Here is a 115,343-nt window from a genome sequence, read left to right on the forward strand (position 1 = left end):
GGTGATTTAACTGACAAAAGCCCATTCGTTATGTGGATTACGAAAATGTCAGCAAACCGCGGTTTAGATGCGGATACCGATACATTGATGGTGCTAGAACATCTTGCTTGTAATGTTGTGCATCAAAGTGAGGATGCAAAAGAAGGAGTTCAAGCGTTCCTGAACAAAAAGAAACCGGTGTGGACTGGATTGTAAGAGTTAGGAGGAAAAAAATGATTAAATTTGTTGTCTTAGCACGACGTCCGAGTGATTGGGAAAAGGAACGTTTCTTGGAATGGTGGCGTGGTCCTCATGCAGATATGGCTAAGAAATTACCAGGGGTGTTAGCTTACACTCATGGAAAGGTAGAAAAAGATTTCGATCAACGTAATGGGGAACCGGAATGGGACGGACTTGCGCAACTTTATTTTAAGGATCGGGAAGCCTTAAATCGAATGTTGATATCACCTGAGTGGGTAGCTGCAGTTGAGGATACAGCATCAATGGGAGGGAAGCGAATTGCATTGATTATGGATGAGGTGGATTTATTGGCTGAAGAAATTGGTACAGCTACACAACCACCTAGAGCAGCTTCCCGTAGCTCTCGATTTGTTCTCGATACGTTTGATTTACGCGGGAAAACAGCGTTGATAATGGGGGGGCACGGGGTATTAGCTAGTACTATGGCTAAAACACTTGCAGAATTAGGCTGTAATGTTGCCTTAGCTGCTCGTAAGGAATCTCTATGCGTTAGTTTGGCAGAGGAAATAACCAAAACTTACAATGTAGAGGCGATTGGTCTCCGTTGTGACATTACCAATCAACAAGAAGTAGAAAACACAGTAACGGAAACTATAAACCGCTTTGGCACCATAGATATTCTAATTAATAGTGCAGGAACGTTTTGGTCGGGTCCGCCAGAAGAGATTCCTCTAAATGGCTGGACTAAAGTGATTGATGTAAACCTAACCGGAACTTTCCTATGCTGTCAATCAGCTGCAAAACATATGATTAAAAATGGCGGAGGAACCATCATTAATATTACTTCTTCGGGAGGGCTAATGTCCTTCCCGCCGGAAGCCGGTGAGGTTGTTCCTTATACAACGTCAAAAGCTGCTGTGATAAAGCTAACCCAGGACTTGGCTGTAAGCTGGGCGCATTATGGAATTAGAGTTAACAGCCTTGCACCAGGATCCATCGACTCAGGTTTCACGGAAGAAATTGATGAACAACGACAATCCTGGTTACGTAACCGTATACCTATGGGTCGTTTTGGAAGATCAGAAGAAATTTCAGGAGCTATTGCCTTCCTTGCATCAGAGGCTTCCAGCTTTATGACAGGTCAAACACTTGTTGTTGATGGTGGACAGACGATTGGATAGGAGGGGTCCTTTTGATTAATGAAATCGGTGATATAACATGGGGGACAGAAAGCCTCTGGAAACAGTTCGCCAGGTGGTTTGAAATGGACCCAGAATCAGTAGCGGTATTTGATGGGGAAAGTCCGATAAAGCGAATTGACATTTACCGTAATGTAATAGTTTTAGCGGATCAGCTGTTACAAGCGGGCATTGGGGCTGGTCACAGAGTTCTTTTTGATTCACATACATCAGTTGATACAGTTGTTATTGGACTTACACTTTCCAAATTAGGAGCAATCATCTGTCCGGTTAATTACAAGCTTGCTAACAAAGAACGCCAATTAATTCTCGAACGACTACGTCCAACTGCTTATCTTAGCCAAAGGAAAGAAAAAGCTGCTGTCGAGTTAGTTGGGTTGAAACATATGTACCTGTATGTACAGCCATCTCCGATTGTAGAGTCAACTTCGGAAGAGGAAACGGTTTTAATCGGCTTTACTTCAGGAACTACGGGTGTTCCCAAAGCAGTGCCACATACTGCTAGTTCACTTAATTATGCAAGTAAGTTTTGTTCAAGCATTGTTGGTTTAAGGCAGGGTGAGCCAATCATGGCTATTTCGCCTCTCACCTCTGCTGCCGGATGGACATTTAACGTTCACATCGCGCTGTCTATGGGACATCCTTTAATTCTTATGGGAGAATGGAATCCACTTAAGGCACTTGAACTAATGGATTTGCATAAAAGTGCTTGGGGGATGTGTGTACCAACCCATCTTCTTCTAATGATGGAGGCAGTCCACTCAGGACAATGGACCCGTCATCTTCCTTCGATGAGAGCCTTATCAGTAGGTGGTAGTCCTAATTCCGTAGATATCGTCATCAATGCAAACAATTTACTAGGTATTCAAGTACTCCGCATGTATGGAATGTCTGAATGCTTAGGACATGCATCAATCCGTTTAACTGATTCCGAAGAGCGTAAACTCATTTATGATGGCGTACCATTTCCAGGAACTCATTTGGAAGCGTATGACAGTGAAGGGAAAAGTCTGCCACGAGGTGAAATTGGAGAGGCAGGTGTCCGAGGTCCATCTCTCTTTAAGGGCTACTTGCCAGGACTAGGTGCAGAACAAAATAAGCGAACGTCAGACGATGCTTTTTTAACGGGGGATTTAATCATTCGTGATGAGGAAGGATTCATTAGGGTTGTAGGAAGAATTAAGGACCAAATTATTCGTGGGGGATTTAAAATTGATGCAGCAGAAGTAGAAACGGCCTTGATGACACATCCGGCAATTGTTGAAGCAGCTGTTGTTAGTCGTCCAGATAAACTGCTAGGTGAACGAATCTGTGCTGTTGTATCGGTCCGAGCTAATCATGAGTTAATCTTAGATGACATATGTTCCTGTTTAAAAGAAATTGGGATTTCTAAAGCTAAGTGGCCAGAGTTTTTATTTATTGTACCATCTCTCCCAAAAACCGATTTTGGTAAAGTGGATAAAAACCGGGTGAGGGAGATTGTCTTAAAAGAAGATCAAACTCATGCTTAAATCTATCGAAAAATAATTAGACTTGCTCATAAGATTCTTTTACCTATCTGTAACTGGTATTTCCTGAAAAAGTAGGATGTGTTAATCGGTAGATGCAATACGTAAACAGATGGGTAGTGTGGATATTGCTTTTAATGTTCAAAAGTAGAAGTGAATTTCTGACCAATTTTAATAAACAATTAAAATAATGGTCTTTTGGACAAGTTAGTTCCATTTTCGATAAAGTGTTAGCAGCTGCTGCACAGGTTACGATCTATTAGTGTTGCCATCGAAAACTTCCTTTATCTTAATCTAGTATAGCTATCGAATGCTAGAGGAACATAACATGAAGTTTTTGTACCTGTTTTAATAACCTGATTTGGAAGGAAGGAAATTGTTTTGGTTTCGAATATAAAATATGACTTAAAAGGACCAGAAGGTGCATCAGAAATTCTGCTTTTACATGAACTAGGCGGGAGCCGTTCTTCTTGGCAGTGGATTGATCCATATCTTGAAAATAACTTCAGGAGAATAATCGTTGACCTGCCAGGTGCTGGCGAAAGCCCCCTTGTCAATTCAGTCATGAGCCTAGATGATGTGGCTCGAAGTCTAATTGATTTATTAGATGACTTAAAGATAGAGACCATCAATTTAGCTGGGGTAGCGTATGGAGCGGTTGTTGCTGCCTATCTTGCTGCAAATTTTCCAGAGCGCATCACTTCAGTCATGCTGATCGCGATTGGACCGCACATTAGTCAGGGGGTTTCTGAGTATGTGTTTAATCGTGCAAATCAGGTAGAAAAGGAAGGGATGGAGGCAGTAGTAAACTATAGCCTGGAAAGTTCCTTTCCGTCCTCTTTCAGAGAACGCTTTCCCGAAATTGTTGCGGATTACAGAAAAATATTTACAAGTAATAATCCTTATCATTATGCCGTTTGCTCTCGTGCAATTGCTGGAGCAGGTACAGTTTTGACCCAACGGATAAAGAGCATTCGCTCACGTACTATCTTAATTGGGGGTATGCTCGATCCATCCTTCACACCTGAGGTTGTTGGTGAGGTTGGTCAACTCTTAAACCCACCTGTCAAACCTACTATTATGGAAGAAGCTGGACACTTCCCGCAAATTCAAGCTTCTGAAAAACTCGCAAATTATATGATAAAATTTTTTAACTCAAGAATATATATCTGATTTTTTGAAAGAGTGGTGATACGAATGTTTGATAAAGGACAGGCAATGTTATTGTGGGCACTAGAGTGTCAGCCGGAAATAACTGCAGAGTGGAACGAATGGTACAATCTAGAACATCTGTCTTCACTAGTGCAAGTGCCAGGATTTATAAGCGGCAATCGATATGAACAGGTAGAATCCTCTTCACTGTCACCTTTAAATCCTAGATTTCCAGCCCCACGATATTTGAGTTTCTATGAGCTTTATGATGAAAAAGTGTTAGAGTCCGAGGCTTATCATATTAACCGGACATCTACAGGTCCAGGAATGCGGCCTGAATGGACAAAACGAATGCTTACTTACATTACTAGTATAATGGGAGGAACTTACAAACCTCTTACTGATACGTGGTTGAGTGATACGGACCGTACAGCTCGAAATGTGTGGGCACTATTTTTTGATCCGGAAGAATATGGAGAGGAGAAATTGGATCAGTGGTACAATGACCAATTGTTCCCCTTATTAAAGGAAAATGAGTTTATAAAGGCTTGCCGTCTAATTGGAACCGAGCAGTCCTCTCCTAAAGTACAAGGAGGCGTACAACAACTCAAAGGCCCTAGGAGGATTTTGCTGTGCTCCGTTCAAGACCAATTTAATCCGGAAGTACAGCAAGCATCACTAGTGGAAGCTTGGAGAGGTGGAAGAGACTTTATCAGTACAGCCCAAGCAGTATTATATAAGAGGATGCCATTATAAGCGACCACTTTGGGAAAGAAAAATAAAGTGGCAGATGATAAGTTACATTAATTAATTGTACATTGAATTTCTAAAGTTCGAATAACACTGGGATCATATAAAAGGTGAATCTTTAAGGATTCACCATATCCAAATTCTGTTTATTTACAAATTAGAATACCTATTCGATTATCAAAACATGAAAGTTGATTCACCTTTTAATATTTAAGATGAAAACCTGATGCAAATAATTAAGGGAAAAACGTAATTATAATACCGTTTTTCGTGGGAGGGTTAACATTGGAAAAAGCGAAAGAGAAACTTCCAGTACAGCCCGGGCTCTTTAATTCTATAAAAGAACCATATGGTCTGGTTGTTTCAAAATGCTCTGAATGTGGAGAAATGGCCTTTCCAAAACAGATTTACTGCCCAGAATGCTGTACAGAAACAATGGAAGAATTTATTTTACATTCTCGGGGGAAATTGAAAAGTTTTACTGGGATTTATTCCCCTACACCAGGATACAAAGGGGAAGTTCCATATACAATTGGTGTCGTTGAATTTCAAGAAGGAATCAGAATAATGGGCCTAACTACAGAAAAGACAATTGACCACTTAGAAGCAGGGATGGAAGTTGAAATCATTTTTGATTTGGCATTTGTGGAAGAAGGCCAAGAATTTATAACGTTTAAGTATAAACCAGTTCCATAGGGAAGGAGGGTTTCTATTGGATGAGGTTGTGATTGCTGGAGTAGGAATGCATGAGTTTGGCCGATTTAATGATAAGAGTTACAGGGATTTAGGTTCAATAGCTGCAAAACGTGCTTTAGCAGATGCTAATATGACCATGAAAGATATCCAAGCGGCTTTCTCTGCAAATGTGTATGAGATTTCCGCATCAGGCCATAACGTACTAGAAAGATTAGGTCTTCCAGGTATCCCTATTGTGAATGTAGAAAATGCATGTGCGAGCGGTGCTTCTGCTTTACGTCTTGCGTGCCAAGCAGTCGAATCAGGGGTTTACGATATAGTCCTGGCAGTTGGGTTTGAAAAAAGCCCAAGGGGATTTTTACATGGTGCTGGATATGATTATTGGCAGGAAGCTACGGGGTTGGGAGCAAATCCCATTTATTTCGCGACAAGTATTCATGAACACATGGTGGAATATGGAACGAAAAAAGAACAATTAGCTTATATTACTTCTAAAAGTCATAAGTATGCAGTTCATAACCCCTATGCGATGTTTAGAAAAGAACTGTCGATTGAAGAGATACTTAATGCACGAATGGTCTCAGATCCCTTAACACTTTACATGTTGTGTGCTCCAAATGATGGTGCAGCAGCTGCTATCATTTGTAAGAAGAAAACGGCCCAAAAGTTTACAAAGAACTATGTCACTATTGCTGCTTCCGTTTTGGAAACGAGACGAAGAGGGGATATGTTCGTACCGGCTGTTTCCGCACCTGTCCACACGTCTTATCCAACACTTGCTGAACGAGCAGCTCACGCAGCTTATGAGATGGCAGGAATTAGTCCTGAAGAAATTGATGTAGCTGAAATACAAGATGTGGATGCAGGTTCTGAGATTATCTATTCCGAAAGATTAGGTTTTTGTCCGATAGGAGAGGGAGGGCCGAGAGCTCAGGTTGGCGAGACTTCCATCGGAGGCAGGATTCCTATAAATGTTAGTGGTGGAATTCTTTCCAGGGGTGAACCTGTTGGGGCATCTTCTCTTGGACAAATTGCTGAGGTTACTTGGCAACTAAGAGGAGAAGCGGGTGCTAATCAAGTAGAAGGAGCGAAGGTTGCATTATGTCATAGCGAAGGGGCAGGAGGGAACTCCTGTGTCACCATCTTAAAAAGATAGGGGGAAAAGTAAAAATGATTGATTCTAAAACAGCATCTAAAAATAGTCGAGCGGGAGGAAGAATAAGTAAGAGCTATCTGAGTGAAAATCATGAAATATTCAGACGTGCTTTAAAGAAGTTTTTAGAAAAAGAAGCAGTACCATACTTTGAACAGTGGGAGAAAGAAAAAAAGGTCTCGCTTTCCTTCTGGAAAAAGATGGGGGAACAAGGTTTTCTTTGTCCATGGGCGGATGAAAAGTATGGCGGGGCTAATGCAGACTTTGGATATTCGGTAATTATCAATGAAGAGTTGGAAAGAGTCGGTGGCGGGTTAGTGGGAATCAATAATCATAATGACATTGTAGTCCCGTATATAAATACATTTGGAACTGAAGAACAAAAGCAACGTTGGATTCCTAGATGTATTACAGGCGATATCATTACTGGAATTGCAATGACTGAACCAGGCGGAGGTTCTGATGTTGCAAGTTTAAAGACTACAGCGGTTAGAGAAGGTGATTACTATATTTTAAATGGTGAAAAAACGTTTATTACAAGCGGCATTGTAGGAAATTTATTTGTGGTTGCCTGTAAAACGGATCATATGGCTACACCTGCACATAAAGGAGTAAGTCTTATTGTAGTGGAGAGCAATACGCCTGGCTTTTCTAAAGGACGCCAGTTAGAAAAGGTTGGCCAACACTCTTCGGATACATCTGAACTCATCTTTGATGACGCTCGTGTACCAGCTGAAAATCTATTAGGAGAAGAAGGTAAAGGATTTTATTACTTAATGGAAAAACTTCAACAAGAGAGGTTATTAGTTGCTGTTGGGAGTGTGGCTACAGCAGAAAAAATGCTTGAAGTCACGATTGATTATGTTAAACAGAGGGAGGCTTTTGGAAAAGCAATTAGTAAACTGCAAAATACACAGTTTAAAATAGCCGAAATGGCAACCGAGATTGTTATTGCAAGAACCTTTGTAGATGATTTAATCGTTAATCATATGGAGAAAAAAGATGTCATTACCCAAGTTTCAATGGCAAAGTGGTGGATTACCGAGATGACAAAAAGAGTTGCTACTACCTGTATGCAATTACATGGTGGTTATGGATTTATGGAAGAATATGAAATTGCTAGACGGTTTAGAGATGTTCAAGCAACTACCATTTATGCCGGTACAAATGAAATTATGAAAACCATCATTGCAAAGCGAATGGGCCTCTAAGGGCTAATATCACTGATAACGACCAAATTTATATTAGTATAAAAAATTCAGATGAGCGTTATTTGTTGTTGATTTCATTGACGGTTGCTTGACCAATAGCGACCGTCAGGGTCCTTTTCTATCAAACTACAAAATTCCTTTACTTCTAAATATATATCCCTATCATGATTAAAACAACTTTCCGGGAGGGAGCACTACAATGGAAAATGAGGCGGTCATAATGCAAGTAAATAATGGGATAGCCACAATAACTCTGAATGAACCTAATTCTCTAAATGCCCTTTCAGGTGCAATCATTGAGAAGTTGAACCATTTCTTCAATTCTATAAAAAATGATTCTTCTATTCGTGCTGTTATTTTAACAGGAAATGGGAGGTCCTTTTGTGCTGGTGGTGATATAAAAGGGTTTTCAAAAGTGACTTCTGCAGCCAGCGGGAGAAAATATATGCAAAAGCATAGTTCCTTTCTAAAGGAATTGGTTAATATGGAAAAACCCGTAATAGCGGCGGTTAATGGATTTGCTATCGGAGCGGGCTTCAGTATTGCAATCGCATGTGATATTGTGATTGCCTCGTCTAAGGCCAAATTTGGATTGAATTTTAATAAAGTTGGCCTAGTTCCTGATCTAGGGGCACTCTATCATTTACCAAGAATTGTTGGGATGGCAAGAGCAAAGGAGCTTGCGTTCTCAGATAGAATTCTTTCCGCAAGCGAAGCGAAAGATTATGGCATATGCCTAGAAGTTGTTGAGGAAGATAATCTGTTGAATTTTTGCACCGACTTAGCGAATTCATTTGTCGCTAATCCGCCTATTGCCATTGGGTTAACCAAAACAATGTTAAATCACAGTATGGAATCTTCATTGGAGGATATTCTCAATGAAGAAGCTATGGTCCAAGGGATTGTATTTAATACACAGGATCATCAAGAAGGGGTTCGTGCTTTCATTGACAAAACAAAACCTAATTTTACGGGTTCTTACCAATAAGGTGTAAAATTTTTTCTTTTGTTACTTAGATTACTGATCTAGCCTCGTTGTTTGTAAAGGAGGGAAATTCACTTCTAGTTAATAATAAAAAAGGATGTGAATCAGTGAGAAGATTTAACTTAGAGAATAAAGTGGCAATAGTGACTGGAGGCAACCGCGGATTAGGAAAAGCGATTTCGTTAGCGCTAGCGGAAGCTGGTGCAGATATTGTGATCGTCGGCCGGAATGAAGAAAAAAATAAAGAAGTAGTTGCCGAAGTGAAAGAGTATGGAAGAGCGGTAATCAGTATTCCGACGGACCTTCGGGATATCTCAGCAACCAAAGAAATGATGGGAACAGTAGTTAGACACTTCGGAAAAATCGATATTCTAGTTAATAATGCAGGAATCTCCCATACACAGTTGGCCTTCGATATCTCCGAGAATGATTGGGATAAGGTAATGGACTTAAATGTAAAATCACTGTTTTTCTGTTGCCAATCTGCGGGGAAGGTAATGAAAGAGCAAGGATATGGAAAAATTATCAACCTTGCCTCTGTAGCAGGTGCTGTCGGTGATTATGGGATAGCTCCTTATACGGCAAGTAAAGCTGCAGTAATTAATTTAACAAGGTCGTTGGCGCTTGAATGGGTAAGACATGGCATCCAAGTGAATGCGATTGGACCTGCCTACATTGAAACAGAGTTGAATAGACAAGAGTTAAGCAATCCAAAAATCCGAGCAAAATTGATTGGGAAGACTCCGATGAATCGATTAGGAGAACCAGAAGAAATAACCGGTGCTGTCATTTTGTTAGCTTCGGAGGCTAGCAGTTTTATCACAGGGCAAACGATTTATATAGATGGTGGATGGTTAGCTCAATAAGTATTGTATTCTCTTTGGGGAAGGCAATGTTTCCTTATCATGATATGAAATAAATGAAGAAAAAAACAAAAGGAGGGATAATCTTGTTTGACTTTACCCCAAATGGAGCGCAAAAAGCAATGGTAGATAAAGCAACCGAAATTATGCACAATTATGTTTTTCCAAATGAAAAATATATGATCCCGCATCGTGGATTACCTCAGGAAATTTTAAAGCCATTACAACAAATTGTGAAGGAAAATGGTTTGTGGGCTGGACATCTACCAAAGGATGTAGGTGGAATGGGAATGGGTTTTGTCTCATTAGGATTGCTGTCAGAAGTGATTGGTCAAAGTCCTATCGGCCCATATGTTTTTGGTTCAATGGCTCCTGACGCTGGTAACGGCGAGATTTTAGTTCATGCAGCGACTGAGGAACAAAAACAAAAATATTTAAAGCCACTGGCAGATTATGAAGTTCGTTCCTGTTTTGCTATGACGGAGCCGGAAGTATCAGGTTCTGACCCAAGAACACTCCAAGGAACAGCAATAAAAGATGGAAACGAGTGGATCATCAATGCCCATAAGTGGTTTACCACTGGTGCAGAGGGAGCTGCTTTTGCCATTGTGATGGTCGTAACAGACCCGGAAGCCGAGCCTCATCATCGCACGAGCTTGTTCCTTGTAGATACTGGGACACCAGGCTTTGAGATTGTGCGTGAAGTTCCTGTCATGGGAGATCATTATATAGGAGGACATTGTGAAGTTCGGTTTCATAATTGCCGAATTTCAGAGAATAATTTGCTGGGGAAACGAGGAGATGGATTCAAACTAGCTCAGCTTCGATTAGGTCCTGGGAGGATTACCCACTGCATGCGCTGGCTAGGTGTAGCACGACGGTCCTTGAATGAAATGATAGCCTATTCTTTAACGAAAAAAGATGGGGCTCAAACACTGGCAGATTCGCAAATTATTCAAAACGATCTTGCAGATTCAGAAGCAGAAATTCAGGCTTCCAGATTACTAACACTACAAGCTGCCTGGAAAATGGACCAAGGGGACCAAGCAAGGAAAGAAGTTTCACTTGCTAAGTTATATGGCGCTCAAGTCTTAAATAATGTCATCGACCGAGCTATTCAAAATCTAGGAATGTTGGGATTGACGCCAAATACACCACTAGAAGGGTTATATAGAGAAGCAAGAGCCGCTCGAATTTATGATGGAGCGGATGAGGTACACCGAATGGTGGTTGCTCGACAGGTATTAAAGAATTACCAATCAAAGGAGAAACTATATGAGCAAACTACAAGTCAATGAGATTAATTGGTCCATTGTCGAGGAGTATCTCCGTCAAGAAATACAAGGGCTAAGTTCTTCCCCCCTTGAGGTAAACCAATTCTCAGCAGGATATTCGAACTTAACTTACCTTATTTCTATTGGGGACTGGCAAGGAGTTTTGAGAAGGCCACCATTTGGTCCCATTCCTCCCAAGGCCCATGATATGAAAAGAGAGTTCGAAATACTTGAAAAATTGAATCGTGCTTTCCCGCTTGCACCAAAGCCATATTTATACTGTGCGGACCCAAATATTATGGAACGCCACTTTTATGTGATGGAGAAAAAAGAGGGGGGTGTGTTTGATGAAACTATCCCAAATGAATATGAAAATAAGGAAAACGTAGGACAACGTGCATCAAAAGCTTTGGTTAATACACTAGTCAAATTGCATGCTGTTAATTATAAAACTGCTGGGTTAGATACCATTGGTTATCCAGATGGCTATTTAGGTCGACAGGTGAATGGGTGGATCAAGCGGTTCCACCAAGCGAAAACAAATGATATTCCTGCTGTCAGCTCTTTGGAAAATTGGCTTCTTGATAATATACCACCTTCTCTTTCGCCAACCATTGTTCATAACGATTTTAAATTGAATAATATGATGTTTGCAGCTTATGACCCGGGAGAGGTAATTGGTGTTTTTGATTGGGAGTTAAGTACGATTGGTGATCCACTAACCGACTTAGGTACAACACTTGCCTATTGGACCGAACCCGATGATAAAGTGACAGGGTTATCATCCGTTACAATGAATCCTGGATTTTTTACCAGAAGAGAAATATTAGAACTTTATGGTGAAAAAAGCGGTCGGGATATCACACATATTGACTATTACTTGACTTTCGCCTTTTACAAAATTGCCGTGATTCTTCAGCAAATCTATTATCGTTGGAAAATCGGGGAGGCAAAAGATAAGCGGTTTGGAAAATTGGATATAGGCATCAAGAATTTATTAGAACAAGCCTCTAAGGCGCAGAGAAAAGAAATGCTTCGCTGAGACTCTTCTGTATCCATTAGTTAAGAAAATCATCCAAATTATGATGGGGGTGGAATGACCTTGGCTAACGAGTTATTGAAACCGGAGTTAGAAAATGTAAAAGAAATTTTATCATCCATTTTATGCGATTATGCAGAAGATGCTGAGAAGTCATCCAAAAGAGATAGAAAAGAGTTGTCCAATGAAATCGTTAAACGTTTAAAACAAGTAGTTGATGATTATGGTTTAGATGGAATCGGTACAAATGAGGAATGGGGCGGCACGGAGATATCCTTACTTGATAGAACGAAATTAGTAGAGGAAGCTTCCAAGCACCCATTTGGTCTTTACCATCCAGCTGCAGATGTGTTCGGAGGGGCATTTCCAAGTTTTTTAACTGAGTGTACGAACAAACAGCGGGACTATTTTCTAAAGCCTGCCATGAAAACTGAAAAAGGCTGTTTTATCGCCGTTTGGGAGGAAGCTGAAGATAATGATTTAACCAAATTAACCACTTCAGCTATTCGAGATCAAGACAGTTGGATCATCACTGGTGAAAAGTCCTATATACAAAACCTAGATACATCGGGTTTTGGTGTTATCCTTGTAAATTGTCAACTTGAAAGTGGAGAGCTTAAACCAACTCTTTTTCTATTAGATTCTGTTGACCAATTGGAAAGGAAAGAAATGACTTTAATTGATGTACATTCTGCACACTCTATTATTTTTAATCAAACACGAATTTGTGACAATCAACGTATTGGTGCGATAGGTGATGGAACGAGATTTATAAAACAGTGGTTAGCCGAATCACAAGTTTTACTTGCCGCAAAATGCTTAGGTGTTTCCGTTCAAGCTATTGAATATGGGAAAGAATTCGCGAAAAAGAGGATTACGAGAGGAAAACCGCTTGCTGAATTTCCAACAATTCGAAATATGCTCGGGAAAGCGTATATCTCGTTGCAATCGGCTAGATTAATAGTGCAAGATGCTGCAAAAAGGATCGATAAGAATGAAGAGGATTGGGAGCTAATTGCTCAAACTGCGAAACTTCAGGCTACAGAAACTGCTTCAAAAATTGTGGATGATGTCTTACAAATTCATGGAGGTGCTGGTTTTGCTGGTGACTTGCCAATAGAAAGGTGGTATAAGGAGATTCGAATAGCAAGAGTAAACCATCTTAAATCGGAAACAATTATTGAAAATGTCTCATCTAAAGTATTGGAGTAACAAAAAATAATAAAGTAATAGTTTCATATAAAAGTTATTAAGTATCCATACTAGGAGGAATGTATATGCGTGAAGTGGTCATTATAGAGGGAGTTCGGACTCCTGTTGGAAAACGAAAAGGGGTTCTCAGTTCTATTCGTCCGGACGAATTAGCTGCTCATGTTTTAAACGAAGTAGTAGTACGTGCGGGCATAAGCACTAGTCTCGTAGAAGATGTCATATTGGGTTGTGTAACCCAAATAGAAGAACAAACATATAACATTGCCCGAATATCTGCCTTAATGGCAGGCTTTCCAATTCAGGTACCAGGGACAACAATTGACCGCCAGTGTGGATCTGGTCAACAGGCGATACATTTTGCGGCGCAAGCAATTATGAGTGGGGATATGGATATTGTGATCGCTGGCGGTGTGGAAAGTATGACTCGTGTCCCAATGGGATCATCGCGGAAAAATACCGATTGGAGTGAGATGCTGACTTCTCGCTTCGACATGATCCACCAGGGGTTGTCTGCGGAAAAGATTGCAGACAAATGGGAATTTACCCGGAAACAGTTAGATGAGTTTTCTCTAGAAAGTCATAATCGTGCATTGAATGCCCAAAGAGAAGGAAAGTTTGAAAGGGAGATTATGCCTCTAAAGGTCACACTTGAAGACGGAACAGTTATCAAGGTTAAACAAGATGAGGGTCCACGGGAAGGATCAACCATTGAAAAACTGGGAACCCTTAAGCCAGCATTTGCGGAGGATGGAAAAATTCATGCAGGCAACTCAAGTCAAATGAGTGACGGGGCTGCAGCATTACTACTTATGTCTAAGGAGAAGGCGGAGGAATTAGGGCTTAAACCTAGGTTCCGAATCGCTGCCCGTGCAGTGATTGGTTCTGATCCTATCTTAATGCTGACGGGACCTATTGACGCCACTAAACAAGTATTAAATAAAGCAGGACTAACGATTGAAGATATGGATGTATATGAAGTGAATGAAGCATTTGCGTCTGTTCCAATGTGTTGGTTAGAAGAAATGAAAGCAGACCCTAGAAAATTGAATCCAAATGGTGGCGCAATTGCTTTAGGTCATCCTCTTGGTGCTACAGGTGCTCGTCTTATGGTTTCGATGATGCATGAACTCGAAAGAACTGGTGGTAGATTTGGACTTCAAGCTATCTGTGAAGGTGGTGGGATGGCTAATGGAACTATTATAGAAAGAATCTACTAACATTTAACTCATGCAGGTAATCTATAGGTTTAAATGAGACTCAAAAAGTCTCTAAACGGAAGGGATAAATACTTCCACTTGAAGAAGGATAGAAAATGTGTCAAAGCATTTTATAAACAACGTACAACTTTCACGCATTGTTAATCATAAAATTAAAGAACATGAGGAGTGAGTTTTTGAAAAAAATAATCAATCGCCTTACTGTCATTGGATCAGGTGCTATGGGATCACAAATTGCGATGGTTTCAGCCCTTGCTGGTATAGATGTTTATTTAAGAGATATTAGTGAAGAAAGCCTAAGAAAAGCAGAAGAATCATTGAATGGTCATATGAAAAAAAGAATACTCAAAGGTAAATTATCTTCTCAAGAAGTGGAAGAAGCTTTTTCAAGACTGCATTTTGTAACGTCTTTAGAAGAAGCACTAAACGATACAGAATTTGTGATTGAAGCCATTGTGGAAAATTTGGAAGTAAAACGGCAATTATTTTCCGAAGTAGACAAATTGGTTTCAGAGGATGTGATTATCGCGACGAATAGCTCGACGATTGTAAGTTCGAAACTAGCGGATGCGACAAAGCGTCCACACAAGGTATGTAATCTTCATTTCTTTAATCCTGTGCTAGTAATGGAATTGGTGGAGGTTGTAAAGGGGCTCCATACGTCAAACGAAACAGCGGCCACTGCGGTTGAGTTTGTAAAACAAATCAACAAGACTCCAATTTTATTAAAAAAGGAAATTTCCGGATTTGTCGCTAATAGAATTTTGGGTGCACTAATTGATGAAGCAATTTATTTACTAGAAAATGATGTAGCGACTGTAGAGGAGATTGATCTTGCTTGTAAGAAAGCGCTTAATCACCCGATAGGTCCGTTTGCTTTGCTTGATTTAACCGGAATTGATGTGAATTATTATATCAGACAAATCCTATATGAAGAAACTGGCGACGAATCAAAAAAGCCGCAAAGGGTCATCAAAGAAAAATATTTTAATGGAGAATATGGAAGGAAAACAGGAAAAGGTTTCTATACTTATAGTTAGTAGCAGTATAATCCATTAACAACCCATGAGTTCATCAGTCGGTTGAACAAAAGGATATGCCGTCACCCCAAGAAAGCTAATGATCCTTGGCGAGTCGTTGTAACGTTTATAAAGAGGGCGAATGGATATACCTCTAAAGTTCAATAAGTTCTATAGGGAATACAATTATTTTCACTTGAAAATTCGATACCAAAATAGGCCAAGCACTTTCCCAAAGATGCCTTGGCTTATTTCACTTTTTGAATAATTATTTTGATCACTGAATAGAGAATGAAGAACTTAATGAATATCTCTATGATTATTTCAGGAAAAAGGCTGTATCTAAAAAAGGTTAGCTAGCATGGGTTTGGTCCAATACCGTATTCACACTAGATAATTAATGGTCGAATACATAACTCGTCAGTACATCTTTGGTACTTTTTTCATTAAAGTAGGACTGTTAATCCCATTCAGGTTGTAGAATAGAATAATACTCAGCCTTTTGAAGGGAGTAATGAAAACTTCTAAAGAAATAAGAGAAATCATCAAAAAGGAGTGTATGATTTTCATTGAAATCATACGAATCCAGAAATTTTTCAATAATGGATTGTTGATCTACTAGGTCGAATAATCCTGTTACATAAAGTTGATAGCTGAATTTATCATATAATGAATGAAAGCCTGTATCTTCAAAAATTTGCTTTACTAAATTTAATTCCACCTGTATTCACTCCTTTAAAACAATATACCTTTATATCCTTTTAGCTATTCAAAGATAATGGAATAAATGATTAAATGACATGATATATACTGGAATAATAAACAGAAATGGTATTTACTTTATCACTATCATATTTATATGGTAAGATTGAAAAGATTTAAAAAATAAAAAGTTAGAGTAAAGGAAGATACCGTTGAAAAAACCAGTAAAACTCATAATTGCACTTTCACTCATTATTATTGTTATATTGATGTTTTTTGTGTCTAAGGTAGTTTTTAACTCGGATAATAATTCTGAAGAAGCTGCTGATACGACTGTAATTTCTAAAGATTCAAGTTATCTGAAAGATACGGAAAAAGTATATATAGTCCAGGAATACAATGCAAAGAAAAAGAAAGATATTAAATTTGAACTAAGCTTTATTGGAACATCTAAAGGGTATGATACATGGTATGGAGCGGATACTTATTTAGAGAAGGAAAACAAGTATGGTTTATTTTACGGTGACGATAAACTACTGGCTTACCCGGTAGAGGTGGGAAAAAAGTGGGATGTCAAGCCTTTTACTTTCAACATTGAATCTGTTGATGAAACGGTTACAACTCCGGCTGGAACCTTTAATAACGTCGTAAAGGTTAAAACGACTGAAAATGGTGCAGATGAATACAATCTTACCTATTATGCAAAGGGTGTAGGTCAGATTTTAAAAGAATCTGTTGATTCTTCTAATAAAAAGACCATAAGGTTTGAACTCCAGGAAATAAAAGAAAAGTAATTTTTAAGAGAACCCACAGAGAGTATATACCTCTCTGTGGGTTTTTTTAAAGTGGGGCTGAAGAAAAGGTAACTTAAGTGGTCGTCCTCTAGGTCATGACAGCAGATCTTATATCGTCCAAGTCTTTTTACGTTTAGAGGGTTGTCAGATGGGGATAATGTTCATACAGAAGAGATGCAAAAAAAGTAAAGAACGGAATGAACTAGCCCTAAGCTAATCCATTCCGTTCTTTACTTATATTGATACCTATATTTATTAACGATTTAAATTACTCTTATAAGAGGACCATTCCTACCAATCCACTTATTATTCCAAGAATCACTACAGAGGACACGACAAACAATAGGACTCTTTTAGGGAATGACTTAGCGACAAGTATTAAAGATGGCAGACTGATTGCTGGTAGTGTTAGAAGCAAGGCTGCAGCAGGTCCTCCACCAAGTCCTAAAGACATAAACGTTTGTATAATTGGAATTTCAGCAGCAGTAGGTATAACGAAAAGCATACCGGCTATTGCAAAGATGACAATCGCGATTATACCGTTTGTAGATGAGTCTACTTGAGGGAATAGCCAAACACGCGCAGCCCCAATAAGCAATACAGATAAAACATATGCAGGAACAATGTAAAGAACCATACTTCCTAAGCTTTTTAACCATCTAGAAAGGAAGTTTCCAGTAGTTTCAGTGTCCGTTATTATCTGGTCTATATCAACCGGTTTTTTGTCTTTAACAAAGCGATTAGCTAAATAGCTGATTCCGAAAGTTAAAATCAGTCCGAAAAATAGACGAATTAACGTGAATTTCCATGATAAAACAAATGTCATAAAGACAAGCGTCGCAGGATTGATGGTTGGATTGCCAATCCAAAATGCTAAAGCTGCACCAACTGAGACATTTTTTTTACGTAGTCCAACCGCCACTGGGGCTGAACAACAAGTACACATCATACCAGGGACCGAAGCTAACCCCCCGATGAATGTGCTGCCGAACGATGTTTTCCCAAGCCATTTAAGAAGCAATTGTGTTGGTAATAAGACTTGTACCAAAGAGCCGAGCAGGATTCCTAGTATGGCCGCTTTCCATACGGACGAGAAATAAACCTGTGCATAATCCCAGGCAGATTTCCATGATAGGGTGGCGCTGGACTGGTCTCCCAAAATAGATGTTCCAATGGAATGAGTATCGGCTGCTAGCATCCCTTTTTGATAATAGGGCCACCATTTTATATAAAGTAATCCTACAATAGCGATTACTAAAAATGAAACGATAAACCACAAAGCTTTAGTATTTGACGTGCGTTGTTCAAGTAGTGTAGGTCTTAGCTGTGACATGGTTACCTCCCAATAAAATAAAAAAATTTCAAAAGACAATATATTATACCACTAATCTTTAATTTATTTTGGTGAAATAGTAAATTTCACAAATTTAAGCCTGAATTATGCTTTTATTGACTATGTGTTTTATAATAATTAAGACGAAAAGAAAGGTTGATTTAATTATGACAAATTCAAATAGTGTTAAGCTTACTTCATTATCCTCAAAAGGAGGTTGTGGCTGTAAAATCGGTCCAGCAGACTTGGCTCAGGTTTTACGTGGTTTACCACCTACTCTTCCTAACCCGAATTTATTAGTTGGTTTAGATACAAGTGACGATGCTGGTGTTTATCGTTTAAATGATGAATTGGCGATTGTACAAACCGTTGATTTCTTCACTCCCATCGTTGATGATCCATATTCATTCGGACAAGTTGCGGCAGCCAATGCCATCAGTGATATTTACGCAATGGGGGGAAAACCGCTAACTGCGCTAAATATTGTTGCCTTCCCAATTTCCAAATTGGACAAACAAGTCTTAACTGATATCTTACGAGGTGCAGGAGATAAGTTAAAAGAAGCAGGTGCCACTCTTGTCGGGGGACATTCAATCGATGATAATGAACCAAAATTCGGTCTTGCCGTGACGGGACTTGTTCATCCTGACAAGGTCCGTACAAATGCAGGGGCAAAACCAGGGGATAAACTTATTTTGACTAAACCTATTGGTGTTGGCATTTTAACGACATCGATTAAAAGGGACCTTCTAACAGAGGAAGAAATCGCCCACGTTACAAAAGTAATGTCCACGTTAAATAAAATAGCTTCAGAAACGATGGAATCCTATGATGTCCATGCGTGTACGGACGTTACTGGTTTTGGTCTATTAGGGCATGCTTCAGAAATGTCAAAAGGAAGTAATACCGGTCTTCGTATCCATCATGCCCAAGTGCCAATATTGCCGAGGGTTAAAGAGCTAGCTGAAACTGGTGCCGTGCCGGGGGGAACAAAAAATAACTTTGCCCATCTTCAAGGTGATGTCACTTTCCCAGAAACAATGGATCAGATAGATCAATGGATATTATGTGATGCCGTAACATCTGGAGGACTTTTGATTTCCGTAGCAGGTGTAGAAGCAGATGCATTATTATCCGATTTACAAGATGCGGGAGTGGAAGCCGCAATAATTGGTGAAGTAACCGAAGAGAATCCAGGGCACATTGTTGTCATATAATGAACGAAAAATTTGCTTGGAAGAAATCGACGAAAGCTGATTTCTTCCATTCTCATTTCTCAACGTTTGAAGATATTCAAGTTTTTCTTTCAGATCCAGAAAGGTGGAAACATTGTGTTCCAAGATATTTCAGTTGATGAATTGCTCGATTTAAAGGATAAGAAAGAACTCACGGTAATTGATGTACGTTCCCCATCTGAATATAAAGACGCCACCATTCCTGGCAGTTTAAATATACCGTTTTTTGATGATGCAGAAAGAGCCGAGGTTGGAACGCTGTATAAACAAGTGAGTGCCCAGGCTGCTAAAGAACGAGGTTTAGAAATTATTTCAGTAAAATTACCACAGTTTATAAAGGATTTTGCTAAGATAGAAGGCAAAAAAGCCGTTTTTTGTTGGCGTGGGGGTATGCGAAGCAGGACCACTGCCACTGTCCTATCCTTAATGGGAATTAAAGCCCTTCGATTGGATGGAGGGTATCGTAACTATCGTAACTGGGTGGTAGATCACTTAGAAACGCTGGACATGAAACCCGAAGCCTATGTATTGAACGGATTTACCGGAACAGGAAAAACGACAATTCTGCATCGACTTAGGGAAGATGGATACCCTATTTTAGATTTTGAAGGTATGGCAAATCATAGAGGGTCTGTTTTTGGCCAGATTGGTCTGGAACCGAATAATCAAAAAAAATTCGATTCATTACTTTTCGAGAGTGTCCAAAAAGTTCAGCAATCACCGTTTGTTCTTATTGAAGGAGAAAGTAAAAGGATTGGTAAAGTCATAATTCCAGATTCCGTTTTAGCAAAAAAGGAACAAGGAATACAGGTATTCATCGATTTACCCATAGAAGAAAGAGTTCTTCATATTTTAGAGGACTATCAACCTTGGGAACATGAACAGGAGTGTCTAGAAGCCTTTTTAAGGATTAAAAGACGGATTCATACACCCATTGCTACTCAAATAGAAAATGATTTGAGATCCGGTAACTATTCGTCGGCAGTCGCACTATTACTTGAATACTACTATGACCCTATGTATCAACATACCGCTGACCATTTTCCCGATGATCGAAAAATCACAATCCAGGCTAAAAATGTGGATGAAGCAATTGAAATCATTCGTGAACGGTTACGTGTAAAGCATGGATAAGCAGTAGTGCTGTTTGGGTTTTCCTTTTCCAATCAATAATTGATCGGTTACCTGAATCCTAATTCGTTTTATAATGCAAAAAAGCACACCCTAAAAAAGGTGTGCTTTTTTTGATATTCTATTATTTATACATGTCAGCGATTTGCTTTTGTAATTTGCTATCTTCAAGGTACTCATCATAGCTAATTTGCTTATCGATAGTTCCTTTAGGTGTAAGTTCGATTATACGGTTTGCAACTGTTTCAATGAACTGGTGATCATGAGAAGAGAAAATCATAGCTCCTTTGAAATTGATCAATCCGTTATTCAAGGCTGTGATAGATTCTAAATCAAGATGGTTGGTCGGTTCATCAAGCATTAATACATTTGAACCACTTAGCATCATTTTAGAAAGCATGCAGCGGACTTTTTCTCCACCTGATAGTACGCTGGCTTTTTTCGTCACTTCATCACCGGAGAATAGCATTCTGCCTAGGAAACCGCGCAGGAAGCTTTCACTTTGATCATTAGGAGAGTACTGACGCAACCAATCAACAAGTGTCAAATCGACACCTTCGAAGAATTCAGAGTTGTCTTTCGGGAAATACGCTTGTGAAGTGGTAACACCCCATTTGTAAGTACCGCTATCTGGTTCCATTTCTCCAGCAAGGATTTTGAACATGGTCGTTTTAGCAATTTCATCTCTACCGACAAATGCAATTTTATCTTCTTTGTTCATGATGAAGCTTACGTTATTCAACACGGTCACACCATCAATGGTCTTTGTGATTCCATCTACACGTAGGAGGTCGTTCCCAATTTCACGCTCTGGTGAAAAACCTACATAAGGATAACGGCGGGATGATGGTTGAATATCATCTAGACTTATTTTATCCAATAATTTTTTACGTGAAGTGGCTTGACTTGATTTAGAAGCATTGGCACTGAATCGCGCAATGAAATTTTGAAGTTCTTTAATTTTTTCTTCTTTTTTCTTATTGGCATCTTGTGTCAATTTAAGAGCTAGTTGGCTTGATTCATACCAGAAGTCATAGTTACCGATGTAAATTTTGATCTTACCGAAATCCAAATCCGCAATATGTGTACATACCTTATTAAGGAAGTAACGGTCATGGGAAACGACGATAACGGTATTTTCGAAACCAATCAAGAATTCTTCCAGCCATCTAATTGCTTTTATGTCCAAGTGGTTGGTAGGCTCATCAAGTAAAAGGACGTCAGGCTTGCCAAACAGGGCTTGTGCAAGCAATACTTTCACTTTGTCGCCACCAGTTAATTCAGCCATTTTCTTTGTATGAAGGTCTTCAGAGATGCCAAGACCTTTTAAAAGGATGGATGCTTCAGGTTCAGCTTCCCATCCGTTAAGTTCTGCGAATTCACCTTCAAGTTCGGCGGCTTTCATACCGTCTTCATCAGTGAAGTTTTCTTTCATATAGATTGCATCTTTTTCTTGCATGACTTCGTATAGTCTTTCATGGCCCATGATGACAACTTTAAGGACCTCTTCTTCTTCAAAAGCAAAATGATCTTGTTTCAAAACGGCCAGGCGTTCGCCAGGTCCCATATGCACATCACCGGATTGTGCTTCAATTTCTCCGGAAAGAATTTTTAAGAATGTGGATTTACCGGCACCATTTGCCCCAATCAATCCATAACAGTTACCAGGCGTGAATTTTATATTAACATCTTCAAACAGTTTACGATCGCCGTAGCGCAAACCAACGTTATTTACTGTAATCATTTATTTACATTCCTCCAATGACAATATCTTTAAAATTATAACATGAAAGAGGGGTCAATAAAAATATTTTAGGTTAACATAAGGGAAAAGTGATATATGCATGATAATTTGGCAATTTGCTCTATACACCGTTCTTATAAGAAAACTACTCTAATCCTTTATGTGAGTGATGTGGATGACTTGGTACTAGTTCTTTTATTTTGGCTTAATAAAGAAATATTTGCTCCCGTCAGCCCATCTAGATAGCCGTAACTATCATATCTCCGATATAAATATAACAAGATATTTCCTAATATTTAATTCTAATAGATTCTTTTCTGGAATATATAGTTTTTCATTCGAAATATAACGTAAACTGGATTCACTGCATTAAAAAAGATTTTAAAAAAACCCGTCTGAGATAAATAAAAAGGTTGAATGTAATTGTCAATTGCCTTTTTCTTTGATAATATGTATGTCCATTTCCGAGGGCATGGTTTAATTTCACATGTTCTAACATGTAGAGGGGAAGGATCAGAATGATACGACATCCCGATTTCGAAAAAGAACGTGAGCGGTTGGATTTTACAAAAAGGTACATTGATGTAGTGATCAAAACTTCTGAGAGCAATAAGGATCAATTCCAGAAGAATATGCAAGAGGCTTTTGGTGATGCGGATTGGTCGGAGTCAGGTTTATACTCCCAGTTACTGACTACCGCCAATTTCTTTGAAATGTCTCAGTCTGAATTGGATAGTTTGAAAATAGCAAAGAACAAACCATACTTTGCAAGAGTAGACTTTGTCCGGCATGACAATACTCAGGGAGAAATTCTTTATTTCGGTAAAACATCTTTGTATCAACGTGAAAGCCAAGAACAGATTATCGTCGATTGGCGTTCGCCCATTGCCAATCTATATTATGAGGGTCGAATTGGAGAAGTGAATTATCAAGCGGAGGGAGAAACATTCAGCGGGAATATCACGTTAAAGCGGCAACTGATGATTGAGGATGGCGAGTTGGAAGAGGTCAGGGACATTGATTTGACTACGACCGATGAATTGTTGCAGGAATCCCTTTCAAAAAGCTCAAGCAATCGCTTGACAGACATCATCACGACGATTCAGGAAGAACAAAATAAAATCATTCGTGCCGATTTAAATAAACCCATTATCGTACAAGGGGCGGCTGGTAGTGGTAAAACGACTATTGCCTTACACCGGATTTCTTATTTCATTTACCATTACAAAGATTTATTTGATCCACGGCAGTTAATGATCCTTGCCCCAAGCCGAGTATTCATCGACTACATATCCGAAGCTTTGCCGGAACTGGGAGTCGATAAAGTCAAACAGTTCACATTTGCTGAATACGTCCAGGTGGCAATTGGGCGGCCTTTAAATCTAATACATGATGATAAGTTGATGCGTATATTGGAGGAAAATAATGACGAAACGAAAGTGGCAATCTGGATATCGGGTTTAAAAGGATCTCCTTTATTTAAATTGATTTTGGACGGATATATAAAAGATATCTTCCGGAGCTTTCACCCAGTGGAAGATTTTTATTGTGATAATTACCGGTTATATTCTGCCAAGAAGTTTATTAGATTATTAGAAGAAGATTATTGGTACCTGCCACTTTATGGACGCCTTGATAAGTTAAAGGACATCTTACAAAATGAAGTGAAATTGAAAAAGAAAAAAATGTTGGATCGAGTTGCTGATTTTTATCAAACGAAAATTGATAAAGCCTTCGCCAGGAACATTGATCCTGTAAAGCGGAAGGAATTTGTCACAAAGTGCCATGACAAAATGATAGAACGGACCGAACGGATGAAAAAGGCGATTCGTACGTCAGTTAAAGCTTATTTTAAGCCATTCACAAACAAAGGCTTGCTACAGTATTATCAGGAGTTATATCAGGATCCTGAACGTCTTGCCTTCTACAGCAACGGTAAACTAAGCTTCGAGGATGCACGTGCGTTATGTGAATATAACCAAAAATTGTTTCATGAAAAAAGCTACGAAATCGAGGATTTAGGTGCCTTGTTATATTTACAGGAATTAATTTTTGGTGTTAATAAAGACCATAAAGCCAAAAACGTTGTCATAGATGAAGCACAGGATTATAGTTTTATGCAATTGCAAGCATTGAAGACAGCCTTTGACACGGATATGTTCACACTTGTGGGAGACCTTGCCCAGGGCATTCATTCATATAGGGGACTTCAAACATGGGAAGATGTTCATCGTTCCATTTTTCCTAGAGCGACTTATACAGAACTCCAAAAAAGCTACCGGACGACCATTGAAATCATGGGGCAGGCCAATCGGATTCTAAAAATGTTACCTTATGACTTTCCTGAGGTTGAGCCTGTGGTCCGTCATGGAAACGAACCTGAATTCATATCCATCAAAAGCAATTGGGAGGGGCAATTGATTGATCTTATCGAAAAGTTAAAAGAGGAAGGGTATAATACATTTGCCATCATCGCCAAAACGATGAAAGATTGCATGCTCGCTAATGAAAAATTGAGTAAGCTGTCCAATGATTTTCATTTAATTAATGAAGAGGGTATGATTCCGAAGCATAAAACGATGATAATCCCATCCTATCAATCCAAAGGTCTTGAATTCGATGTTGTCGTGGCCTTATCTCTGGAAGAGACATTTCTTCGGGAGAATGAACTTGATTTGAAATTGCTTTATGTCACCATGACAAGACCTTTACATCGCCTTTACTTTTTTGGGAATGAAAAAGAAGATTTTCTTTTAGCTTGATGGATAAGATAGGAGGCCGATAGACGTCTGTGCCTCCTATTTTGTCATGCCTATTATAATTTCACTAGGATATCTAGGATATTCTCCCAGCCGTAACCAACTTCGGCTAACTCGATTCCGGCCATTTTAACCGTTTTTTCGCTGATTATGCGGCCGCCAAGTGCTTCGTAAAAACCCCTCGAAGGATTGTCCTTTAACGCCCATATAATTAAATTACCATGTTGCTTTTGTACAAGTTCATCTACCACTGCTTTCATTAGTTTTCTTCCGATTTCTTGCCGTTGGTAATCTTTTAACAGATAAATGGCGTATACCTCACCTTGGATATGAAGATGATTCGTTTGTTCTGGGCCACCTGCTGCAAAGCCTACGATCTTTCCATCACCATTTTCAGCTATATATGTTGCACTATGAAGCATCTTTAGATTTCTTGACCAATTTTTTTTCCTGGCTTCTAAATTTAAAGAGTTCAGATATGACTCTGGGAGAATTCCTTTGTAAGTGGATTGCCAACTTTTTATATGAACGTGTGCTATCCCAGTTATATCGTTTTCTGTAGCCTTTCTGATTTGCATGTGAGATCACCTTCCATTTAGTAGTTTCCCATAGAATATCATGACAGATGAGATTAAACTTCAGATTTATGTTTAAAAGTTTCTTATAAAGGAAAAGAAATAAAAGAGTCATTCAACGAGATGAAGGGAAGGTTGAGAAAGATGAAATTGAAAGTTGGTTTTTATTTTCCAGGTGGTAAAGAGATTGAGCATGAGGTCGATGGGGATGACAGTACACAAATCATTTCAAATATCCAGAAGCACCGCTTTTATAATTTAGTTAAAGGCGATACACATTATGTGGTAGACACTGAAAAGGCTGCATACTTCTCGGTGACAGAAATAGCTGATTGATTTTTAACCGTATTGGACATTTGTTCCGATACGGTTTATTCTTTTTTGAGATAGAAATACTTTAAAGGAGTCAGTGATGAAAATTAATTTTACGAACAACCAATATAATACATTAATTAAATTGGTGCAGTATGGATATTGGATAGCATCTGATATGGAAAAAAATGAAGAATTCAGTGAGTTAGAGCAGTATTTGAATTCCTATGCGAAGGATTTTGGCGTGAAAGGAATTGAATATATAGAAGAGTATGGGATTTACGATGTGAGTCGTGAGCTTGAAGAAAAAATCCAAGAAGTAATTAATGAATATGAAGATGGCGTTTTCCTGGATAAGCTTGCCTATCACATGGCAAGAAACGAGTTTGTGAAGGAATCGAAGCTCAAAAATTTCAGCCAAGAGGAAGCATTTTTACGAGTACTTGAACTTGAAGAGAAATACCATCTGTATATAGAAGAGAATGGTCTGGAACATTTGAAAATTGAAAAATGAAGAAAAATGAAAGGGAGAGGAACCTCAATTATTCCTCTCCCTTTCATTAACCCAATTTCTCCATTTAATTAATCAGTTATCAGGTATTTCCATGAGCGTTACCTAGCTTATTAACGGCAAATGTATAAAATGCCATCATATCTTCCCGCGAAGAAAACCCCGCTTGAGCCGATTTTTCATTGCCCCCACCTTTACCATTGTGTGAAGAAAGCCATTCCCTAAAGAATTGTCCACAATGAATGGAGATGGTGCCATCGTGTGAAAGCAGAGCCTTTTGTTCCTGTAACGTTATAAATAGGAGAAGTGAGCTTTCTTTCCGATGTATAGCTGAAGAGAGCAGTTGTAGATCCTTCAATGTATGGTCTTCAAAAACATGCGCGATCAACGACCCATCTTCTCTATTTGCCAACAACGATGAAGCGAGAAACTCCATGTTTTCCAGTTTAAGCTTTTCATAAGCCATTGATAGCTTGTCGTGCTCGTTTTCCAATCTTTCCACCCTATTAAGGATATCTATACGACCTGTATTAAATTTGTATGATAACGTAGAAAGTAAGGTCAAGCTGTCGGTATAGTCGTTTAACGCCCTTAAGCCACATTTAAAATAGAGACGTGTACTTTCTTTCTGTTTTTCCGTTTTGAGGATTTTAATAATTCCTATTTCTCCGGTTTGTTCCACGTGCGTTCCACCACAAGGATTAAATTCAATGCCCTCGATTTCTACAATTCGAATGTTTTCTGTCACCGTAGGCATTTTGACTACGGGTATGGTCTTCAATTGATCTTCAGACACAAAGTATGTAAGTAACTTACGATTCTCATAGATATACTGATTGGCGATCCGTTCCGTTTCAACTGTTTGGACATCAGTCCAGGAAGGTGTATCAATATCAATGGAGACAATGTCTTGGCCAAGATGGAAACTGACGGTATTTGCGTTGAAAAGGTCCCTACAGACGGCTGAAAGTAAATGCTGTCCGCTATGCTGCTGCATATGGTCGAAACGGCGTTCCCAATCAAGCTTGCAATGTACGAAAAGGGAAGCGGGGCTGTTTCCAACCTTATGAAGGATATCTTCATTTTCATTTTTTGAAATTTCAAGAACTGGTATACCATCTATGCTACCAATATCCCCAGGTTGACCTCCACCCTCAGGGTAAAAAGCTGTTTCATCGAGCAGAATATAATAAAAGCCTTCTTCTTCAAAAATGTCGAGGACCTTCGCGTCCCATTCAGATACCTTGGATGATTCATAATATATTTTCTTTGTCATAATAACCCCTATCCCATCTTTATTCAGTAAATTATATCACCCCCAACCATATTAATGGAATAAGGAACCTTTATCGGATGTTACAGTAAAATATGTAGTCTTTATGACAAAGATTCAAAAAAATTCATGAGACCGTCATTATGCTATTTATAGAAAAAACCTTTTGATGTAAAATATTCCTGAAAGAATATACTTTAGACCTAATTAAAATAAAAATATGGAATTGGGGCTCGACTATTTACATGCTTTGTGTGAAAGTCGACTATCTTTTTTTCTATGCAATATGTTTATTTACGTAGGTTAGAAAGGGTCAAGTGATTAGAATTGCACATAGTCAATATGGAAAAATACAAAAATACTCTCTATCGAAATATTAAAAAACAGCTTTCTGATTGGTTGGAATTAGATAAAACGAAGATGGTTACTACAAATGAGGTATACCGTTTTCTTCATTCTATTAAAGGGACTGCAGGCACCATAGAGTTAGGTGGTCTCATGTTAATATCCGAAAATCTGTTAGGAAAGCTCGATGAAGACAGTGATGGAGTATGGAAACAAGATGACCTTGAAAATCTACTATTTGCTTTAATTGAACATACCTATGAATATGAGCATTTTGCAGAAGTGGAGATAAAAGAGAAGCCAGCCCATGATACACAGGCCCCACTCATTCAAATCATTGATGACGATATATCGATGCTGATTTTATTAAAGGACATCCTTGAAGAAAAAGGGTGGATGGTCATAACGAGTTCTGATCCGGTTAAAGCTACAAAACAATATTTTGAGATGCAGCCAGATTGCTTAATTCTAGATATTCAATTACCTACGAAAGATGGTTATCAAGTTCTGCAGGATATCCACTTTCATAATGAAAAATATTTCATCCCTAAAATCATGATTAGCATTCAAAATGACAAAAAATCACGAATTAAAGCATATAAAATGGGGGCGGATGATTTCATTAGTAAGCCTATAGATATTGAAGAATTTGTTGTGAAAATAGAAAGACATATTCAGCGCAAGAAAATTTTCGATCAATCCGTCCTAATTGATGAACTTACTCAAGTATATAATCGTAGGTTCTTTGAAGATATGCTACCGCGTTATTTTCAGGATTTCAAACGAAACGGAAATCTGTTTTCGATTAGTATCATAGATCTGGATCACTTTAAAAGAGTAAATGATACATATGGACATGCGATGGGTGACGTCGTTTTGTTGGAGTTTGCCCAGTTTATTAAAAACAACATCCGTAGTTCCGATTTGATTTGCCGGTATGGCGGTGAAGAATTTGTCATTATATTTCCTCAGACAGCAAATGAGGAAGCCAGGAATAAACTAACAGAATTAATAAAGATTTTCTCTACCAAAAGTTTCACTTATGAACAACAACATTTTTCTGTCTCTTTTTCTGCTGGTGTTTATACGGTACATGATGAGAGCATTACTCCTAAAGAGGCTTTTGAGGAAGCGGATAGTTCCTTGTATGAAGCAAAGCGTTTAGGGCGAGCGCGGGTGGGGAGCATTCAAAAAACTAGCATTAAAAAGAAATACCTTAATGTATCAGTGATAGATGACGATATCATTATTAGAACGATCTTAACGAAAATATTGCAGTCGATGGATTTTCCTCTTTATGATTTACATATAGCCGTATATGAAGATGGGGATTCATTTTTGAATTCAAACCGGGCAAACGAAAACATCGCCCATTTTTTGATACTTGATGGAGTAATGCCAACTATGGATGGCATTGACGTACTGAAGAAAGTGAAAAAGGGTAGCAATGCCGATTGTTTTACCGTTTTGATGTTAACCGGTAGAAAAAGTTCGGGGGACATTGCCACAGCATTAAAATTGGGAGCGGATGATTATGTCACAAAACCTTTTAATATTACTGATCTTCAGGCAAGAATGGAACGTCTGATAAAAAAAATAATGTAAGCAGTAGACCATTTTTTCTATTCGATAGGAAAATAAAAGAGAAAGTAGGGTTGCGGTTTCAAAGAGTCACATTCATTTGAAACGAATTGATCCTTCTATTGCAGTACTGATCGTAAGGAGAATGAAAAAGTGAAACGGATTTTATTAGCTGAAGACGAAGAAATTTTGCGTATGCTTGTTGTGGATACATTAGAGGATGAAGATTACGAAGTCGATGAAGCTTCTGATGGTATTGAAGCGGTTCAATTACTTGAAAAGAATAGCTATGATCTCATCATCTTGGATTATATGATGCCAGGCTATACCGGTTTAGAAATCATTGAAAAAATCGAATCAACTGAAATTGAAAATAAAGGGAAAATCCTGATGCTATCAGCGAAAAGCCAGCAATTTGAACAAGAGAGAATTTTAGAAGCGGGAGCGGACTATTTCATGGCCAAGCCTTTTAGTCCAATGAAGCTTTTAGAGAAAATAGAGGCCATTTTACATGAAGCTGAAACGTTATTCAAATAAGAGTCTTTCTCGTCAAGTAGTGAGTCTAATGACTGCTTGTATCATTTTATTCATAGTTGGTACAGGGATTTTATTTTATGTGTTGCAGACTGTGAATGCAGAATATATCCAGAAAAGAAATGGAATTGTTGAGAAAGAATTGTTGTTGGATGAAATTTACGAGCAATATAATAATGTCTTTTTGGATGCTAGAGGTTATATTGCATTTGGAAATGAGACATATAAAGACAAAGTTTGGAGCAGGGAAGATAAGATACGACATGATATTTCCACTTTCAAGGACCTATCAAGTTCAAAAGCCGATGAAAAAGTCCACACCGATCTCGTGAATTTTACTGATTATTATTTTAATGCCATTAAGCCTGTTTTTTCGAATATGGAAATGGACGGGAGTAGGGATAAGGGTAAGCAAATAGAAAATGAGATCACTGCCCAAGTTGCGGATTTTCGCGACAGTGTAAGGTCGTATTCGTCTGCGCTTTCAGAAAAGCTTGATGAGAATGTGAATGCATTGGCAAAAGAACAGTCCATTTTACAAGGGACCTTTATCGGATTCGTACTTGTTTTCTTATTGGTCTTTCAGAAAGTCGTGAGAAGCATTATTAGGAATATCGGAAAGCCTTTGGCTGATTTTTCATTTGCAGCTAATGAGATTGCAGCTGGTAGGGACGCCATCATTTCAGTAGATGAAGGCCGGGGAGATGAATTAGGGGTTTTGGCCATTGCCTTTAGAAAGATGATTGCAAGCATTCAGGATAAAGAGCAGGAATTGATGGCTCATAATGAAGAATTGCTTGCTCAGCAAGATGAACTTCAGGCCCAGCAGAATGAATTACAAGAAACGTTGGGGCTTATAACGAAGAATGAGAAACAACTGACTAGAAGAAATGAACTAATAAATGGTATTTCCACTTCTTTGGATAAAAATGACGTTCTTAAAAGTATTGTCTGTAATATGAGCAGTTTGATTGGAGCTGACCGTGGTATGATCACTCTAATTAATGAAGATGCATATTCTTCTTTCGGCATATCGGAATATGGAGTACAGCAATACCGAAAGAATATCAATACTGGGTTAAATGAACGCTTAATAGAAGGAAAAAAGCCATTCACTGTTAAAAGAGAGCAACATGTCAGTGAAAAGGGATACCATGAAAATACGAATTACAGTTATGATTTATTTCTTCCCGTTCTATCCGCTTTGCAAGAGGTCGACGCAATCATGGTTTTCAGCCGTTATGGATCCGCTTATATAGAAGAAGAAATGAGTGAATGTGAAACATTGGCTAAGCAGATTTCAACTTCACTTGATAAAATCAAGCTGTACGAGCAAACGGAAGATAATCGCCGGTTAAATCAGGATATCCTGAGCACGATACAGGAAGGCATTCAATTAATAGACCAAGATAGAAAGATTGTTCAAGTGAATCAACAATTTTGTGACCTATTCAAACCGGGGTCAAAACCAGTACATGTCATCGGATCTCCATGGGAAAGATGGAGTAGTGAAATGGATAGCCGGATTGCCCAAGAAGATTTCTTGGATACCTTGGAAAAAGCATTAAAAAGAGCGGATGAAGAAGCGGACTCTGAAGAGCGCACGTTCACTTTTCACAAGAAAGAAAACAACCAGGTTCTCAAGGTATACTTTGAAATCATAAAGTATGGTGAAGAAGCTTATGGTACCATTTTGGTTTTTCGTGATATTACGAAAGAATATGAAGTGGACCAAATGAAGTCCGAGTTTGTCAGTACCGTCAGTCATGAATTGCGTACCCCGCTTGCGAGTGTTCTAGGCTTTACCGAATTAATGTTAAATAAACCGTTAAAACCGGAAAGACAAACAAAGTATTTACAGACTATTTATAATGAGGCGAAGAGGCTCACCGCTTTAATCAATGACTTTCTGGATGTGCAACGAATGGAATCGGGTAAACAAACATATGAGAAGAAATATGTTGAGATTCTACCGTTGTTGCAAAAGGTCATAGAGAACCTTGAAATTAGCACATCACTCCATGATATTCGTCTTCTTGCGGAAACTGATGATCTCGTGATTATAGGTGACCGCGCAAAAATCGAACAAGCTATCATGAATCTATTGAGTAATGCAATTAAATACTCTCCAGATGGAGGTAAAGTTCTTATTCGGGTGTACAGCAAGAAAGAAACGTTATCCATCGATATCGTGGATGAGGGGTTGGGAATCCCACAGGAATCCCTTAAACATTTGTTCCAGAAATTTTACCGTGTGGACAATTCGGACCGCAGGCGGATAGGAGGAACGGGTTTAGGGTTATCCATCGTGGAGGAAATCGTCAAATCGCATGGTGGGCATATATCCGTAAAATCAGAGTACGGTCGTGGAAGTACATTCACTCTTTCATTCCCTAAGATAACCCTTAAGGAAGAACGTACCCCAAATGATGGACATTCAAAAAAATTGAGCTATGATATCATGGTCATTGAAGACGATTTCAATTTAGCGGAGTTATTAAGATACGAACTGGTTGACAGCGGTTTTCAAGTTAGTTATTTCAAAAGCGGAAAGAAGGCGCTTCAGAAATTGAAGCAATCGCCTCCGGATGCCATCGTCCTTGACATTCTCCTTGAAGAGGGGGAAATGGATGGGTGGTCAATCATGAAAGAGTTGAAAGGAAGACCGGAGTTAAAGGACATCCCCATTTTTGTATCGACTGCGCTTGATGAAAAAGAAAAAGGTTTTTCGCTTGGGGCAAAGGAATACTTGGTTAAACCTTACAAACCAAGTCAATTATCAAAGGTGATCATGCATACGTTATTAAGCAATGGAAAAAAAGGCCAGATTATGGTCCCACGTCCATCCTGGGAAGCCGAAAGAAGCCTTTGAAAAATAAAAATGTTAGAATAGGTGTACAGAAAGATAAAAAAATGATAGATTCAAATATGATGGAAAAATAAATATTTGGGTACAATTGTAGGTAAAGGTAAGTTACAGGAGGATTTTTATACATGCAAAAAATTCAGGCCGGTTTGGCTGTAGAGTTACAAGTAGAACGTAAGGCTGATTTCGGATGGTTCTTGACTGATGGTTCGGAAGATGTCTTGCTACACCATAATGAAGCGAATGAAGGTACTGAACTTGAAATTGGTGATGAAGTTACAGTATTTATCTATCATGATAAACAGGCACGGTTAACGGCTACCATGAATATTCCGGAAATACAGATTGACAAATATGGCTGGGCAGAAGTCGTCAATGTACAAAAGAAGCTAGGCGTCTTTGTGAATATTGGGCTTTCTAAAGATATTCTTGTATCTTTGGACGACCTTCCGAACATCGATCGTTTATGGCCGGAAGTGGGGGATCGTCTCTATATTTGCCTGAAAACAGATCGGAATGATCGTTTATTCGGCAGACTTACAACGGAAGATATCATTCAAGAAATCACTGTTCCAGCTCCATTAAAAGGAGTCCGCAATACTACCGTAAAAGGGAATGTATATCGATTGCTGATGGTCGGTTCCTTCTTTGTTTCGGAGGAAGGGTATCGTTGCTTTATTCATGAAAGTGAGAGAAAAGAAGAGCCGCGCCTAGGAGAATTTGTTGAGGGGCGTGTAATCGACAGTAAGGAAGATGGCACACTTAACGTTTCTCTATTTCCATTCAAGCAAGATCTAATGGAAGAAGATGCTGATATCATCTATACTTATTTAATGAATCGCGGTGGAGCCATGCCATATGGTGATAAGACTCCGCCTAGTGATATCCAGTTCCATTTCGGTTTAAGTAAGGGAGCCTTCAAACGTGCTCTTGGTAAATTGATGAAAGAAGGAAAGATTTATCAAGAAGAAGGATGGACATACTCTTCTGATCGTAAATGATAAAAAAGCAGCGGAATGAACTTCTCCGCTGCTTTTTTTATGGTTTTTATTAAAAGATTTTCTTTTTCCCCTTTTCTTCTTTTAAAATCTCCACCGCTTCACGAAATCTCATGGAATGAACAATTTCCCTTTCTCTTAAAAACCTTAATGAATCGTTGATGTCCGGATCATCCGAAATGTCAATCAACCATTGATAGGTTGCTCTGGCCTTTTCTTCTGCTGCAATATCTTCATATAAATCTGCTATGGGATCGCCCTTTGCTTGAATATACGTAGCCGTCCATGGATTTCCTGCTGCATTTTCATAGAAGAGGGCGCTGTCGTGATTAACATAGTGATCACCAAGACCGGCCTCTAGCATTTGTTCCGGTGTGGCGTCTTTTGTAAGCTTATAAATCATCGTTGCAATCATTTCTAAATGAGCAAATTCTTCCGTTCCAATGTCGGTGAGCAATCCGATAACTTTTTCCGGAATTGTATAGCGTTGATTTAAGTATCGTAGTGCGGCAGCCAATTCACCATCAGCGCCTCCATATTGTTCTCTTAAATATTTAGCCAGTGTGGGATTACAAGTACCAACCTTTACTGGATATTGTAGCTTTTTCTCATATATCCACATAGATATCTCTCCTTAAACCTGCCATGGCCAGGGTCCTTGGCCCCATTCCCATTTATTTTCACCATCTGGACTGTTTCCAAATTGAAACAATGGGCCGTATTTAGGTTCAAATGCTGCCTTCAATTTGGTTGAGTATTGTTGAAATTGGTTGAATTGTTGTAAAGCTTGCTGATCATGGGGATGTGTATCCAAATACAGAGTCAGCTCGACTAACACGAAATCGGCAGCTTGTATTTGGCCGAGTAACTGGTAATATTCATCATCCAGTTTCCTATTCATTACTATTTCTCCCTTTCACGATATGGATTATCATAAAAATCGTAGAAAAATTTCCAAAGCGTACCATACCTCAAAGCTTCTTCTGGAGAAAATTGTTCTAGGTTAGGCGGCTGAAAATTAATATACAAATTCGGAGGCGTACGGTAATACTTTCTTCCGATTGGTGGACATGGATCGAATTTGCTATGAAAAGGCTTATAGGACTTGATTAAGGTAAAAGTCTTTTCACTTGCCAAGGAAACTCCTCCTTTCAATATAAGGTCAGCCATTAATAATTATGCTGTTGTTAATAAAATATGCCTAATGAAAAACGGCCAAAAGGTAGGACAGACTCTACTTGGAATCATTTTTGTATTTTTGGGCTTGTTATCCTCTTGTTATCTTTCTGTGATGTTTGACATCTATTCTTCATCTGTTTGTTCTTTGTATAGGGACAATCTGTGATAGTATTTAGAACATAGCTTTTGAAAGAGTTCACAAGGAGGTACGATATATGAAAAAATCAATTTTATCGTTAACGGCCGTGGTGGCCATATCAGGAGCATTTACAATACCGGTTCAAGCTGAGGAAGTTACAGTCAAAAATGGTGACACACTATGGGGATTATCTCAATCACATAAAGTTTCAGTAGAAGATATTAAATCATGGAATCAATTAACGTCAGATTATATATATGTGGGAGACTCTTTACATATTTCTCAAGAAGAGCAATATACCGTAAAGGCTGGAGACACATTATCGAAAATAGCGAATAAATATCATGTTTCGATTAAGGACCTTAAATCATGGAATAATTTAAATACAGATACAATTCATCCAAAACAGGCCCTAGTTATTAAACCAGCGGCAAATAAGGTGGAGGCAGCAAGTACAGGTCCAGATAATAAGGCAGAGCAAGCTGCACCAGCACAAGAGACTGCACCAGTACAAAAAACTGCACCTACACAACCTGAAAAAACAGAAAAAGAGAATAATGTATCGCAAAATGAATCAAATCAAGACAATGTAGCAAAAGAAATGACTGTAAGGGCAACAGCCTATACAGCAGATTGCCAAGGATGTAGCGGCGTCACAGCGACAGGGGTGGATTTGAAAGCAAATCCAAATCAAAAAGTCATTTCCGTTGATCCATCTGTCATACCGCTAGGAACAAAAGTATATGTAGAAGGCTACGGTTATGCAACGGCAGCTGATACAGGTAGTGCGATTAAAGGAAATAAGGTCGATATTTTCATTCCAAATAAAGAAGATGCTCTAAACTGGGGCGTCAAAAACGTTAATCTAAAAATCCTTAATTAAGAACTGTCAATTGCTCTATATGAAAGAAGGAATGGACACAGATAATATCTGTGTCTATTTTTTATTCTTTTGGTGTATGAAAAAAACGAGTACAATAGAGATATTAAAACAATAGTCAATTGGGGGAGTCACACTTTGATAGAAAAAGCACGCGAATATTTACAGCAGTATTTTGGGTATGAATCATTCAGGACAGGCCAAGAAAAGATTATCGAGCAAGTCTTAGATGGAATAAACACAGCTGGAATTATGCCGACTGGAGGAGGAAAGTCAATTTGCTACCAGATTCCAGCCCTACTTTTGCCAGGCGTCACACTCGTTATATCCCCGTTAATCTCCTTGATGAAAGATCAGGTTGATGCCCTCGAACAAAACGGCATCGATGCCACTTTTCTCAACAGCTCCATATCTGGTACGGAAGCTTCCAATAGGATGAGAGATATTAAGCAGGGAAGGTACAAGCTGGTATACCTGGCACCGGAACGATTGGAAAACTATATTTTTCAGAGGGATCTGGCTAGTGTGGATATATCGATGGTCGCGATAGACGAAGCTCACTGCATCTCTCAATGGGGTCATGATTTTAGACCAAGTTATTTAAAAATCAAAACCTTTTTGAAAGAAATGCCGACTGCTCCGACCATTCTTGCCTTAACAGCGACAGCAACCCCGCATGTAACAGAAGATATCTGTCAGTCATTGGGAATTACTGCAAACCATACGGTATCCACAGGATTCGCTAGGGAAAATTTATTTTTTTCCGTCGTCAAGGAAGAGAACCGCAGTCGATATTTAATGCGTTATATTGAGAAGAATAAAAATGAGTCCGGTATTATATATGCTGCAACAAGAAAAGAAGTCGATTCATTACATGCCAAACTCAACAAAGCGGGTATTAAAACAGGGCGTTATCATGCTGGAATGAATGAACATGATCGATCTGAACAACAGGAGCTATTCATTCGTGACGATATATCTTTGATGATTGCAACCTCAGCTTTCGGTATGGGCATTGACAAATCAAACGTTCGTTATGTCATCCATTACCAAACGCCGAAGAATATGGAAAGTTATTATCAAGAAGCAGGTCGTGCAGGACGTGATGGATTGGATAGTGAATGTATTCTGCTTTATTCACCTCAAGACATGCAGATTCAGCGTTTCTTAATCGACCAATCCAATCCCTCTCAAGAATGGCAAGCCCAAGAACTGAAGAAGCTGAATAGGATGAAGGATTATTGTTTTACAGAAGGGTGTTTACAAGCATTTATCCTTCGATACTTTGGTGAAGAGAATCCTGAAGATTGTGGTCATTGTGAAAACTGTACGGATAAACGTGATGCCGTAGATGTGACAACTCAGGCACAAATGGTCCTTTCGTGCATGTTGCGAATGGGGGAAAGGTTCGGCAAGACGATGATCAGTCAAGTGCTTACAGGTTCAAAAAACAAAAAGATAGAACAATTTGGATTCCATAAGCTCTCGACATATGGAATTATCAATAATCAGTCAGCTAAAGATGTTGCCGATTTCATAGATTTTTTGACCGCCAAGCAATTTATCGAAATGACAGGTGGGCAATTTCCTGTTCTTAAAGTAACAAATGCTGGTAGGGAAGTGTTGCTAAATCAGAAGCAAGTGCTACGCAAAGAAGTGAAACAAGTCACCAGCATTAATGTGGATCATGGTTTGTTTGAAGAATTACGACGTGTAAGAAAAGACATCGCAAGTACGGAAAATGTGCCGCCATTCATTATTTTTTCGGATGCCACTTTAAAGGATATGGCAACAAGGTTACCTGTGACAGAACAAGATTTCCTTGAGGTCAAAGGCGTGGGCTCACAAAAATACGATCGTTTTGGTAGGACATTTTTAGAGGTAGTTTCGAATTATTTACAAGCACATCCTGACATTGAGTCGAATAGAATATATAAAAAAGAAACGACGAAAAGCAGTACAGGACCTTCACATATCGAAAGTTATCGTTTATATCAAGAAGGAAAGTCAATCAAAGAAATTGCAACGATAAGAGGCCTGTCTACAATTTCCATCGAAAATCATTTATTAAAGTGTGCGGAAGAACAAATGGATATCAAATGGGAGGGATTCTTCAATCAAGAAGAGTACGATTTAGTACTGGAAACTGCTAAACAACTTGATTCCGGAAAGCTAAAACCTCTTAAAGAGGCCCTTCCCGAGCATTTTTCATACTTTCAGATAAAAGCGATCATGGTAAAAGCCACATTAGCTAACTAATTGATCAAATAATGGTTATTTTTTAGCGCTGGATAAATAAGAAGTTGATTTGATACGTATACTATAGAAGTAAAACAGCCGAAAAGTTCATTGGCTTAAAACTTGGTGTGTAATTTGAAAAAGGAGGTTGCTCATGTATTTTGGCAAAAAGAATTCAGAGGAACCAGAAATCATAATGGAAGATACTATTGTATATGCGTGCGGATCAGCGGATTGTAATGGCTGGATGAGGAAGGACTTTGCCTCAGTAAACTATGATTGTCCAATGTGTGGAAGTCAATTAATTGAAGAAGTTAGAGAACTTCCGAAAATTGAAAATGAATATAATGCGTATAAATAAAAGGGGTAAGTACTTACCTCTTTTTATTTTGGGAATGTAATTAGGCTTTCATCAAGATATAATAACTACTCTTTACATCATAAGAAACGTGTGCTATAATTAAATTTCAGTGTTGTTATTAGAAAACACTAAGAGGGTAATTTAAAAGATACATTTTTATTAATAAAATAATTTTCATCGTTTTTATGATGAAGTAGAAACAAGTTAAAACAACTAGAAAGAAATACGTTCTAATCACCAGGTATTTTCCTCGATTCATTTTGTTCTTCATTAACTTACTTCTATGTAGCCATTTATCTTTTGGATTTAATTTTCCCAATTGGAATTACGGACGGTTTAATTAATAAACATGTACTTATCAGCTTTCACCTGATTCTCACAGGCACGGTCTAGGAGCCGTATGGATGAGAGAGAGGCAGGGCTTTCATTGTTTTAGGTTATGGCACTAAAATTACTCTCATGCTTGATTCGACTTTATACTAAGCGAACAAGCTGGAAGAATCATGATTATGATTCTTGAATACAGTCCAGTCTTTACAAGCTCTGAGGTAGTCAAAGGCTGGATTGTGAATACTTCGATTTGGAATTGTAGGTATCCTAAGCTTTACTTAAATATTTTATGAAGAAATATGTTATAATGTATAATGAGATATTTAAAATTGGTTGTGATCTCCTGTTATTTCCACTCATTTATCTTGAGTGTATAGTAACTAATCTTAGATAAGTAAATGGGCTATACTCACATTTATTTAGATTAATCGCTAGCTATTCTTCTTTATCTTTATGGCACCGGCACAAAAAATCTGTGCTAAGTCAATTTAAATCTAAGGAGTGAGATACATGTATAGAAGAAATAATACGGAAGAAATCATTCCTGAAGAAACTAAGGTTTGGGAATGCACATCAGAAGATTGTAAAGGGTGGATTCGGGATAACTTTACGAGCAATGATGAGCACCTTTGCCCATTATGCGGTAGTAAAATGAAACAAGGTACAAGAATGCTACAAGCAATTAATAATCCGAGAAATTATTAATACCATTAAAAAAGCTGAAGGGATTCTTCCCTTCAGCTTTTTTTTGCTGCATAACCATAACTGAATATTGCAAATGTAAGAAGGATATTTTTAATGGATGTCCTTCTTCTTGAACCGTCCACCTCGAACCTCGGCAATATCACCGACGGCAAGGAAAGCAGAAGGATCGAAACTTTTTACGATATCTTTAAGTTTTGCTTCTTCAAGACGGTTTATTACGCAGAATATAACTTTTTTATCGTCCCCTGAATAGGCGCCTTCTCCAGCTAGATAAGTTACGCCTCGTCCTAAGCGATGCATGATTGCATCCCCTATATCCAAAAACTCATCGCTGATAATCCAAACAAATTTAGATTCATCCAAACCGGCTATAACGATATCCATCGTTTTATACGCTACAAAATAAGCCAGAATCGAATACATGGCACGATCCCAGGAAAAAACAAATCCTGCACTGCCAAGGATGAATAAATTGAAGAACATGACAATCTCACCAACAGAGAAAGGAAGTTTCTTACTAGCTAGAATGGCAAGGATTTCAGTTCCATCTAATGAACCACCATACCGAATTACCATTCCAACCCCAATTCCAAGTATCATGCCTCCAAAAGCTGAAGCAAGGAGAATATCCTGAGTGAAAGCTGGTACATGATGAAGCAATGTGGTAGTTAAAGAAAGGATTAATATTCCATATAGGGTAGATAAAGCGAAGGTTTTTCCGATTTGTTTATATCCAATAAAAAAGAAAGGAAGGTTTAAAACAAAAAGAAAGATACCAAGTTTCATGCCGGTGATATAAGATAACATAATGGAAATACCGGTAATGCCTCCATCGATAACGTTATTCGGAACAAGAAAAATCTCAAGGCCGACAGCCATTAATACGGCACCAATCGTTATGAGTAGACCTCTTTGTAAAACTTGCCTACGCGTCAGTTTTTTATGCTGCGTCTTCTTTTGTATAATTTCGGCTGTATTTGCGCTTGCTAGGTCCGACATTATCATGCCCCCACTCCTTTTTATATATATTCTCTATTTAATTATAAACGTATAAAAGGGATTAAAAAAAGAAATAAGCTCTCCGAACGTAGTTTGTTTTGCACGTACTCATGAATTGTAATCATTGTTCTCAGGAGGAGAACGATTGATAAACACTTTTTATTTTACTCGATACATAGGAAAAATATTTGTCATTCTATTATTTTTTTACATAGTTGTCGAAGATTTATTTATTGAATATACAGAAAATAACTTTAAATAACTCAGGAAGACAGGTAAATAGAAATAAAAGTCTTTAAGCAATTCGAAATTTACATTACAATATAGGATAATAGAACGATAGAGGTGAGAAGGTTAATGGAACAATCAATTGTATCATCCAATCCAATCCTATTTATAATTGCAGCACTCCTGACATTCATGGCTTGCTATACCGCCTTGGATTTGCTGACAACATATATTTCGGCAGAAAAATATAAACGTCTTTTGTATTTGGGAAGTACTTGCTCCATGGGAGTGACTATGTGGACGATGAATTTTGTATATGTTTTTACTTATGAGAGTGACAGGACTACGGCTTACAGTTTTTCCTTAATCATGCTTTCATTAATATTAGGAGCCATATTTGTAGGGATTGGCCTTTTGGCCATTGCCCATAACCCTTCCATGTTGCAAATGGTTTTCTGTAGCTTTATGTTTACGATGGCTCTTTTATCAAATTATTTAATTGGCCTGTATCCATTGAGTAAGTCCTTGGAACTTAATCCATGGTTGTTAGGTAGTACGCTAGTTATAATTTTTTTGTTGTTTGTAAGCGGATTTTCACTATTATTTTATAATGGAAAAGGGAGTCAACCCTTCCTAAAACCAGTCAGTACGATCATTATGAGCGGAGCAATTATTGGAGGACATTTTCTTTTTTTGAGAGGGCTTCCACTTACTCCAGAAATGGTGAATATGAAAGGACTCGCTCAATTAACACCCTTTATGCTTTATCTCGTATGCTTTGTTTCGCTTTTCATACTAGCGAATTTAATTGGCTCGAGCACAATTGTTGCAAGACGGTTGGTGAAGAGTGACAACCAAGTGAGTGATATCCGTTATGCTTTAGATCAATCCTCGATTGTGGCCATTACGGATGCAAAAGGCATCATAACCTATGTTAACGAAAAATTCATTGAAATATCCCAATATGAAGAGCATGAACTGATTGGAAGAAATCATTCAATCATTAACTCGGGTTATCATTCTAAAGAGTTTTTTTTCAATCTATGGAAAACGATCAGTAATGGACAGACATGGCATGGTGAGATATGTAATCGGGCAAAGAACGGGGAGCTCTATTGGGTGGATACCACGATTGTGCCCTTTATGAAGAAAGGAAAACCATATCAATATATATCCATACGATCTGATATTTCCAGTCGGAAAAAGGCTGAGAAGGATTTAAAGGTTTCTATTAAAGAATTGGGTGATATGTACTATGCCATTAATCAATCGTCTATCGTGGCCGTAACTGATGATGAAGGAATCATCGTCGAGGTTAATGAAAAATTCTCTGAAATTTCTGGGTACACGAGAAACGAGTTAATTGGACAAACGCATAAAATGGTGAATTCCGGATATCATTCAAGTGAGTTTTTCGAGAATATGTGGAAGACCATACATAAGGGCAAAGTATGGAAAGGGGAAATTAGAAACAGAGCGAAAGATGGTAGTTATTATTGGGTGGATACCACGATTGTCCCTTTTTATACAGTTGAAGGCAGACCCTATCAATTTCTCGCGATTCGCTATGATATCACAGAGCGAAAACAAACAGAAGAAATGCTTTATCGCCAGGATAAATTGGCAGCTGTCGGACAACTGGCTGCAGGAGTGGCCCATGAAGTAAGAAATCCTCTTACATCGATTAAAGGGTATACGGAATTCTTACAATTAGATGAAACGGATAGTGAGCGACAAGAATATTTGGATATCATTTTAGATGAAATCAACCGGGTAAATGAGATTATTGAAGAATTTTTGGATCTGGCAAAACCACAGTCCTTGAATCTGAAAACAAAGAATATCGTCCCGATTTTACAGAATGTTATCTCGCTAACTGAGTATGATGCGAAGAAGAAAAATATTATACTCTTCTTTACTAGTTTCCAAGAAGAAATCCATGTTCAGTGCGATGAAAATCGTTTGAAACAAGTTTTTCTGAATTTCATTAAGAATGGAATGGAAGCGATGCCGCAAGGAGGAGAAATCAGGGTCACTATGGAATTAAGGGAAAGGAAGGTTCATATTTCTATAACAGATACAGGAGTGGGAATCCCTCCCAATCAATTAAGAAAATTGGGTGAACCGTTTTTCACTACAAAAAAATCCGGGAATGGGCTGGGTCTTATGGTTAGCTTTAAAATCATTGAAAGTCATCAAGGACGAGTGTTTGTAGAAAGTGAAGTTGATAAAGGGACTGTATTTAACATTGTCCTCCCTCTGGAGTTGTTGCAAGAAAGAAAGAGACAAGAAAGGGAACTGGGACTAACTGTCTAGTGTTTGTAATAGTATTTAGATGACTTCATGGGGGATATTTTAGTGAATAAACTTGAAAAGGTTCATATAACACGATTAAAAGGGTTTTATCTTCTTTCTTTTTTTGCGGTAGGTAGCTTGACACCACTTTTAAGTGTCTATTTAGCTAATGAGGTCGGACTGAATGGATTTGAAATAGGGTTCATCATGTCTGTTGGACCACTGGTGATGATTTTTTTTCAACCTATATGGGGACTGATTTGTGACTGGACTGGAAAACCCACTAGGATACTGGCGTTGACTACCTTATTTGCTGGAATTTTTGGGTTAGGATATGTTTTATTTGAACCTTTTCTATTTTTAGTATGCATCTCAGTGGGACTGGCAGTTTTTCAAAGTGCCCTTATCCCTGTGTCTGATAGCATCACCTTGCAATATACGACGAGTATCAACGCGAATTATGGGAAAATCCGTTTATATGGTTCGCTTGGTTTTGGAGTTGCCGTTTTTGTGATGGGGAGGTTATCGGAAACTTTCATAGGCCCATCCGTTATTTTCTACGTATTTTTTATCAGCCTTCTTTTTGCTGCTTTTCTAGCTCTGCATTTACCCGAGGAGTCACCGCAAAAAAAAGCAAAGCTTTTCAGTGGAATAAAGGAACTTTTTATTATGAAACGTTTTGTCGTCTTTCTTGCCGTAACATTCCTGATTTTTGGTCCCAACCTGGCGAATAACGTCTATTATGGCCTATTCGTGGAGGCTAGGGGTGGAACCTATACAGGAATCGGCATTGCATTTCTGCTCGCGGTGCTGTCCGAAATTCCATTCTTACGTCTCGCAGGAAGTTGGATTCATAAATGGGGGTTGCTGCCAATCACGTTATTGGCAGGGGGTGCCTCGCTGGTCCGATGGGTTCTCTATTTTATGGAACCTGGTTTAGCCATTGTTTATATTTTATCTATCATGCAAGGTTTTTCACTTGGATTATTTATTCCAGCAGGTCTGCAATATATTAAAGAGGTTGTACCAGTTCATATAACCGTTACGGCAGTCACACTTTATTCTGCGATAGGGAACGGGTTCGGTAATTGGTTCAGTACATTTTTCGGTGGCATGATCATGGATACATCAGGTATTTACATGGTTTATCTCTTTTTTGGAAGTCTTTCGGTGCTTGGTATCATACTTACGGTATGGCTTATGATAATGGAGGGAAAGACGGGAGGTCAGCCCATATAGTAAAGAATTTATAATTTTTAAAGGACTTGCTCACATTTGTGAATAAGTCTTTTTTTGTTTGCTAATCCATTGAGTTTAATACGGTGCTAGTTGGTAGGTTATCTTGTTTTTACCGTGGAAGCCTACTGGAATCGGCTCATGGTTGTCATGCGTTTATGAAAAAAAGAACGGACAGTTTAGTTAACGGGGTCGACATCTTTTTATTATTGGAAATAATGTGTTTTAATGGAATTAAGTAAACCATCGGAAGGATGAATGTGATTGAGCCAAGTCAGGGTTATTGCAACAACTATTATAGCAGCGCTTATCGGACTGTTTTTTCTGTTTTGTGTAGGGTGGACACTTTACGATTACTATGGAGAAAAATCCTCTGAAGTGGAATTGAAAGAAGCAAATTCAAAATCAATAGAAAAAAAAATTCCAGATGATTTCACCTTAGTGGCCTTAGGAGATTCTCTGACTCGGGGAACTGGCGATGAGACAGGGAAAGGCTATGTGGGCCTTGTGGTCGAAGACTTGAAAAGTCGCTTTAATAGCAAACCCCTTGTTCATAACCTTGGAGTAAAGGGGCAAGTATCCAAAGAATTGGCTGAACAGGTGAAACAATCGGAGATAGGTCGCCAAATACAGTCAGCGGATGTCATCATGATTACAATCGGCGGGAATGATCTTTTTCAGCAAGGTCAGACCTTATTTGATTATGATCTTGAGGTTACCAGTGAATTGCAAAAGGACTATTTGAAAAATTTGAATGAGACTTTAAAGGAAATCACTAAATTAAATGATTCAGCCACCATATTCATGGTCGGTTTGTACAACCCCTTCATCGAATTGGATGAAGACTTTGATACAAATAAAATTGTTCGGGATTGGAATAACGAAACAGCTGAGGTGATTGCGACCTATGAAAATGCCGTATTCGTACCGACTTTTGATTTATTTCAGTTATCAGTGAATGAGTATTTGTATTCGGATAGATTTCACCCCAATAAGGAAGGGTATCGTTTGATCGCGGATAGGATCTCTCCTTTAATTCAATGGGAAGGGGAAGCAAAATGAGGAATGTGACATTGAGCGTGAAGAATCTAAAAAAAACGATTGGCAAGCGGGAAATCATAAAGGGAATAGAGTTTGAGCTAAGAGAGGGTGAAGTATTCGGCTTTTTAGGTCCGAATGGGGCCGGGAAAACGACGACAATCAGAATGTTGGTTGGCCTAATTAAGCCAACATCAGGTTCCATTGAAATATGTGGGTACGATGTACGTAAAAACTTTACGGAAGCCATGAAGAATTTAGGCTGTATAGTAGAAAATCCAGAACTTTACCCATATTTAAGTGGTTGGGACAATCTGCTCCATTTTGCACGAATGCTACCGGGTGTTGATGAATCAAGAATGGATGAAGTCATTGAGTTAGTTGGTCTTAAGGCTCGGATTCATGAAAAGGTGAAGACATACTCGTTAGGTATGAGGCAGCGGCTTGGTATAGCACAAGCTATGCTAAACAGACCTAAAATATTGGTCCTGGATGAACCGACAAATGGACTTGATCCCGCAGGAATCCGTGAAATGCGCCAGTTCATTAGGAAACTTGCAGAAGAAGAAGGCATGAGTGTTTTGGTATCTTCCCATTTACTGGGGGAAATACAACTTCTTTGTGATCGAGTGGCCATTATTACAAAAGGTGAAATCATCCAAACTGATACGGTAGAACATTTATTAAAGACTCAGGAAAAGATGATTTGGCGTGTTGAGCCATTGCAAAAGGGAAGCGAAATCCTTAGTGCGTTTACGGATATAATGGTGGAATACGATTATATCGTCACAAAATTTGATGAACATAGGACTCCCGAATGGAATGCCGCCCTGAATGTTGCGGGTGTGAAGGTACTTGAAATGAATCGTAGACTTCCAGCCTTGGAGGAGTTATTTTTACAAATAACCGGAAGTGGGGGTGCTGGAATTGAGTAACCTGATTCAAAATGAAATGATGAAGTTATTGGCAAAGAAACGGCTGCTCATCATTGGAATTATCGTAGGTATACTAGTGTTGATGTTTACATACGCACAATATAAACAAGTGGAGGAGCAAAGAGAGAAGTTAGGTACTGATGATTGGCGTACTGCAGTTCAACAGCAAATCATCGATACTCAGAACAGATTGAGCTCAAGCAGGATGTTGGATGAATGGAGAGAGCAGCTTCAGGTCACCCTAAAACAGCAGCAATATTATCTAGACCACGACATTAACCCTTCAGAACCTGGGGCTGCAACTTTTACACGTATGTTTTTGGAGAATTCAATAGACCTATTCATTCCCCTTTTAATCATGATTGTAGCCAGTGACCTCGTATCCTCGGAAAGTAGTCAGGGAACGATTAAACTCTTGCTCACTAGGCCTGTGAAACGATGGCAAATACTTTTGAGTAAATATATTACTTTGTTATTGGCTGTTTCCTTGATAGTGGCGATGACCGCTCTTCTCGCTTATTTTTTATCAGGTCTTGTTTTTGGGTATCATGGCTGGAATGCGCCGACCATTACCGGTTTTGGCATAAATGGCGGAGAAGTGGATATAAGCCAGGTAAGAATGGTCCAACAATGGAAATTCCTTTTGATGGATATGGGCCTAGTCTGGCTGGTGGCCGTAGTGGTAGGAACCCTTTCATTCATGTTGTCAGTACTAGTTAGAAGTACACCTGCAGGGATGGGTATCATGCTCGCCTCCCTAATATCCGGAGCCATTTTAAGCAACATGGTTTCTTCTTGGGAATCGGCTAAATATTTCTTTATGGTGAATTTAAAGTTGACCTCATATGTTAGTGGGACAGCACCTCCTATCGAGGGTATGACCTTATCATCATCTATGATTACTCTACTTGCTTGGTGGGCCATTGCCCTGCTTGTATCTTTTTCGGTATTTACACGGAAGGATGTTTTTTAATCGAGGAAGGCTTGTTGCATCAAGGCCGGTTTTTATTATTCAAAGGCGGGTATCCTTTTAAATGAAAGCAACGTTTAATAAATAAATAAGTGGAGGGGCTTATGGATAATAATAATTTGAACAAAAAAATCATTCCAATGACATCAGTATCCAGTGGGAAAGGTCAGTTTGTGAATAAGGATTTATATTGCTTTCCTATTCAAATTGTGAATGTCGTGTTCATAGGGTCACCAGATGAAAAGAAGTGGGTCCTGATTGATGCGGGTATGGCCGGTTCAGCAGATATGATCAAGAAAGAAGCTGAAGAGATTTATGGTGAGAATCATCCTCCAGAGGCCATTATCCTCACTCATGGACACTTCGACCATATCGGAGCACTAGTAGATTTATTGAAAGTGTGGAAGGTTCCGGTCTATGCACATCTAAATGAAATGCCTTATTTAACCGGCAAAGAGAATTATCCAGAACCTGATCCCACGGTGGAAGGTGGTTTGGTCGCGAAGATATCTTGGCTGTTTCCAAACGAGGGAATTGATTTGGCTGAGCAAGTTCAGCCCCTGCCGGATGACCATAGTGTTCCCGGACTTCCCGACTGGAAATGGATCCATACTCCTGGACACTCAACTGGGCATGTTTCCCTTTTTAGAGAAGGCGATCGAAGCTTGATTGCGGGTGATGCTTTTGTTAACGTCAGACAAGATTCCCTTTATAAAGTCATCACTCAGGAAAAAGAATTGACTGGTCCTCCACGCTATTTGACAACTGATTGGGATGCAGCCAAACAATCGGTATTAACCCTAGCTGATTTAAAGCCGAGGCTTGTGATAACGGGTCATGGTTATCCGATTGAAGGAGAGGAACTTACGAAAGGTTTAGCAAACCTAGCAAGGAACTTTGATTCTATTGCAAGGCCAGATTACGGGGAATACGTAGAATAAATAAGAAAGACTATTTTTCGAATAAATTAAGATCTCATTTAGATGGAGGAATTATATGACGAAAATAAGAGATATTATGACATCCGATGTGGATTTTTGTACGGCTGAAGATAATGTATACGAAGCAGCTTTAAAAATGAAGGATGGTAATGTTGGAGTTATTCCCGTTTTAGAAAACAATCGTTTAATTGGTGTTATTACAGATAGGGACATTGTTACCCGTTCTGTCGCAGAGAAAAAACCAAATTCAACAAAAATCACCGATATTATCTCCACAGACCTTGTTACGGGTTCGCCGGATATGTCAGTGGAAGAAGCAGAGGATTTGATGGCGAGTGAACAAGTAAGAAGACTGCCGATTGTAGAAAAGGAAAAATTGGTTGGTATTATCGCTTTAGGCGACCTTGCCGTTCACAACCAGACAATTTCCGAAGCGGGTATCGCTTTACATTCTATTTCTGAGAACCGAGATCAGATTCAACATTAAAAACAAAAGAACTCTGCTAGCGGGAACGCTAGCAGAGTTCTTTTGTTTTTAAAGGTACTTATTAAACCATTCCTTGATTTCCACTATATGACGAAGACGCATTTTGGGTGACCCGCTTCGGGATACTTCATGGTTTTCATTTGGGAAGGAAACAAGCACCGCATCTTTTTTTTGCCTTTTTAATGCTACAAAAAATTGTTCACTCTGTTCAATAGGACAACGATAGTCTTTTTCCCCGTGAAGTAATAGCAAAGGAGTTTGCACATTTGCTACATACTTTAATGGGGAGTGTTCCCATAATTTTTCTGGTGAGTTAATGACATCTCCTGAAATTTCCCATTCGGTGAAATAATATCCGATGTCACTGACTCCATAGAAACTTATCCAATTGCTTATGCAACGCTGGGTCACAGCCGCCTTGAAGCGGTTTGTATGACCGATAATCCAATTGGTCATGAACCCTCCATAGGAGCCACCCGTTACACCTAACTTTTCAGCGTCAATAAAGGAGTAGAAATCTAGAACATAGTCTACAGCAGCCATTAAGTCCTCATAATCCATTCCACCATAATCACCACGGTTGGCATTCGCGAACTCCTGTCCATATCCAACACTTCCGCGTGGATTGATGAACAATACAACATAGCCTTCATTCGCCAAAGTCTGAAATTCGTGAACATAGTTATTCGCATACATTGCATGAGGCCCACCGTGAATCTCTAAAATGAGGGGATACTTTTTATTATCCACAAATTCACATGGCTTCATGATCCAGCCGTGGATGAGGGTATCATCTGTTGAACGGAAGGAAATGGGCTCGGCAATAGCTATAGTTTTATCCTGTAAGTATTCATCGTTTACAAAGCTGATCTGTTCTTTATCGCCAGTCATGAGGTTATAAACAAATAAATCACCGGGATGAACAGGTGTACTTATGGCTACGATGGCATGATGGCTATCCGGGTTGATTGTTAACCCATATACATGTTGAGGCTCGAGGAGGGAAGGGTACATGGCCCCTTCAATCGATCCATAATAAACACCGGTATTTCCATAATCACTTATTAAGAAGTAAAAGCCTTGGCTGTCATTCGTCCACAGAATGCCAGGATCCACTGCGCCCATTTGGAAATCACCGATGGCGGAGCTTCCTATTTCAACGTCCCAACCTTCCGTCAAACATTGTATGGTTTCATCCAAAACAGAGTACAACCAGATTTTTGAAGAGGTTGCACCGGCAAATTCTTTGTTGTGGCCAATGTAGGAAAGGAATTCACCATTAGGGGACCATTTTGGATCACGGTAATATCCAGAGCTGCCAGTTACTTTTCGGGAAATTTTCGTCTTGACATCCATAATGTAGATATCTGTGAATAGGTCCAAATCACTTTTCCTCGGTTCACCGCTAATATAAGCGATTTGAGATCCATCTGGAGACCAGGCATTTGGGTGACTGTTCGTCAGATTTTCCGTTAGTAATATGAATTCACCATTTACTATATCTACCAAGACGAGTTGACTATAGTGATGATTGAAATATCCTCTGTCATCCCATTTGTATTTTATCTGATCATAACGCTGTACATCTTTGCATGAGGTTTCTTCTTCTTTTTCGGATAACACCGCCTTATTTTCAGGTACCATAGTGGATAGTAGCAGTTTTCTCGAACAAGGGGACCAGATGGGATTGGTTGCTCCATCGAGGAAATGCGTCAGCTGTCGGCACTCCCCACCGATTGAATGAATAATATGAACTTGTTTTTTTCCAGAACGGTCTGATAAGAAGCTAATGTACTTTCCGTCTGGTGACCAGCCTGGTGAGGTATCACGGTGATTCCCGAATGTCCATTGTTTTGTTTCAGTGGTGATCAGGCTATACATATATAAGTTGGAGATGTATTTTTCCGTTCGTTCATCGATGGTGGTTTGTACATAAATGACCATGCTGCCATCGGGTGAAAGTTTTGGATCGGTTACAGATTTCATCTGAAATAGGTCTTCTGCTGATATTCCTTTTTTGTGCATATTCTTCATCCTTTCATTTCTCGTCTCTATGTATTCGCTACAGGGAATTCCAAATCCTTTAGTAAATATTTTACACTTTGGAAACAAGTGCACAGCGAATTTTCAGGCACGAGAATGAATAAGTGCCTAGGATGAAAAAATTCCGTCCTATGTATAGGCCGGAATAGAAGAAAAATCAGTCATTTCATTACTTTGGCATGTGTTTTGTATGTGGGCGGTGGGAAGGGATTTGAAAATCATGTTGCTCCATCATTTTGTAGTGTCGTTCAAAATGTGCGTACATTTTGTCTGCCTCTTCTTTAGAAAGTGCACCATATTCCACATATTTTTCAATTAACTCCTTTTTGTCCGCTAGTATCCTTTTTTGGATAGTGGCTAATTCTGTTTTTTGGGACTCTGTGAATTGTACGTTATCCTGCTTAACGGATTGTTGGTTTTCCTCAGCTGAAGCAGGAAGGATCGGCATGCAAAGTAATAGGGAAAAGATTGCAACCATTACACCTATTTTTTTCATTTAAAACACTCCTTTTAAATTTTTTCACCATAAGGGTACCACCCATGAATATAATCTGGAAATTATCCTGATCAAGAACTTTACATGATTATCTTTTACAGTATTAACAGATTTATGTATATTTTTGTTGGCGGAAGAGTAGGTTTGTTAGTGGAAGATTGGGGTATTTTATATGTAAGATTAAATTTGCACACGCTTACGGCAATGGCTTAGAAGGATATCTGTAAGTGTTTGCAATGAAGGAAGGAAGAGAGTACAATGCTTTGGACGATAATTTGTGCCATCATCTTATTATGGATTCTCGGTTTGGTATTTAAAATTGCGGCGGGTTTTATCCACATCCTGCTTATCATTGCAGTCATATTGATCCTGGTAAAAGTATTTCAAGGTATACGCCGAAGGTAGACGTCGAGCGTAGCGCTAAATAGTAATACACAGTTTATAAAAAAAGTATCGGTTTCCTTGAGTGAGGGTACCGATACTTTTTTCTGTCCCCTAATCAGGAGGTAGCTCACCCATCAGGCGTTTATGAATCCAAATGGCAGCCTGAGTTCCGTCCCCCATTGAAATGGTTACTTGCTCGGAATGGGCGGCAAGATCTCCTCCAGCCCATACTCCCGGAATATTTGTTTCTTTCGTACGTGGGTTCACATGAATATGATTTGTCTCATTTACATCAACACCAAGTTGTTTGGCAAGTGCATTATTTATTTTGTTCCCTTTAAATGCTACAAAAGCTTTTTCTGCTTCTATCCTTTTCCCATTTACCAATTGGATAGCTTGAAGATTTTGAGATTCATCGACTTTAACTTCCTCTACTTCTTCTTCGAATACAGGTATTTGGTTTTCCTCTAGCTTTTTTCTGAACGTTTCATTGATCTTGGTTTTTGAATGGTTTACATAGATGATAGCTTTTGACCAATATAAAAGGGTGAGCGCCATGTTAGCCCCCGTATTTCCCCCGCCAATGACCACTGTTTGTTTCTGCTTAATTTCATACCCATCACAGTCTGGACAAATATAAGTGGAGATACCAAGAGTAGGATAGAGATTCCTTATAGCTGGAATGTTATCGGTAACGCCTGTCCCAAGAAAAATCGTTTTCGCTTCGTAATGGATATCATCATCTGTGCACATTATAAAAAGATCCTCTTTTTTCTCGAGTGAGGTCACGGTACCGTCGAAGAACTCGACTCCGAACTTTTCTGCATGCTGTCTCCCTAGGCTCCTTAACCGTTTTCCGCTCACTCCTTCAGGCCAACCTAGAATGTTTTGATAGTCTTTAGCTATCAATGAACGGCCTTTCTGAGCGTCTATCACCGCTATATTGTGATTGTATCTTCCGAGTTGGATGGCAGCCTGTAAACCGGCGATGCCTCCTCCAATAATGATGCAGTCCACTTTTTTCATAAATTCACCGCCTGCTTTTAGGAGTTACCCTTTATGAGAAAAATATACCACTGAACATATACGAATAAACAAAGGTAAGACATAAAAAAGAGAGAAACCTCTATATATGGTTCCTCTCTTTTATAGGATAGCCTATTGGTCCTCTATGGGTTTGATCCATTCTTGTGCCCAGTTCTGTATCTCGTGAATCACCGGTGCAAGCGCTTCGCCTTTTTCTGTTAAAGAATATTCAATCCTGACAGGTGTCTCTGGGTAAACATCTCTTTTTACGATTCCTTCAGATTCCAAGTCTTTTAACCGTTCAGAAAGAATTCGGCCACTGATTGGGAAGGCAGATTCAATATTGCAAAACCGTTGAGGTCCATTAAGTAATTGATTGACGATCAATCCTGTCCAACGTTTACTCAAGATTTGCATGCCTTTTTCAAATCGAGGACAAAGTGTCACATTATTCATCATATCACCCCGTTGGTATTCATTATAAAGCATTTACCTCGTATGTAACAACTTTACTGAATATTATTTAGTTACTGTATAGGTTGTTATATAAAAAAGTATAGCTACTTACATATAGTAAGATTGATGGGTCGTGTTGACCAGAAATTGTCACATCTTTTAAAGAAATACTATTTCTTTAAGGTATTCTTTTAGAGATAGAGATAAGATCTATGATACGTTATTAGTATCTCAGGTCAGTATAGATGGAAGGATTAGTGGGATAGATGAGTGAATTACTACATGAAGCCATCTCCTTCATCAAGATATATCATGATGAAATGGGTAAAACAGATGAAGAAGCGATGGATAGAATTAGTCAAATCAAAAAGGAAATCCAAGATACGGGTAGGTATGAACATACGCCGGAAGAATTGGAATATGGGGCTAAATTGGCCTGGCGAAATAGTAATCGCTGTATTGGTAGATTGTTTTGGGATTCATTGCGGGTGCTAGATAAAAGGGCTCTCCAAAGTGAGGATGATATTGTGTCTGCCTTGATTGAGCATATTGAATGGGCAACGAATGATGGAAATATCAGGCCAATCATCACCGTTTTTAAACAGCAGGACATTGAAAATAAGATAGAGATATGGAATCATCAGCTTATACGATATGCCGGATATGAGACGGAAACGGGCATAGTTGGGGATTCTAGTTCGATAGCTTTCACCAAACAGTGTCAGGCCTTGGGATGGGAGGGGAAGTATGGATCGTTTGATATCTTGCCACTCGTGATTCAAGTAGGCGGAAAAGTTCCAAGAGTATATGAAATCCCGAAAGAAATCATTAAAGAAGTACCAATTGGCCATCCTGAGTTTTCCTGGTTCCAGGACTTGGGCCTTAAGTGGTATGCTGTGCCCATTATTTCCGGAATGAAACTGGAGATTGGCGGTATTTCGTACTCGGCGGCTCCATTTAATGGATGGTATATGGGGACTGAAGTTGGGGCTAGAAACCTTGCGGATGAGGATCGCTACAATATGCTTCCCAGCATCGGAGAGAGAATGGGATTGGACATTCGAAGAGATTCCACATTATGGAAGGATCGGGCACTGATTGAACTGAATGAAGCGGTTCTATATTCGTTTAAAAAAGCTGGTGTGAGTATGGTTGACCATCATACAGCCGCCAAGCAATTTAAGCTTTTCGAAGAAAGGGAGGCATCATGTAAACGGAATGTAACGGGGGACTGGACATGGCTAATTCCACCTGTCTCTCCAGCAACGACGCATGTTTTTCATAAATCGTATCAAAATGAAATCGTTAAGCCCAACTTCTTTTATAAAAAGGCCCCTTACGTTAAATGAATGTTTACATTTAATGGGTGAGGGTACATATATATTAATCCAACGTTAAGGAGGAAGGTAATGATGGCATTAGCAAAGAATGTAGTACTGCTCGGAGTCGGAGTTGCCGGAGTCTCGTTTTTATCTAAAACGAACCGAGGGAAAGCGAAAAATGTATGGTCCAGTGCAAAAACGAAGGCAATGAGTTTTTGGAATAAACGACAATCGGTAGATCCCTTAATTGAAAAGGCAGGACATCCTGACCCATATGATCACGAAGACAGTAAAATGGTGGATGAAGGCGCTATGTATAGCGTAAATTACTATAATACTGTGAAGCACACTTAAATGAAACACCATCGCTTGGGAAATATCCCAAGCGATTTTTTTATGAAATGATTTTTTTAGAAAGTTAACCAATTATAGCGCTTAAGAAACTAGTCAGCATTTTCATATGTTGTGAAAAGAGCTTGGGGAATTATTTATTGTGCTTTAGAAGATTTAGGATTAAGATAAAGGAATTGAAAGGATGTGATACGAGTGGGCATCAGTTCTTATGACGACCCTGAACCCAGTAAGCAAGAGGAAGCCGATATGATGCTAGACGTCGAGACTGTTATTCTCCATGAGTATCTACTCGAAGATGGTAAATTGAGCTTTCTCTAAGAAAGAGGAGGTCGTTTGAATGATTGAGATATACAAGACGAATGAAAGCCGCATGCTGAACGTAACCGATGAAATGACGAAAGGTTCATGGGTGAACATAGTGGCACCGACAGAAGATGAAATACAATATATTTGCTCCACTTTGCAAGTACCGATTAACTTCATGAAAGATCCATTAGATGATGAGGAACGGCCTCGTATAGAGAAAGAGGATGATCATTTACTGATTATTGTCGATTTCCCTTATTTGACAAAGGATGAAGCGGACTTGCCCATTTTTGAAACGATACCAATCGGCATGATTTTTACGAATGATTGTTTCATTACGGTATCTCTCAAAGATTCACCCATTTTAACCAATTTTAAAAATAATAAAATCAAAGGTTTTTACTCTAATAAGAAAACAAGATTTGCCCTGCAGATATTATTTGAAATCTCGTCCTATTATTTACGTTATCTTAAGCAAATCAACAAGATGACTAATGAAGCCGAACGAGAACTGCATCAGTCCATGAAAAATAAAGAACTGTACACCTTCTTGGCATTGGAAAAAAGTCTGGTTTACTTCACGACATCCTTGAAGTCAAACAAGGTTGTTCTCGACAAAATCCTCCGTTTTAATTACTTGAAAATGTATGAAGAAGATAAAGAATTATTAGAGGATGTAATCATTGAAAATGGCCAGGCGATTGAAATGGCAGAAGTGTACCTATCAATTTTGAGCGGGATGATGGATGCATTCGCATCCATTATATCCAATAACGTCAATAATGCCATGAAGTTCCTTACATCGGTTACGATTATACTAACGCTCCCGACTATGGTGGCAAGTTTCTATGGAATGAATGTGAATCTACCATTTGAGCATAACCCATATGCTTTTATCTTCACTTTATTAATTGCTATCAGTCTGGCAGGCACAACAGCCTTTATATTTTGGAAAAAGAAATATTTTTAAAACAACCGGCTTTCTAGTGAAGCCGGTTTTGTTATGAAGAAAAAGCATTCATGAATTCGCGAAACAAGGGGAACTTTAAACGTAAGAGAGGTGAATGCGATGACTGAATGGAATGAACAGGCAGCTCCCAATAATAATCTAAAGACTAGTGATATGAAACCGAAGCGAGCTGTGGGAGGAAAATCAAAGGCCGGGACAAATGGTGATGAACCATTAAAAAATGAGCAAATACAAGAAGAAATCCTTAAACAAAATTTATGAAGAATGAGAGACCGATATTAGGTCTCTTCCTGTCTTTAAGGAAAATAAGGACCATACATAAATTGCCCAAGGAAAGGAAATCATTAAACGTAGAGGAGGTGTGTGAAGATGTCAAAAATCGGTGTTGAAGAATCATTAACGAATATCCAAGAAGCACTCCGCGATAAAGGTTTTGATGTAGTTGAAATCAAGCAAGAAGCAGATGCGAAGAACTTGGATTGTTGTGTTGTAACAGGTTTGGAAACGAACGTAATGGGAATCAGCGATACTTCCATCAAAGCTTCCATTATAGATGCAGACGGTTTAACGGCTGATGAAGTATGCCGTCAGGTAGAAAACAAAATGAACTCCATCCAATAAGTAAAGAGTGCCTATCCTTGAATCGTGGTTAGGCACTCTTTTTACATTAACGTGGAGCGATGGAAATGTCCGGTTCTACCTCTACTTCCACGTTGCCTTTGATGGCACGCGATATCATACAAGAGGCCTCCGATTTATCCACAAGTTTTCGGGCTTTTTCCAAGTCCTTATCCGTAGCTTCATCAGTTAAAACAAGAGATGGTCGATGAATGATTTTCTTGTATGTGAATACCCCATTCGTAACATCCACAAAGGCTTCGGATTCCATCGTCAAACTGGCCTTTTCAATATGGCTTCTTTCAAGCATGGCCGCAAGCGTAATAATATAGCAAGTAGATGCTGCACCGAGCAGCATTTCATCTGGGTTGGTCCCAATCCCCGGTCCATCCATTTCCGGAGGAACACTAATTTCCGTTTGTAGATTACCTGCCTGTATCGTACCACTGCCATTTCTTCCACCAGGCCAATTCGCGCGTAAATGAAAATGATGTAATGTCATAAGTCTCCCCCTTACATTTCTTTAGTTTAAACCTTATTGGAGGATTTTGCTCGTGTAGAGTATGCACCATCCATAAGCTGTTGAAAATGATAATTCCAAACAGGCTGGGGCATGAGACTATTTTAAGCACAATATCGTATAGGCTTTTCTATAATAATATAGATTGTAAAAGAAATGATTTTATAATGAAGGGGCTGGGGAGTTGACTACATTGGATCTATTCGACTTGACGAATAAAACGGCTATTGTAACAGGAGGCGGGAGAGGTCTCGGAAAACAAATAGCGTTGGCACTGGCTATGGCAGGTGCAAATATTGTAATTGCTTCACGGAAACTTTCTGTATGTGAAGAAACTTGTAAATACTTACATTCAATGGGTACGAAGGCGTTGGCCATTGAATGTGATATTACGAACAAAAGTGATATTGATTCAGTTGTAAAAGAAACAATGGATCATTTCGGTAGCATCGACATTCTTGTCAATAATAGCGGGACCTCATGGTCTGGTCCGTTAGAAGATATTCCCGAGGATAAATGGGAAAAGGTAATGAACGTTAATGTTACAGGTACATTCTTGTTTTCACAGGCCGTAGCAAAAATCATGATGGCACAAAAATCCGGGAAAATTATTAATATCGCATCGGTATCAGGGCTTGGAGGCACTCACCCTGAGTTGATGGTGACCATTCCTTATAACACTAGCAAGGGAGCTATCATTACCTTGACAAAAGATCTTGGTGTCAAATTAGCTAAACATGGTATTCAGGTGAATGCGATAGCACCAGGCTTTTTTCCAACTAAGATTACAAAGAAAATCCTTGAAGAATCCGATTATGACATTCTTGGAAAAACTCCGGCACATCGATTTGGTAATGGTGAGGATTTAAAAGGAGCGGCAATACTTTTAGCGTCGAAAGCTTCAGACTATATAGTGGGGCATGTTCTGATCGTTGATGGAGGCATCGCCGCTACAATCTAAACAAAGAAGAGGGGAAACATTAATGCCAAAAAAAACAGATTTTTATAAAGGGTTAAAACTCTTGGGCACTCAAAAAGAACAAGAGTTAAATGATAAAATTCGTGAGTTCATTAATAATAGGAGATTTATTGAATCCATCAGCAACAATTCAAAGCAACAGGTTCCGCGTATAAATAAGTTTCAGGAAGCTTCGGAGAGAATGTCCATCATCATGAATTACCCAACCAAACAGGATGTTGCTAATGTAGCCAAATTAGTCATTCAACTTGAGGAAAAAGTAGACAAGGTTGAAGAGCTACTTTTACATCTCACTGAAGGGGAAAAACGATCCAGTAGAAGAAGTTCACGAAATAAAAAAAGGGAAAGTACAGGGCAGGTACGTGATAAAAAGAAGATCAGTGACTTTCTTTTTGATTCCTTATTATCCAACGCCAAGGTACAAGTAAAAGGTTTATGAACATGAAGGAAATGAATAAATCAGGTCGTAAAACTATGGCGACGCCTAAATGGAAACACTTCTTGGATATTCCAAATCAGCCGATGCCGGAAATGGGCACTACACCGAGGGTACGGGTTTGGAACAAGAACAAATCAACATTATGGTATTATCCGCCGATCAAAAAAAAATATAAAGTACCAGTATTTCTCATCTATTCATTGATTAATACACCTGTAATTCTTGATCTAGGACCAGGAAATAGTTTGATAGAAGCTTTTGTTAACGAAGGCTTCGAAGTGTATTTGATTGATTTTGGTAGTCCAGGCTATGAAGACGGAGATACGACGATAGATGATTATATTATAAAATATATCCGGAGTGGGGTACGGCGTGCGCTTCTTCACTCAGGTGCATCGGAAATTTCCATAATGGGCTTTTGTTTGGGTGGGACGATAGCTACGATGTATGCTGCTATTGCAAATGAGCCAATTAGAAACCTGATTCTTTCGGTGACACCCATCGATTTTAGTGATTCGCAAGTATTCGATCAATGGCAGGCCTCGATGAGGGATGGAAGTGCCAATTTTGATGAAGTGCTTGACATCATGAAAGTCATACCTGCCAGTGGGGTGAAAGATGGCATTCGATTAATCACTTCACCTATTTACTTTTCTCCATATTTATCTTTGCTAAATCAAGCGGATAATGAACAATATGTTCAAAACTGGCGTAGGTTCAACGCGTGGACGAATGGTCATGTCCCTTTATCTGGTGCAGTTGCAAAACAACTAACAGATGACCTTATTATCAATAACCGTCTGGTTAAGGGACAATTGAAAGTGAACGGAAAAAAAGCCAAAATCACGAATATTGATGCAAACGTTCTAGTTGTTGCAAGTGAAAACGACCGTTTAGTACCACAGGAAATGATTTCCCCCATAATGAGGCTTCTAAAAAGCAAGGACAAAACCTACAAACTCCTTCAAAGTGGACATGCTTCCAACAACTATGCCGGTAAGCTACCCCAGTATCTTAAAGAGTGGCTTCCTGCGCGATCATCACCCATCAAGAAAGTAAAATAGTACGGAGGAAGGGGTTATATACCATGATAAAGGAAAATAACGAATATAAAGTTACGTCAGTGTTGGGATATTTAGGATTTGCATCGGTCATATTCTCAAGGTTTTTTGCGGAACTTTAATTTAGAACAAATGAGGCTGGCTCACTCATGAACCAGCCTTTCTTTATGGAAAATATTTCACTCTCTCATCAAGCGGAACGATTTCTTTATCCCCTGGTTCAGCAGTTGGTTTTCCGAATGGCATTTGCGCAATTAGTTTCCACTTCCTCGGCAAATCCCATGTTTTTGTAACTTCCTCATCAATTAAAGGATTGTAATGCTGGAGGTTGGCTCCAAATCCTTCACCCTCCAAGGCGGTCCAAACCACAAATTGTAACATGCCTGAGGATTGATTGGACCATATAGGGAATTTATCCGCATATGATTTAAATTGTTCCTGAAGATGTTCCACTATTGATTGATCTTCATAAAATAGTACAGTTCCATATCCATTTTTAAAGGAAAGCATTTTGTCTTCTGTTTGTTTAAAGTCTTTTTCGTCAACGATTTTGCGGAGGGTTGCTTTGGTGATATCCCAAAACTGATCGTGGCTTTCACCTGTTAGAACGACTACTCTTGCACTTTGAGAATTGAACGCTGTTGGGGAATATTGAACAGCATGATCGATCACTTCCTTAATTCTGCTATTTGGGACAACCGCTTCTTTGCTGATTCCATAATAGGACCGTCTATCTTCAATTGCCTGCCAAAAATCTTTCTTCATGCTACTAACCTCCATTAAATCTACTACATAATTATGGTGCCTCGTAATGGTAGGAATATGTTTAGAAATTAATGGATTCAGGCCAATGGTGTTTACTTTTGGCATTGGTGAGGGTAGGTAAGTGGGGTATAAGCGGCGAGTAAAATCCGTCTTATTCTGCAATTGCAGGCTGACTTTTTGTTTTTCTTCTATATAATAGAATTATAGATAGCTTTCACTCGATCCTCATAGAGACCGCCCGGTGTTTCAACGAATTCTACAGGTTCGGCGTAGTTTTCATGGTCGTAGGGATTCATTAAGCCTAGGGGTGTTTACAATTGAGACACGGAATCGCTCGCCTAGGCATTTGGTGAGTTTGCGGTGCAACTTTTGCTATGGTCCTAGTACATAGGAGATGTTCTTTCGCGAAGAAGAGATGACGAATCATAAAAATAAGTATTTCTGAGTAAGAGTATGAAAATATAAGAGGAATTCAGTCAGGCTTTGGCAATGAGGTGGTCCATTCACACTCTTTGTGGAAGTGATCATGGCTATTCTTTGATCTGAGCACTAATGATAATTGAGAGGGGATAAAAAATGATTTCAATAAATCCTGAAAGCTTAAGTGAGCGGGAAAATTATAAATTTCTGACGGGGAGTATAATTCCAAGACCCATTGCTCTTATTACGACACAATCAGAAACTGGCATAATAAATGCAGCACCTTTTAGTTTTTTCAATATAGTCAGTTCCAATCCTCCCATGCTTTCTGTTTCTGTTCAAAGAAAAAAAGGAGTCCAAAAGGATACCGCCCGAAATGCGATTAAAAGTGGGGAATTCATCGTTCATATCACAGATGAGGACATTGTTGAAGATGTTAACCAAACGGCGGCAGAGCTCCGACCTGAAGAGAGTGAATTAACTCTCACTAAATTTACCACTGTTGCTAGTGATAAAGTGGCAGTGCCTGGCTTGAAAGAAGCAAAAGTGCGTTTTGAATGTAAATTGGAACGAGCTATTCCTTTAGCGGGTTCAGTGGACGATCCAGGCTGTGATTTATTAATAGGTAGAGTAGTCTGCTATCATATCAACCAAGGCATCTATCATGAAGGAAGAATCGACCAGAATGGCCTTAAGCCGGTAGCTCGTTTGGCTGGACAAACTTATACGAAACTTGGGGAGTTATTTGAACTACAACGTCCTTGATTCCCCCTCGACCCTTAATTTGACAAATGGCGATATCTATCAATAGATATCGTCCTTTTTCATAGAGAAGATTTCTTATGAATTAGGTAACCATTTCAGGTGACATGGCTCATTTTTTCAAGGACATTCTGGATTTAAAGTGGTTCTAATAATGTATGGAAGGCATAGGGTTTGATGATGTAGTAAAATATGTAAGGGGGACCCCCAGTGACAGAAGGATTACATAGTATTGACTTATCCGTACCTATTGAGAAAGTTTGGGCATTTGTCAGTGATATTGAACAATGGGCACCGCTAGTGCCAGGCTATATCAAGCACGAACTATTAAATGAACGCACCCTTATTTGGGAGTTTAAGAGTGATCTCGGTTTAATGAAAAAGAAAATCAAGTTGGCAGTTGAGATAATGGAATGGCAAGTACCAAATAAGATCACGTTCAATCTTCAGGGAATAAACGAGAAGTTTGATGGATATGGTTACTTTTTGGCTGAAAGTGTAGAAATGAAGCGAACAAAGATGACTGGGTGCTTAGATATTACAGCAAAAGGAGCAAAGGCCCCTATTATCAACGCATTAATGAAATCCCATGTCCCACAAATGACGGTTGAATTTGCTGAAACCATTGCTCAAAGGGTTCAATTGCAAAAAAGGTGATTTGGTACATTGGCTAAAACATCTCTCATGGGGTATAAGATGTAAAATACGTTTAAACTCTGGGAAAAGGGATGAACATAGTAATAAGCACGTGGTAAGATAAAGGATGTAAAGTGAAATAGGAGGTAAACCTCACATGGAATATGAAAAGCAAATGAAGAACCGTGTTAAACGGATAGAGGGTCAACTACGGGGTATCTTGAAAATGATGGAAGATAATAAGGATTGTAGGGAGGTAATCACCCAATTGTCTGCTACAAGATCTGCCATAGATCGGACGATAGGTGTAATTGTAAGCTCCAATCTTGTAGAGTGTGTACGCGAAGCAAACGAGTCTGGAGACAAGAACCCTGATGATCTTGTTAAAGAAGCAGTTAATTTGTTGGTGAAAAGTCGCTGATGATTAAAGATTCTTCTTACTTTTACATGGTAGAGGCAAATCATAATATGGGTAGAGGATTACGTAGGTATCATCAATTTTCATTAATGGATTGGATCCAGCACCGCTTATATAGGGAAGCTGGATTTTTTATTTGAAATCTCGGGAAATGCAACTACATCTTGGCCAGTTAGAGCACGATATCGCTTTGTTATAAAAGGATTTGCGTGTTATTCTTAAAGGGATAAAAATTATGTGAGGGAATTGCCATGGAAATAACGCAAATTACATCCGTATTATTCGGTCTCATTCTTATTTTAAATATATTATTTGCCACGGTCGTAATATTTTTTGAAAGAAAAGAAGCAAGCAACACATGGGCCTGGCTGTTAGTCTTGTATTTCCTTCCCGTTGTTGGTTTTATTTTATATCTCCTTTTCGGGACGAGTTTGAGACATGCTCACTTGTTTCAGTGGGAGGACAAAAAGAAGATCGGGATTGAGGAAATCCTAAAAAAACAAATGATTGACCTTAGCACAGACGATTTTCCATATCGTAATAATTCATCGAGCCATTATCGTGATTTGATCTATATGCACCTTCGATATAATGATGCCGTATTAACGGAAGATAATCAGGTTGATATTTTTACGGACGGAAGAGAAAAGTTCGAACAACTTTTTAAGGATATTGAAGCGGCTGAAAATCATATACATATTCAATATTACATTATCCAAAGAGATGTTCTGGGCAAGCGGTTCATCGAGGCTTTGACCAGAAAAGCCAATGAAGGAGTGAAGGTCCGCTTATTATATGATGAATTGGGATCGAGGAAATTGACAAAAGGCTTTTTTAAGGAGTTTAGACAAGCAGGTGGGCGAGTGGAAGCGTTCTTTCCATCTAAGTTGAAATTCATAAATTTACGCTTGAATTTTCGAAATCATCGTAAACTCGTCATTATTGATGGGGAAGTCGGTTATGTTGGCGGCTTTAATGTAGGAGATGAATATTTAGGGTTGAATCCCAAATTTGGATATTGGCGTGATACACACCTTCGAATCAAGGGCCCTGCAGTTAAAGCCATCCAAACCCGTTTCATTCTGGATTGGAATCAAGCATCGAAGCATCATGACATAACCTATCAACCGCATTATTTTCCGACCCCTGTTTATCAAGGTACTACCGATTTGCAAATTGTAACCAGCGGACCCGATTCGGAATGGGAACAAATAAAGAATGGCTATATTAAATTAATTTCTTCAGCGAGACATTCAATTCTTATTCAAACACCTTACTTCATTCCGGACGCAAGCTTATTGGATGCGCTCCGAATTGCAAGTTTATCGGGTATTGATGTAAATATCATGATTCCCAATAAACCTGACCATCTTTTCGTATATTGGGCAACCCTCTATAATGTTGGAGAGTTATTAAAGGCAGGGGCTAAAGTATATATCTATGATAAGGGCTTTATCCATGCAAAAATGATTGTCGTGGATGAAGAAGTTTCTTCGGTCGGGACGGCAAACATCGATGTCCGAAGTTTTAAACTGAATTTTGAAGTGAATGCTTTCATTTATGACGAAGGAATTGCCGAAAAATTGACGAAGATTTTTTATAGGGATATAGAGGTTTCCAAACCGTTAACCATAGAAGAATTTGAAAAACGTTCTAAGTGGATTCGATTTAAGGAGTCCATCGCGAGACTGGTATCACCGATTTTATAATGTGGTGTATCGGATAAAATACATTTAGAAAAGGCGGGATATTGCGGTGAAAACTTTTATAATTACAGGGGCCTCAAGAGGTCTAGGAGCAGCTCTAGCAGAGCAGTGCTTGAGCGACGGGAATCATTGTATCTTAATTTCTCGTACCCCTCATCCTGAAATGGCTGAAAAAGCAGTTATGGCCGGAGCGAAGCTTAGTTTCATCTATATGGATCTATTCGACGGTTCACAACTTGCTCCATTAATCGATAAGATTTTTACAGAATTGGATGAAGATAGTGATGTTTATTTTATCAATAACGCAGGTGTTATTGATCCAATCAAGACAGTTGGGAATTTAGCACAAGAAAATATAGAACTCAGCCTACGTGTGAACTTCATGGCACCTGTTGTGTTGGCGGATGCATTCATCAAACGTACAAAGGAATGGAAACAAAAAAAGGTGATGGTCAATATTTCATCAGGAGCAGCCAAGAATCCTTATCATGGCTGGGCAGCCTATTGCAGTACAAAAGCGGGTCTTGAAATGTTCACCCGTGTAGCTGGACTAGAACAGGAGAAAGAAACTTATCCGACGACGCTCATATCTTTTTCACCAGGGGTGATGGATACAGGAATGCAAGAAACCATCCGTTCTGCTGATGAAAAGGACTTTTCAGACAGAACTAAATTTCATGACTATAAGGAAAAGGGGCTGTTGAGGAGCCCAGAATTCGTGGCAGAAAAACTGTTGCAATTGTTAGAGGTCAATAAGTTGGAAAATGGGAAGTTTTACGAACTCAATCAATTACTTTGATCTTTATGAATAGGTAGCAAATAAGCTCTAGGTAAAAGGGGGACCTCCATATAGAAGGTCCCTTTTGCCTTCCTTAGAACCTGATTATCCATGGAATTGTTGAAAAATCAAAGCCTCTCCTCTATGTGTGAAACTAAGCTCCTATTTACATAACAGCGTTCTAATGGGTACAAGCTACATCCCTGCTATACCCCTGTTAAAACTAATTAGATGAAATTACACATTTAGGCCATATCAATAGAATACATTAATGATAAAGGTCAAAATGAAAAGTGTAGTGACACTAGTATAACTTTACATTTACTTTTGTGAGGAGTGGAGGGTGAGATGACAATCCAGGTCGTCAAAAGAGGAGATACCTTAGAGGCCATAGCTAAAAAGTACAAGGTTGATTCTGCAAGGATAGTGGAATTGAATGGTCTGGAAACGACAGCACTGGTTCCTGGTTTAGCCCTATATATCCCCGAGACAGGAGTTAGAAACCGTACATATCTAATCAAACAGAATGACACGCTTTCAGGGATTGCAAAGAGATATATGACGAGCGTATCAGCCATTAAAAAAGCTAATCCGGGTCTATCAGCCATACTTAAGATAGGGGAAAGAATACTCGTTCCTTCCCCCTATAAGAAAAGATTGATTACGATGGGCTTTTCTTTTCCAGTTTCAAGCGGTACAGTGTTTGAAATGCTTGAGGAGAACGGGGATAAGCTAGCCTATCTGGCTATTGTAGCCTATTCATTTACGCAGGCAGGCTTTGCCTATATAGAAGGTGACGATTTACCCCTTATAGAGAAATGTGAACAAAATGGAGTGACACCTTTATTGATGATTCGGAATTTTCAGAACGGGAATTTTGATGCGGACTTGGCGGGTGATGTCCTCACCAGTTCCATTTATCGTAGAAATCTCATCACAAGTATGATGAATTTCGTGAAGGAAAAAGGGTATGGCGGAGTGAGTATGGACCTGGAATTCGTCCCTCCAGGTAAACGGGAGGAATATGTGACTTTTTTACAAGAGCTAAAAGCGGAATTGAACGGACTGACTTTACAAGTTAATGTACATGCGAAAACGGAAGATAATCCAGAAAATCGAATTGTTGGCGGACATGATTATAAGGGCATTGGAAAGGTTGCCGATTTAGTCGCCGTAATGACCATCGATTATGGTTACCCGACCGGCCCCCCAGAACCAATTTCCCCTATTTGGTGGATGACTAAGGTCATCCAGTATGCTATATCTACGATGCCTACGAATAAATTACAGGTAGCCATTCCTATGTACGGATATGGTTGGCTCGTCCCTAGCAATGAGACGAGCGCGATGTCAGCACAAAATGCCCAAAACTTAGCAATCGCAACAAATTCAGAAATTCGCTTTGATAGGAAAGCCGCCTCTCCTACTTACTCATATACACAAGAAAAATCAGAACATATCGTTTGGTTTGAAGATATTCGCTCAATAACTGCAAAATATCAAGTGATTGATGCATATGAACTGGCTGGTACCACCTATTGGCATATTGGTTTGCGTTTTCCACAAAATTGGGCATATATACAGGAGAATATTTTGATAATAAAATAGTTATACAGTTTTTTTCGATACGAATAGGGAAACGATGAGAGACAGAAATAATTTATGTAATACCACTCAAAGCATACAGAGTAATGACAGAAGTTTTTAGTAAATCATGCCCATTCATTTGCAACTTGCCATTCCTTTGCTAATATATAAGCATACAGAAAAAATAGGAGTGTTGACTGTGGCTGAAACTCCAGCAGAAACTAAGGAACTGGTTCACTATATTGAACCAAAAGGAGATTATATCTCTTTTTCAGATGAAGAGGATTATATTGCAAAAGGGGTAGAGTGGAAACTGTTCACTGCTCGATCAGTAAAAAAAGAATTACTATATAAAAGTGGAAGCTTTCAAACAAAAGTAAAGTTGGCCGGTTATGAACAATATGGAAATGGTCTGGATACTATTGTTGTCGAATTTGATAATGGCAGGCTTAGCTGTATTCATCCCGCTTATTTAAAGGAAATGCAAAGTTCGAATTTTGGGAAAGAATTATTGAGCGGTCCTGCTGCTCCAGGGTCTTTGACCGAAGTTGTACAGGATGCGAAAGGTAAGGGAACAGAGGACCCTGGAAAGAGCAGCACTGAAGCGCCGAAAGCTACACCAAAAAAGGAAAAGTCAAAGAGTAAAAAGGAACCGGCTAAACCGAAATTGGACTTACCTGCTGAAAAAGTTCATTTTACGGCAACAGTCAAAGAGTTTACAGTCAAAATGAATCATTTTACGGGTGAAGAGGATGAAGTCATCTTATTAGAAAACGTAAAAGTTACCTCGGATCCAGAACTTCTCATTGGGGATGCATGGTGTGGTTATAGCAAAACTTTAAAAAAAGCTGAACTTATAGAAGGCGACGCTCTAGAATTTGACGGAAAAGTCGTAGAGAAGAAATACAATAAGGAAATTCGTTATAAAGTGAACAACCCATCCAAACTGGTTAAAAGCACGGAAGCTTGATTCTATAATCATATTTTTTAAAAAAGTGGTAATAGGCCCTTGGTCTACTACCATTTTTTGTGTTATAAAAGATTCAAAATACGGCGTCGGATGGCCCTTTGTAAGTACAATCCCGTTTTGCTTTTATTATGATTCATTTAAATGGCTTTGGAGATAATACAACTTATGAAATCATAAAAAGTGAAGAGGGTATGCCTGATATGAAAAAATTAATGTTATTGCTTAAGCAGGGCAATAAATCAGCTTTTATTGCAGCCTGTGTTAATAGTATCATCGCCATTTTAAAGGGAATTGCCTATTTTATGACCGGAAATGTCGCGATGTTCGCCGAAACACTCCATTCTTTGGGGGATGCTGCCAATCAGTTTTTCGTTTTCATTGGTTCTGCCTTAAGTAAAAAGGCACCGACAGAGCGCTTCCCGGAAGGCTTTGGCCGTTTGGTGAACCTGGTGCTTTTAGGAGCTGTATTGATTGTTGGGATCATGTCTTATGAAACGATAAAGGAAGGCTTCCATCATATTTTGCATCCTACTGAATCAACTGGGATTGTCATTAACTTAACCGTTTTATTCGCAGCGGTTGTCCTTGAATCCTATGTCCTGTTTAAAGCAATGAAAGAAGTGGTTAAAGAAGTGAATATCGAAGCAAAGGGGGCTGCTGCGGTTATAGTTAAAAGCTTTTCGGGTTTAAGGCGTGCAAAACCAGCCACAAAACTGGTGTTTATGGAAGATATGGTAGCGACAGGTGGTGGTCTACTCGCAATCATAGCGATTTTACTGGCGAACTTCACTCCTTTTAGGCAAGCAGAAGGGATAGCTTCTGTATTCATTGGACTCGGAATGTTTTACGTAGTGGGTCGGGTATTCCTTGAAAATGCAGCAGGTGCACTAGGTGAAGCTGACGTTGATATGCGCCTGAAAATCGGAACGATGGTCATGAAAGATCCAGAAGTTCGTGATATTCAGAAACTTGCCGTTATTAAAGAAGGGGAAAACTTTCATGTGGAACTTGAGGTTGAGCTGGATGCGCATATAACGATTGCTGAAGCAGATATGATAAAGGACAGATTGATTGCAGAAATCTTCAAAGAAAGAGGAGTCACGGATGTCATTATAGAGTTCGATGAAAATGACGGTGTTGCAAATTGGCAGGAAAAGATTCATTCCAAAGTGAAGGAAGAGAAAAAGAAGAGATGAGCAAATTTTTGAGTAAGTAAGATGAGATCTTTTACCTATACAATCAGATTTCTTCCTTGGAACAGCAAGATACAGTATGCTATAGGTATCTACATAGAAAAGAGAAAGGGTGTTTATTCATGGATAACATAGACATACGATTAGTTGCACTCGATATGGATGGGACGCTTTTAAATGAAAAAGGGGAGATTTCAGAAGAAAATCGACGTACGATTAAAGAAGCAGAACAGTGGGGAGTTCATGTAATTTTGAGTACGGGAAGATCCTTTGCTACATGTAATGACTTTGCCAAGTCCATGGAACTTCAATCATACTTAATAACGGTCAATGGCAGTGAAATATACAATAACGATGGTGAATTGGTGGAAAGGCATATTGTCGATAGCGAATATGTACAATGGATGTGGGAATTAAGCCAAAAGCATGGAACCCATTTCTGGGCAACCAGCTGTGATCGTGTCTACCGGGCTGAGATGCCCGAAAAAATTAATGAATCACAATGGCTTAAATTTGGATTCGATACCAAGGACGATGCCATCCGTCAACTGATTATGGAAGAGCTTAGGACAAAAGAGAATCTTGAAATCAGTAATTCCAGCCCAACGAATATTGAAGTGAATGCTCATGGCGTAAATAAGGCAAAGGCAATTGAACGTGTTTGTTCAATGCTCGATCTTACTATGGACCAAGTCATGGCAGTAGGGGATAGTCTAAATGACCTTGCCATGATTCGAGAAGCAAAAATAGGAGTAGCTATGGGGAATGCCCAACAAATCGTTAAGGAAGAATCCGATTGGGTGACCTCGACCAATCAGGAAGATGGAGTGGCAAAAGCGATACGTAAATGGGTACTTTCTTAATAATGAAAACGATGCTGTATGTGGAATCGCCTTCCATATGCAGTTTTTTTCTACACGTTAAAATGGACAATTATTTCTTGAAAATTTTGTATTTTAGAAGTATGATACTCTTGTAGTGTAATATTTTGGTAATATATTAACATTGGGAGGTTATAATGATGAGCAAATCTATTCCTGAGCACTGGTGGAGTCAACTTTCTTTACCGGTCATATCTGCACCCATGTTTTTAATTTCTGGTCCGGATTTAGTAAAAGAGTGTTGTTTGAATGGGGTAATAGGCTCGTTTCCAGCTCCGAATGCAAGGCCTATCGAAGTCTTGGACCAATGGATGGGTGATATTAATGATACACTCATTTCGGCAAGGGACAAGGATCCAAACAGCAAAATCGCGCCGTGGGCAATGAATATGGTAGTACATCGGACCTATAGTCGCCTAGAGGAAGAATTGGAATTGGTCAAAAAGCATCAGCCTCCCATCATCATAACTTCACTCGGATCGCCAAGACATGTTGTGGATGTTGTACATAGCTATGGAGGCCTGGTTTTTTCTGATGTCAGCAGTGTGGATTTTGCAAAAAAAGCCGCTGAATCCGGCGTGGATGGTTTAATCCTTGTAGCATCAGGTGCAGGAGGACATGCAGGTGAAATAAATAGCTTTGCTTTCGTGGACAGTGTCAGGACATTCTGGGATGGAATCATTCTACTCGCCGGATCAATTAGTACGGGTCATAGTATATTGGCCGCCCAGGCTGCAGGAGCTGACTTGGCTTACATGGGCACCCGTTTTATCGTGGCAAAAGAGAGCATGGCGAATGACCAATACCGTCAAATGCTTGTAGAGTCTAATCAAGATGATATTATTTTGACTGATGCATTTTCAGGTGTTAACTGCAATATGCTTAAACCAAGTATTAGAAAAGAAGGATTGGATCCAGAGCAATTAGCCAAAAAAGAAAAAGTCGATTTTGATAGCATGTCAAAATCATCGGAATCTAAAGCATGGCGTGATATCTGGTCTGCAGGTCATGGTGTCGGCGCCATAAAGCAGATTGATACAACAGCTGGTATTATCAAGCAACTCGAAAATGAGTATCGTGATTCCCTTGGAAGATTAACCGAACAGGCCGGTAAAATAAAAGGGATCATATCTAGATGAATTGAAAGCGCTTTAGCTGATTTGTGAAAGTTGTAGAGGGTCCATACTGGGCCCTCTATTTTAATTGGACATGATCCTATTGCATGAATTTGGTAAGTGAATTGGAATGTATAATTTCCGAGCATTATATACAAGTCTGATGATAGCTGAATAACGCAAAGCCCAAAATCCTATCCATGACCACATTCAGGAAAATCGTTATCATTTTGAATTCTAACGATTAAAAGGTTGAAAAATAACATAAGAAATGGTATATTACTCGCAGATAATGACCGAATGAATGAATTGGTCAGTACTTCTTGGAGGAGGATTTGAAAATCATGTTTAAATCGTTAAAGGGTGAATTTTTGGCGATTATAAAGAATCCTATAATACTAATCTCAATCATAGGGATCATCAGTATTCCCCTTCTTTATAGCGGAACGTTTTTGTGGGCATTTTGGGATCCATACGGAAAGGTTGACCAACTGCCGGTCGCCATTGTCAATAATGACGTTGGGGCTGAATTTAATGAAGAGGAACTCACCATTGGAAAAGATTTAGTGGGAGAGTTGAAGGAAAAGAAAGACTTTGATTGGCATTTTGTTAGTCAAAAAGAAGCGGATCAAGGACTGAAAAATCTGGACTATTATATGAAAATAGAAATTCCAGAGGATTTCTCTAAGAATGCAACCACTTTGCAAGATGATGAACCGGAAAAATTGGATTTGATTTACACATCTAATGAAGGCTATAACTACATTTCCACTAAGATTGGTGATGCCGCATCCGAAAAAATCAAGGCAGAGGTTTCTTCAGCAGTTACGAAAACTTATGCGGAGTCGATGTTCGATAGTTTGCAAGATGTTGCCAGCGGCCTTAAAGATGCTAGCGATGGAGCAGGTGAGCTGAAGGATGGTACGGATAGTGTGAAAGACGGAACAAAAGAACTAGGTACCGGAATTAACTCTGCCAAAGAAGGCGCAGAGAAAGTGGATGAAGGAATTAGTTCTGTTCAGTCAGGATCGGTTGAAATCCAAAATAACCTTGAAAAGTTGGCCGAAAAATCGGTGACCTTCTCGAATGGTGTCGGTTCAGCAGCGAGTGGCTCAAAAGAGCTAAACCAAGGATTACAGCAATTCAGTTCTGGTTTCGGGCAAATGAAAGCAGGACAAACGGAACTTTTAGAGGGAGCAAAGAAATCTGAAGCAGGAACGGGTACGTTAGCAACAGGTTTGCAACAATCCTTGGAAGGTTTCAATCAGATTGAAGGAAAACTTCCAACTCTGTCTGAAGGAGCTAATGGTGTAGCGGCGGGTGCAAGTCAACTTTCATCTTCATTGAACGATTGGAGTGCTGCTGCCAGTGAAGCAAAAACAGGTGCGGCTCAAGTTTCTGCGGGGCTCGATGAAGTTATTTCCGGATTGAAACAACAATCTCAGGCTTCGGAAGACCCAGCTGAAAAAGCGCGTTTGGAAGGTCTTATTACATCATTGACTAAAATTAATGAGGGAAGCAAGGGAGTTTCCGAGGGAGTAGGTAAACTTTCAGCTAGTGCTTCTGAAATTTCCAAAGGCAGTACAAGTCTTAGCGATGGTGCCAGTCAAGTTGGAAAAGGAACGGACGCGCTTAGTGATGGTTTCAGCCAATTGTCCGAAGCACAAGGAAAACTGGCTAGTGGAGCAAGTGAACTAGAAAGTGGACAGGGACAATTGGTAGCCGGTTTAACGACATTCGGTGAAAGCATAGATACGGCTCAGAATGGACTTGGTCAATTAACGGAAGGCAGCAATAATTTGGTCACGGGACTTGACCAATTAGAAGATGGTTCCAAGCAATTATCTAGTGGAACTTCCCAACTTTCAGAAGGATCGAAAAGTCTGGTTGCTGGAACAGATAAATTGAAAGACGGATCATCGAGCCTGACCAATGGAATGGGAGAATTGGCCAATGGAGCCATTAAGCTTGAAGATGGCGTTGCCAAACTCTCGGATGGATCAAAAGAATTACATGATGAATTGAAAGATGGAGCGGAGGATGCAAGTGACATCAAAGTGGATGATGATGTCTATGATATGTTTGCAAGTCCGGTTAAAGTCGATAAAATGCCAATAAATAATGTACCGAATTATGGTACAAGTTTTGCACCATATTTGGTTTCATTGAGCTTGTTTATTGGAGCAATCGTATTGACGATTATTTTCCCGTTGAGGGATCCAGCCGTCATTCCTAAAAATGGGTTCGGTTGGTTTATCAGTAAATATAGTGTCATGGCTCTAGTCGGGCTAGGTCAAGCCATTTTGGTGGATACGATATTGATATTAGGCTTAGAAATTGAAGTTACAAGCATCCCGCTATTCTTCATGATTAGTATTATGGCCAGCTTCACTTTTATGGCGATCATCCAGTTCCTAGGTGCAGCTTTCGATAACCCGGGGCGTTTTATAGCCTTGCTTATTTTGATTCTTCAGCTGACTAGTAGCGGGGGGACTTTCCCGAATGAATTGGTGCCTAATTTCTTGCAACACTTTACACCATTCTTACCGATGACTTATTCGATTAATGCTTTTAGAGCGGTTATCTCCACAGGCGATTATGGTTTCATGTGGCATAATCTTGGCACTTTGGCGATTTTCTTGGTAGTGGCTTTGATTCTATCTATCGTTTACTACAGCTTAAGATTCAAAAAGCAAAAAAATGCATTAGCTAAAGAAGAAGAGTTAGCGGTATAAGGGAAGGCGGACTCAATCTGAGTCCGCTATTTTTTTGAATGGGTGTAGGTGATAACAACGATAATATGGTGAGCCAGTCTCATTCGTTATATCGTTTTAAAGATTTGCAGAACGGAATAAACGTGGAAAAGCAGGAAAATTCACTGGGGATTTTCCTGCTTTTTTTATACATGAGATTTTTGAGAAGAAGGCGAATATTTTCTCATTGGTTTTTTAGCGATAACATCCTTTAAATAAGGAAGGCCTAATGGATTTGATTTTTGCAACAATTGCATTAAGTATGAAATGTCATCCATGGCTCGATGTGTTTGAAAGTTAGTGATGTCATGGGCTTGAAGCAGGGTTAATAGTTTACTATTTAGGAAACCATATTGTTTCCAAGGGACATTTCGCATTGTACAAAACCACTTATGATCATTGATTTCCGGATACATCTGGTAGAGAAAACTGCGGTCAAAGGAGGCGTTATGGGCGAAAATGGAATCGGCACGGTTTATATATGATTTGATTTTTTCATCATGAAAACTTTTCCCCTCTACAGAACTATAGGATATTCCATGAACTCTGTATGCTTGACCGTAATTCCGTTTTGCTTGATATGAGAGTGGTTCTCTTAAAAATGAATCTTGTTCAATTAGACTTAAAATATTTCCAGTCTCGCTGTTATAGGTGAAAAGGATTAAAGCGAGTTCGATAATTTCATCCGATCCCGGTCGCAATCCTGTCGTCTCAACATCCAGAACTAAACCTACTCTATTAGACAATTACTTTTCCTCCAATGTATACTACTATCTGAAATTTTTTATTTAGCGAACGGAGTATAATATCAGCCGTTAAAGACTAGTATAATATAAAAGTTTAAAAAAAGATGCAAACAATGAAAGGAGCCATCTATACATTCAGGGGGATTTTTATTAAAGCCAAAGGGTAAAGAAAAAAATGCAGCGAATAAGCTGCATTTTTTCTTATTTTCCGATGAATTGCTGCGTCCAATAACGGCTGTAGGTTCCGCCTTGAACATATCCAACTCCAATATGCGTATAATTCCCATTCAAAATGTTGGCTTTATGTCCGGGACTATTCATCCATGATTTCATCACTGCAGATGCACTTGTTTGGCCAGCTGCAATATTTTCCCCTGCATATGTATAACCAATACCAAAGGACTTCATCATGTCGAAAGGGGAACCATAGGTAGGACTTGTATGGCTGAAGTAATGATTGTCACGCATATCCCCTGATTTTGTTTTTGCAACATTTGAGAGCTCTTGATCCAATTCCAAGTCTTTCAGTCCAGCTTTTGAACGTTCAGAATTTACTAGGTCAAGAACTTGTTGTTCAACTGAAGAGTTACTTTCGTGGGTTGTTTCATTTTTGGTGGTGGGTATGGAGATAGCCTGGCCAATTTTAATTTGATTAGGATCATCTAAAATAGGATTCGCCATAAGCAAATCGGAAAGGCTGATACTATGTTCAGTAGCAATCTTCGTTAAAGTATCTCCATTATTCACTGTATAGGAATTGGACCCTAAAGCCACAGTTGGGAAAAGTAGCGATAAAGTTAGTACAGACGGTAAAATTATTATCTTCATTGAACTTCCTCCTTTTACAAAATTCAGTAATGAAAATCTAGTATGCTATAAAATTAGGATAACGTAAACTGGTTAATTTTTGAAAAGGGGAAAACCAGGATGAAAGAATTAGCTCTATCTAAAAAGAAAGTAGGTACATACTATCTTGATTTGGATGGCGTAATGGTATAGCTAGTCCATTGTCTCCGTATGATATCCATCAATATTTGTTCGGAAAGAATTATTTTTTTGTTTGCATTTTACCATGATAAGGGTAAAGAAGGATTAGTTTATAAGACTCTATTGTATAGATATAGAACTAAAACAAGTACAAATCGTACATTAATAGGAAGGTGAAGGTAAGGATGGATTTGAAATCCGGAAAGTTATATTGGAATGAGACTTACCATGAAGAAATGAAATATCCAATATTGGAAGAAGACATTATGTGTGACGTTTGCATAGTGGGATCTGGTTCGTCCGGAGCACATTGTGCTTATTTTTTCGCTGAGACGGGACTTAATGTGGTTCTTGTAGATAAGAGGGACTTAAGTACAGGGAGTACGGTGGCTAACACGGGTCTTTTACAATATTCAAATGATAAATCCTTAACTTCTCTGATTCATAGTTTTGGAGAAGAAGCTGGTACTCGACATGTCCAGCTCTGCTTGGAAGCCATACGTACGCTTGAAAAAAAGGTTGTCCCAAGCTTAGCTGATGACTCAGACTTTAAGATTAGAAAGAGTTTGTATTATGCTTCTAATCCAGAGGATGTTTCTATGTTGAAAGAAGAGTATCAGAACCTTCAAAACCGCAACTTTCCAGTAGAATATTATTCGGAAAACGAAATAGGAAAACATTTTTCCTTTTTTAAAGCAGGGGCGCTTGTCACAGGGAATGACGCCGAAATAAATCCCTATAAGCATGCTCATTTATTACTGAAAAAGGCTTATCAACAAGGTGTGCGTATATTTTCCAATACGAAAATCAATGGAAAAATCTTAAAAGATGATCATACGGAGTTAATCACCGATACAGGTCATTCTATCCGTGCACATCATGTTATTTTTGCCACAGGCTATGAAGCCCAAGAAGAAGTGAATGATCCGAATGCTATGATTCTCAGTTCCTATGCCATTGCAACGAATCAGATTGCGAATCTTGCCAAATGGGATGAAGGAATGATGATTTGGGAAACGGCAAGGCCTTATTTATATGCAAGGAAAACGGTTGATAACCGGATCATCATAGGTGGATTAGACGAAAGAACAACCTATTCCGAGAAGAGAGATTCAAAAATCATACATAAGCGGGATGAATTGTTGAGTCAACTTGTCTATTTATTCCCAGAATTGGAGGGCGTGGTCCAAGCAGATTATTATTGGGGTGCATTCTTTGGTGAGTCACATGATGGTTTACCAACCATTGGGATCTATCCGAATTACCCTAACTGCTATTTCTTAATGGGGTATGGTGGAAATGGTACAGTTTATAGTGTCATTCTCTCACAAATCATTAGAGATTTGATAACAAAGAATTGCCATCCCGATTCAAACCTATACTTAAAGGAAAGGTCTCTTATGAAAGGAACTATCGGTTAAACAGGAAACACGCCCTAGAGTATAGAATAATAGAGGAAAGGATGATTACTGGGGGTAAAAGGAATGAAGTTTCCTGAATTAGAGACGGATAGGCTGTATTTGATAGAAATAGGTAAGCAGCATGCAGAAAGTCTGTTTGATATCCTTTCAAGGGAAGAGGTAACCCGGTATGGGGGCATTGAAACATTGCTTCGCTTAGAAGAGTCACAGAGGATTATTCATTCTTTTAGAAGCTCATACATTAATGAAAGAGGAATCCAATGGGGAATGGTCTTAAAAGATACAGGAAGGTTCATTGGGACGGTAGGTTTAAATCATTTGAATAAGTCTAATAAAAGGGCAGAAATAGGTTACGAAGTTCACCCTGATTATCGGCGAAAGTACTATACGTGGGAAGCGGTCAGAGAAGTATTGAGATTCTCTTTTCATGAACTTGAGTTGCATCGCATTGCCGCGATGGCTTTTCCGCATAACATGCCTTCGACTAACTTATTGAAAAAAGTTGGATTTCAGGAAGAAGGAACGCTTAGAAATTATCTATATTTTAATAAAGAATCTCAAGATGTCCGGATCTTTTCGTTATTGAATAGTGAATATAGTGCATTGAATTCTGGCTCATTGCCCCCCGCTTTCTATAGGGACTGAAACAGAGAGTTTTGTTTAGTGCATCAGAGAAAATGCCCAATCATGGGCTTTTTTTGTGCCTGATATGTGAACATTTATAGATGAACGTCCAAAGTTCCATCCATTCATCATTTTGTTAGAATCATAAACCATCCAGCCATTTGAATCCAGATTATCCGGGAACTTAGTCCATTTTTAAAGCCGTATATATTTAAAAATGTAGTATAAGGGGTACAAAATAGATTATTTAATTTTGTAATATTTTGAAGGGTTTAGCAAATTATGGTCGAATATAATAATATTATCCTTTTGCGAGGTTTGAAAGGAAGGTGGTTTTAAGCTATTAAACTGCTGTTTTTTGGGTTTTCCGAGGAAAAGGGCAAAACGAGTGTAATCGGTTTGCTGACTAAGTGTAATGATGAACGCTAAACTTCTAACTAATCCTCGCAGAAAATTTCCGGAATGAAATAAGCCGGCAGTTGATAGAGTAGAAATGGGAGGGGCCTGAGCTTGGGTGACTCCACAATTAAATCGTACAGAGGGGGAAAACATTTGAAAAAGTCTAAATTTTCAGTACTATCATTGTTTTTAGCCATGATACTGGTACTGGCCGCGTGTAATGGAGGATCGAAGGAAACTTCGAATGAAAAAGAGGAAGGCACAAATAAATCCACTGAACCAAAGGTGTTAAATCTGAATAACTCATCCGAACCTGGTTCACTACATCCTGCTAAAGCACAAGGAACTCATGATTCTTGGATTCTGAATCATACTTTCGAGGGGTTGACTAAGAAGACCGAGGAAGGCGAAATCGTTCCAGCGGTTGCAGAATCATGGGAGACTAGTGAAGATGGTAAAACTTTGACATTTAAATTAAAAGATGGTTTAAAGTGGTCGAATGGAGATCCCATTACCGCCAATGACTTTGAATATGCATGGAAATATGCTTTGAATCCTGACACTGCGGCTGACTATGCTTACCAACTTTATTATCTTAAAGGGGGAGAAGCGTACAACGCGAAAAAAGGCAAGGAAGAGGATGTTGGTGTAAAGGCTACGGATGATCTTACATTAGAAGTTACATTAGAAGAGCCTACTCCATATTTCTTGGACTTAACATCATTCTATGCATTTTTCCCAATCAATAAAAAAGTCCAAGAAGAAAATCCTGAATGGGCTCAAGAGGGAGAGACGCATGTTTCGAACGGACCATTCAAATTAACAGAATGGAAACATAAAGAGAGCATTAAAATCGAGAAGAACGAAAATTATTATGATAAAGATCAAGTTAAATTGGATGCTGTAAATTTCGCTCTAATTGAAGACGAAAATACAGCATGGCAAATGTATGAGAATGGTGAACTTGACCTGGCATATCCATTACCAGTGGACAAACAAGGCCAGCTGGTTAACTCTGGAGATAAAGAATTCCAAAATGGTCCAGAACTTGCCGTTTACTATTACAACTTAAATACTAAAGTGAAACCATTCAATAATATTAAAGTCAGAAAAGCTTTATCCATGGCCATTGACCGTAAAATGATCACGGATAATGTTACTCAAGGTGGCCAACAGCCAGCCTATGGTATCGTTCCTCCTGGTATTCCTGATGCCACTGGTGATTTCCAGGAAAATACAGGCAACCTTTTTGAAGAAAATGTAGATGAAGCTAAAAAGTTATTAAAAGAGGGCCTTGCAGAAGAGGGTATGAAAAAAATGCCTGATTTCTCCATTTTATTTAACACATTAGATGCCCATAAGAAAATTGCCGAAGCTGTACAAGAAATGTGGCGTAAAAATTTAGGTGTTGAAGTCAAATTGGAAAATGCTGAATTCCAGGTTAAATTAGACCGTGAAAAAGCGGGAGATTTCCAAATTTCACGTGCTGGCTGGGTTGGTGATTATGTCGATCCAATGACATTCATGCTTTGGGAGACTGATGGCGCTTATAATGATGCCGATTGGTCTAACAAGGAATACGACAAGTATCTTAAGGAATCAAAAACTGCATTGAAACCGGAAGATCGCATGCCTATTCTACACAAGGCTGAAAAAGTATTAATTGATGAAATGCCGATTATCCCGATTTACTTCTATACTAAACCATACATGGTTAAATCGAATGTTACAGGAATTTATGCACCAATCAACGAATATCCAAACTTTATTTACGCAGACAAAAAATAAAGGCACGATAGTGATGGGAGGTATGTCCTTATTCGGACATACCCCATTTTTCAGTTGAAAATTTCATGAATTCATTTCTGCTTTAAACTTCTATGAAAAGAGAATTGAGGTGATTACCATGTTGAGATATACGATGAATAGATTAAAATGGGCAATTATAACTTTATGGGCGGTCATTACAATCACTTTTATCATTATGCATTCCATACCAGGAAATCCTTTTGCTAAAGAAGGGACAATGCCTCCTGCAGTATATGAAAATCTACAAGCCCATTATGGATTAGACAAACCACTATTAGCCCAATATGGAAATTATTTATTGGAAGTGCTTCGGTTTGATTTTGGTCCTTCCTTAAAATCTTCATCCATTTCCGTGAATGACTATATTGTGAACGGGTTCCCAGTATCTTTACATTTAGGTGCGCAAGCGTTGGCCATTGCCGTTTTCTTTGGTCTGATTCTAGGTGTAGTGGCTTCCTTATATCGAAATAAAATACCTGATTATCTATCAATGATCATTGCGATTGTTGGTATATCAGTGCCGAACTTTATCTTAGCTACAGTGCTGATTAATTATCTCGCTATAGAATTCAAAGTGTTTCCAGTTGCTACATGGGCGACATGGAAACATACGATTTTACCTTCTATCGCCCTGTCCATGATGCCACTGGCCTTTATTGCAAGGTTAATGCGGACGAGCATGCTGGAAGTCATGGGTCAGGACTACATATTGACCGCTAAGGCCAAAGGCTTGAAAAGAAGTAGCATTATTATCAAACATGCGATTCGAAATGCCATCTTACCTGTCATTACGATTCTTGGCATTCTGACGGCCAACATTGTAACGGGAAGTTTCATTATTGAGCGCATTTTTGGAATTCCGGGGATGGGAGAGATGTTTGTAAAAGGAATCTTCAATCGGGATTACCCGGTTATTCTTGGTTCCACAATAGTGTATAGTGCAGTGCTTGTCATATTGATTTTCATAGTGGATGTAGCCTATACGTTGATTGACCCGAGAATTAAAGTGACGGGGGAGAGTAAATAATGGCAGAAAAAGTGCATTTAACCGAAGAAATGTTCTCGCCCGCAGAAGATAATTTTAAGGAAGCGGAAAAAATATCAAGGCCAACCATATCATTTTGGTCTGATGTATGGCGAAGGTTTAAGCAAAATAAGCTGGCCATGGCAGGTTTTGTTCTTATTGTCCTATTAGTGTTTATGGCTATTTTCGGGCCCTACATGAATGGATATTCATATTACGAACAAGATTTTGCAAAAAAGAATCTTAGACCAAACGCTGAACATTGGTTCGGTACGGATACAGCCGGAAGAGATCTATTTACGAGAGCCTGGTATGGGGCGAGGATATCCTTATTTATAGGATTGATGGCTGCTCTTATCGATTTTATAATCGGTGTCATTTATGGTGGGATTTCAGCTATACGTGGTGGGCGCACGGATAATTTAATGATGCGGTTTGCCGAAGTCATCTATGCCATTCCATATTTACTGATGGTCATTTTAATGATGGTAGTTTTAGATCCTGGTATATTACCAATTATCATCGCAATGACGATCACAGGCTGGATCCCAATGGCTCGATTGGTCCGGGGCCAGGTATTACAGCTAAAGGAAAATGAATATGTCCATGCAGCCACTATCTCTGGTGCCAATACGAATTGGACATTAAGGAAACATATGATTCCCAATACAATGGGACCTATTTTAGTAAATTTAACATTGACCGTTCCTACTGCAATTTTTGCCGAGGCGACGTTGAGCTTTTTAGGTCTAGGTGTGCCAGCTCCTCAAGCTAGTTGGGGTACCCTTACAAGTGATGCTTTGGGAAGTATTTTAGTCGGTAATTTCTATCAGCTTTTAATCCCAGCCATCCTTATTTCGGTGACGATGTTTGCCTTCAATGTAGTGGGTGATGGGCTTCAGGATGCACTGGATCCAAAGCTTAGAAAATAATAAAGTCCTAATCATAAAGATATTGAAACTAGAATAGGAGGGACGTTAATGGGGAAATTGTTAGAGGTCAATGATCTGCACATCACCTTCCATACGTATGCGGGTAAAGTGCAGGCTGTCCGAGGTGTGGACTTCCAGGTGGAAAAAGGGGAAGCCATTGGGATTGTAGGAGAGTCTGGGTGCGGAAAAAGCGTAACGGCGAAGTCCATAATGAAATTATTGGAAACACCACCGGCGCAGTATGAAAAAGGATCGATACTATTTAATGGAAAAGATCTCGTTAAAGCCAATGAAAAGGAAATGCAGAAAATTCGAGGCAATGATATCAGTATGATATTTCAAGATCCGATGACTTCGCTTAACCCGACAACCAAGATAGGCACTCAAATCATGGAGTCTATTTTAAAACATAAAGAAATCTCTCGTAAAGATGCATATGAAAGGGCCTTAGATACTTTAAAGTTGGTGGGCATCCCACAACCGGAAAAAAGGATGCAACAATATCCGCATGAGTTTTCGGGGGGGATGCGTCAGCGGGCAATGATTGCGATAGCCCTGGCCTGTGATCCACAATTATTAATTGCTGACGAGCCAACAACTGCATTGGATGTAACGATTCAAGCACAAATCTTAGAACTTATGAAAGATATTCAGCGAAGGATGGATACTTCTATTATCCTTATAACACATGATTTAGGTGTTGTTGCAGAAACCTGCGATCGCGTAATTGTAATGTATGCGGGCACGGTTGTGGAGACTGGAACGGTAGAAGCGATATTTGCAAATCCACAGCATCCCTATACAAAGGGTCTTCTCAAAACCGTGCCAAGGCTAGATATGGAAAAAACGGATCCGTTGATTCCAATCATTGGGTCTCCTCCCGATTTATTAGATCCACCAAAGGGCTGCCCCTTTTATCCAAGATGTGAATATGCAATGAAAGTATGCAAAGACCATAACCCGGAACTTGAAGAGGTGGAAGTGGGACAGACGGCAGCATGCTGGCTTCATCATCCGATGGCAAAAGCAACAAGAAATCAATCTACGACTACGGTATAAAGGAGGAGAGTCATGGTTTCACTGAAAAATGAGTCATTAAAAGAAAAAGATCTCAGCAAAAGATCTCGTCTTGTTGAAATAAAAAATTTGAAGAAGTATTTTCCTATCGGTTCCGATTCGTTGAAAGCTGTTGATGGACTGGACCTTACGATATTTGAGGGGGAGACTGTTGGTCTAGTTGGGGAGAGCGGCTGTGGTAAATCCACGGCAGGACGTACAATCACACGACTATATGAGCCGACAGATGGAGAAGTCCTTTTTCAAGGGAAAAATATTTTTGATTATAAACAGGGGGAAATGTCGAAAGTCCGTCGAGAAATCCAAATGATTTTCCAAGATCCGTATGCATCGCTAAACCCTCGTATGAAAGTAGAGGAACTAATAGGAGAACCTCTTGCCATTCATGGGATTTTAAAAGGAAAAGAAAAAAAGAAGAGAGTAGAAGACTTGCTAAAGCTGGTTGGTCTAAATCCTGAACATATCAGTCGGTTCCCACATGAATTCAGTGGCGGACAACGTCAGCGAATCGGGATTGCAAGGGCGTTAGCGCTAAATCCAAAATTCATTGTGTGTGATGAACCCATATCAGCTCTTGATGTATCCATCCAAGCCCAAGTAGTAAATTTACTCAAAGAATTGCAGAAGGAGATGGGGTTGACCTATTTATTCATCGCTCACGATTTATCAATGGTAAAGTATATCTCAGACCGTATTTTAGTTATGTACTTAGGTAGGATGATGGAACTTTCGGATAGTGATTCTCTTACTAAAGACCCGCTACATCCTTATACTCAAGCGCTACTATCTGCTGTACCTATTCCGGATCCTACAGTTAAAAGGGAGCGGATTGTTTTGAAAGGTGATGTACCTAGTCCAATCAATCCACCGAGTGGGTGTGTATTCCGTACACGTTGCCCAAAAGCCATGGAAGTGTGTTCCAGTGCCATACCAGAATGGAAAGAACAAAAGCCAGGGCACTTCGTTGCTTGCCATTTATACTGGTGAATCAAATAGCAAGACCGGTTGGCCTTTGTGCAACTGGTCTTTTTTACATCCAAGGGATGAATCTCAACTAAATAGACAGAAAAAATTAAGGACTCTTATACTTAATTCTATCTTTTGGGAAATCAAACATATAAAATGTTATTATATGTAAAAATATTATTCGGTGTCTTTATGCTCTGTGAGATAAGGAGGAATAAAAGTGTATTCTACAATAAAAGCTGAAATTGTTGATCATGTTATGATAATTACACTCAATCGCCCTGAAAGAATGAATGCTTTTAATGAAAAAATGTGTCAAGAGCTGATTCAAGTCTTTGATAAAGCGGATGAAAATGATGAAGTACGGGCGATTATAATGACCGGTGCCGGAAAAGGGTATTGTTCTGGTATGGATTTGGAAAAAGGCGTGGAAACATTTATGGACCATACTCCTTTAGTGGAATATCGAGATGCTGGTGGGGTCTTATCATTACGAATATTTGATATGAAAAAACCAATTATTGCCGCAATTAATGGTTCTGCTATCGGGATTGGAATCACTATGACTTTACCGATGGATATCCGGCTTGCTTCATCTGATGCGGAAATGAGCTTTGATTTTGCAAAGCGGGGAATTACGATGGAGGCCTGTAGTGGATGGTTCCTGCCAAGACTCGTGGGCATGGGTAAGGCAACTGAATGGGTGTTTACCGGTAGAATGATTTCTGCACGAGAAGCGTATGAAGCAAGATTAGTAAACGAAGTTGTCGAGCCTGATCAGTTGATGGCTACAGCCATGGGAATTGCCAATGAGATAGCGGTAAATACCTCTTCTATTTCTGTTACATTATCTAGGCAACTAATGTGGACGATGCTGGGGGCCAATCATCCCCATGAATCACATAAAATTGAATCTAAGATGCTCCATTGGACTGGGAAGCAAGCGGATGCACAAGAAGGGATTGGAGCTTATCTGGAAAATCGGAAAGCAAAATTTACGATGAAGAGCAGTACGGATATGCCACCGTTCTATCCATGGGGTGTCGAATGAATAGGAGCAATTTTGATAATATAATGAAGTAAACAGGCTTGTTATTGTACTTTTCGGAATAATTAGGGTTTCCGTTCTTAGTGTGTTATACTTTGGTTACCATTTACTAAACTTGTTTCGTGTACCCCATCAATTTGATGGGGTTTTTTTGATTTCTATAAAAAACAACAACAAAAATGGACTCTACGAGTAGAGTCCATTATATATGATGGATATTATTATGCTTTTTGAACGTTAGTAGCTTGGGGTCCACGTTGACCTTGCTCAACTTCAAAAGTAACTGATTGACCTTCGTCTAATGATTTGAAGCCTTCGCTTTGAATAGCTGAGAAATGTACGAATACATCGTCTCCGTTTTCGCGTTCGATGAAGCCGAATCCTTTTTCTGCGTTAAACCATTTTACTTTACCTTGTTCCATTTTTGTTGCCTCCTAGTGTGAATCCACACATTGTGTTACTACCCTTGCTCAATTTTCAGAAGGAAAGTGTTTCACTTATCAATCTTCAAGAACAAAAATAATTCTTTTTAAGAATAACAGATACTGTCGGATTTTGCAATGGATATAGTATTGATCCTTTTATTTACATGGTAAATCCCGTCAATAACCTTTTTTATAATTTAATAAATTGATTTCAGGGCTTTCACCAGAAAGGAAGTTCTTTAAATTCGGTATAAAGATTTCTTCAATTAGACGTTGATCGTAAAATTCAGTATTTCCTGAAGTGTGTGGAGTCATGATGACATTATCCATCTCCCATAATCGGCTAGTTTCTGGAAGGGGTTCAGTTTCAAATACATCAAGCCCCGCACCGGCAATCTGATGAGCGTCAAGGGCTTGTATCAATTCGGTTTCAATTACGATTGGGCCACGACCAACATTAATGAAGAAAGCAGAGGACTTCATCGAGTTGAACTCATCTGTGCCGAACATATTCCTTGTTTTAGAGGTTAGAGGTAAAGTGACGATTACGTAATCACATTTAGGAAGAACATCTTGTAATTGGTCCTGTTTGAACATTTCATCCACGAATTCTTCTGGCCTACCTGACTGGCGAACTCCGATGACCGTCATCCCGAAGGCTTTGGCAATCTTCGCCGTTTCTTTACCAATTTTCCCAACCCCTATGATTCCGATAGTCTTATTGTGAATTTCCTGTTTCATATGAGCGTGATGCCAGTTTTTTTTCTGTTGTTGTTTAACATACGTATCAATTTTTCTAGTGAAAGCAAGGAGTAAGCCGAAAATAGTTTCAGAAATAGGGTAGGCATGAACTCCATTTGCTGTCGTAATCTGAACATGATCTTTTTCAAGGATATCCAGTGGCAAAGCATTTACTCCTGCACTCCATGTCTGTACCCATTTTAAATTTTTTCCTTCCCCTTGTATAATGGGTTGCTTCATTTCTGCTTTCCAACCTGCAATTATTTCAGCTTCATGAATATGATTCTTCCATATCGCTGGATTTCTCCCTATTATAATATTCCACTCCGGAATCAACTCTTTAATTTGATTCAGCAACTGTTCATTCAAGTCCTGGCTTATAATGATTTTCCGCTTATTCATTTAAATCCTCCCATCTAATTCACTTTTCTGAATTATACGTAAACTTCTTTGGGAATACAATGATAGTGCCTTTTATAGGCTATTTATATGTGAGGGAAATTTGAAGAGGAGATAAAAACTTTGTTATTCACCATGATGGTTTATCACAGCGAACAAAATGTTTAAATATTCAATCGTTTACTATACAAAACGTCTAATGTAAAAAATCCGTTTAAAAAATATAATGAAAACAAGAAATATCTTTCGGATGGAATCAGAGGTCAAGAATGAAAAAGTGGGATCCAGCAACCGTAAAGAAAAAAGCGATTTATGGCTAAATACTCATACGAAATAGGGGTCGAAACATATCAGGTTCGACCTTTCTTTATAGAATAGAAAGGGGTGCAGAGGATTATGCAAGTTAAAAAAGAATTGAAGGATTTACAACAAATGGACGAAAAGTATATTTGGCATAATATGAAAGGTGCTGGACCAAATCCAGGAACGATGGTAGTTGAAAAAGGTAAAGGGGCTTGGATTACTGATATTGATGGAAATCGTTATCTGGATGGAATGTCTGGTTTATGGTGTGTCAATGTAGGATATGGAAGGGAAGAACTTGCTGAAGCAGCTTATGAACAGTTAAAGGAACTTCCCTATTCTCCTTTAACGAATAGTCATATTCCAGCTATTAAACTGGCAGAAAAATTGAATGATTGGCTCGGCGGTGATTATGTAATTTTCTTTTCCAACAGTGGTTCAGAAGCGAATGAAGCTGCATTTAAGATTGCAAGGCAGTATCATCAGCAAAAAGGGGAACATGGCCGTTATAAATTCATTTCTCGTTACAGGTCCTATCATGGGAATACAATGGGGGCGTTGGCAGCAACAGGTCAGGCACAGAGAAAATATAAATACGAACCGCTTGCTCCAGGTTTTCTTCATGTGACGCCTCCTGATTCATATCGAAATCCAGAGGACGAAAGTGGAGAGAAAAGTGCCTCTGAAATTGAACGTGCCATCACATGGGAATTGAGTGAAACTGTTGCTGCAGTTATTATGGAACCAATCATTACAGGTGGAGGTATTCTTATGCCTCCAGAGGGGTATATGAAGAAGGTTAAAGATATTTGCGATAAAAATGGCGTTTTGCTGATTTCAGATGAGGTGATTTGTGGTTTTGGTCGTACGGGTAAGAAGTTCGGTTTTATGAATTATGATGTACAGCCGGATATCATTACGATGGCAAAAGGGATTACAAGTGCCTATCTTCCTTTATCCGCAACGGCTGTCAAACGGGAAATATATGAGGCATATGTAGGTACAGAAGATTATGACCGTTTTCGGCATGTAAATACATTCGGTGGTAACCCTGCTTCTTGCGCACTCGCCTTAAAAAATATGGAAATCTATGAAAAAGAAAATTTGATTGAACGCTCGAAAGAACTAGGCCTTCGCCTTTTGCAGGATTTAGATGAAATGAAATCCCACCCTAATGTTGGTGACGTACGTGGTAAAGGCTTGTTAGTCGGAATTGAACTTGTAGAAGATAAGCAAACGAAAAAACCGATTGAATTATCCAAAATCAATAAAATTATTGCTTCTTGCAAGGAAAATGGATTGATCATCGGAAAAAATGGCGATACGGTAGCAGGTTTTAATAATGTATTGACACTAGCACCCCCGTTAAGTATCACCGAAGAGGATTATTCTTTCATCGTAACAACCTTAAAGCGAACTTTAGCTGAGTTTTAAAGATAGAAACGGAAATGTATTAAGGCGGAACAGAAGATATCTCATTCTGTTCTTTCTTTTTGTTTATTAGCCATTGGAAATGATATACTATAAAAAATATTTTGTTTAAGGGTGCTTAGCGTTAAGTTAGCTCTCTTGTAGAGTAAAGAGATACAGGCCATTTTTCTTTATTAAATTGATAGTTTGATAGCACTTCATTTGAATGGAAGGGGCTATCAACTTTTTTGGTTTAAAAAAATGGTCTTTTTGGTACATAATAAAAGTATGTAGACAAGAACTAGAAAAATGATTAACTCTCAGAAGAGGTGTGGTTCATGAACAATGAAGAAATAACGAAAAAATTAACTTTACATACGCCTGTTATTTTAGGCAGTGGGGACTTTGCAAAATATGCAGTTTTAGTACCGCTTATCGAAAAGGAGGATGGCATACACGTCCTGTTTGAAGAGCGCTCACATCAATTGAGAAGGCAACCGGGGGATATTTGTTTTCCTGGTGGAAGAATTGATCATCTTGATATGGATGAGCAGACGGCTGCCCTTCGTGAAACGTACGAAGAACTAGGTGTGGCAAAAGAGGATATATATAATGTATTTCCAATCGATTATCTTGTATCCCCTTTTGGGATGATTGTGTACCCATATGTGGGATTTATCCGAGGTGATCAACCATTGGCACCCAACCCATCTGAAGTCGAAACGGTCTTTACTGTTCCACTTTCGTTTTTCATGGAAAAGCCCCCAGAGATATATCATGTGAATTTTAAAGTCGAGCCATTAGAAAACTTTCCACACGATTTAGTTGTTGGTGGAGAGAATTATAAATGGCAACCAAGACAGACGAAAGAATATTTCTACCAATATGAAGGCCGTGTCATTTGGGGAATGACGGCAACCATACTTACCCACTTTATTAAAATTCTACGTTAGACCCTTCTAAAGCACCTTTTCTTTGTCAGTAAATCCAAATAAACTATATATATGGTAAAAAACGGTTTTTGATGAAGAGGGGGATGAGGGATGAGATACACGATGAGACGATTGGAAATTGAACGAGAACAATCTATAGCAGAGCTTAAAAAATATAAAGTGAGCCATGAGTACTATGATGAAATAAAAGATTTGAAAAGTCGGGAAATTTATTATCTTGGCGGTCCCTGGACTAGGGAACACTTAAACTCCTTGTTAAGAAGTTCTCATGTAAACCAGCCGAGTTACTCACCCCATCGTTTTTTATATCCATGGGTTGATCTTCAGGAAGATGGAAAGCTGAAAAGCTTGTATTCCGGTAAAGGTATGGATCCTGTCGAAGTCATAGAAGCAGATATTCGAGTTCTTGAACTGTTAACGAAAGGAAGTCAATCCTTTGAGGTTAATAGTATGTCTCTTAATTGTGAACATGTCGTTCCTCAATCATGGTTTAGTAAAAAAGAACCGATGAGAGGGGACTTACATCATTTATTTGCCTGTGAGCCAACTTGTAATAGTAGCCGCGGGAATTCCCCTTATCATGACTTTGTGGACTATTCCCCAGAACCTCAAGTACGAGGGATAAAAGCCGGATGTGGCAAAGCTGAAAAAGGAAAATTTGAGCCTGAATATGGAAAAGGAATCGTAGCGAGGGCCACTTTGTATTTTTTACTGCGATATGAAGGGATTATTGATCAAGAGAATATCGATATCAATCTATTATTGGACTGGCATCATCGTTTTCCGGTTAACTTATATGAAAAACATCGTAATCAGGCCATATTCGAAGTACAAGGGAATCGCAACCCATTTATCGATTTCCCCGAAATGGCAGGTGAGTGGACTTAAAAAGACGTTTGTTTTACGAACTAAAATATGTATGGACTTGATGTTAGGGTCTCTCTTGAATGTTATATTGAAAGAAGCCTACAGGATAATGAACTCAAAAAGGATTGAGCAGCTTCCACTGCCTCAATCCTTTTATTTTTTATATGGTATGAAAAGGGTTTAAAGAAACTTCACGCAAACTGGGAATGGAACTTGGATATCTTTTTGAAGTAACGTTAATTTACCATTTATATCATTTCGAGAAAACAACGTCAAGGTCCCTGATTCCTCATTAGAGGCAACAAGGAACTTCCCACTAGGATCAAGGGCGAAGTCACGTGGCCAGTGTCCTTCTGTTGAAACTAATTCAACCAAGGTTAGTTTTCCGGTTTTTTTATCGGTTTGGAAGACAGCGATGCTATCATGCCCACGATTTGCTGCATAAACGAACTCCCCATCCGCAGATATGTGAATCGCACTTCCTTGATTGTTTTCACGGAAATTTTCTGGGACTGTCCGGATGGTTTGCAATTCTGAAAAACTTCCATTTTGGGAATCGTACGCCAATACAATGACTTCAGGTGCAAGTTCTGTCATAACATAAGCGATTTTTCCATTAGGGTGGAAGGTTAGGTGTCTTGGCCCGCTTCCAGGGGTGACTGCCAAACTATTAACTTTTTCCAATACTCCATTATGTATTCCATATGTGTTTATTTGATCGATTCCAAGATCAACTACGGCAATGTATTTTTCATCAGGTGAAAAGCCTGCATAATGTGCATGTGCCTTTTCCTGACGCTCTTTGTTAGGTCCCATTCCGGTATGGCGTATCGTGGATGATACTGAAGCAGGTGTTGCGTCGGGGTTAAGTTTGTAAGCTTCGATAATCCCATCTCCGTAATTGGCTGTGACCAAAACATTTTTTTTGCTATCGATACTAATGTGGCAATAGGATCCATTAGGAGTTAGCTCCTTACCTAAGTAAGTAAGATCACCTGATCCTTCATCAATAGAGTATGCAGCAACACCGCCGCTGCCGGCCTCTTTTAAGATGGCGTACAAATGTTGTTTGTCTTCACTAATCGTTACATAAGTAGGATCCTTTAATTCAGCAGCAAGGACGGGCGTTGTAATCTTCCCTTCGTTACTATCAAGTGTGAAACGATAAATGCCTTTACTGTCTCCTTTCGTATAAGTACCGATGTATCCGGTAAAGGTTTGTTTCGGATTTTCCATATTGATTCCCTCCTAGAAAGATAATGAGTTTATTTTAACATACGATGAACTCATATATCTTTCCCCGAATTTAATGGAGTTGAATCTTAATTAACAATAAAATTTTGCTGAAACAGAAAAAGGTACTCGTTTACTGAAGATTTTATATGGTTTCGATTTTTTTAGATGTACTGGCTTGGTTTGATATATGTTGAAATGATGAAACTAAAAATAAGCCTTGTGTTGTTAATTTAATTTCAGGTATAACGGGAAGCGCTAAAAAAGCAAGCGTCAGGAATGGATTAAAGTGTCTGTTGGCACCAATCTTCAATAACGCGTGATTCATTTCCTTTAAGTTGTGTAAAACTTCCGCATACGTCCCTGTGCTCATTAGTCCAGCAATCGGAAGAGGTAGGGAGGCAAGAGTTTTACCATCTTGGATAATGACTAATCCTCCCTGCATTCTTTTTATTTCCTCAGCAGCTACCAGCATATCCTGGTCATTCGTACCAGCGATAATTAAGTTGTGCGAGTCATGGGAAACCGTTGTGGCGATTGCACCTGATTGTAGGCCAAGACCCTTGACGATTCCAAGGCCGATTTTTTTTGTCTTTTGATGCCGTTCTATAACAGCAAGCTTTACGTGATCCATGGAGGGGGAAAATTGAAATAGGCCATTTTGATTGAGAGCGACCGGTTCGATTATATGTTTTGTAACTAGACTGTTCGGTATGATTTCAATAAGGTTGGCAAGGGCATTGTGTAACGTTATATGAAAATCTATATCTGACAAATCTTGAAGGTGTACCGTCTGTGTTAATTCTTCCTCCAACTTGTTTTTCGGGGCTTCAGGGAAGTTCACTAACTGGCCATCTTTAGAAATTAGTTTGCCATCTTTAAAAACGGATTGAATTTGGATGGATTGGAGATCTTCGAATAATAGAAAGTCGGCTTTATATCCAGGTGCAATGGCACCATGTTCTCTTAACCCGAAGCATTCGGCGGCATTTATTGTTGCCATCTGAATCGCGGTCAGAGCGGGGATTCCTTCTTCTATGGCAATTCTGACATTGTGGTCAATGCTACCTTCAGTTACAAGATCATCTAGGTGGCGATCATCGGTGACAAATAAACAACGGCGGGAATTTTGTTCAGTAACGGCAGGGAGCAGATTTCGTAAGTCTTTTGCTACAGTTCCCTCCCGAATCATAAGATACATTCCTTTCCGTAGTCGGTCTCTTGCTTCCTTTGCGGTGGTGCATTCGTGATCGGTTTGGATACCGGCAGCCATATATACATTGAGTTGCTGTTCAGTAAGTCCGGCAGCGTGACCATCAATCTTTTTTTCATTCTTGTATGCATCGATGATTTTTTGAATCATATCATCATCTGCATTGGATACGGCTGGGAAGTTCATCACTTCAGCTAAACCAAGCACCCGCGGATTTTTGTAAAAAGAATATAAGTCTTCACTTTTTAAAACAGCGCCCGCATCCTCGAAGTCAGTTGCCGGAACACAAGATGGCATCATAAAGTAAAAGTCGAAAGGGAGGTGATCCGATTGTTCAATCATATATTGTATCCCTTTCCTTCCTGATACATTGGCGATCTCGTGTGGGTCCGCCACGACGCAAGTTACTCCATGTAAAAGTAGAACTTTGGCCAGTTCAGAAGGCCGTACCATGGATGATTCAATATGAACATGTCCGTCGATAAATGTAGGTGATACGTATTTACCTGCGGCATTTATTTCAGAGATTCCCTCGTAATTCCCAATACCTGCAATATAACCATCTACTATAGCAACGTCGCCAGTATAAATTTCCCCATTGAATACATCAATGATTTTCCCATTTTTAATGACGTAATCAGCAGGTATTCTACCTGCTGCAACGTCCATTCTCTTTTTCATTAAGTGTGATTTCAAAGAGACCTCCTCCTCATCTGGACTTAGGCTTATTGTCAGTATTCCACTTTAACTGCTTGAGATTCCCATGTCCGGAATGGTAAATCATGGTCGGTGAAATCTATACGATGCATGGCGATGGAGCGGTTTTCCATTGGGATCGCAAGCTCTTGATAAATAAAATCGTCATCAAACCCGATTTGAGCTGCATCTTGTTTTGTACAAGAATAATAGATTGCTTTAGGTCGTGCCCAATAAAGAGCACCAATACACATCGGGCACGGCTCACAACTAGTATAGATTTCACAATCTGTAAGCTGAAAGCTGTTCAGGTTTTTACAAGCATCGCGAATAGCTTGGATTTCAGCATGTGCAGTGGGGTCAAGCGCCGTAGTGACATTATTGCAGCCTCTTCCTATAATGACCCCATCTTTTACGATCACGGCTCCGAAAGGACCACCGTTTTGTTTCTTCACATTTTCAGTAGCCAGTTGCACTGCCATTTCCATGAATTTTATATTCATCTAAAACACCCCTTCGACTTATATTTAAAAGCTGTGTTATATTACATAACATGAAATTTATATATAATATAACATATTTAGGAAATCGTTGAACGCATTTTTGAAAATAATTTTTTAAATGATTCATTCTTGAGAAATTTATTATGGAAGAAATAATAAGGGAGGTAAAAAGGATTATGTATTGCGAGTCATCTCGGTAAAATCGTGAATTCATCAACTTCTCCATTGTAGTTTTTTAAAAAGTTGTCCATCCCCGTTTACATTTATACTTTTTTGAAACTTAATGAAAATTTGTTCGTAGAATAAGTGTAAGTGAATTTAAGGAAGAGGTGTTTTTATATGGAAAAAAGGTTGGGAGATTTAAATCAGGAGCAGATAAAGGGTCCTTCTTTGTTTGGAATGATTACAAGTCCTGTGGAACAATTCGAAAGAATCAAAAGCAAGCCAAAGATTTGGGTTCCAATGCTATTGATCACTTTACTTTTTTTAATTGGTACATATTTTTTAAGTCTATCATTAGACATCAATGAATTAATTGGGGAAGAAGTTCCTTCAGGGCAAGTTGAAATTGTTAAGATGGTTACTTTAGTTACCATGGTTATTACCGGTGTTCTTTCACCAGTGATATCGGTTCTAATTTCCAGTGCTGTTTTGCTAGCAGTGGCTAAAATCGCAAATTCAGAAGTGAGTTTTAAACAAATATTTTCAATGAAGACGTTTATTTATTTAATCACAGCTATAGGACTTTTTTTAAACGGACTTATACGTTTGCTGATTGGTGGAAATCCTGAAGTGTATGTTACGAGTTTGGCAGGTTTACTGAACTCGGATTCTAAGATTTTGGGAGTCTTTGAGGTCTTTACCATCTGGGCCACTGTTTTGATGGCCATTGGTCTAAATAAAGTGGCGAACCTCTCTAAGGGAGTAGCTGTGACGATAGCTATTATTTTTTTCCTATTTCAAATAGGTATGGCGTTCATCGGTAGTTTATTCTCGGGAATTAGTGGCATGTAATGAAAAAGATATGGATCATTATAGGAGTCAGTCTACTCATTGTAATAATGGTCACTGTTAGCGTTTACCGGCAGGTTTTGGCTAAAGGACCATCGGTCTCGGTGATAGTTCCCAAAATGGAGGATATTTCTTCCACCATCATGATTCCAGGTAGTGTAGCGATGGAAAATCAACAGACGGTTTATTTCTCCACAGAAAAGGGAGAACTTAAAAAGGTTGAAGTCAAAGAAGGTCAGAAAGTGAAAAAAGGTGATCTTCTGCTGACTTATGAAAATCCTCAGTTTGAATCTGAATTAGAACAAAACAACCTATCAAAAGAATCTGCTTATTTGAAAATCAATCAGTTAAAAAGGCAGAAGGAACAACTTGAAGAAAAGGAAAAACAACTAAGTAAACAAGTTGGGGATGATAGAGCAGAAGAACAATTAAAACCAGAATTCGATCAAATTGATACGGATACAAAATTAGCAGATATTGAGTTGAAACAGGTGCTTTTGAAGGAAAAACAGTTGAATGAACAGATACGGGATCTGAAAGTGGAGAGTAAGGTGGATGGTGTCGTGCTCACCGTAAGTAAACAGGTAGAGTCCTTAGCTGTAACAGGTACGGCTGAACCTCTTATCCAAATCGGCAATCTTGGTAACTTGCTAGTTTCAGGAGTTCTTTCTGAATACGACACATTGAAAATAAAGAAAGGGCAAAGTGTGAGTTTTATTTCTGATGCCGTTGAGGATGAGAAGTGGAGAGGAGAAATTGTGAATATACATTCCCTTCCTCAGAAAACAGATCTCAGTCAAGGGAATTCCCAGGCTGTCCAATATCCAGTAACGGCTAAACTAATAAGTGAAACGGATGTTTTAAAGCCTGGTTTTCAGCTTTTCATGGAAATTGAAACAGATAAAAAGAAGGCACTTGTACTCCCAATGGATGCGATTATCGATGAGGGTGACCGTATGTTCGTCTATATGGTGGACGGGAAATTCGTAAAAAGGAAGGAAATAAAGCCTGGTATCATTTCCAGAGAAAAAATCGAAGTAATCAAAGGCATAAACAAAAATGACCGAGTTGTTATCAATCCTTCGGATAAGATTGAAGAAGGAATGGAAGTGACGGTTGAATGATCGAGTTAAAAGGAATAACAAAAACGTATCAATTAGGTAAAGAGGATGTCCATGTGTTGAAAAACGTGAATGTCTACATTGAAAATGGAGAGTTCGTTGCGATTATGGGACCTTCAGGCTCGGGAAAGTCCACATTGATGAATATAATCGGATGTTTAGATCAAGCAACAACTGGAGAGTATTGGCTTTCGGGTCAAAATATCTCTGGTTATTCAGAAGACGAATTGGCTAGGGTCCGAAATACTTCCATAGGATTCGTTTTTCAACAATTTCAATTATTACCAAGACTAGTTGCTTGGAAGAATGTTGAGTTACCGATGATTTATGCCGGCGTTTCAAAAAAAGAACGTCAATTCCGTTCAGAAGAAGCATTAAAGAAGGTGGGACTTGAAGACCGAATGAGTCATCTACCGAATGCTCTTTCTGGAGGGCAAAAACAGCGTGTTGCTATTGCACGCTCCATTGTCACACAACCCCAATTAATTTTAGCGGATGAACCAACTGGTGCACTAGATTCAATCACAAGTGTGGCGATAATGGAACAATTCAGGAAGTTGAATGAAGAGGGAGTCACAATTGTTGTGGTAACACATGAAGCCGAAATTGCCGAATACGCTTCTAGGACCATATTTGTACGCGACGGTGAAATTCTTCCTGCTACCCTCATAGAAAGAGGGGAGGATTAATGAGTGTATTCGAAAATGTCACGATGGCTTTGAGTTCTCTAAAAGCTCATAAATTGCGTTCTATGTTAACGATGTTGGGCATCATAATTGGAGTAGCCGCTGTCATTATCGTAGTTGCAATAGGGCAAGGTGGGGAAGCGATGCTGAAATCGGAAATTGTAGGTCCGGGTAATACGGTTGAATTATTTTATCAGCCCTCAGAGGAAGAAATGCAGTCGAATCCGAATATTATCTATGAAGCTGCTTTTAATCAGGAAGATATCCGAATACTTGAAAATCTTAACGGTGTTAAACGGGTGGTTGCTTCAAGTTCAGAGTTTACAAAAGTTAGCCACAAACAGGAATCCATCGATAGTTCTGTGGTAGGCATAAATGATGCCTTTCTGGATTTAAATAGACTTAATGTGGCCAGTGGAAGAAATTTCACTTCTGCTGACTTTTTGGGTGGAGCGCGAGTTGCCATTGCAAGCCATACGATGCAAGAGGATTTATTTGATGGGAAATCACCAATTGGACAAGTCATTCGGATTGGAACGCAACCCGTTGAAATTATTGGAGTAATGGAAAAATCAACAGGGCTCCTTGCTTTTGATACAGTGCAATTGTATATGCCATCTAATACATGGAAAACGGTCTTCAGTAAAAATGATGTGACCTCTATTCTGTTGCAGGCAGAAAATACTGATCAATTGAACACTATCGGTAAAAAAGCCTCTGCCAAACTTAATTCTATTCACAATGCAGGGGAATCATATCAAGTTATAAATATGGAAGAAATCGCTTCGGCAATTGGTCAAATTACCAGGATCATGACTTTGATAATCGGTTCTGTTGCAGGCATTTCGCTCGTCGTGGGGGGGATTGGTGTAATGAATATCATGCTTGTATCCGTTACGGAACGGACTAGAGAGATTGGCATTCGTTTGGCGCTAGGAGCCACAAGGAGACAGATACTAACTCAATTTTTAATTGAATCGATCATCTTAACACTGATTGGTGGATTGTTGGGCATCGTTTTAGGGTGGATCGTTGTCACGCTAATTTCTCTTTTTGCGGGGCTTCCCTCTCTTATTTCTTGGCAGGTTGTCCTTGGCGGTGTAGCCTTTTCCATGACAATAGGCATTGTTTTCGGAATTTTACCGGCGAATAAGGCTTCCAAAATGAATCCGATTGAATCCTTGCGATATGAATAAGCATCTCGAAACTTGTACGTACTTGAGTACAGGTTTTTTTTCTTCTTTTCTCCTATCATGCTATTATTATGGTATACAATTATACCGGTAGGCTAACCTCCGTGTTGCACATGAATTGAAAAAACAACAAAACATTTTGTAATTGAAGGTAGTAACATAGTTTTAGTTCTATTTTCCTTGCAGTAGATAAAACGTAATAAATCGAAAAAATATTTTTAAGATTTTGGGGGGATTGTGTGATGAAGACTATGCGACAACTAGATAACCTTAATGAAATAGATAGTATTCTTAAGCAAATGGTTCGAAATTCTTATGAAGAGGCAAGGGAAGAAGGAGAATTGTTATGTATGGAATGTGGAGACGTAGATTTATATATTGCAGCTTCGAACCATGCACGGCTACAGGATGCGATTAATATGAATTTTCGAATTGATGAGTCCGGTGAAATCATCGAACACGAAGAATATCAGCAACTTATGGATGAGCTTTCTGAGTACTTTCTGGAATTACATAAGGACAGTGAATTATTTGATTTCTTTCCTGCGGGTTCTTATGAAGTCAAAGGTGATGAGCGAGAGTCAGAAACAGATATGCTAGGTCCAAAGGGTTTATTTTCAGCACCATTTGAGGATTCTATTATAAAGGAATAAATGGTGAGAACAAGGAGTCTGAAGGGGTATAAAAAGGAGGGGCAGAAACGATTTATTATTTCTGCCCCTCCTTTTTCCATTACTTTACTAGAAAAAGATCTATTTAGAGCAGCACTCCTTCATTTAGTCTAATAACGTGTTGTTCTGTACGAAATATGATAAAATTCGACTTTATTAAAAATGAATAAGGTAGAAAAAATAACAAATATAAGTTTTTATGGAAATTATATGAAGAATTGGATATAATAAAAAGTGTTATAGTAAATGAATTTTTTTAGAATTAATAGTTTGATATAACTTTCAGAAGAGTTCTCTCTTAAGAAAATTATACATAGGTATAGAATGAAGTAAACTAAGATGGCCGGTATCAAAATTATTGCATTTTTCGCATTTTAATTCAGATTATTTGGACTATTTTTGTTTTTTTTGAAAAATGTTGCAGGCTAGGGAGGATTAGTTATGATAGTTTTTGATCAGGTTAATAAGTATTTTGGTGATTTTCATGTATTGAAAGATATTAATCTAACAATTAATAAGGGAGAAGTGGTCGTAGTAATCGGTCCATCTGGATCAGGAAAAAGTACGCTTCTTCGTTGTATTAATCGCTTAGAAACCATATCGGAAGGTTCGCTGTCCATCAATGAGATGAATGTTGCGGATAAAAAAACAGACATTAATAAGTTGCGCCAAAACATCGGTATGGTTTTCCAACATTTTCATCTTTACCCTCATAAAACCGTATTGGAAAATATTATGTTGGCACCTAAGAAGGTTTTAGGACAAACGAATGCGCAAGCGGAAAAAATTGCCCAAAAGTATTTGGATAAAGTCGGGATCTCGGATAAGGCGAATTCTTATCCTTCACAGCTTTCCGGTGGACAGCAGCAACGTGTTGCCATTGCCAGAGGACTGGCAATGGGACCAGAAATCATGTTGTTTGATGAACCTACCTCAGCCTTGGATCCAGAAATGATCGGCGAGGTACTTGATGTGATGAAAAAGCTTGCTCTAGAAGGAATGACGATGGTCGTGGTCACACACGAAATGGGATTTGCCCGTGAAGTGGCGGACCGAATCGTATTCATGGATGAGGGCAGGATTTTGGAGGAGGCAATACCGGCTGATTTTTACGAAAACCCTCACGAAGAGAGGGCGCGTCTATTTCTCAGCCGTATATTAAATCATTAAATAAAAAATAGGGGGGATTTACATGTTGAAGAAAAAGAGATGGTTACAATTATCATTGCTTTCAGTACTGGCTGTCATACTATTAGCGGGTTGTGGCGGGGAAAAGGATTCTGATGAAGGTAAAGATGGTGGAAGCGGGAACAAAGATAAAGATATTCTAACTCAAATTAAGGATAACGATAAAATCGTATTCGGGGTAAAGAATGATACGCGTCTGTTTGGATTGAAAAACCCAAATACAAAAGAGGTAGAAGGATTTGACATCGACATTGCGAAAGCACTTGCAGCGGAGATCCTTGGTGATGAAGAAAAAGTATTATTCAAAGAAGTAACGTCTAAAACAAGAATGCCTTTATTGAACAATGGGGATATCGATGCGATTGTTGCGACTATGACCATTACGGAAGAACGTAAAAAAGAAGTTGACTTCACTGATGTCTATTTCGATGCTGGACAATCATTACTTGTTAAAAAAGGAAGTGACATCAAAGGTATTGATAATTTAAAAGGTAAAAAGGTATTGGCTGTAAAAGGCTCTACCTCAGCCATAAATATCCGCGAAAAAGCTCCCGAAGCAAATGTTTTGGAATTCGAAAATTATTCGGAAGCATTCGCAGCACTTAAATCAGGTCAAGGTGATGCATTGACGACAGATGATTCCATACTTTATGGTATGGCTGATGAAGATCCAAATTACGAACTTGTTGGCGGCACATTTACGGATGAGCCATATGGAATTGCAGTTAAAAAAGGAAATGAAAAATTTGTAGATGAATTGAACAAAGCTCTTAAATCAATTAAAGACTCCGGGAAATATGATGAAATTCATGATAAGTGGATTAAGCAATAACGTATTCATTTACATGTGGTAAGAAGAAATTGGATTTTTACTTACCTACTAAAAGAATAATATTTGGATCTGTCAGGATGAGCAATTTGCTCATCCTGATTAGTTAGAGGAGAGTGGATGTCTTGCTTGATTTCTCCATTTTGACAGAGAATTTAGATATGTATTTAATGGGTTTTAAAAATACAATCATATCTAGTTTAATTGCTTTAGTATCAAGCTTAATCCTTGGTGTGCTTATTGCTATCATGAGAATCGCTCCGATTAAGCCTCTGAATTGGCTTGGGACCGCATATGTGGAGTTCATACGGAATATACCCTTATTGATCATCACATTTTTCTTTTTCCTTGGCCTGAAATTAAGTGGGTTATATGCAGGTACGTTAGCCTTGACTATATACACATCATCATTTATTGCGGAAGCCATTAGAGCCGGCATTCTTTCGGTATCGAAAGGACAAATGGAAGCAGCCCGTTCTTCAGGACTGACATATGGACAGGCGATGAGATTCATCATCTTGCCACAAGCCGTGAAAATTGTCATTCCCCCTCTTGGGAACCAATTCATCAATCTCGTTAAAAATTCTTCCATTTTAGCAGTCGTTGCTGGATTAGATCTTATGTATCACGGTGATTTAATATCCTCAAGAACCTTTGTAGTGTTCGATGTTTACATTTTCGTAGCAGCGTTTTATTTAATTCTTACCATTCCTTTAAGCCTTGGCGTTGGTTATTTAGAAAAACGTCTGGCTAAGAGTAATTAAGGGAGGTATAAGACATGGATTTTTTAGGAGCATACACACCAGATCATTTAAAGTTTTTATTAGAAGGTTTTTGGGTAACGATTCAGGTGGCTTTTGTATCTATCATTTTAAGTTTTATCATCGGGGGACTAGTCGGCATTTTACGTTATGCAAAGATACCAGTTGTATCACAAATTTTAGCTGTCGGCGTTGAAACCATCCGTAATTTACCATTGTTGTTAATCATTCTTTTTACATATTTAGCGTTGCCTGAAGTAGGAATTAAGTTGGAAATTATTCCAGCTGCGATTGTTGCTTTGACCGTTTTTGAATCAGCCATGATATCCGAAGTAATACGAAGTGGGTTGAAATCAGTTGATAAAGGACAAATGGAGGCAGCTCGTTCATCTGGTTTAAGTTATGTGCAAGCCTTGATACATATCATACTTCCGCAGGCACTACGCCGAATGGTCCCACCTCTAGTGAGCCAATTCATCTCTCTATTGAAAGACACCTCATTAGCGGTAGTGATTTCTTTGCCAGAATTGACCCATCAAGGGCAAATCATCTATGGGCAAGGTCAAAATTTCTTGATTCCAATTTTAATTTTAGTAGCCCTAATGTATTTTGCCGTTAATTTTAGCTTATCTTTAGTGGCCAGGAGACTAGAATTAAAACGTACTTAAATCCTCCGACTCATATTTGAGTCGGAGTTTTTATCATATCTCAGCTATTTTTTCTTTCTATTCCATAGGAGGGGACTCGTAATGAGCGATAATTTGAATCATATGCATTTCAAAATCGTATATATATGAAGAGGAAAGAAGGTGAAAAAGCTGTCTGAAATTAAGCGTACCAATAGCAAAGCACTAGCCTCTTTAATCCTAGGAATTCTATCCCTTCTCATTCCCTTTATCGGAGTTATATTAGGGATATTAGGTCTGATTTTTGCTTCAAATGGTACAAAAGAAATTGTACATTCGGGAGAGCCTGGTATCAATTTGGCGACAGCAGGAAAAGTATGCAGTATTATGGGGATCATTTTTAATATGATCATAGTCCTTATTATCCTCTTATTTTCTATTCCTTCATAAAATAGCGATAATTCTACTTATCTAATTTGAAAATATGAAGATAAAGGAAATACTTCATAAGGATTATTTTGGGAAAATATGTTATGATTGACATGAACTAAATATTAAGGGGGGATGTTGTTTTTGTTCAATCAGATATTTAAGTATCCTGCTGTTTTTTATTATGAAAAGCACCCTTTAATCATGGATTCATTTTCAATTCAAGTGTGTTTTCCTGATTTTAAGAGAAAGGGTTTCACATCTTCCGTTAGCGGAAGAGATAGGGGCGACGCTCTAGCTTGTGCTCAAGAACTATTGTGTTCGATGGTCGAACATTTTATCCATTCAAAGAAACTAATCCCTGATGCAACTAAAATGGAAAAAGTGAATGTAGATCGAGGAATTAATATTTGCGAGGCTGACCCATTTCGCATTGAAATTGAACATATTACTTATGAAAAAGAAAGACAAAGTCTTACCCTACGAAGAGGATAAGGCTTTTTTTCTGTGTGAAAAAGGGATTTCTGTATTTAATCTACGGTTATGGAAAGTATAATGACAATTCATTTTGAATGGCAGAGGTTCTTTTTGAACGTACCTCCGAAAGGGGAGTAGAGCTTCGCACTTTAACGGTTTCAAATGGCGAGCATTTAGGAATAAGATGTATGAGGGGTTATTTAAATAGGCTATCATGCCTGTCTTTCTTCGAATTTATTGAAAAATGGTAATTACTTCGTTTAATCATTCTTAGGTAGAAAAGTATTCTTATCCACTGGGAGACCAAGAAATTATAGCTTAGTTTTGTCATATTAACTTGATGCATCAATGGTGTTATTGATACTAGCCAATTTATATAGAGAATAGAAACAATTATTTTTATTTTTGAAAGGATATTGAGTTCTTTATAACGAATATGTATAGTGTAGATAATATAGGTAAAAAGTATCAATAATATGGAGGTGTATTAGTGAAGTATTATATAGCATCGGATGAAAAAAATATAAAGCAAGTTAAATCATTAATAAAGAAATTGAATGCAAAGGGGTTCTCATGTGTAAATGAGTGGAATCTTTTTGACAAGAATGGTAATAAAGAAACCAATAGTTTAGGGGATTATGAAAAGGAAGGAATAGATGAAGCGGATTTTATGTTAATCTTTCTTACTGCGGGAAAGGGAAACCTTTATGAACTAGGATATGCCCTTTCTTTAAATAAAAAAATAGTTGTGTATTCGCCTGAAAAAGAGAATTATCATATTAACAAAAAATCAATATTCCATAATATCCCTGGTGCCATCATCTGCAGCGGGACTTTATATAAGTTGGTGAAATTAATTCAATCACTTGCCCCAGCAGAACAAGATGATCCAAGTCCTATGAATTCTTAATAATGTCTTTTGTATAAACAGTTGAATATACCCCCAAAAAAATAAAAATCAAAACGTAATGTTTAGTATATAAAAATATCGGGTATAGGTTACTAAAAAAGGGAGGAAGTTTATTTGGCTACTATAGACATTGATAAGTTATTACTAGCTACTGAAGAAATGGCCGAAGAATCAATTCCAGTTCATCTCTATACATTTGACATTGATAAGTTATTAGATAAGACGGATAATTGGTAAAGAAAAGCATGTCGCAATGGATATGCTTTTTTCTTTTGTAAATAAGTTTAACCTGATTACCAATATTACAAGAGTAAGTAATCAGGCATATGAGAATAGAATGAATAGTAGTGGAAATTAAAAAACGCGGCCCTTTACAAATCCTAAAATAACAAACATGGAGATAGTTCCGACAACAAAAACTGATTCAATAATCGTTAAGAGAAGTCCATCATACATCTGTATTTCCTCCTTATATGTAGTGTGTGATCATGCTTAAATCAACATCTGTTTATTTGTAAATTATAACATGAAATTCATAAATTTAGTTGGGGAAAAGTGTCTAAATGTATAAAAATGTATCATTCTACTAGTCATTGGATTTTTAGTTTATCACTGCTAAGAGTTTTTATCCCTCACAGTTTTTTGTTCTTAAAATTCTACATAGTTCTAACGCCTCTTTAAGAATGGAGGTTAAATTTCATGTTTTTTATACATACTTATTTAGAAGCATACAGGAAATTGGGCACCGTAAGAGGGCAAATGACATATAATGAAGAAGGAATGTAGGAGGTGAAAAGTACTTGTCTCGCAAAGTGGAGGATTACCTCGAACAAGGAATTTATGGAACAAAAGAAATCAAGCCGGGTGAACGTAGGGAGTTTCTTGGGACGTTACGGGAAAGAGTCATTATCGTATTAACAAAACCACAAGTCTTTGAAAACAATCTATATCCAGAAATAGAAAATAGGATGAAACAATATCCACGGGCTAATTTACTTCTGAATGGTCAAATGGATTATCAGTACTTAGGGAAATACATTAAATTATCTAATCAATATAAGATTCCGTACAAGATTGTTTTAAATAAGGAATACAATTCCGATTTAGGTCTGGTATTGGCCGAAAAAAATGCTATTGATAAAGGGAATATTTATATTGAGAAAGAGAAAGAAAAGAGTAAACCTAAAACTGTTAAGAAGAATAGTTTAAAAGCAAGGATTAAGAGATATGTAAAAAAAGTACTAAAGAAATCACGATAAGAGCAATCTAGCGAAGGTGTGGGAATAGTCTATGGAAAAAAACCTCAGAAAGAGGGACCAATAATGGGCCCTCACCATAGAACATATATATTTATGTTCGTTTCTTTCTCAATCTATAAAACTTCCTAAAGTTACCGATGGTGGTTTTTAGGACTGAGTAAACAGGAATTGCAATTAACATACCGATGAACCCATATATTGAACTGGCAACGAGGAGCAGCAAGATAATCGTTAATGGGTGAATGTTAAGTCTCTTTCCCATAATGTTTGGAGTAATTAGGTGACCTTCGATTTGCTGAACCACTATAAAGACAACGATGACTTTTATCGCCAAACCAACATCTGTTTGCAAAGCGATGAATATAGCTGGAAGTACACTTATCAGTGGGCCTAGGAAGGGTACAATCGTAAATACCATAGCTATAAGGGCAAATACTAATGCATAATCGAGTCCAATGATGAGGTATCCGATATATAATAAGACCCCAATTACGATTGATACGATGAATTGGCCGATAATATAGGTCGATAGAGTCTTATCGACGTCTTTTAATATAGTGTTTCCCTCTGCCTCCACTTCTTTTGGAATAAACTTTAATAAGAACGGCCTTAATTTTTCGCCATCTTTCAGAAAATAAAATAAAATGAACGGGGTTATGACTATAACAGTTAGAACACTTGTTACTGTAGTGAAAATGGTGTTGATATTTACCATGATCTTATCTGAAAAATTCTTAAAATAGGTTACGGAGTTCTCTTTAAGGGTTTTTATATTTACCATGCCAAAATCATTTTTCTCTATCACATGTTCGACATCTTCGGATTGTTCAGAAAGTTCCTTGACTTTACCTGGGAATTGATCCGATAATTTTTGGAATTGATCAACGAGAACTGGGCTTCCAAAGTAACTGCCATAACCAATTGCACTAAATATTATCAGAAAAACTAAGGAAATACTCAAAGTTTTAGGAATGAACTTGCTTAGAAACTGAACAACCGGCCTTAATATGTAATATAACAATCCAGCTAATAGGATGGGGAAAAATACGGCCGCAATGATATTTTGAATGGGTCTAAAAACATATTCTATCTTACCAAGTAATACAATGATAAGTATGGTTAAAATAATCCCTGTTGCATATTTAAAAAAAGGTTTGTTTATCCACACAATTGAATTCCCCCTTCTACATCTACTTTTACTATCACTATTTCCCTTGAATGACGCTATACTAAACTTTTATGCCATTTTCAGTGGTTTTCGATAGAGTAGAAATGAATGGACAAATTCTTCAATATTTTATATAAAGGCTCTGTTAAAGGTCTGATATTCACTTTAAATGTTCTATGATGGAATTATCAAATATGAATGGAGACAACTATGAGAGCAACTGAAATCCTTAAATTCATCCAAAAACGTAATCCAGCAGAAAAGCATCGGTTGTGCCTACCACCGCAGCCTTAAAGGATGGATACAGCGATTTAACGGTGTAGCAACCAAATGTCTAAATAATTACCTCGCTTGGTTACACCTATTAGAAAGTATCCATCCTCAAAGAAGAAGTCACAATGAAAGATATACTAGTTAAGGGGAATTTAATTCCAAATAAAGAAATATATATAGTGCAATTGGGTTATCTGAGTTCGAGATATAAACTATATATTTAACCAAATGGAGTTATATCTGGAATAAGTAAAATATTTTTTGCTCGGGGGAAAACACTTGAGAAAAATCACCTTATCTAATGGAGGAACGGTAGAAGTTGAGTGTCTTAGTTGTGCATTAACAAGTGGAGTAGTTGAACCAGATGGCGGCGTGATCATTGAAACAGAGCTCTTTCACGCCCATCAAGATGTCGCATATCCAATTAGAGGGCTAATAATTTTAGCTTCTAAAAGACACATCAAATGTCTAGATGATTTAACCGAGTCTGAAAGATTAGACTATATAAACATTTTAGCAAGGATAAGAAAAGCACAAAGAGACGTTTTAGGAATTGAATATGTCTATTATTTTTACAATGAGGACACCACCCATCATTTTCATACTTGGATGGTTCCAAGATATGAATGGATGTATATTCGGGCGTTCAGTTGAGTCAGTTCGACCAGTATAACTTCACGCTAGAAATGAAATGAATGACAAGGAAAATGTTGAAGAAGTTATGGAAGCCATCAACATTCTTACCGAAGAACTAAATAAATAATTTAATAGAACTTCCGTTTTTAAGAAGTTCTACTTTTTTAAAATCAAAATTTAACTTAAACTATAACTAAGCCTATATAAAAAAAAGACCTCCATGTAAAATAGAGATCTAATCCGAACCTTATGATGACTTTTTCAAACTTTGTACTTCTTTTGCGGGTTGTTTTTCAGAACGTCCAAAAGCACCGTAGTAAAGACATCCTACCAATATTCCCCCACCGACAGCGTTACCTAGAAATACGGGAATGAAATTCATGATATAATCTCCCCAAGTAAGTGCACCTGCGAAAATACCAGCTGGAATGATGAACATATTGGCTACAACGTGTTGGAATCCAATAGCGATGAAGGCTGTAATTGGTAAGAACAAACCAACAATTTTACCAGTAGTGTCTTCTGCGCTATAGCTCATCCAAATAGCCAATGCTACAAGCCAGTTACATCCTATTGCAGAGATGAAAGATTCAATAAAACTTGCATCAACCTTTGAGTTGGCAGCTGCAATGGTTTTATCCAGGAAAACCCCTGTTTCGGTCAAACCAAGAAGGTGTCCGAATACGTATGCTACAAAGACGGAGCCTATTAGGTTTGTAACGGCAATTAAAATCCAGTTAATCGTCAATTGTTTAACAGTGACCTTTTTAGCTAGTGCTGCCATTGAGACTGCCATCATGTTTCCTGTTAGCAATTCTGCGCCTGCAACGACCGTAAGGATTAATCCTAGCGGGAAAACTAATCCGCCTATAAGATTATTCAGTGTACCCCATTCTGGCGGTAATCCGGCCGTAACGCGGATGTAAAATAGAAAACCTAAGGCAATAAACGCGCCTCCAAGGAATCCTAAAATTAAAATGCTTCTTAGTGGCAACGTGGCTTTCTTTTTCCCTGCATTGATTGCAATTTGCGCCATTTGTTGCGGGTTGTTATAACTCATTTTGCTCCCCCTTGAAAAATACTTTCTCTATTTTTTATTTTTTAGTAGTTAAGAGGCAAGGACTTACTTACCATATAAACAATACCATCAGTTATTATACACTTCTATTTAGATTTTTCTATAACAAAATAACATTTTTTTATTTTTTTTAAAAAAAAGATAGATTTTAATGGGGTTTTGGGGGTTTTGAGAAAAATTAATAAATATATTGAAAAAATAAAATAATGAAAAAATAACCAGATGCATAGTGTGCCTTGGTAAAGGATGTAATCCTCAGGCAGCTAAAAAGGCATTATCAAAAGCATGTTGCCCAAAGGGCCTGCTTCGATAATGCCTTTTTTAGCTTATTCAGTTGATGAATCAAGGCTCATGTCAGGAGATTTTTTCCACTGGAGCCTTGAATCCTTGTTGTTCCTGTGCGTTTCTCATTTTCTTGATATCTAAACGAAGCATTATTGAGATGACGAATGCAATCGTGATCAAGACTGCGAAAACGTAAAACACAGGAATGTAGCTATTTGTACTTTCTCTGATATAAGTTACCAACATAGGTCCACAAACTCCACCAAGAGACCAAGTTGTTAATAGGTAACCATGGATTGCACCGATTTCTTTCGTTCCGAATAAATCACCGGCAAATGCAGGGAGGTTAGAGAACCCTCCTCCATAACAACTAACAACGAGTAAAATCAGACCTTGGAATAATAAGGAGTTGGTAGTGGTCGGAAGTAATAGGAATGCCGCAATTTGGATGATGAAGAAAATGACGAAAACATTAGGACGACCGATATAATCGGAAGCGGCTGCCCAGCCAAGTCTTCCACCACCATTGAAAATCCCCATGATACCAACTAGGGTAGCCGCCCCAGCAACTGAAAGCCCGACTACATCCTGAGCCATGGGAGAAGCTACTGATATCATCATGATTCCTGCACTAGTGTTGATCAATTTCATGAACCATAACATCCAAAAGTGTTTTGTTCTAACCGCTTCCTTCGCGGTAGATTGTCTTAAATCTTTTTTCAATTCCTTTTTTCCTGATTCGATGTCTTGTTTCATGCCTTCTGGAATCCAACCTGCTTTGGGCGGTGCAATATAAGAAGCACCTAAAAACATTAGGATGAAGTATCCAGCGCCTAAAATATAATAGGTAGTAGATATTCCTACAGACTGCATAAGGCTAGCTGCAACAGGCGCCGTAATAAGTGCACCTGCACCGAAACCGAGCACTGCCATCCCAGTTGCAAGTCCTCTTCTGTCAGGGAACCATTTAACAAGGGTCGAAACTGGTGATATGTAACCGATACCCATTCCTAATCCGCTTAAAAACCCATAGGTAAGGAGGTAAAGTGGAAGCGAATCAATCATAATCGCCACGCCAGATCCGGCTTGACCTAAACCAAATAGTACCGCGGCAACCATGGCTGACTTCCTTGGTCCATTTTTTTCTACGAACTTTCCAAAGAAAGCTGCAGAGGTCCCTGCAAGTGCCATCATTATAGTAAACGCTAAAGTAACTTCAGTCTCTGACCAGCCCATTGCTTCTACTATGGGCTTTTTGTAAACACTATAAGCATATGCCCCTCCTATAGAAAGGTGGATAGCGATAGCTGATAAAGCGATTAACCATCTGTTTTTTGTCATGTTGGTACCCCTTTTCACAGTTATGAGAAAGATTCATGCGTTTTATCTATGGTTCGTTAAGTTATATGCATTTTATCTATCTCGTTGCCTTAGTATATAAGATTATTATTTACTAGTAAACTACTAAATTAAATTTTTTTAATAAAAATGAGATTAAATGACAGTAAGCCTTAATTAAGGGAGTGTTTTTGTAAAAGAGTTTATAGAAGAAACATACACACCATTAAATTTTGAGAGAAAAGAATTTTTTTAATTAATATGTAGGGATAGGAGATAATAATCAATTAAACTGGATAATTTGCTAGCTGAAAACATATAAATATTCAATAAACGATAGCAGGGGAGGGAATGATATGACCAAATAACTTACATAATAGAATGGATTTTCCTCTAAATGACGAAAAAATTAGATGAAAACGAAATTTTATTTAAAAAATTCGGAAAATTTAGTTATAAGGGCTTGAACTATGAAACCTTATAGGAGTAAACTAATTAAGATAGGTTTTATGGAAGTGAAATCTTGTAAAAATATTCAACAAGGGGTTTTGGTAATGAAGGAACAAGACATGCAAATCACGCTTAGTACAACGAAGAAAGAAAAGCCAAAGGCTGAACAGCTGGAGTTCGGTAAAACATTTACCGATCATATGTTTATTATGGACTATACACAAGGGCAAGGGTGGCATGATCCAAGAATTGTTCCTTATCAACCGCTCGAATTAGAGCCTTCATCAATGATATTTCATTATGGACAATCTGTATTCGAAGGATTAAAAGCATATGTAACAGATGAAGACGAAGTTATCTTATTCCGTCCGGAAAAGAATTTCCAACGCTTAAATAATTCAAATGATCGTTTATGTATCCCTCATGTAGATGTCGACTATGCATTGAAGGCGTTAAAAACGTTAATTAGTATTGATAACGACTGGATTCCTAGAGCAGAGGGTACATCATTATATATACGTCCTTTCATTATTGCGACGGAACCTTATTTAGGAGTTTCTCCATCAGACCGTTACAAATTCATCATCATTATGTCGCCGGTAGGTTCTTATTATAAAGAAGGTATTCACCCAGTGAAAATAGCGGTTGAGTCATCCTTTACGCGTGCAGTGAATGGAGGTACTGGAGAAGCTAAAACCGGAGGAAACTATGCTTCGAGCCTTAAAGCTCAGGAGGTTTCCGAAAAGCTTGGTTATTCGCAAGTTCTATGGCTTGATGGAGTGGAGAAGAAATATATCGAAGAAGTGGGAAGCATGAATGTTTTCTTTAAAATCAATGGGGAAATTATTACTCCAGCTTTAAATGGTAGCATTCTTCCGGGCATCACTCGCGATTCCATTATTGAATTGTTAAAACATTGGAACCTTCCAGTGAGTGAAAAGCGAATTTCCATGCAGGATGTCTATGATGCCTATAAATCAGGTCAATTAGAAGAAGCATTCGGTACTGGAACTGCAGCCGTCATTTCTCCTATAGGTGAATTCCTATGGAATGGTGAAGAAATGGTCGTTCAAAATGGTGAAACGGGTGAACTATCCAAAAAACTATATGAAACGCTAACTGGAATTCAAACAGGTAAAATTCAAGATGAATTGGGTTGGACTACGAAAGTTGAAGAAAAAATTACTCTCTAAGATTTTGAAGTTATACAGAAATGAGTCGGAATGTTAGGAAAAAACATTTTGCCTTCATCAAAAGGGGTTTGGAATGATTTATTTCCAGACCCCTTTTTAAAATTTTGGAATAACAGGATACCATGTTCAATATAGTTTAGTTAAGAATGGGGAAGATATGTTTATTCTGGAATGAGGAGCCACACTTTATATAACATTACTTTTGGACTTTTAGGTTTTCTTTGGCCATTTCAACAAGTGACTTAACCATATTACCTCCCAAATGACCGCCAATTTTACCAGCTTGCTTTGCTGTCATTTGGCCATTATACCCTTTTTTTAAAGGAATGCCGACTTCATTGGCAGCTTCAAATTTCGCCTCCTCATGGGTTCTTGATCCAGCAACTTTGGCTTTTAGTTGATTAAGGTCTGCTCGGGCTTCTTCTACTAGGATTTTATTTCTTCTTGACACCGATTATCACCCCTTTATTTTAGGCTGTCCAAAAGGTAAAAAAAACATCATATGCTCATGCTAGTGATCGATTGAAAAATTTTCATATGAACTCTTCTATTTGTCATTTCAAATAACGAACAAAAGGAAAGGTAAAGGGAAATTTTAACGTGGAATGTCAATAATTGCAGTCACCTCGGACGTTTTACTTTTTAGGCAACGGGTACATAAATATAAATAATATTTGTGAGGAGTAGTGAAATGCTGACTGCGAATTCTTGTTTATTAACGAAAGAAGACATGACGAACCCAAAAAGAGTACCACAATGGGTGATTAAAGAATATCAAACTTTCCATGATACGGTAACAGACAAGACTTTTCCTTGTTATTTTGGCATGAAGGCAGAAAATAAAGGTGAACTGCGTTATGCATATATCACTCAGGAAGATTGGTCCAATCTCCCAAAGGCTGTAGAAAAATTTCTGCAATTATTTCAGGAGCCTCCATATATTAGGCATGGTCTTTTTGTTTTCATGGAGCCGGAAAAAGAAGAAGGTGACTTGGAATTATATCGTAAGCGATTTTGGGATATCCTTCAATATTTACATGCCCATGATCATACACCTTGGCCGATAGAGAAGCCAAAGGATCCTGAACATTATCTGTGGGACTTTCATTTTGCAGGGGAACCCATCTTTATTTTTGGAAATGCACCGGCATATAAACAGCGTAAAACGCGTGATTTAGGTAATAGCCTCGTCCTAGGATTTCAACCTCGAATGATATTTGAAGGGTTAGAAGGAACGGAAAAGGGAGGAATCATGTCACGTGAAAAGGTAAGGGAACGAGTCGAAAAGTGGGATAACCTGCCCACGCATCCAGACATCAGTCATTATGGAGATGTCAACCACAATGAATGGAAACAATTCTTCATAGGTGATGATAGCGAACCAATCCTTGGGAAATGTCCGTTTCATCACAAAGATTCCAAGTAAACGAGGGCAAGATGCTCTCGTTTTTTCATTATCTGCTTCTTGAAATGGATAGTGAGATTTAATCCAAATAACAATAAAAAAAATCCTCAACCATGCATTTCTGTGCAGGTTTTCCGGAAAGTCGCTTATAATAAGAGGATAAGGGATATGAAAGGGAGTGTTATCATGAAAACATTCAAGACACGTGAAGAAGTAAAACAGGAAGAAACGTGGAATCTTACTGATATTTATAAAAACCAGGATGATTGGGAGAAGGATTTTCAAGAAGTCCTTACTGTAACTGATACATTAAAGGCTTTTGACGGTCATATTCATACAGCTCAAGAGTTGTTTGATTACTTACATTTAAGTGAAGAAATCGGATATACCTATAATAAACTCTATGTGTTTGCCATGCTCCAAGCGGATTTGGATACCCGTGTCACCTCATCTCAGGCACTACTTGACCGAGCAGGTCAGTTAGGCAGAAAGATTAGCAGTGCATCTGCCTTCTTTATGCCATTCTTACTAAGCTTAGATGAAAAAACACTTAAAAGATACATAGCAGAAGTAGAGGGATTAAAATACTTTGAGGAAGATTTACTTGATTCATACCGTTATAAAGCCCATGTGTTATCGAAGGAACAAGAAGAAGTACTTTCCCAAATAGGTGAAGCATTTTCAGCTCCGCAAAAAACTTTCGGGATGATTAACAATGCGGATATTAAATTCGGTGAAGTGACAGATGAAAAAGGTCAAAAAGTAGAGTTGACCCGCGGAATGTATTCAAAATTAATAGAAGATGATGACAGGGAAAAGCGGAAAGAGGCCTATTTGGCTTATTACCAACCTTATTTACAATTAAAAAATACAATAGCTTCCACTCTTTCAACGGCAATAAGAAATAATGTCAACTTATCGAAGCTTCGGAACTATCCATCCGCTTTAGAGAAATCCCTATTCGGGGACAAAGTGCCAAAAGAAGTGTACGATAATCTGATCACGTCCACAAAAGAAAATATCGAACCCATGCATAAATATATCGCTTTGCGCAAAAAGGTATTGGGTGTGGATGAATTGCGTGCATATGATTTAAGCGTGCCACTTGTTGAAGGCGCTAAAGAAGACATTACCTATGATGATGGATTTGCATTAATGATCGATGCGTTGAAGCCATTAGGTGAGGAATATGTGGAAATCCTAAAAAGCTTTAAGGAAAACCGCTATTATGATGTAAGGGAAACACCGGGAAAACGGTCTGGAGCCTATAACTTGGGACTTTACGGTGTGCATCCATTCATATTGCTGAATCACCGTGACGATCTTGACAGTGTGTTTACACTAGCTCATGAGTCCGGGCATGGCATGCATTCGTACTTCAGCTCAAAATATCAACCAAAAATCACAGCTGGTTATTCCATTTTTGTTGCGGAGGTAGCTTCAACCGTAAATGAGATTTTACTGATACGTCATTTACTTAAAACGACCGAGGACCTTCAAAAGAAGAAGCATTTGCTCAATCATTTTATTGATAGCTTTAAAGGAACCTTCTTCACGCAAGTCATGTTTGCTGAATTTGAAAAGATCGTCCATGAAAAGGCGGAAAATGATGAACCTCTTAATGTAGAGGTTTTGAATACAGCTTATGAAGAGATTTTTCGCACGTATAATGGTCCGGAGATCATCTTCAATGAGGAAGTGAAATATGGTTGGTCACGCATCCCTCATTTCTATCGTCCATTTTACGTCTACAAGTATGCTACGGGCTATGTATCTGCCATCACCATTGCGGATAAAATCCTTTCTGGAGACAAAGAGACCCTTGAAAGCTATTTAACGTTCTTGAAAAGTGGCAGCTCGGATTTTCCTTTAGAATTGCTTAAGAAAACCGGAGTGGATTTAACCAAACCGGAACCGATTGAAAATGCGATGAAAATTTTCAGTGATTTGGTTGACCAATTTGCCGAGCTAAACGAGGGCTAATGTACCCATTTCTTCCAAAACAGCCCATGGTACGATGAATGAAAAGATGCTATAGTAAGATTATTGGCAAAAGAGAGGCCCAATCTTCATTGATTGGGTCTTATTCCGTATGTTGAGAGAGTATACACTTTTTTGTGGTCGAATTTCACTCAAAAAAGTATTTTAGTATAGCTTTCTTTTTCATTCATTAGCATAAATTGTGAGGGAACGTGAACAATGAATTCAACGGTAAATTATATAAAAGAATGGCAACAGGCCCTTCAACTTGAAATTCTGCATCTAAAGAAATACGGAAGTACAAAATATTTAGTTTCAAATGGCCATCTCCTTTCAAGTGATGGCTCATTCACCTATTTCTTCGAAACGGGCTCTTCAGTGAAAATTCCGGTCGGGTCGATTGTACGGCTGGAATGGGGAGGAATTAAACAGGATGGGAGGGTTTTGTCGTCAGAAGGAAAAAGCATCATCCTTTCCTTTGAACGGTCATTGGGTGATTTAATAGGGGAAGCATTTCTATACCACGATCC

112 protein-coding genes and 2 pseudogenes (1 of these 114 running past the window's edge) are annotated in these 115,343 nt (G+C 38.6%); 88 read left to right on the forward strand and 26 right to left on the reverse strand.

The genetic code is table 11. The features are described 5' to 3' along the window. From ACIQXQ_RS15690 to ACIQXQ_RS15760, 15 genes are all read left to right on the forward strand, one after another. Nucleotides 1–195 (forward strand): enoyl-CoA hydratase/isomerase family protein (locus ACIQXQ_RS15690; protein ID WP_402958651.1); only part of this gene is annotated, 195 nt, incomplete at its 5' end. A 17-nt stretch (nt 196–212) separates the two neighbouring features. Beyond that, complete coding sequence (locus ACIQXQ_RS15695) at nt 213–1,361, forward strand: SDR family oxidoreductase (RefSeq protein WP_402868805.1); 1,149 nt, start codon at nt 213–215, stop codon at nt 1,359–1,361. A gap of 11 nt (nt 1,362–1,372) precedes the next feature. Beyond that, complete coding sequence (locus ACIQXQ_RS15700; protein ID WP_402958653.1) at nt 1,373–2,890, forward strand: class I adenylate-forming enzyme family protein; 1,518 nt, start codon at nt 1,373–1,375, stop codon at nt 2,888–2,890. A 378-nt stretch (nt 2,891–3,268) separates the two neighbouring features. Then, nucleotides 3,269–4,060: an alpha/beta fold hydrolase gene (locus ACIQXQ_RS15705; protein ID WP_402868802.1), complete on the forward strand. Its 792-nt coding sequence runs from the start codon at nt 3,269–3,271 to the stop codon at nt 4,058–4,060. 24 nt (nt 4,061–4,084) lie between these two features. Continuing rightward, on the forward strand, nt 4,085–4,795 hold the full coding sequence (locus tag ACIQXQ_RS15710; protein WP_402958655.1) for a hypothetical protein: 711 nt from the start codon (nt 4,085–4,087) through the stop codon (nt 4,793–4,795). A 279-nt stretch (nt 4,796–5,074) separates the two neighbouring features. Next, nucleotides 5,075–5,485 (forward strand): Zn-ribbon domain-containing OB-fold protein, encoded by a 411-nt coding sequence (locus ACIQXQ_RS15715; protein ID WP_402868798.1) that lies wholly within the window; start codon nt 5,075–5,077, stop codon nt 5,483–5,485. A 16-nt stretch (nt 5,486–5,501) separates the two neighbouring features. Then, entirely contained in the window at nt 5,502–6,641 is a 1,140-nt protein-coding gene (locus tag ACIQXQ_RS15720; protein WP_402868797.1) for a thiolase family protein, read from the forward strand. Nucleotides 6,642–6,655: 14 nt separating this feature from the next. Further along, entirely contained in the window at nt 6,656–7,849 is a 1,194-nt protein-coding gene (locus ACIQXQ_RS15725) for an acyl-CoA dehydrogenase family protein (RefSeq protein ID WP_402868796.1), read from the forward strand. Nucleotides 7,850–8,048: 199 nt separating this feature from the next. Then, nucleotides 8,049–8,837, forward strand: a complete 789-nt coding sequence (locus tag ACIQXQ_RS15730; RefSeq protein ID WP_402868794.1) for an enoyl-CoA hydratase/isomerase family protein — start codon at nt 8,049–8,051, stop codon at nt 8,835–8,837. Between the two features lie 104 nt (nt 8,838–8,941). Further along, the gene (locus tag ACIQXQ_RS15735) at nt 8,942–9,700 is read left to right on the forward strand and encodes an SDR family NAD(P)-dependent oxidoreductase (protein WP_402868793.1); all 759 of its coding nucleotides are present in this window, start codon (nt 8,942–8,944) and stop codon (nt 9,698–9,700) included. A gap of 83 nt (nt 9,701–9,783) precedes the next feature. Continuing rightward, nucleotides 9,784–10,995 (forward strand): acyl-CoA dehydrogenase family protein, encoded by a 1,212-nt coding sequence (locus ACIQXQ_RS15740; protein WP_402868792.1) that lies wholly within the window; start codon nt 9,784–9,786, stop codon nt 10,993–10,995. Further along, nucleotides 10,973–12,013 carry a phosphotransferase family protein gene (locus ACIQXQ_RS15745; RefSeq protein ID WP_402958657.1) on the forward strand — a complete coding sequence of 347 codons (1,041 nt, stop codon included), beginning with the start codon at nt 10,973–10,975 and terminating at the stop codon, nt 12,011–12,013. The genes ACIQXQ_RS15740 and ACIQXQ_RS15745 overlap by 23 nt, the downstream gene beginning before the upstream one ends. A 60-nt stretch (nt 12,014–12,073) precedes the next feature. Next, complete coding sequence (locus ACIQXQ_RS15750) at nt 12,074–13,222, forward strand: acyl-CoA dehydrogenase family protein (RefSeq protein ID WP_402958659.1); 1,149 nt, start codon at nt 12,074–12,076, stop codon at nt 13,220–13,222. Between the two features lie 65 nt (nt 13,223–13,287). Further along, nucleotides 13,288–14,439, forward strand: coding sequence for a thiolase family protein (locus ACIQXQ_RS15755; protein ID WP_402958661.1), 1,152 nt, complete (start codon nt 13,288–13,290; stop codon nt 14,437–14,439). Between the two features lie 176 nt (nt 14,440–14,615). Further along, nucleotides 14,616–15,479 carry a 3-hydroxyacyl-CoA dehydrogenase family protein gene (locus ACIQXQ_RS15760; protein WP_402868785.1) on the forward strand — a complete coding sequence of 288 codons (864 nt, stop codon included), beginning with the start codon at nt 14,616–14,618 and terminating at the stop codon, nt 15,477–15,479. A gap of 439 nt (nt 15,480–15,918) precedes the next feature. Here ACIQXQ_RS15760 and ACIQXQ_RS15765 read toward each other — a convergent pair whose 3' ends face one another. Beyond that, nucleotides 15,919–16,179 (reverse strand): hypothetical protein, encoded by a 261-nt coding sequence (locus tag ACIQXQ_RS15765; protein ID WP_402958663.1) that lies wholly within the window; start codon nt 16,177–16,179, stop codon nt 15,919–15,921. Between the two features lie 193 nt (nt 16,180–16,372). Here ACIQXQ_RS15765 and ACIQXQ_RS15770 point away from each other — a divergent pair, with 193 nt between their 5' ends. Beyond that, a complete protein-coding gene (locus ACIQXQ_RS15770) occupies nt 16,373–16,954 on the forward strand; it encodes a hypothetical protein (RefSeq protein WP_402958665.1) in 582 nt (193 codons plus the stop codon). A 274-nt stretch (nt 16,955–17,228) separates the two neighbouring features. Here the strand turns inward: ACIQXQ_RS15770 and ACIQXQ_RS15775 are convergent, their stop codons facing one another. After that, on the reverse strand, nt 17,229–18,287 hold the full coding sequence (locus ACIQXQ_RS15775) for a permease (protein ID WP_402958667.1): 1,059 nt from the start codon (nt 18,285–18,287) through the stop codon (nt 17,229–17,231). A gap of 167 nt (nt 18,288–18,454) precedes the next feature. Here ACIQXQ_RS15775 and selD point away from each other — a divergent pair, with 167 nt between their 5' ends. Next, on the forward strand, nt 18,455–19,504 hold the full coding sequence (gene selD, locus ACIQXQ_RS15780) for a selenide, water dikinase SelD (protein ID WP_402868777.1): 1,050 nt from the start codon (nt 18,455–18,457) through the stop codon (nt 19,502–19,504). A gap of 114 nt (nt 19,505–19,618) precedes the next feature. After that, the gene (gene mnmH, locus ACIQXQ_RS15785) at nt 19,619–20,656 is read left to right on the forward strand and encodes a tRNA 2-selenouridine(34) synthase MnmH (RefSeq protein ID WP_402958669.1); all 1,038 of its coding nucleotides are present in this window, start codon (nt 19,619–19,621) and stop codon (nt 20,654–20,656) included. A 121-nt stretch (nt 20,657–20,777) separates the two neighbouring features. Here mnmH and ACIQXQ_RS15790 read toward each other — a convergent pair whose 3' ends face one another. Beyond that, nucleotides 20,778–22,397: an ABC-F family ATP-binding cassette domain-containing protein gene (locus tag ACIQXQ_RS15790; protein WP_402958671.1), complete on the reverse strand. Its 1,620-nt coding sequence runs from the start codon at nt 22,395–22,397 to the stop codon at nt 20,778–20,780. A gap of 518 nt (nt 22,398–22,915) precedes the next feature. Between ACIQXQ_RS15790 and ACIQXQ_RS15795 the strand changes: the two genes are divergently transcribed. Continuing rightward, nucleotides 22,916–25,159 (forward strand): HelD family protein, encoded by a 2,244-nt coding sequence (locus ACIQXQ_RS15795; RefSeq protein ID WP_402958673.1) that lies wholly within the window; start codon nt 22,916–22,918, stop codon nt 25,157–25,159. A 53-nt stretch (nt 25,160–25,212) separates the two neighbouring features. Here the strand turns inward: ACIQXQ_RS15795 and ACIQXQ_RS15800 are convergent, their stop codons facing one another. Continuing rightward, nucleotides 25,213–25,734, reverse strand: coding sequence for a GNAT family N-acetyltransferase (locus ACIQXQ_RS15800; protein WP_402958675.1), 522 nt, complete (start codon nt 25,732–25,734; stop codon nt 25,213–25,215). A gap of 141 nt (nt 25,735–25,875) precedes the next feature. Between ACIQXQ_RS15800 and ACIQXQ_RS15805 the strand changes: the two genes are divergently transcribed. Both ACIQXQ_RS15805 and ACIQXQ_RS15810 read left to right on the forward strand, forming a co-directional pair. Continuing rightward, nucleotides 25,876–26,067: a hypothetical protein gene (locus tag ACIQXQ_RS15805; RefSeq protein ID WP_402958677.1), complete on the forward strand. Its 192-nt coding sequence runs from the start codon at nt 25,876–25,878 to the stop codon at nt 26,065–26,067. Between the two features lie 76 nt (nt 26,068–26,143). Continuing rightward, nucleotides 26,144–26,557, forward strand: coding sequence for a hypothetical protein (locus tag ACIQXQ_RS15810; RefSeq protein ID WP_402958679.1), 414 nt, complete (start codon nt 26,144–26,146; stop codon nt 26,555–26,557). 79 nt (nt 26,558–26,636) lie between these two features. Here ACIQXQ_RS15810 and ACIQXQ_RS15815 read toward each other — a convergent pair whose 3' ends face one another. Beyond that, nucleotides 26,637–27,830, reverse strand: coding sequence for an alanyl-tRNA editing protein (locus ACIQXQ_RS15815; RefSeq protein WP_402958681.1), 1,194 nt, complete (start codon nt 27,828–27,830; stop codon nt 26,637–26,639). 495 nt (nt 27,831–28,325) lie between these two features. On the opposite strand from ACIQXQ_RS15815, the gene ACIQXQ_RS15820 reads away from it, so the two are divergent. The 4 genes from ACIQXQ_RS15820 (at nt 28,326) to ACIQXQ_RS15835 (ending at nt 34,154) form a co-directional block, all read left to right on the forward strand. After that, complete coding sequence (locus tag ACIQXQ_RS15820; RefSeq protein WP_402958683.1) at nt 28,326–29,777, forward strand: GGDEF domain-containing response regulator; 1,452 nt, start codon at nt 28,326–28,328, stop codon at nt 29,775–29,777. Between the two features lie 129 nt (nt 29,778–29,906). After that, entirely contained in the window at nt 29,907–30,290 is a 384-nt protein-coding gene (locus ACIQXQ_RS15825) for a response regulator transcription factor (RefSeq protein ID WP_402868760.1), read from the forward strand. Next, nucleotides 30,265–33,159 carry an ATP-binding protein gene (locus ACIQXQ_RS15830; RefSeq protein WP_402958685.1) on the forward strand — a complete coding sequence of 965 codons (2,895 nt, stop codon included), beginning with the start codon at nt 30,265–30,267 and terminating at the stop codon, nt 33,157–33,159. The genes ACIQXQ_RS15825 and ACIQXQ_RS15830 overlap by 26 nt, the downstream gene beginning before the upstream one ends. A gap of 122 nt (nt 33,160–33,281) precedes the next feature. Beyond that, complete coding sequence (locus tag ACIQXQ_RS15835) at nt 33,282–34,154, forward strand: CvfB family protein (protein WP_402958689.1); 873 nt, start codon at nt 33,282–33,284, stop codon at nt 34,152–34,154. Between the two features lie 49 nt (nt 34,155–34,203). On the opposite strand, the gene cotJC is transcribed toward ACIQXQ_RS15835, so the two are convergent. From cotJC to ACIQXQ_RS15850, 3 genes are read right to left on the reverse strand one after another with little or no spacing between them, the layout of a single operon-like run. Continuing rightward, nucleotides 34,204–34,773 (reverse strand): spore coat protein CotJC, encoded by a 570-nt coding sequence (gene cotJC, locus ACIQXQ_RS15840; protein WP_402868755.1) that lies wholly within the window; start codon nt 34,771–34,773, stop codon nt 34,204–34,206. Nucleotides 34,774–34,785: 12 nt separating this feature from the next. Beyond that, a complete protein-coding gene (locus ACIQXQ_RS15845) occupies nt 34,786–35,052 on the reverse strand; it encodes a spore coat protein CotJB (protein ID WP_402868753.1) in 267 nt (88 codons plus the stop codon). A 2-nt stretch (nt 35,053–35,054) separates the two neighbouring features. Then, on the reverse strand, nt 35,055–35,288 hold the full coding sequence (locus tag ACIQXQ_RS15850) for a spore coat associated protein CotJA (protein WP_402868751.1): 234 nt from the start codon (nt 35,286–35,288) through the stop codon (nt 35,055–35,057). Between the two features lie 257 nt (nt 35,289–35,545). On the opposite strand from ACIQXQ_RS15850, the gene ACIQXQ_RS15855 reads away from it, so the two are divergent. From ACIQXQ_RS15855 to ACIQXQ_RS15870, 4 genes are all read left to right on the forward strand, one after another. Continuing rightward, complete coding sequence (locus ACIQXQ_RS15855; RefSeq protein ID WP_402868749.1) at nt 35,546–36,352, forward strand: LysM peptidoglycan-binding and 3D domain-containing protein; 807 nt, start codon at nt 35,546–35,548, stop codon at nt 36,350–36,352. A 135-nt stretch (nt 36,353–36,487) separates the two neighbouring features. Continuing rightward, complete coding sequence (gene recQ, locus ACIQXQ_RS15860) at nt 36,488–38,608, forward strand: DNA helicase RecQ (RefSeq protein ID WP_402958691.1); 2,121 nt, start codon at nt 36,488–36,490, stop codon at nt 38,606–38,608. A 133-nt stretch (nt 38,609–38,741) separates the two neighbouring features. Next, nucleotides 38,742–38,948 (forward strand): cold-inducible protein YdjO-related protein, encoded by a 207-nt coding sequence (locus ACIQXQ_RS15865; protein ID WP_402868746.1) that lies wholly within the window; start codon nt 38,742–38,744, stop codon nt 38,946–38,948. Nucleotides 38,949–39,788: 840 nt separating this feature from the next. Continuing rightward, entirely contained in the window at nt 39,789–39,983 is a 195-nt protein-coding gene (locus ACIQXQ_RS15870) for a cold-shock protein (protein ID WP_402868744.1), read from the forward strand. Nucleotides 39,984–40,073: 90 nt separating this feature from the next. Here ACIQXQ_RS15870 and ACIQXQ_RS15875 read toward each other — a convergent pair whose 3' ends face one another. Beyond that, nucleotides 40,074–40,982 (reverse strand): YitT family protein, encoded by a 909-nt coding sequence (locus ACIQXQ_RS15875; protein ID WP_402868742.1) that lies wholly within the window; start codon nt 40,980–40,982, stop codon nt 40,074–40,076. Nucleotides 40,983–41,339: 357 nt separating this feature from the next. Here ACIQXQ_RS15875 and ACIQXQ_RS15880 point away from each other — a divergent pair, with 357 nt between their 5' ends. From ACIQXQ_RS15880 to ACIQXQ_RS15910, 7 genes are all read left to right on the forward strand, one after another. Further along, nucleotides 41,340–43,526, forward strand: a complete 2,187-nt coding sequence (locus ACIQXQ_RS15880; RefSeq protein ID WP_402958693.1) for a PAS domain S-box protein — start codon at nt 41,340–41,342, stop codon at nt 43,524–43,526. 42 nt (nt 43,527–43,568) lie between these two features. Then, nucleotides 43,569–44,744: an MFS transporter gene (locus ACIQXQ_RS15885; protein ID WP_402958695.1), complete on the forward strand. Its 1,176-nt coding sequence runs from the start codon at nt 43,569–43,571 to the stop codon at nt 44,742–44,744. 261 nt (nt 44,745–45,005) lie between these two features. Then, on the forward strand, nt 45,006–45,803 hold the full coding sequence (locus ACIQXQ_RS15890) for a GDSL-type esterase/lipase family protein (protein WP_402958697.1): 798 nt from the start codon (nt 45,006–45,008) through the stop codon (nt 45,801–45,803). Next, nucleotides 45,800–46,714 (forward strand): ABC transporter ATP-binding protein, encoded by a 915-nt coding sequence (locus tag ACIQXQ_RS15895; RefSeq protein ID WP_402958699.1) that lies wholly within the window; start codon nt 45,800–45,802, stop codon nt 46,712–46,714. Before ACIQXQ_RS15890 ends, ACIQXQ_RS15895 begins: the two co-directional genes overlap by 4 nt. Continuing rightward, nucleotides 46,707–47,687 (forward strand): ABC transporter permease, encoded by a 981-nt coding sequence (locus ACIQXQ_RS15900; protein WP_402868734.1) that lies wholly within the window; start codon nt 46,707–46,709, stop codon nt 47,685–47,687. Before ACIQXQ_RS15895 ends, ACIQXQ_RS15900 begins: the two co-directional genes overlap by 8 nt. A 101-nt stretch (nt 47,688–47,788) precedes the next feature. Beyond that, a complete protein-coding gene (locus ACIQXQ_RS15905) occupies nt 47,789–48,625 on the forward strand; it encodes an MBL fold metallo-hydrolase (RefSeq protein WP_402958701.1) in 837 nt (278 codons plus the stop codon). A gap of 55 nt (nt 48,626–48,680) precedes the next feature. Beyond that, nucleotides 48,681–49,112: a CBS domain-containing protein gene (locus tag ACIQXQ_RS15910; RefSeq protein ID WP_402868730.1), complete on the forward strand. Its 432-nt coding sequence runs from the start codon at nt 48,681–48,683 to the stop codon at nt 49,110–49,112. A gap of 48 nt (nt 49,113–49,160) precedes the next feature. On the opposite strand, the gene ACIQXQ_RS15915 is transcribed toward ACIQXQ_RS15910, so the two are convergent. Both ACIQXQ_RS15915 and ACIQXQ_RS15920 read right to left on the reverse strand, forming a co-directional pair. Continuing rightward, nucleotides 49,161–51,137 (reverse strand): S9 family peptidase, encoded by a 1,977-nt coding sequence (locus ACIQXQ_RS15915; RefSeq protein WP_402958703.1) that lies wholly within the window; start codon nt 51,135–51,137, stop codon nt 49,161–49,163. A gap of 187 nt (nt 51,138–51,324) precedes the next feature. Further along, nucleotides 51,325–51,651: a DUF2680 domain-containing protein gene (locus tag ACIQXQ_RS15920; protein ID WP_402958705.1), complete on the reverse strand. Its 327-nt coding sequence runs from the start codon at nt 51,649–51,651 to the stop codon at nt 51,325–51,327. A gap of 258 nt (nt 51,652–51,909) precedes the next feature. Between ACIQXQ_RS15920 and ACIQXQ_RS15925 the strand changes: the two genes are divergently transcribed. Then, nucleotides 51,910–52,056: a lmo0937 family membrane protein gene (locus ACIQXQ_RS15925; protein WP_402958707.1), complete on the forward strand. Its 147-nt coding sequence runs from the start codon at nt 51,910–51,912 to the stop codon at nt 52,054–52,056. 90 nt (nt 52,057–52,146) lie between these two features. Here the strand turns inward: ACIQXQ_RS15925 and ACIQXQ_RS15930 are convergent, their stop codons facing one another. After that, the gene (locus ACIQXQ_RS15930) at nt 52,147–53,061 is read right to left on the reverse strand and encodes an NAD(P)/FAD-dependent oxidoreductase (protein WP_402958709.1); all 915 of its coding nucleotides are present in this window, start codon (nt 53,059–53,061) and stop codon (nt 52,147–52,149) included. A gap of 132 nt (nt 53,062–53,193) precedes the next feature. Continuing rightward, entirely contained in the window at nt 53,194–53,517 is a 324-nt protein-coding gene (gene catR / locus ACIQXQ_RS15935) for a catDE operon transcriptional regulator CatR (RefSeq protein ID WP_402868720.1), read from the reverse strand. Between the two features lie 266 nt (nt 53,518–53,783). On the opposite strand from catR, the gene ACIQXQ_RS15940 reads away from it, so the two are divergent. From ACIQXQ_RS15940 to ACIQXQ_RS15965, 6 genes are all read left to right on the forward strand, one after another. Further along, complete coding sequence (locus tag ACIQXQ_RS15940; RefSeq protein ID WP_402958711.1) at nt 53,784–54,866, forward strand: nitric oxide synthase oxygenase; 1,083 nt, start codon at nt 53,784–53,786, stop codon at nt 54,864–54,866. Nucleotides 54,867–54,926: 60 nt separating this feature from the next. Continuing rightward, nucleotides 54,927–55,193, forward strand: a complete 267-nt coding sequence (locus tag ACIQXQ_RS15945; protein ID WP_402958713.1) for a hypothetical protein — start codon at nt 54,927–54,929, stop codon at nt 55,191–55,193. 192 nt (nt 55,194–55,385) lie between these two features. Continuing rightward, on the forward strand, nt 55,386–55,511 hold the full coding sequence (locus ACIQXQ_RS15950) for a hypothetical protein (RefSeq protein ID WP_402868715.1): 126 nt from the start codon (nt 55,386–55,388) through the stop codon (nt 55,509–55,511). Between the two features lie 19 nt (nt 55,512–55,530). Next, nucleotides 55,531–56,469 (forward strand): magnesium transporter CorA family protein, encoded by a 939-nt coding sequence (locus ACIQXQ_RS15955; protein ID WP_402868713.1) that lies wholly within the window; start codon nt 55,531–55,533, stop codon nt 56,467–56,469. A 99-nt stretch (nt 56,470–56,568) separates the two neighbouring features. Continuing rightward, complete coding sequence (locus ACIQXQ_RS15960) at nt 56,569–56,730, forward strand: hypothetical protein (protein WP_402868711.1); 162 nt, start codon at nt 56,569–56,571, stop codon at nt 56,728–56,730. A gap of 108 nt (nt 56,731–56,838) precedes the next feature. After that, nucleotides 56,839–57,090, forward strand: coding sequence for a YkuS family protein (locus ACIQXQ_RS15965; protein ID WP_402868709.1), 252 nt, complete (start codon nt 56,839–56,841; stop codon nt 57,088–57,090). A gap of 46 nt (nt 57,091–57,136) precedes the next feature. On the opposite strand, the gene ACIQXQ_RS15970 is transcribed toward ACIQXQ_RS15965, so the two are convergent. Further along, nucleotides 57,137–57,589 (reverse strand): OsmC family protein, encoded by a 453-nt coding sequence (locus ACIQXQ_RS15970; RefSeq protein ID WP_402868705.1) that lies wholly within the window; start codon nt 57,587–57,589, stop codon nt 57,137–57,139. Between the two features lie 202 nt (nt 57,590–57,791). On the opposite strand from ACIQXQ_RS15970, the gene ACIQXQ_RS15975 reads away from it, so the two are divergent. Genes ACIQXQ_RS15975 through ACIQXQ_RS15985 form a run of 3 tightly spaced genes read left to right on the forward strand, consistent with a single transcriptional unit; the run spans nt 57,792 to nt 60,089 of the window. Next, nucleotides 57,792–58,568 carry an SDR family oxidoreductase gene (locus ACIQXQ_RS15975; protein WP_402868703.1) on the forward strand — a complete coding sequence of 259 codons (777 nt, stop codon included), beginning with the start codon at nt 57,792–57,794 and terminating at the stop codon, nt 58,566–58,568. Nucleotides 58,569–58,590: 22 nt separating this feature from the next. Beyond that, a complete protein-coding gene (locus ACIQXQ_RS15980; RefSeq protein WP_402868701.1) occupies nt 58,591–59,025 on the forward strand; it encodes a hypothetical protein in 435 nt (144 codons plus the stop codon). A gap of 2 nt (nt 59,026–59,027) precedes the next feature. After that, on the forward strand, nt 59,028–60,089 hold the full coding sequence (locus ACIQXQ_RS15985; RefSeq protein ID WP_402958715.1) for an alpha/beta fold hydrolase: 1,062 nt from the start codon (nt 59,028–59,030) through the stop codon (nt 60,087–60,089). 162 nt (nt 60,090–60,251) lie between these two features. Here the strand turns inward: ACIQXQ_RS15985 and ACIQXQ_RS15990 are convergent, their stop codons facing one another. After that, complete coding sequence (locus tag ACIQXQ_RS15990; RefSeq protein ID WP_402958717.1) at nt 60,252–60,851, reverse strand: nitroreductase family protein; 600 nt, start codon at nt 60,849–60,851, stop codon at nt 60,252–60,254. A gap of 576 nt (nt 60,852–61,427) precedes the next feature. On the opposite strand from ACIQXQ_RS15990, the gene ACIQXQ_RS15995 reads away from it, so the two are divergent. The 11 genes from ACIQXQ_RS15995 to ACIQXQ_RS16045 all read left to right on the forward strand — a co-directional run bounded on the left by ACIQXQ_RS15995 (nt 61,428) and on the right by ACIQXQ_RS16045 (nt 74,052). Next, on the forward strand, nt 61,428–62,036 hold the full coding sequence (locus ACIQXQ_RS15995) for a flavin reductase family protein (RefSeq protein ID WP_402868696.1): 609 nt from the start codon (nt 61,428–61,430) through the stop codon (nt 62,034–62,036). A gap of 207 nt (nt 62,037–62,243) precedes the next feature. Then, nucleotides 62,244–62,690 carry an SRPBCC family protein gene (locus ACIQXQ_RS16000; protein ID WP_402868694.1) on the forward strand — a complete coding sequence of 149 codons (447 nt, stop codon included), beginning with the start codon at nt 62,244–62,246 and terminating at the stop codon, nt 62,688–62,690. A gap of 136 nt (nt 62,691–62,826) precedes the next feature. Then, nucleotides 62,827–63,090 carry a metal-sensitive transcriptional regulator gene (locus tag ACIQXQ_RS16005; protein ID WP_402868692.1) on the forward strand — a complete coding sequence of 88 codons (264 nt, stop codon included), beginning with the start codon at nt 62,827–62,829 and terminating at the stop codon, nt 63,088–63,090. 248 nt (nt 63,091–63,338) lie between these two features. After that, complete coding sequence (gene cls, locus ACIQXQ_RS16010; protein ID WP_402868691.1) at nt 63,339–64,796, forward strand: cardiolipin synthase; 1,458 nt, start codon at nt 63,339–63,341, stop codon at nt 64,794–64,796. Nucleotides 64,797–64,842: 46 nt separating this feature from the next. Then, nucleotides 64,843–65,592, forward strand: a complete 750-nt coding sequence (locus tag ACIQXQ_RS16015; RefSeq protein WP_402958719.1) for a (S)-benzoin forming benzil reductase — start codon at nt 64,843–64,845, stop codon at nt 65,590–65,592. 327 nt (nt 65,593–65,919) lie between these two features. After that, nucleotides 65,920–67,179 (forward strand): glycoside hydrolase family 18 protein, encoded by a 1,260-nt coding sequence (locus tag ACIQXQ_RS16020; RefSeq protein ID WP_402958721.1) that lies wholly within the window; start codon nt 65,920–65,922, stop codon nt 67,177–67,179. 178 nt (nt 67,180–67,357) lie between these two features. Then, nucleotides 67,358–68,128: a hypothetical protein gene (locus tag ACIQXQ_RS16025; RefSeq protein ID WP_402958723.1), complete on the forward strand. Its 771-nt coding sequence runs from the start codon at nt 67,358–67,360 to the stop codon at nt 68,126–68,128. Between the two features lie 200 nt (nt 68,129–68,328). Continuing rightward, complete coding sequence (locus tag ACIQXQ_RS16030; protein WP_402868684.1) at nt 68,329–69,324, forward strand: cation diffusion facilitator family transporter; 996 nt, start codon at nt 68,329–68,331, stop codon at nt 69,322–69,324. A gap of 119 nt (nt 69,325–69,443) precedes the next feature. Continuing rightward, nucleotides 69,444–70,184, forward strand: a complete 741-nt coding sequence (locus tag ACIQXQ_RS16035; RefSeq protein ID WP_402958725.1) for a Cof-type HAD-IIB family hydrolase — start codon at nt 69,444–69,446, stop codon at nt 70,182–70,184. Between the two features lie 158 nt (nt 70,185–70,342). Next, a complete protein-coding gene (locus tag ACIQXQ_RS16040) occupies nt 70,343–71,341 on the forward strand; it encodes an NAD(P)H-dependent flavin oxidoreductase (protein WP_402958727.1) in 999 nt (332 codons plus the stop codon). Between the two features lie 320 nt (nt 71,342–71,661). Next, nucleotides 71,662–74,052, forward strand: a complete 2,391-nt coding sequence (locus tag ACIQXQ_RS16045) for a YhgE/Pip family protein (RefSeq protein ID WP_402958729.1) — start codon at nt 71,662–71,664, stop codon at nt 74,050–74,052. A gap of 164 nt (nt 74,053–74,216) precedes the next feature. Here the strand turns inward: ACIQXQ_RS16045 and ACIQXQ_RS16050 are convergent, their stop codons facing one another. Together ACIQXQ_RS16050 and ACIQXQ_RS16055 are read right to left on the reverse strand one after the other, a co-directional pair. After that, on the reverse strand, nt 74,217–74,816 hold the full coding sequence (locus tag ACIQXQ_RS16050) for an exonuclease domain-containing protein (RefSeq protein WP_402868676.1): 600 nt from the start codon (nt 74,814–74,816) through the stop codon (nt 74,217–74,219). Between the two features lie 201 nt (nt 74,817–75,017). Beyond that, the gene (locus ACIQXQ_RS16055; protein ID WP_402958731.1) at nt 75,018–75,644 is read right to left on the reverse strand and encodes a CAP domain-containing protein; all 627 of its coding nucleotides are present in this window, start codon (nt 75,642–75,644) and stop codon (nt 75,018–75,020) included. 344 nt (nt 75,645–75,988) lie between these two features. On the opposite strand from ACIQXQ_RS16055, the gene ACIQXQ_RS16060 reads away from it, so the two are divergent. From ACIQXQ_RS16060 to ACIQXQ_RS16095, 8 genes are all read left to right on the forward strand, one after another. Beyond that, the gene (locus ACIQXQ_RS16060; RefSeq protein ID WP_402958733.1) at nt 75,989–77,224 is read left to right on the forward strand and encodes an NAD(P)/FAD-dependent oxidoreductase; all 1,236 of its coding nucleotides are present in this window, start codon (nt 75,989–75,991) and stop codon (nt 77,222–77,224) included. A gap of 63 nt (nt 77,225–77,287) precedes the next feature. Beyond that, nucleotides 77,288–77,869 carry a GNAT family N-acetyltransferase gene (locus tag ACIQXQ_RS16065; RefSeq protein WP_402868670.1) on the forward strand — a complete coding sequence of 194 codons (582 nt, stop codon included), beginning with the start codon at nt 77,288–77,290 and terminating at the stop codon, nt 77,867–77,869. 531 nt (nt 77,870–78,400) lie between these two features. Beyond that, nucleotides 78,401–80,035, forward strand: a complete 1,635-nt coding sequence (locus ACIQXQ_RS16070; protein ID WP_402868668.1) for a peptide ABC transporter substrate-binding protein — start codon at nt 78,401–78,403, stop codon at nt 80,033–80,035. Between the two features lie 118 nt (nt 80,036–80,153). After that, nucleotides 80,154–81,083 carry an ABC transporter permease gene (locus ACIQXQ_RS16075; protein ID WP_402869855.1) on the forward strand — a complete coding sequence of 310 codons (930 nt, stop codon included), beginning with the start codon at nt 80,154–80,156 and terminating at the stop codon, nt 81,081–81,083. After that, the gene (locus ACIQXQ_RS16080) at nt 81,083–82,012 is read left to right on the forward strand and encodes an ABC transporter permease (protein ID WP_402868667.1); all 930 of its coding nucleotides are present in this window, start codon (nt 81,083–81,085) and stop codon (nt 82,010–82,012) included. Before ACIQXQ_RS16075 ends, ACIQXQ_RS16080 begins: the two co-directional genes overlap by 1 nt. A gap of 48 nt (nt 82,013–82,060) precedes the next feature. Continuing rightward, nucleotides 82,061–83,071 carry an ABC transporter ATP-binding protein gene (locus tag ACIQXQ_RS16085; RefSeq protein ID WP_402958735.1) on the forward strand — a complete coding sequence of 337 codons (1,011 nt, stop codon included), beginning with the start codon at nt 82,061–82,063 and terminating at the stop codon, nt 83,069–83,071. Between the two features lie 12 nt (nt 83,072–83,083). Next, nucleotides 83,084–84,076, forward strand: coding sequence for an ABC transporter ATP-binding protein (locus ACIQXQ_RS16090; RefSeq protein ID WP_402868663.1), 993 nt, complete (start codon nt 83,084–83,086; stop codon nt 84,074–84,076). Nucleotides 84,077–84,275: 199 nt separating this feature from the next. Beyond that, on the forward strand, nt 84,276–85,106 hold the full coding sequence (locus ACIQXQ_RS16095; protein ID WP_402958737.1) for an enoyl-CoA hydratase-related protein: 831 nt from the start codon (nt 84,276–84,278) through the stop codon (nt 85,104–85,106). Nucleotides 85,107–85,324: 218 nt separating this feature from the next. Here the strand turns inward: ACIQXQ_RS16095 and ACIQXQ_RS16100 are convergent, their stop codons facing one another. Then, on the reverse strand, nt 85,325–85,525 hold the full coding sequence (locus tag ACIQXQ_RS16100) for a cold-shock protein (protein ID WP_071349777.1): 201 nt from the start codon (nt 85,523–85,525) through the stop codon (nt 85,325–85,327). A gap of 180 nt (nt 85,526–85,705) precedes the next feature. Beyond that, entirely contained in the window at nt 85,706–86,671 is a 966-nt protein-coding gene (locus ACIQXQ_RS16105; RefSeq protein ID WP_402958739.1) for a D-2-hydroxyacid dehydrogenase, read from the reverse strand. A gap of 393 nt (nt 86,672–87,064) precedes the next feature. On the opposite strand from ACIQXQ_RS16105, the gene ACIQXQ_RS16110 reads away from it, so the two are divergent. The 3 genes from ACIQXQ_RS16110 to ACIQXQ_RS16120 all read left to right on the forward strand — a co-directional run bounded on the left by ACIQXQ_RS16110 (nt 87,065) and on the right by ACIQXQ_RS16120 (nt 90,222). Next, complete coding sequence (locus ACIQXQ_RS16110; protein WP_402868657.1) at nt 87,065–88,405, forward strand: aspartate aminotransferase family protein; 1,341 nt, start codon at nt 87,065–87,067, stop codon at nt 88,403–88,405. 314 nt (nt 88,406–88,719) lie between these two features. After that, complete coding sequence (locus tag ACIQXQ_RS16115; RefSeq protein WP_402868655.1) at nt 88,720–89,334, forward strand: NUDIX hydrolase; 615 nt, start codon at nt 88,720–88,722, stop codon at nt 89,332–89,334. A 90-nt stretch (nt 89,335–89,424) separates the two neighbouring features. After that, entirely contained in the window at nt 89,425–90,222 is a 798-nt protein-coding gene (locus ACIQXQ_RS16120) for an endonuclease I family protein (protein ID WP_402958741.1), read from the forward strand. A gap of 159 nt (nt 90,223–90,381) precedes the next feature. On the opposite strand, the gene ACIQXQ_RS16125 is transcribed toward ACIQXQ_RS16120, so the two are convergent. The 3 genes from ACIQXQ_RS16125 to ACIQXQ_RS16135 all read right to left on the reverse strand — a co-directional run bounded on the left by ACIQXQ_RS16125 (nt 90,382) and on the right by ACIQXQ_RS16135 (nt 93,846). Next, nucleotides 90,382–91,443, reverse strand: a complete 1,062-nt coding sequence (locus ACIQXQ_RS16125) for a lactonase family protein (protein WP_402869853.1) — start codon at nt 91,441–91,443, stop codon at nt 90,382–90,384. Between the two features lie 136 nt (nt 91,444–91,579). Continuing rightward, nucleotides 91,580–93,343, reverse strand: coding sequence for an adenine deaminase (ade, locus tag ACIQXQ_RS16130; protein WP_402958743.1), 1,764 nt, complete (start codon nt 93,341–93,343; stop codon nt 91,580–91,582). Between the two features lie 35 nt (nt 93,344–93,378). Next, entirely contained in the window at nt 93,379–93,846 is a 468-nt protein-coding gene (locus tag ACIQXQ_RS16135; RefSeq protein ID WP_402958745.1) for a nucleoside deaminase, read from the reverse strand. A 339-nt stretch (nt 93,847–94,185) separates the two neighbouring features. On the opposite strand from ACIQXQ_RS16135, the gene yknW reads away from it, so the two are divergent. The 14 genes from yknW to ACIQXQ_RS16205 all read left to right on the forward strand — a co-directional run bounded on the left by yknW (nt 94,186) and on the right by ACIQXQ_RS16205 (nt 105,007). After that, nucleotides 94,186–94,860: a YknW family membrane protein gene (gene yknW / locus ACIQXQ_RS16140; RefSeq protein WP_402868649.1), complete on the forward strand. Its 675-nt coding sequence runs from the start codon at nt 94,186–94,188 to the stop codon at nt 94,858–94,860. Further along, the gene (locus ACIQXQ_RS16145) at nt 94,860–95,981 is read left to right on the forward strand and encodes an efflux RND transporter periplasmic adaptor subunit (RefSeq protein WP_402958747.1); all 1,122 of its coding nucleotides are present in this window, start codon (nt 94,860–94,862) and stop codon (nt 95,979–95,981) included. The genes yknW and ACIQXQ_RS16145 overlap by 1 nt, the downstream gene beginning before the upstream one ends. Beyond that, on the forward strand, nt 95,978–96,667 hold the full coding sequence (locus ACIQXQ_RS16150; protein WP_402868646.1) for an ABC transporter ATP-binding protein: 690 nt from the start codon (nt 95,978–95,980) through the stop codon (nt 96,665–96,667). The genes ACIQXQ_RS16145 and ACIQXQ_RS16150 overlap by 4 nt, the downstream gene beginning before the upstream one ends. Further along, nucleotides 96,667–97,860: an ABC transporter permease gene (locus ACIQXQ_RS16155; RefSeq protein WP_402868645.1), complete on the forward strand. Its 1,194-nt coding sequence runs from the start codon at nt 96,667–96,669 to the stop codon at nt 97,858–97,860. The genes ACIQXQ_RS16150 and ACIQXQ_RS16155 overlap by 1 nt, the downstream gene beginning before the upstream one ends. A 239-nt stretch (nt 97,861–98,099) precedes the next feature. Further along, nucleotides 98,100–98,510, forward strand: coding sequence for a hypothetical protein (locus tag ACIQXQ_RS16160; protein WP_402958749.1), 411 nt, complete (start codon nt 98,100–98,102; stop codon nt 98,508–98,510). Between the two features lie 459 nt (nt 98,511–98,969). Next, nucleotides 98,970–99,698, forward strand: a complete 729-nt coding sequence (locus ACIQXQ_RS16165) for an amino acid ABC transporter ATP-binding protein (RefSeq protein ID WP_402958751.1) — start codon at nt 98,970–98,972, stop codon at nt 99,696–99,698. A gap of 22 nt (nt 99,699–99,720) precedes the next feature. Continuing rightward, a complete protein-coding gene (locus ACIQXQ_RS16170; protein WP_402868641.1) occupies nt 99,721–100,548 on the forward strand; it encodes a transporter substrate-binding domain-containing protein in 828 nt (275 codons plus the stop codon). 122 nt (nt 100,549–100,670) lie between these two features. Continuing rightward, nucleotides 100,671–101,309 (forward strand): amino acid ABC transporter permease, encoded by a 639-nt coding sequence (locus ACIQXQ_RS16175; RefSeq protein ID WP_402958753.1) that lies wholly within the window; start codon nt 100,671–100,673, stop codon nt 101,307–101,309. A gap of 14 nt (nt 101,310–101,323) precedes the next feature. Further along, nucleotides 101,324–101,974 carry an amino acid ABC transporter permease gene (locus tag ACIQXQ_RS16180; protein WP_402868637.1) on the forward strand — a complete coding sequence of 217 codons (651 nt, stop codon included), beginning with the start codon at nt 101,324–101,326 and terminating at the stop codon, nt 101,972–101,974. Nucleotides 101,975–102,115: 141 nt separating this feature from the next. Continuing rightward, the gene (locus ACIQXQ_RS16185) at nt 102,116–102,382 is read left to right on the forward strand and encodes a DUF4190 domain-containing protein (protein WP_402958759.1); all 267 of its coding nucleotides are present in this window, start codon (nt 102,116–102,118) and stop codon (nt 102,380–102,382) included. Between the two features lie 123 nt (nt 102,383–102,505). Continuing rightward, nucleotides 102,506–102,856, forward strand: a complete 351-nt coding sequence (locus ACIQXQ_RS16190; protein WP_402958761.1) for a hypothetical protein — start codon at nt 102,506–102,508, stop codon at nt 102,854–102,856. A gap of 472 nt (nt 102,857–103,328) precedes the next feature. After that, nucleotides 103,329–103,748 (forward strand): nucleoside 2-deoxyribosyltransferase, encoded by a 420-nt coding sequence (locus ACIQXQ_RS16195; protein WP_402958762.1) that lies wholly within the window; start codon nt 103,329–103,331, stop codon nt 103,746–103,748. Nucleotides 103,749–103,862: 114 nt separating this feature from the next. Then, entirely contained in the window at nt 103,863–103,985 is a 123-nt protein-coding gene (locus tag ACIQXQ_RS16200) for a hypothetical protein (RefSeq protein ID WP_402868629.1), read from the forward strand. A gap of 563 nt (nt 103,986–104,548) precedes the next feature. Then, on the forward strand, nt 104,549–105,007 hold the full coding sequence (locus ACIQXQ_RS16205) for a YueI family protein (RefSeq protein WP_402958765.1): 459 nt from the start codon (nt 104,549–104,551) through the stop codon (nt 105,005–105,007). Nucleotides 105,008–105,098: 91 nt separating this feature from the next. On the opposite strand, the gene ACIQXQ_RS16210 is transcribed toward ACIQXQ_RS16205, so the two are convergent. Continuing rightward, nucleotides 105,099–106,175 (reverse strand): AI-2E family transporter, encoded by a 1,077-nt coding sequence (locus ACIQXQ_RS16210; protein WP_402868625.1) that lies wholly within the window; start codon nt 106,173–106,175, stop codon nt 105,099–105,101. 277 nt (nt 106,176–106,452) lie between these two features. On the opposite strand from ACIQXQ_RS16210, the pseudogene ACIQXQ_RS16215 reads away from it, so the two are divergent. Beyond that, nucleotides 106,453–106,672: pseudogene (locus ACIQXQ_RS16215) on the forward strand (IS1595 family transposase); the annotation flags it as partial. Between the two features lie 55 nt (nt 106,673–106,727). After that, nucleotides 106,728–107,211 (forward strand): annotated as a pseudogene (locus ACIQXQ_RS16220) (HIT family protein). Between the two features lie 120 nt (nt 107,212–107,331). On the opposite strand, the gene ACIQXQ_RS16225 reads toward ACIQXQ_RS16220, so the two are convergent. After that, a complete protein-coding gene (locus ACIQXQ_RS16225) occupies nt 107,332–108,144 on the reverse strand; it encodes a formate/nitrite transporter family protein (RefSeq protein WP_402868623.1) in 813 nt (270 codons plus the stop codon). Nucleotides 108,145–108,516: 372 nt separating this feature from the next. Then, complete coding sequence (locus tag ACIQXQ_RS16230; protein WP_402958780.1) at nt 108,517–109,788, reverse strand: L-lactate MFS transporter; 1,272 nt, start codon at nt 109,786–109,788, stop codon at nt 108,517–108,519. 551 nt (nt 109,789–110,339) lie between these two features. Here ACIQXQ_RS16230 and ACIQXQ_RS16235 point away from each other — a divergent pair. Continuing rightward, nucleotides 110,340–111,428, forward strand: coding sequence for a branched-chain amino acid aminotransferase (locus ACIQXQ_RS16235; protein WP_402958782.1), 1,089 nt, complete (start codon nt 110,340–110,342; stop codon nt 111,426–111,428). A gap of 196 nt (nt 111,429–111,624) precedes the next feature. Here ACIQXQ_RS16235 and ACIQXQ_RS16240 read toward each other — a convergent pair whose 3' ends face one another. After that, nucleotides 111,625–111,879, reverse strand: a complete 255-nt coding sequence (locus tag ACIQXQ_RS16240) for an alpha/beta-type small acid-soluble spore protein (protein ID WP_402868617.1) — start codon at nt 111,877–111,879, stop codon at nt 111,625–111,627. 240 nt (nt 111,880–112,119) lie between these two features. Between ACIQXQ_RS16240 and ACIQXQ_RS16245 the strand changes: the two genes are divergently transcribed. The 3 genes from ACIQXQ_RS16245 to ACIQXQ_RS16255 all read left to right on the forward strand — a co-directional run. Continuing rightward, on the forward strand, nt 112,120–112,854 hold the full coding sequence (locus ACIQXQ_RS16245) for a YqcI/YcgG family protein (protein ID WP_402868614.1): 735 nt from the start codon (nt 112,120–112,122) through the stop codon (nt 112,852–112,854). Between the two features lie 165 nt (nt 112,855–113,019). Continuing rightward, a complete protein-coding gene (pepF, locus tag ACIQXQ_RS16250) occupies nt 113,020–114,816 on the forward strand; it encodes an oligoendopeptidase F (RefSeq protein ID WP_402868612.1) in 1,797 nt (598 codons plus the stop codon). A 216-nt stretch (nt 114,817–115,032) separates the two neighbouring features. Further along, a protein-coding gene (locus ACIQXQ_RS16255; RefSeq protein ID WP_402958785.1) for an AAA domain-containing protein crosses the window boundary here: on the forward strand, nt 115,033–115,343 show its start. It continues 1,936 nt past the right edge of the window; 311 of the gene's 2,247 nt are visible here — the first part of the coding sequence; the start codon lies at nt 115,033–115,035; its stop codon lies off the right edge, out of view.

The sequence above is a fragment of the Peribacillus sp. NPDC097198 genome (genome assembly GCF_044762055.1).
GTDB lineage: Bacteria > Bacillota > Bacilli > Bacillales > DSM-1321 > Peribacillus.

Coding starts and splice junctions, on each gene's coding strand:
- ACIQXQ_RS15695 (WP_402868805.1), top strand. CDS start 213: ATGATTAAATTTGTTGTCTTAGCACGACGTCCGAGTGATTGGGAAAAG.
- ACIQXQ_RS15710 (WP_402958655.1), top strand. CDS start 4,085: ATGTTTGATAAAGGACAGGCAATGTTATTGTGGGCACTAGAGTGTCAG.
- ACIQXQ_RS15725 (WP_402868796.1), top strand. CDS start 6,656: ATGATTGATTCTAAAACAGCATCTAAAAATAGTCGAGCGGGAGGAAGA.
- ACIQXQ_RS15730 (WP_402868794.1), top strand. CDS start 8,049: ATGGAAAATGAGGCGGTCATAATGCAAGTAAATAATGGGATAGCCACA.
- ACIQXQ_RS15745 (WP_402958657.1), top strand. CDS start 10,973: ATGAGCAAACTACAAGTCAATGAGATTAATTGGTCCATTGTCGAGGAG.
- ACIQXQ_RS15755 (WP_402958661.1), top strand. CDS start 13,288: ATGCGTGAAGTGGTCATTATAGAGGGAGTTCGGACTCCTGTTGGAAAA.
- ACIQXQ_RS15775 (WP_402958667.1), bottom strand. CDS start 18,287: ATGTCACAGCTAAGACCTACACTACTTGAACAACGCACGTCAAATACT.
- selD (WP_402868777.1), top strand. CDS start 18,455: ATGACAAATTCAAATAGTGTTAAGCTTACTTCATTATCCTCAAAAGGA.
- ACIQXQ_RS15790 (WP_402958671.1), bottom strand. CDS start 22,397: ATGATTACAGTAAATAACGTTGGTTTGCGCTACGGCGATCGTAAACTG.
- ACIQXQ_RS15795 (WP_402958673.1), top strand. CDS start 22,916: ATGATACGACATCCCGATTTCGAAAAAGAACGTGAGCGGTTGGATTTT.
- ACIQXQ_RS15800 (WP_402958675.1), bottom strand. CDS start 25,734: ATGCAAATCAGAAAGGCTACAGAAAACGATATAACTGGGATAGCACAC.
- ACIQXQ_RS15805 (WP_402958677.1), top strand. CDS start 25,876: ATGAAATTGAAAGTTGGTTTTTATTTTCCAGGTGGTAAAGAGATTGAG.
- ACIQXQ_RS15810 (WP_402958679.1), top strand. CDS start 26,144: ATGAAAATTAATTTTACGAACAACCAATATAATACATTAATTAAATTG.
- ACIQXQ_RS15815 (WP_402958681.1), bottom strand. CDS start 27,830: ATGACAAAGAAAATATATTATGAATCATCCAAGGTATCTGAATGGGAC.
- ACIQXQ_RS15820 (WP_402958683.1), top strand. CDS start 28,326: ATGTTAATATCCGAAAATCTGTTAGGAAAGCTCGATGAAGACAGTGAT.
- ACIQXQ_RS15830 (WP_402958685.1), top strand. CDS start 30,265: ATGAAGCTGAAACGTTATTCAAATAAGAGTCTTTCTCGTCAAGTAGTG.
- ACIQXQ_RS15835 (WP_402958689.1), top strand. CDS start 33,282: ATGCAAAAAATTCAGGCCGGTTTGGCTGTAGAGTTACAAGTAGAACGT.
- cotJC (WP_402868755.1), bottom strand. CDS start 34,773: ATGTGGATATATGAGAAAAAGCTACAATATCCAGTAAAGGTTGGTACT.
- ACIQXQ_RS15845 (WP_402868753.1), bottom strand. CDS start 35,052: ATGAATAGGAAACTGGATGATGAATATTACCAGTTACTCGGCCAAATA.
- ACIQXQ_RS15855 (WP_402868749.1), top strand. CDS start 35,546: ATGAAAAAATCAATTTTATCGTTAACGGCCGTGGTGGCCATATCAGGA.
- ACIQXQ_RS15865 (WP_402868746.1), top strand. CDS start 38,742: ATGTATTTTGGCAAAAAGAATTCAGAGGAACCAGAAATCATAATGGAA.
- ACIQXQ_RS15870 (WP_402868744.1), top strand. CDS start 39,789: ATGTATAGAAGAAATAATACGGAAGAAATCATTCCTGAAGAAACTAAG.
- ACIQXQ_RS15875 (WP_402868742.1), bottom strand. CDS start 40,982: ATGTCGGACCTAGCAAGCGCAAATACAGCCGAAATTATACAAAAGAAG.
- ACIQXQ_RS15880 (WP_402958693.1), top strand. CDS start 41,340: ATGGAACAATCAATTGTATCATCCAATCCAATCCTATTTATAATTGCA.
- ACIQXQ_RS15895 (WP_402958699.1), top strand. CDS start 45,800: ATGAGGAATGTGACATTGAGCGTGAAGAATCTAAAAAAAACGATTGGC.
- ACIQXQ_RS15905 (WP_402958701.1), top strand. CDS start 47,789: ATGGATAATAATAATTTGAACAAAAAAATCATTCCAATGACATCAGTA.
- ACIQXQ_RS15910 (WP_402868730.1), top strand. CDS start 48,681: ATGACGAAAATAAGAGATATTATGACATCCGATGTGGATTTTTGTACG.
- ACIQXQ_RS15915 (WP_402958703.1), bottom strand. CDS start 51,137: ATGCACAAAAAAGGAATATCAGCAGAAGACCTATTTCAGATGAAATCT.
- ACIQXQ_RS15920 (WP_402958705.1), bottom strand. CDS start 51,651: ATGAAAAAAATAGGTGTAATGGTTGCAATCTTTTCCCTATTACTTTGC.
- ACIQXQ_RS15925 (WP_402958707.1), top strand. CDS start 51,910: ATGCTTTGGACGATAATTTGTGCCATCATCTTATTATGGATTCTCGGT.
- ACIQXQ_RS15930 (WP_402958709.1), bottom strand. CDS start 53,061: ATGAAAAAAGTGGACTGCATCATTATTGGAGGAGGCATCGCCGGTTTA.
- catR (WP_402868720.1), bottom strand. CDS start 53,517: ATGAATAATGTGACACTTTGTCCTCGATTTGAAAAAGGCATGCAAATC.
- ACIQXQ_RS15940 (WP_402958711.1), top strand. CDS start 53,784: ATGAGTGAATTACTACATGAAGCCATCTCCTTCATCAAGATATATCAT.
- ACIQXQ_RS15945 (WP_402958713.1), top strand. CDS start 54,927: ATGATGGCATTAGCAAAGAATGTAGTACTGCTCGGAGTCGGAGTTGCC.
- ACIQXQ_RS15955 (WP_402868713.1), top strand. CDS start 55,531: ATGATTGAGATATACAAGACGAATGAAAGCCGCATGCTGAACGTAACC.
- ACIQXQ_RS15960 (WP_402868711.1), top strand. CDS start 56,569: ATGACTGAATGGAATGAACAGGCAGCTCCCAATAATAATCTAAAGACT.
- ACIQXQ_RS15965 (WP_402868709.1), top strand. CDS start 56,839: ATGTCAAAAATCGGTGTTGAAGAATCATTAACGAATATCCAAGAAGCA.
- ACIQXQ_RS15970 (WP_402868705.1), bottom strand. CDS start 57,589: ATGACATTACATCATTTTCATTTACGCGCGAATTGGCCTGGTGGAAGA.
- ACIQXQ_RS15980 (WP_402868701.1), top strand. CDS start 58,591: ATGCCAAAAAAAACAGATTTTTATAAAGGGTTAAAACTCTTGGGCACT.
- ACIQXQ_RS15985 (WP_402958715.1), top strand. CDS start 59,028: ATGAAGGAAATGAATAAATCAGGTCGTAAAACTATGGCGACGCCTAAA.
- ACIQXQ_RS15990 (WP_402958717.1), bottom strand. CDS start 60,851: ATGAAGAAAGATTTTTGGCAGGCAATTGAAGATAGACGGTCCTATTAT.
- ACIQXQ_RS15995 (WP_402868696.1), top strand. CDS start 61,428: ATGATTTCAATAAATCCTGAAAGCTTAAGTGAGCGGGAAAATTATAAA.
- ACIQXQ_RS16005 (WP_402868692.1), top strand. CDS start 62,827: ATGGAATATGAAAAGCAAATGAAGAACCGTGTTAAACGGATAGAGGGT.
- cls (WP_402868691.1), top strand. CDS start 63,339: ATGGAAATAACGCAAATTACATCCGTATTATTCGGTCTCATTCTTATT.
- ACIQXQ_RS16020 (WP_402958721.1), top strand. CDS start 65,920: ATGACAATCCAGGTCGTCAAAAGAGGAGATACCTTAGAGGCCATAGCT.
- ACIQXQ_RS16030 (WP_402868684.1), top strand. CDS start 68,329: ATGAAAAAATTAATGTTATTGCTTAAGCAGGGCAATAAATCAGCTTTT.
- ACIQXQ_RS16035 (WP_402958725.1), top strand. CDS start 69,444: ATGGATAACATAGACATACGATTAGTTGCACTCGATATGGATGGGACG.
- ACIQXQ_RS16040 (WP_402958727.1), top strand. CDS start 70,343: ATGAGCAAATCTATTCCTGAGCACTGGTGGAGTCAACTTTCTTTACCG.
- ACIQXQ_RS16045 (WP_402958729.1), top strand. CDS start 71,662: ATGTTTAAATCGTTAAAGGGTGAATTTTTGGCGATTATAAAGAATCCT.
- ACIQXQ_RS16055 (WP_402958731.1), bottom strand. CDS start 75,644: ATGAAGATAATAATTTTACCGTCTGTACTAACTTTATCGCTACTTTTC.
- ACIQXQ_RS16060 (WP_402958733.1), top strand. CDS start 75,989: ATGGATTTGAAATCCGGAAAGTTATATTGGAATGAGACTTACCATGAA.
- ACIQXQ_RS16065 (WP_402868670.1), top strand. CDS start 77,288: ATGAAGTTTCCTGAATTAGAGACGGATAGGCTGTATTTGATAGAAATA.
- ACIQXQ_RS16075 (WP_402869855.1), top strand. CDS start 80,154: ATGTTGAGATATACGATGAATAGATTAAAATGGGCAATTATAACTTTA.
- ACIQXQ_RS16080 (WP_402868667.1), top strand. CDS start 81,083: ATGGCAGAAAAAGTGCATTTAACCGAAGAAATGTTCTCGCCCGCAGAA.
- ACIQXQ_RS16085 (WP_402958735.1), top strand. CDS start 82,061: ATGGGGAAATTGTTAGAGGTCAATGATCTGCACATCACCTTCCATACG.
- ACIQXQ_RS16090 (WP_402868663.1), top strand. CDS start 83,084: ATGGTTTCACTGAAAAATGAGTCATTAAAAGAAAAAGATCTCAGCAAA.
- ACIQXQ_RS16100 (WP_071349777.1), bottom strand. CDS start 85,525: ATGGAACAAGGTAAAGTAAAATGGTTTAACGCAGAAAAAGGATTCGGC.
- ACIQXQ_RS16105 (WP_402958739.1), bottom strand. CDS start 86,671: ATGAATAAGCGGAAAATCATTATAAGCCAGGACTTGAATGAACAGTTG.
- ACIQXQ_RS16110 (WP_402868657.1), top strand. CDS start 87,065: ATGCAAGTTAAAAAAGAATTGAAGGATTTACAACAAATGGACGAAAAG.
- ACIQXQ_RS16115 (WP_402868655.1), top strand. CDS start 88,720: ATGAACAATGAAGAAATAACGAAAAAATTAACTTTACATACGCCTGTT.
- ACIQXQ_RS16120 (WP_402958741.1), top strand. CDS start 89,425: ATGAGATACACGATGAGACGATTGGAAATTGAACGAGAACAATCTATA.
- ACIQXQ_RS16135 (WP_402958745.1), bottom strand. CDS start 93,846: ATGAATATAAAATTCATGGAAATGGCAGTGCAACTGGCTACTGAAAAT.
- yknW (WP_402868649.1), top strand. CDS start 94,186: ATGGAAAAAAGGTTGGGAGATTTAAATCAGGAGCAGATAAAGGGTCCT.
- ACIQXQ_RS16145 (WP_402958747.1), top strand. CDS start 94,860: ATGAAAAAGATATGGATCATTATAGGAGTCAGTCTACTCATTGTAATA.
- ACIQXQ_RS16150 (WP_402868646.1), top strand. CDS start 95,978: ATGATCGAGTTAAAAGGAATAACAAAAACGTATCAATTAGGTAAAGAG.
- ACIQXQ_RS16155 (WP_402868645.1), top strand. CDS start 96,667: ATGAGTGTATTCGAAAATGTCACGATGGCTTTGAGTTCTCTAAAAGCT.
- ACIQXQ_RS16160 (WP_402958749.1), top strand. CDS start 98,100: ATGAAGACTATGCGACAACTAGATAACCTTAATGAAATAGATAGTATT.
- ACIQXQ_RS16165 (WP_402958751.1), top strand. CDS start 98,970: ATGATAGTTTTTGATCAGGTTAATAAGTATTTTGGTGATTTTCATGTA.
- ACIQXQ_RS16170 (WP_402868641.1), top strand. CDS start 99,721: ATGTTGAAGAAAAAGAGATGGTTACAATTATCATTGCTTTCAGTACTG.
- ACIQXQ_RS16180 (WP_402868637.1), top strand. CDS start 101,324: ATGGATTTTTTAGGAGCATACACACCAGATCATTTAAAGTTTTTATTA.
- ACIQXQ_RS16225 (WP_402868623.1), bottom strand. CDS start 108,144: ATGAGTTATAACAACCCGCAACAAATGGCGCAAATTGCAATCAATGCA.
- ACIQXQ_RS16230 (WP_402958780.1), bottom strand. CDS start 109,788: ATGACAAAAAACAGATGGTTAATCGCTTTATCAGCTATCGCTATCCAC.
- ACIQXQ_RS16235 (WP_402958782.1), top strand. CDS start 110,340: ATGAAGGAACAAGACATGCAAATCACGCTTAGTACAACGAAGAAAGAA.
- ACIQXQ_RS16245 (WP_402868614.1), top strand. CDS start 112,120: ATGCTGACTGCGAATTCTTGTTTATTAACGAAAGAAGACATGACGAAC.
- pepF (WP_402868612.1), top strand. CDS start 113,020: ATGAAAACATTCAAGACACGTGAAGAAGTAAAACAGGAAGAAACGTGG.